Origin of the sequence: Streptomyces sp. G45 (genome assembly GCF_049542095.1) — a bacterium.
Classification (GTDB): Bacteria; Actinomycetota; Actinomycetes; order Streptomycetales; family Streptomycetaceae; genus Streptomyces.
The window spans coordinates 6,433,419-6,546,831 of record NZ_JBMUZU010000001.1 but is presented as its reverse complement, the minus strand read 5'-3'; the positions used below and the strand labels follow the sequence as shown (position 1 = coordinate 6,546,831).

Here is a 113,413-nt window from a genome sequence, read left to right as displayed (position 1 = left end):
GCGGGTGCCGTCGCACTCGGCTTGGCGCTGGCGCTCTTCCTGCCGGGGCGCGGGGGTGGCGGGGCCGTGGGTACGGGGGTCTTGCGGGCCAGCAGTGAGGAGGATGCCGCGGTCGCGCGGACCGCGAGCGGTGCCTACCGGGACTAGGCGGTGCTTCAGGGGGTGCCCCGCTGGGCCGTCCGTCGTGTGCGGCCGCGTCGTGGCTGGGCGCGCCGTTCCCCGCGCCCCTTCGGGGCGCTGCCTTGAGCCGCGGGGGGGCGCGTGCTCCTTCGGGGCGCTTCCCGCACCGGTGCGGGGCGCGTGTACGTTCCGTACGTACACGTGTGCCGCTCAGCAGGAGGAACCCATGCCCCAGGCCCCCAAGCCGGAGGTCGTCGACGCCTTCGAGGCGGCGAAGGGGTTCATGCCCCGGCACGAAGGGCTCGCCCTCTACGCGGCGGCGGTCGAGGCGGCGGCGCTGGGCCTTCCGCTGCTTGAGGTCGGCACGTACTGCGGGCGCTCCACGATCCTGCTCGCGGACGCGGCCCGCGCGGCCGGTGTGAGCGTGATCACGGTCGACCACCACCGGGGCAGCGAGGAGCAGCAGCCCGGCTGGGACTACCACGACCCGGAGACGGTGGACCCGGAGGTGGGCCGCATGGACACCCTGCCCACCTTCCGGCGCACCCTGCACAAGGCGGGCCTCGAAGACCACGTGATCGCGGTCGTGGGCCGGTCCCCGCAGGTCGCGCGGGTCTGGCGGGGGCCGCTCGGCCTGGTCTTCGTCGACGGCGGCCACACCGACGAGCACGCGAGCGCGGACTACGAGGGGTGGGCGCCGCACGTGGCCGAGGGCGGCCTGCTCGTCATCCACGACGTGTTCCCCGACCCGGTCGACGAGTGGACCGGGCAGGCCCCGTACCGGATCTACCTCAGGGCCCTGGAATCCGGGGCGTTCACGGAGATTTCGGCCACCGGTTCCCTTCGCGTCCTGCGCCGAACGGGCGCGGGGCACTGAGGGCGCCGCTAGGCTCACCCCGTGTCGTACGCAGGTCCGGACAGTCATCCACCGCGCCCGCCCCGCCGCTTCCGCGGCGGGCGCCCCCTGGCGGTCGCCCTCGCCGTGCTCGCGCCCGCGACCCTCGCGGGCTATCTGATCCACGACGCGTCGAGCGGCCCGGAGGACAGCGGGCCCGCGAGCACGCTCGCGTCACCGAGCCGCTCGGACCAGGGCTCGCCGTCGAAACCCACGAAGCCCACGAAGTCCACGGAGTCGGCGAAGCCGTCCCCCTCGAAGGAGCCGGGCAAGCCCAGCAGTTCCGGCAAGCCGGACGCCCCCCACGACGACCACAAACCCGCGAAGCGGCCGTCCGGCGGGCGCCCCGCCCCCTCCGGCCCCCTCAAGGGCAAGGTCGTCGTGATCGACCCCGGGCACAACGCGGGCAACTTCCGGCACACCGCCGAGATCAACAAGCCGGTGGACATCGGGACGAACACCAAGGAGTGCGACACCACCGGCACATCCACCAACGACGGTTACACGGAGGCCCAGTTCACCCTGGACCTCGCCCACCGGCTGCGGGACCTGCTGCACCAGCAGGGCGCCACGGTCAAGCTCACGCACGACGGCGACCGCCCGTGGGGCCCGTGCGTCACCGAGCGCGCCCGCATCGGCAACGCGGCGCGCGCCGACGCGGTCGTCTCCCTGCACGCGGACGGCTCGGCCGTGGGCAACCGCGGCTTCCACGTCATCCTGCCCGCGAAGGTGCGGGCGGGCGCCGCGGACACCACCGCGATCGTCGGCCCGTCCCGCGACCTGGGCGAGCGCGTCGCGGGCACGTTCCTCGCCGCGACGGGCAGCGCCCCCTCCAACTACGTCGGCGACGGCACCGGCCTCACCGTCCGCCGCGACCTCGGCGGCCTCAACCTCTCCAAGGTCCCGAAGGTCTTCATCGAATGCGGCAACATGCGCGACCCGAAGGACCGCGCCCTCCTCACCAGCCCCACCTGGCGCCAGAAGGCGGCCCGGGGCCTCTCCACCGGGATCGGCGGCTTCCTGGCCAGGTGAGGACGGATGTACCGGCCAGGTGAGGACAGATGCGACAGGCCCCCGAAGGCAAGTCGTGACGATCCCGACGCCGTCGCGTCACGGGACGGCAACCGCGAGATCTTCACTGAGTGACGATGTTTATCTCAAGCAGACACCCCGGCCGGACGGACGATAGTGTCCTCCGTACGATGAGGGGCCACCCCCGCGCTACGCGCACCGCGCCCGTCCAGTCGAGATGACAGAAACGACAGCGCTACGGCGACAGCGACGCCTCCAACGACGAGACGACTGACGAAGGACCTGAAGTGAATTTCCGCTCCCTCACTAGAGGCGACGGCGTGGTGATCGGAGCAGCGGTGTTGCTCTTCATCGCCTCGTTCCTCGACACCATCGAGATCGACGGCCTCAACGACGACAAGGTGCCCAACGCCTGGGAGAACGGCAATCTGCTGCTCAGCGTGTACCTGCTGGGCGTCATCGGTGCCCTCCTCGTCGTCGTGGGCCGCGCCGCTCAGCGCAAGGTCGTGGGTCTCGACCTGGCGCAGGTCGGCGTCGCCTTCACCGTCGCCTCCGCGTGGAGCGCGCTCGGCGCGATCTTCGACCCGGACGAGTCCTACGGCTTCCTCTTCGTGAACGAGGGGCTGGGCAGCAGCCGCAGCCCCGACGCGGGCACCGGCCTGATCCTCGGCCTGATCGCCGCCCTCGTCATGGCCGCCGCCGCCGTCGCCACCAACATCGTCCCCGCCCTCAAGGCCCCCCTCATGGGCGCCGCGGGCCCGGCTCCGGCCCAGCCCTACGGCGGGCAGCCGTCCGGTGGCTACGGGTACCCGGGTGCCGCGCAGGCCCAGCCGCCGTACGGCGGGCAGCCGAGCCAGCCGTCGTTCGGCGGGCAGCCGCAGGGCGGCGGGGCCACGCCGCCCCCGGCCGCAGCGCAGCAGGCGCAGCCCGCGTCGGCGGACTTCTCGCCGTTCTGGTTCGCCGTTCCGGTGCCGCGTCCGCTGTACCCGGAGGACGGCTCGCCGACCCCGATCGCCGAGCTGGCCCCCGGCACCTGGTACCTGGCGGTCGAGCAGCGCGGCCAGAGCCTGGTGGCGCAGACGCAGGACGGCCGCCGTGGCGTCCTCCAGGACACCACCGGGATCCAGCGCGGCTGATCCGCCCTTCCGTTCCGCCGACGGCCCCCCGCCCCTTCCGGGCGGGGGGCCGTCGGCGTACAGTCCTGCGGAAGACGGGAGCTGACGGCCCGTCAGCTCAGGTCCGTGGGAGGCGACATGCGGCTCGGGCTCGCGCTCGGCTACTGGGGCCGGGGCCCCGACGCCCGGCACCTCGACCTCGCGCGGGAGGCCGAGCGGCTCGGCTACGACTCGGTGTGGACGGCGGAGGCGTGGGGCTCGGACGCGTTCACGCCGCTCACCTGGATCGCCGCGCACACCTCGCGCATCCGGCTCGGCACGGCGGTCGCGCAGATGGCCGCCCGCTCCCCCACCGCCACCGCCATGCACGCCCTGACCCTGGACCACCTGTCGGGCGGCCGGATGCTGCTGGGCCTCGGCCTGTCGGGGCCGCAGGTGGTGGAGGGCTGGTACGGGCGCCCGTTCCCGAAGTCGCCGCTCACCGCGACACGGGAGTACGTGGATGTCGTACGCCAAGTGCTGCGCAGACGGCGGCCGGTGGAGCTGGACGGGCACTTCCACCCGCTGCCGTACCGGGGGCCGGACGCGGCCGGGCTCGGCAGGGCGCTCAAGCCCATCACGCACCCCCTCCGCGCCGACCTGCCGGTCCTGCTCGGCGCCGAGGGCCCGAAGAACATCGCCCAGACCACCCGGATCGCCGACGGCTGGCTGCCCCTGTACTGGTCCCCGACGCGCCAGGACGCCTACGCGGCCTCGCTCACCGACCTGCCCGAGGGCTTCCTGATCGCCCCGCTGGTCCGGGCCCGGGTCTGCGCCGACGTCGCCGAGGGCCTGGCGCCGGTCAAGGCGATGCTGGGCTTCTACATCGGCGGCATGGGGCACGCCACGCGGAACTTCCACGCCGAGCTGATGGCGCGCATGGGGTACGAGGACCAGGCGCGGCGCGTGCGGGAGCTGTTCCTCGCGGGGCGGCGCGAGGAGGCGGTGCGGGCGGTGCCGGACGCGTTCGCCGACGAGATCTCGCTGGTGGGGCCGCGCGAGCGGATCGCCGAGCGGCTTCAGGAGTGGCGCGCGGGGCCGGTCACCGACCTGCTCGTCCTCGCCTCCGACCCCGGCACCCTGCGGGTGCTCGCCGACCTCAACGCCTGAGCGCCCCAACTCCCCGTCCGCTAGCGGAAGATGGCCACCGGATCCACCGTCAGCTCACCGGCCGCGGGGTTCCACGTGCGGACCTTGCCGAGGCAGCGGGCCTGGAACTCGCCGCTGAAGTAGTCCTCCTCGTGGAACTCCTCGCGGATGCCGTCCTCGGCGCAGGTGATCTTCACATGGGCGCCCATGCCCCCGGTCTCGTAGCGGGCCCGCAGGACCACCTCGCCGCCGCTGAGGCTGCGGGCGGTGAACCGGCCGGTGACCGACACGAACTCCGCCATGACGGCGCTCAGCGCGACCCGGTCGTCCCCGCTGTCGCGCAGGGTGTCGGCGAGGGCCCGGTTGGGCACGAGCTGCCCCGTGATGAGGTCGGCGTGCACCACGGCGTCCTCGCGCCGCATCGTGTCCATGAGCAGCCCGATGACGGTGATCGGCGTGTTCTGCTGCACATACGACGTGAACCGCTCCTTGGTGACGTCGCGGCCCGCCGAGCCGCCCGGGCCGCCGGTGAACTTCGCCCACAGGCTGAACCCGGAGGTCACGTTGGTGCGGTCGGCGACCTCCTGTTCGAGGGCGGCGGAGAAGCCGCCGGTCTGGTACAGGTCCATTACGCGCTGCTCGTGCAGATAGAAGCACATGCCGTGGAAGGTACGGCGGCGGCGCGTGGGGCGGCGGCGCCGCGACAGGCCGAGCCGCACCAGCACGTACCGCGCGAGCACTCCCCAGCACGCCGCCGTGGCCAGCCACACGACCATCCACGGCCACCACAGGCCCCACCACTCGCTGTCAACGACACCCACGGATCTCCTTGAACGCCTGGGAGAGGGACGAGGAGTTGGCGTCCACCACGCGGCCGCCGGTGGCGTCCGCGGCGCGCCGCAGCTCCCTCGCGTCGGCCTCTCCGAAGTGGACGGGGAAGGTCGGCACGGACCGCGCCGCGCCGTCGAGGCGGGCGTGGCGGCGCGCGAACTCCCCGTACGACATGCCGGTGTTGTTCTCGCCGTCCGTCATCAGCACGATCGACAGCGGGCGGCCCGGCTCTCCGCGGGCCGCGTCCGCCGCGATGCCGTACCCGCGGACGAGCGCCGACCAGACGGCCGTGTCCTCGGCGAAGTCACCCTTGGACACGAAGGAGTTGAGGCGGCGCAGGTCCTCCTCGCCGCGCACGGTCACGGTCCGCTCCTGGAGGACGCGGCCCGCGAACCGTACGACGGTGAGCCGCTCGCCCCGGTAGAAGCGCGTGAACTTGCCCGTCGTCGACGGGTCCGCGCCGCTGAGCCCCGTGAACGCCCGGCGCAGGTCCGCCATCCGCGCGCCCCGCATGGACGTGGAGAAGTCCAGCAGGAAGACCACGTGGTCACCGGAGCGGCGGCGCCCGGGGTCGCCGTAGGAGTCGATGACCCGCTGGACGACCGCGAGTTCGTCCGGGTACGACAGGGCGTTGCCGATCGGCGCGCGCAGCTCCCGGGGCCGGGGGACGTCGCCGCCCACCGGGCGGCGCCAGGTCGTGCGGGCCAGCTCCTCCTGGACGTCGTCGCGGCGCAGCCAGTCGACGACCTTCCGGTACGCCTTGTGCTGCCGCTGGTCGAGCAGCATCAGCGGGAAGTCCGACAGGACCATGCCGTCGGCGGGGTGCACGATCCGCAGCGGCTGGCGCAGCTTGTGGCTGGCGTTGAGGGAGAGCAGCTCCGACTCGTGCGCGATGAGCGCGTTGGCGGCGCCCTGGCGGCGTACGTAGGTGTCGATCAGCTCGTGGGAGCTGGCGCCGGTCAGGGTCTGGCCGGACCGGAAGCCGCGCAGCCGGTCGCAGGACACGTCCTCGCGCCGCAGGGCGTCGCCGGTGCCCGCGGCCGCCGTGGCCACGCCGACGAGGGCGGCCCGCCCGGTGTCGCTGCGCCGCGGGTCGGCCATCCCGAACCGCACGGTGCCATCAGCGGCGGCGTCGGCGATGTCCGCCCAGGTCAGCGGCTTGTCGGAGGCGACGCTGCGGGCGGCGGCCGGGGTGAGCCCGACGACGACCGGGGAGCGCATCACAGCGGTGGACTCCGGTTTCGCGGCGCCGGACCGCTCCGCGCTCAGCCGCAGCAGGTACGAGCGGTCGCTGGCGGGCCAGGCCAGGTCGTACGAGCCGAGGGACCCGGAGAGGTCGGCGGTGGCCGTGAAGTCGATGTCCAGCTCGACCCCGGTGTCCTTCTTCAGCCGCTGCAACAGGGGCTTGATGTCGGCGAGTTCGGGGCTGGCGAGCACCCGCAGGGTCTGCTCGTCCTTGCTGTCGGAGCAGGCGGCGAGGGTGGTGGCGAGGGCGGCCAGGCAGAGGGCGAGGGCACGGCGGCGCCGGGGCCGCCCGGGGCGGGGCGGCGGGCCCGGGGCGGCTCACGAGTCGGGGTCCTTGCGGACGGGCGGGCAGTCGCCGACGTGGTTGATGATCCGCTCCAGGGCGTTGAGGTCGGGCGCGTCGGCCTTCGTCTGGTCGGGGTTGGGGGTGGGCACCTGCACGCCGTGCTCGCGCAGATAGGCGTTCAGCTGTTCACTGGTGTCGTCCTCGCCGGAGAACCGCGCCCGGAAGCCCAGCTCGATGGCGCGCTGGCGCAGTTCGCGGTCGGTGTCCACCAGCTGGGTGAGCCGGTCCCCCTGCTCGCTGAGCGAGATGAGCTGCGGCTCGGTGAGGGCCTGCGGCGAGGGGTAGAGCAGCACCCGCCGGGTGTCCTGGCGGTGGTGCTTCCTCTGGAAGGCGACCTGGTGGGCCAGGAACTGGTGCTCGTAGATGAGCGAGACGGGGGCGATGGACTCCCCCTCGTCGGAGAAGTAGCTGTCGGCCTGCTCGTCGGCGGCCATGCCCTGGAGGTTGATGAGGGGCTTGACCTTGGCGGCGATGTCGAGCACGGGGTCGTCGGAACCGGGGCGGTCCTTGGTGTCCTTGGGTTCCGTGCCGGGCGGCTGGTTGCCGTTCTTCACGAAGGCGAGGATGGACAGATAGGCACCGGCGCCGTTGGACTCGCAGACGCTGGAGGTGCGGACCATGACGCGGCCGCTGTTGCTGCGCGCGGACCGCTCCTTGTACCCGATGCCGTCCCAGGTCTCGCGCTCCTCGATGAGCTTCAGGAACTTCTTCATGTCGAGGTCGTAGTAGAGGCTGTCCCCGCCGCCCTCCGCCCGCTGCGGGCGCGCCACGCCCTCCGCGGCCAGGGTCTCCGCGTACTCCCTGAACGTGCCCAGCGCCAGCGGCGTCACGAACGGGCTGGCCGTCTTCACCGAGCGCTGCTCGCGCTGCTTGATCAGCCGCGCCGCGGGCTGCCCGGAGGGGAACGCGACGTCCATCCCCTCCAGCGACTGCGTGGCGATGCCCCGCGAGCCCAGGCGGTGGATCTCCACGCGGATGCCGTGTTTCAGCAGCAGCCGCCGCACCTCGGGGTCCTTGAAGTAGTCCGACTTCGACGCCATCTTGCCGTCCACGGTGATGATCCGCTCGAACGGGCGCAGCGCGTTGCCCGACGTCATCAGGGAGATCAGGCCCGTCAGGGCGAGGGGCAGGGCGACCAGGACGTAGCGCGGCACGTGGCGGCGCCTGCGGGACACCGGGCGGCGGGTGGCCAGGCGGGGCTCTTCTATGGGGTGGGGTCTGACGTCGTCTGACACCGGGAGGCTCCTGCGGTGGTCGGGGCAGGATCCTCCGCCACGGAGCGGAACGCCACGCCTCGGAGAGGCGAACTCCTCGTTATACGGGGATGAATGACGGCACGTCAGTTCGACCGCGAGGCTGCTGTTCCCTGCCGGGGGCTCCCCAATCCCGCCCCTTCCCGAAACCATGGGCTGCCGCCCCTGGCACCCCGCTCATTGCCGCTCCGCGCCAATCAACCCGCGAGGGCTAGCCGCGCTTCAGGTCGGCCGTGGACGGCACCTTGTCCGTGACCTCCGCGCCCGCGGAGCGCCCCGCGTCCTTGACGGAGTTGATCGTGTCGTCGAAGGACTTCACCACGGACTGTGTGGAGTCCCCCTTGCGGAGCTTGGCGGGGAGGTCCTTGAGGGCCTCGACCCCAGCGGTCAGGGGCGCCACGGCCTTGGCGAGGGTGGGGTCGCCCTGGGCGTTGCGCAGGGCCGCCTTCAGCCGGTTGTAGGTGAACGCGCCCGCGAGCCCCGCCTTGACCAAGGCGAAGGTCCGCCCGTCCGCGCCGGACGCGAACTTCCCGTCCCGGTAGGGCTTCACGATCCACTGGTACGTGGCCCCCGCGGCAAGACCCGCGTTCGTCACGAACCGCGTCTTGGCGAACTTCTGCCGCGCCGCCGAACTGGTCCCCGTGGGCACGGCCGCGTCGTCGTCGCTCCCGCCGCAGCCCGTCGCGCCGACGAGCAGGGCACAGCACAGCAGCAGCGGCAGCACGAGGCGCCGCAGCGCACCGGCGGCGGGGGCGACGGTGTGGTCCATGCGGCAAGGCTGGCCCGGGCCGCGCGCGCCCGCCACCGGGGCGGGGCCGTACGGGTTTCGGCCGGGGCCCACCCGGTACTCGCCCCCCATGTCCCCCGTACACGTCCGACGCACCAACGAAGCAGCCCGCGTCATCGCCGTCATCGCCGACGTGATGGCCGTCATCCTCGTCCTGTGGATCCTGATGGACCTGCTGGACGCGAACCGCGCCAACGACCTCGTGCAGTTCGTGCGCGACGCGGCCCGGTGGCTCGCGGGCTGGTCGCACGACCTGTTCACGTTCGACGAGCGGTGGGCGCGGGTCATCGCGGGGTACGGCCTCGCGGCGGTGGTCTACCTGTTCGTCGGCCACTTCATCGCCGGGCGGCTGCGGCGCTACTGAGCGCCCCCGGCCCTGCGGCGCCAGGCGCCCCGGCCCGGCGGGCCTAGCCGCAGCAGTCCGGCGCCAGGCCCGTCGGCAGGTCCGCGCCCGAGAACACCCGGCAGGTCGCCTCGTCCCCGCCGAGCGCCGCGACCGCGAGCAGCAGCGAGCCCGCCGTCCACGTGGTCAGCTCCACGGGCCAGATCGCCGCGTCGTCGTACACATAGCCCGTCCAGTACAGGCCGGTCCGCTCGTCGCGCAGGTGCTGGATGGAGCGCAGGACCTCCACGGCGCGGTCGGACTCGCCCATCGCCCAGAGGGTGAGGGCGAGTTCGGCGCTCTCGCCGCCCGTGACCCACGGGTTGGGCACCACGCAGCGCACGCCGAGGCCGGGGACGACGAAGCGGTCCCAGCCCTCCTCGATGCGGGCCTTGGCCTCGGCGCCGGTGACCGCGCCGCCGAGGACCGGGTAGTACCAGTCCATGGAGTAGCGGTCCTTGTCGAGGAACCGCTCGGGGTGGCGGCGTATCGCGTGGGCCAGGGCGCCGGTGGCCAGCTCCCAGTCGGGCTGCGGGTCGTCCCGGTGCTCGGCGATCGCGAGGGCGCAGCGCAGCGCCTGGTGGATGGAGGAGGAGCCGGTCAGGAGCGCGTCGGTGACGGGTGTCCCGTCGGCCTCGCGCTTCCAGCCGATCTGCCCGCCGGGCCGCTGGAGGGCGAGGACGAACTCGACGGCCGCGAAGACCACCGGCCACATGCGGTCCAGGAACGCCTCGTCGCCGGTCGTCAGGTAGTGGTGCCAGACGCCGACGGCGACGTACGCGCAGAAGTTGGTCTCGCGGCCGCGGTCGGTGACGGCGTCCGCGTCGCCGTCGGCGTAGGCCGCGTACCAGGAGCCGTCCGTGTTCTGGTGCCGCCCCAGCCACTCGTAGGCGCGGGCCGCGGCGGCGTGCTCGCCCGCCGCGTCCAGGGCCATCGCTGCCTCCGTGTGGTCCCACGGGTCCAGATGGTGGCCGCGGAACCAGGGGATGGCGCCGTCCGCGCGCTGCGCGGCGAGGATGCCGCGCACCGTCTCCGCAGCCTGATGGGCCGTCAGAACACCGGGCAGGGTGAGGTGTTCGGTGCGCTCGGGACTCGTCACGCCCCGGCCTTCGCGTCGACGGGGGCGGCCGTGCGCGGCAGGTGCGGCTTCGTCGCGTACGCCACGAAGCTCTTGCCGATCAGCGGGTTCAGGGCCTGCTCGGCGAGCTTCGTCGCGAGCGGCTTCTTCATGATGTCCCAGACGAGCAGCTTGTGGTACGCGCGCACGGGCAGCGCCTTGTCGTTGTCGACGCCGAAGGCGCACTTCAGCCACCAGTACGGGGAGTGCAGCGCGTGCGCGTGGTGCGTGCCGTAGGGCTTGAGGCCCGACTCGCGCATTTTCGAAAGGAGTTCGTCGGCCTTGTAGATGCGGATGTGGCCGCCCTCGACCTCGTGGTAGGCGTCGCTGAGGGTCCAGCAGACCTTCTCCGGGCCGTAGCGCGGGACGGTGACGGCGATGCGGCCGCCGGGCTTGAGCACGCGGACCATCTCCGCGAGGACGCCCTTGTCGTCGGGGATGTGCTCCATCACCTCGGAGATGATCACGACGTCGAAGGACTCGTCGGGGAAGGGCAGGTTGAGGGCGTCGCCCTCCATGGCCGTGGCGGTCGCGCCCGCCGGGGCCTCGCCCGCCTCCTTCATCGCCGCGAACCACTTGGCGACCTCGCGGATCTCCTCGCCGTTCTGGTCCAGGGCCACCACCTGGGCGCCGCGCCGGTAGCACTCGAAGGCGTGGCGGCCCGCACCGCAGCCGAGGTCCAGGACCCGGTCCCCCGGGGCGAGCGGGAAGCGGGTGAAGTCGACGGTCAGCACGGGGTCCTGCTTTCGTGGTGGGGGCCAGCAACGTCGGGGGCGAGGTCCGTGGCGGGCGCCACCGGGTCCGGCGCGGCCGGGGCGACCACTCTCGCCGGGGCGACCGGCTCCGGCCGGCCGGGGGCCGTCGGCGCGGGGACCGTCGGCGCGGGGCGCCGCGGTGCCGCGCCCGCCGAGCGGTCGATCGCCTCCCGGTAGCGCTCCACGGTGCCCTTCGCCGCCTGCGCCCAGGTGAACCGGGCGAGCACCCGCGCGCGGCCCGCGGCGCCGAGCCGGGCCCGCAGGTCGGCGTCGCCCAGGAGCCGGTTGAGCCCGGCGGCCAGCGCGCCCGCGTCGCCCGGCGGCACCGCCAGACAGGTCTCGCCGTCGGCGCCCGCGACCTCGGGGATCGCGCCGCCGGTGGTGGCGAGCAGCGGCGTGCCCGTGGCCATGGCCTCCGCCGCGGGCAGCGAGAAGCCCTCGTACAGGGAGGGGACGCAGGCGATCTGCGCGGAGCGGACCAGGTCGACCAGTTCGGCGTCCGTGATGCCCTTGACGAACTCGACGGCGCCTTCGAGGCCGTACCGCTCGATGGCCGCGGCGACGGGGCCGTTCTCGGCGCGCTTGCCGACGACGACGAGGTGGGCGCCGGGCTGTTCCGTGCGGACCTTGGCGAGCGCCTCGATCAGATGGACCAGGCCCTTGAGCGGCACGTCCGCGCTGGAGGTGGTGACGATGCGGCCGGGGACCTCCGGAACGGCGGGGTCCGGTGAGAACAGGTCGGTGTCGGCGCCGATGTGGACGACCTTGATCCGGTCCGGTCGTACGCCGAGGTGGTCGACGATCTCCTGGCGGGACGTGCCGGAGACGGTGACGACGGACGGCAGGCGGCGGGCGACGCGCTTCTGCATGCGCGTGAACGCGTACCAGCGGCGCACGGACGCGCGGCGCTTCCAGTCCGCCGCCGCGTCCAGCTCCACCTGGCGGTCGACGGTGATCGGGTGGTGGATGGTGGTGACCAGCGGGGCGCCGAGGTCGCCGAGCAGGCCGTACCCGAGGGTCTGGTTGTCGTGGACGACGTCGAAGTCGCCGCGCCGGGCGCGCAGGTGACGGCGGGCGCGCAGGCTGAAAGTGACCGGCTCGGGGAAGCCGCCGGTCCACATCGTGGCGACCTCGAGGGCGTCGACCCAGTCGCGGTACTCGTCGCGCTTCGGCGTGCGGAAGGGGTCCGGCTGGCGGTAGAGGTCCAGGCTGGGCAGCTCGGTCAGGCTGAGCCCGTCGAGCCCCTCGCCCTCGTCGAGCACGGGGTAGGGCTGCGCGCCGATGACCTCGACGCGGTGGCCGAGCCGCACCAGCTCGCGCGAGAGATGGCGTACGTAGACGCCCTGGCCGCCGCAGAACGGGTTCCCCTTGTACGTGAGGAGCGCGATGCGCAACGGGCGCGAGCCGTCGGCGGCCGACCCGGGCGAAAGGCCCGCCTCCCTGGCCTCAGCGGTCACTCTCGGCCCCCTTCTGCCTGCGGTTGCCCGCGAGATTACGCCGGGAAGGTAATCTAGAACAAGTTTCAGACTTGGTCGCTCGACGAGCTCTGAATCTACCGGCAGGTAGCCGACCTGTGAGGCCCGGATCAGGTGATTCGCACCACGGCCGGGGCCCTGCCATGCTGGGCGATCTCGGAGGGGCCGCGCCCGTCCGGGACACCGCGAGGCGGCGTACGACGGACAGGACGGCGTACGGCGAACGGCACACGACGGTTGACGGACGATCGACGGGACTGGAGACTTCCGCGCGCACGCCACGCCCGGCCAAGGCGACCGGACGGCTGCCGTGCGGTGGAACCGGACACGGGACTGACGGGGCACATGAGAGCTGACGCGAAGACGGCCGGGGCGCGCGCGGTGAATCCGGCGTCACCGGACGCACCGCCCCTGACCGAGCGCCAGGAGGCGCGCCGCCGCCGCATCCTGCACGCCAGCGCCCAGCTCGCCAGCCGCGGCGGCTTCGACGCCGTGCAGATGCGGGAGGTCGCGGAGGCCGCGGGCGTCGCGCTCGGCACGCTCTACCGCTACTTCCCCTCCAAGGTGCACCTGCTGGTCGCCACGATGCAGGACCAGCTCCAGCACATGCACACCACGCTGCGCAAGCGCCCGCCCGCCGGGGACACCCCGGCCGAGCGGGTCGCCGAGACGCTGATGCGGGCCTTCCGCGCGCTCCAGCGCGAGCCGCACCTGGCGGACGCGATGGTGCGCGCCCTCACCTTCGCCGACCGGTCCGTGAGCCCCGAGGTGGACACGGTCTCGCGGCTCACCACGGCGATCGTCCTGGACGCGATGGGCCTGGACGGGCAGCCGAGCGCCGCGCAGCTCTCCGCGGTGCGGGTGATCGAGCACACCTGGCACTCGGCCCTGATCACGTGGCTGTCGGGCCGGGCCTCGATCGCCCAGGTGAAGATCGACATCGAGACGGTGTGCCGTCTGATCGACCTGACGGCGGCCGAGGCGGAGCCTGACGGCCGCTGAGACGGAGCCCTGCGGAGCCTGACGGCGGCCGAGGCGGAGCCTGGTGGAGCCTGACGGCCGCTGAGGCGGAGCCCTGCGGCGGCCGCGAGGCTCCGAGTAGGACAGCGGCAGTTGACGCACAGGGGGCGCACATGGCGGTGCCATATGCGCCCCCTGACCCTCTCCTTGGCCAGTTCTACGACGTCCGGGTATGGCGGGCCGCCGCTACAACGGGTAGCTGTGGGGGACACGAGGTGGGCGCGGGGCCGACACGGGGCGGGCACGGGGCCGACACACACGAGACCGGGGGGCTGGAGGGGCTGACACGTGATCCGGGTACTGCTCGTGCACGACGCCCGACTGCTGCGCTCGGCCCTCGCGGAACGGCTCGCCCGCGAGAGCGACCTGGAGGTGTTCCACACGCCGTGGGCCACCGCCCGGCACCGCCTGGGCGCCCTGCGGCCCGACCTGTGCGTGGCCGACCTCGACTGCGAGCCGGGCCGCGCGCTGGCGCCGCTCGGTGACCTGCGGGGCGCGGGCAACGGCGCGGGCGCCCGGGTCCCGCTCCTCGTCCTCGTCTCGGCGCACCGCCCCGGGCAGCTGCGCCGGGCCACCGACGCGGGCGCCGTCGGCTTCGTCGACAAGGCGAGCGCGCCCGAGCAACTCCTCACCGCCATCCGGCAGGTGGCGTCGGGGGCCCGGTACGTGGACGACTCGCTCGGCTTCTGCTTCCTGAAGGCGGCTCAGATGCCGCTCACCGAGCGGGAGTTGAGCGTGCTGTCGCTGACGGCCGCCGGGGCGTCGGTGTCGGAGGTCGCCCACCGGCTGCACCTGACGAACGGGACGGTGCGCAACTACCTGGCGGCGATCACACGGAAGACCGGGGCGCGGAACAAGGTGGACGCGGTGCTCATCTCGCAGGGGCAGGGCTGGGTGTGAGGGCGCCGCCCCTTTCCGGAGGCGGTTCGGCGGGTGCCGGTCCGGCCCTTCGCGGGGGTCTCCCCCTCCGTGACCCCGTCCGCGCGGACCGGCGCCCGCCCTCACTGTGGCTCTGGGCTGCGTGCCTGGCTGTGGCTCTAGGCGTGCCTGACTGTGGCTGTGGGCTGCGTGCTCAGCGTCGCTGTGCGTGCTCACCGCGGCTGTGGGCCGCGTGCCTCACCATGGCTCTGGGCTGCGTGACTCCTGCGTCTCCTCCTCTCGCCCCCTCTCGCCCCCTCTCGCCCCCTCTCACCCGTGGCGTCGCGAAGGAGACTTCCAGGGCGCGGCGGCGCCGCACAGTCACACGTGTCATCGGATCGGCATGCGGAACTCATACGTCAAGTCCCGTTCGAACGCCCGCTGTCCCGCTGGCGGAACACCGCGCGTCCGGCGGGCCGTTCAGTCCTCCGGCGGGAACACCACGTCCCCGCTGCCGAGCAGGGTGATCGTGATCGCCTCGACCGGGCAGCTCTCCGCCGCCTCCAGGGTCTGCTCGGCCGCGTCGGCCTCCGGCTCGGTCGGACGCGCCTGGCGGGCACTGTCCAGCACGAAGGCGTCGGGCGCGGTGCCCACGCACATCCCTGAGCCGATGCACAGCGACCGGTCGACCTCGACGCGCCAGCGGTCCCCCATCAGTCCCCCGTCCCTTCGGCGCCCCCGGCGCCCTCGACACCCCCGGAGGGCTCGTACCCGGCCGGAAGGTGGATCATCTTGTGCTCGAAGTACTCACCGTAGCCCTCGGGCCCGAACTCCCGGCCGATTCCGGAGTTCTTGTACCCCCGAAGGGTCCGAGCATGTCGAGGCTGAAGGAGTTCACGGAGTAGGTGCCGGTGCGCACACGGCGGGCCACATCGAGGCCGCGCTCGACGTCGCGGGTCCAGACGCTGCCGCTGAGGCCGTACTCGGAGTCGTTGGCGATGGCCACGGCCTCGTCCTCGTCGCCGTACGGCAGCAGGCAGACGACGGGCCCGAAGATCTCCTCGCGGGCGACGCGCATGGAGTTGTCGACGCCGCCGAAGAGCGTCGGCTCGACGTACCAGCCCCGGTCGAGGCCCGGGTCCCGCGGGCGTCCGCCGCCCGCGAGGACCTTGGCGCCCTCCTCCTGCCCGATCCGGATGTAGTCGAGGGAGCGCTGCCGCTGGCGCCGGGTGACCAGGGGGCCCACTTCGGTGGCGGGGTCGAGGGGGTCGCCGACGGCGAGCCCGTTCGCGGCGGCGGCGAAGGCCTCGGCGAACTCGTCGTAGCGCGAGCGCGGCACCAGGATCCTGGTCTGCGCGACGCACGCCTGGCCGTTGATCATCCAGGCGAAGGGGGTGATTCCGGCCACGGCGCTCGCCGCGTCGGCGTCCGGCAGGATCACGGCCGCCGACTTCCCGCCCAACTCCAGCGTGACGCGCGTCAGATGGCGCGAGCACACCTCCATCACGCGCTTTCCCGCCGCGACGGACCCGGTGAACGACACCTTGTCCACGCCGGGGTGCCCGACCAGGTACTCGCTCACCTCCCGGTCGGCGGGGACGATGGACAGCACCCCCTCGGGAAGGCCCGCCTCCACGGCGAGTTCGGCGAGTACGTACGCGTCGAGCGGCGTCTCGGGCGAGGTCTTCAGGATCACCGGGCAGCCCGCGAGCAGCGCGGGCGCGAGCTTGGCGGCGGCGGTGAACTGCGGGACGTTCCACGGCACGACGGCCGCGACGACGCCGACGGGCTCGCGCCGCACCAGGATCCGCCCGAGCGCGCCGTCGCGCGCCTCCTCGTACGCGAAGGAGCGGGCGGTGGTGATCGCCGCGTCCCACACCATCATCGCGGCCAGGGCCTGCATCATCACGGACGCGGTGTACGGGGTGCCGTTCTGGGCGCTGATGACGCGGGCGATCTCCTCGTGCCGGGCCGCGAAGCCGTCCTTGATCCGCGCGACGACGGCGATCCGCTCGTCGAGCGCCATCCGGGGCCAGGGCCCCCGGTCGAACGCCTCCCGGGCCCGGCCCACGGCCCGGTCCACGTCCCCGGCCGAGGCGTGCGGCACCCGCGCGAACACCTCCCCGCTGTGCGGGGACACCACCTCGATGACCCCGTCCCCCAGCGGCTCCACCCACTTCCCGCCGATGAGAAGCCGTCCGTGCTCCACAAGCTCGGTCATGACCGCGAGCCTCCTGCCGGGACAGATATCTGACGCCGTTTCAGAACTGATACCAGTTCTACTTGCGACCAGCAATGCCCGCGCTCCGACCGCCCGCGCCCCCGCTCCCCCGCGAGGCGGGCGACTCCGGCCACCGGCACACCGGCTCAAGCGACCCGGTCCCCTGCACGGCGGCGTGAGCACCCCGGACGCCCCCAGGCCCGGGGTCCGGCCGTCCGGGAGCCCTACCAGCCCTCCTCGCCCCGCAGCACCGCGTCCGCGCCCCCGTCGATGAAGACGACCTGGCCCGTCACGTGCGTGTTGCCCGGCGAGGTGAGGAAGTCGAGCAGCGGAGCCACCTGCTCCGGCTCGCCGTAGCCGTTCAGGGGCATCGGCACATACGTGGCGGTGATCGCGCGGCTCTCCTCCGTGGCGATCAGCGGGCGGCTCATCGGGGTGCGGATGACGCCGGGGCCCACGACGTTCAGCGGGATGCCCGCGCCCGCCCACTCCGGTGTCACGGCCGTCCTGCGCACCCAGCGGACCAGCGCGTGCTTCGCGGAGGAGTACACCAGGTGCCCCTCGCCCCGGTCCACCGCGGCCCGCGCGGCCGTGACCGCCGCGTCCTCGTCGTCGGCGAGCACCGCGTCGACGATCGCCCGGTCCACGTCGTGCAGCGCGGACACCGACGTCATCGTCACCGCGCGCGGATCCCGGCCCGCGGCCAGCAGCGGGCGCAGCCCGGTGAGCGTCGCCATGGCGCCGAACGCGCACACCCGCACGGTCACCGGGTCGAAGTCGGCGGTCCCCGCGCAGGCGATCACCCCGTCGAGGCGCCCGCCGCTCAGCTCGGCCGCGGCCTCCACGAGCCGCGCCCTGCCCTCCCGCGTGCCGAGGTCGGCGACGATGTCGACGCCGCCAGCGCCGTCAGGGCCGTCAGGGCCGTCAGGGCCGTCGGCACCGTCCTTGCGGCCCGTGCCGATGACGCGGTGCCCCTGCCCGGCCAGCCGGTGCGCGGTGGCCCGGCCGATGCCGGACGACGCGCCGGTGATCAGATACGTGCGGGGTTCGTGCCGCTCCGCGGAGTCCGTGCGTGCCATGTTCCCGTCCCCTCCCATGCTGTGCCCCGTCCCCTCACCCGCGAGGCGCCCCCGAGGCGCCGGTCACGCTAGGCCCGCCCCGCCCCCCGCACCACCCCGGAACGCCCCCTACCGCGCCTGACCGGGAGGGGCGGGGCCGGGGCCGGTAGAGTAGGCGGGTCGTCATCACGTACGTACGAGGGGAAGCCGGTGCGAATCCGGCGCTGACCCGCAGCCGTGACCCCACGCGCGCGCCCCCACCTCCTGGCGGAGCCGCCCGTGGCCAGCCGGAACGCCTCGTGCGCCGCGTGACCGGCTCGCGCCGTCGGAACCGTGCCGATGGCCAGGCACCGTCGAGGTCTACGGAGCCGGAGCCGCCCGGTGCCCCGCCGTGCCGTGCCGCCCCGCTCCCCGCAGGAGAGGCACCCGCCGCATCATGAACGTTCGCCGCAGCGCCGCTGCCCTGGCCGCCGTCGTCGCCCTCGGCACGGCCGCGGCCCCGGCCGCCCTCGCCGACGACGCCGAGCCGTCGCCGTCGGCCGCGCTCCCGTCCGGTCTGTACGGCAAGGGGGACCCCACGTTCGACGGTGTGTTCCGGCAGTCGTACGCGCTACTCGCGCAGGACGCGACCGGCGTGAAGCCCGCGGCGAAGGCCGTGGACTGGCTGACCGGCCAGCAGTGCGCGAGCGGCGGCTTCGCCGCGTACCGCGCCGACGCCGAGGAGCCGTGCGCCGCCAAGACGCCCGTCGACAGCAACTCGACGGCCGCCGCCGTGCAGGCCCTCGCCGCGCTCGGCGGGCAGAAGAAGACCGTCGACAAGGCGGTCTCCTGGCTGAAGTCGGTGCAGAACCAGGACGGCGGCTGGGGCTACAACCCCGGTCGGCCCAGCGACGCCAACTCCACCGGCATCGTGATCGGCGCGCTCGCCGCGGCCGGTGCGAAGCCGCAGGCCGTGAAGTCGCAGCAGGGCAAGAGCCCCTACGACGCGCTGCCGAAGCTCGCCCTGGACTGCGCCACGGACGGCGGTGCCTTCGGCCTCGCCGACGCCAAGTCCGGCAAGCTCACGGCCAACGCCGACGCCACCGCCGCGGGCGTCCTCGGCGGCCTCGGCAAGGGCCTGGTCGTCACCGCGCCGAAGGAGGGCGCGAAGGCCCCGAAGTGCGCCCCGGCGGACTCCGCCGAGCAGGCCGCGGCCAACGGCACCGGCTACCTGCTGAAGGCCCTCGGCAAGTCCGGGCACCTGACCTCCTCGCTGCCGGGCTCCGAGGACAAGCCGGACGTGGGCAACACCGCCGACGCGGTCGTCGCGCTCGCCGCCGCGGGCCAGACCGAGCAGGCCGAGAAGTCCGCGAAGTGGCTGGCGGAGAACTCCGCGGCCTGGGCCAGGCAGAGCGGCCCGGCCGCCTACGCCCAGCTGATCTTCGCCGCCCACGCCACCGGCATGGACCCGCGCGACTTCGGCGGCGCCGACCTGGTCAAGCAGCTCAACGCGACCGGCCCGGCCCCGCAGGCCGTGGAGGACGTGAAGAAGGACGAGGACGACAAGGACGCCAAGGACGACGACGGGGGCGTCAGCGTCTGGTGGATCGTCGGCGTCGGCCTGGTCGCGGGCGCGGGCATCGGCTTCCTGCTGAGCGGCCGCAACAAGAAGAACCAGGGCGCATGACGCGCGACGGGTCACCCCGCGGCCGCCGCGCGGCGGCCGCGGCCCTCGGCGCGCTCCTCACCGCGCTCGCCGCCGCCTCCCCCGCTCACGCCGCCGAGTACCGCTACTGGTCGTTCTGGCAGCAGGGCAAGGACGGGGCGTGGGTGTACGCCACCCAGGGGCCGTCGGTCGCGCGGCCCGACGACGGGGACGTGGAGGGCTTCCGCTTCGCCGTGTCCGCGGACTCCCGCGGCGCCAAGCAGCCGCGCGGGGCCGCCGACTTCGACGCGATCTGCGCGGGCACCCCGGCCAAGGGCGGCCAGAAGCGGATCGCGATCGTCATCGACTTCGGCACCAAGGGCGACGCACCCGGCGGCGAGACACCGCCGAAGCCGCGCACGGCCTGCGCCCGCGTCGACGACGGCGGCTCCAGCGCCGACGCGCTCGCCGCCGTCGCGGGGCCGCTGCGCTACGACAACAACGCGCTGCTGTGCGCCATCTCCGGCTACCCGGGGAAGGGGTGCGGCGAGCAGGTCGCCCAGGGTGACAAGAGCGACAGCGGCAGCGGCGGGGGCGACGGCGGGCCGTCCGTCGGGCTGATCGCCGGGGCCGCCGCCGTCGCCGCGCTCGGCGCCGCCGCCGTCTGGCAGGCCCGACGCCGCCGCGGATGAAGCGGACCGGCACCCTCCGCGGCCGTCCGGCCCCCGAGGCGCACCGCTCCAACGCCCTGCACCCCGGGGCCTGGTGGCTGTGGGCGCTCGGCCTCGCCACGGCCGCGTCCCGCACCACCAACCCGCTGCTCATCGGGCTGCTCATCGGCGTCGCCGGATACGTCGTGGCGGCCCGCCGCACCTCGGCGCCCTGGGCCCGGTCGTACGGGGCGTTCGTGAAGATCGCCCTGGTCGTCATCGGCATCCGCCTGGTGTTCGCCGTGGTCCTCGGCTCGCCCATCCCCGGCACGCACGTCCTGGTGACGCTGCCGGAGGTGCCACTGCCCGAGTGGGCCCGGGGCGTGCGGATCGGCGGCCGGGTCACCGCGGAGGGGCTGGTGTTCGCGCTGTACGACGGCGTGCGCCTCGCGGGCCTGCTGATCTGCGTGGGCGCCGCGAACGCCCTGGCCAGCCCGGCGCGGCTGCTGAAGTCGCTGCCGGGAGCGCTGTACGAGGCCGGGGTCGCCGTCGTCGTGGCGATGACGTTCGCGCCGAACCTGATCGGCGACGTGCAGCGGCTGCGGGCGGCGCGGCGGCTGCGGGGGCGGCCCGACAACGGGGTGCGGGGGCTGCTCCAGGTGGGGCTTCCGGTACTTGAGGGCGCCCTGGAGCGGTCGGTGGCGCTGGCCGCCGCGATGGACGCGCGGGGCTTCGGCCGCAGCGCCACCGTGCCCGCGCGGGTGCGCAGGACCACGGCGGTGCTCACGGTCGGCGGCCTGATGGGGGTGTGCGCGGGCACCTACGGGCTGCTCACCGCGGACGGCACGGCGTACGGGCTCCCGGTGCTCGCCGTGGGGCTCGCCGCCGCGCTCGGCGGCCTGTGGCTCGGCGGGCGCCGCTCGGTGCGCACCCGCTACCGGCCCGACGCGTGGGGCGCCCGCGCCTGGCTCGTCGCCGGGTCGGGGGCCGCCGTCGGGGCCCTGATGATCGCCGCGAACTCGTACGACGCGACGGCCCTGCACCCCGGGGTCGTCCCCCTGATCGCGCCGACGCTGCCGCTGTGGCCCGCGGCGGCGACCCTGATCGGGCTGCTCCCGGCGTTCGTCGCGCCGGTGCCGCCGCCCGCCGAAGCCCCCGTCCGCGCCCGTCCAGCCCGCACCGCCGAGGAGCAGACCTCATGAGCATGATCCGGTTCGAGGACGTCTCGGTCCGGTACGAGGACGCGTCCGGGCCCACCCTGCGGGGCGTCGACCTGAGCGTGCCCGAGGGCGAGCTGGTGCTGCTCGTCGGGCCGTCCGGGGTCGGCAAGTCGACGCTGCTCGGCACCGTCAGCGGGCTGGTGCCGCACTTCACCGGCGGCACGCTGTCCGGCCGGGTGACCGTCGCGGGCCGCGACACCCGCACCCACAAGCCCCGCGAACTCGCCGACGTCGTCGGCACCGTGGGCCAGGACCCGCTCGCCCACTTCGTCACCGACACCGTCGAGGACGAGCTGGCGTACGGCATGGAGTCCCTCGGCCTCGCCCCCGGCGTGATGCGCCGCCGCGTCGAGGAGACCCTCGACCTGCTGGGCCTGGCCGAACTGCGCGACCGCCCCCTCACCACGCTCTCGGGCGGCCAGCAGCAGCGCGTGGCCATCGGCTCCGTCCTCACCCCGCACCCGCGCGTCCTGGTCCTCGACGAGCCGACCAGCGCCCTCGACCCGGGCGCGGCCGAGGAGGTCCTCGCCATGCTCCAGCGCCTGGTGCACGACCTCGGCACGACCGTCCTCATGGCCGAGCACCGCCTGGAGCGGGTGGTGCAGTACGCCGACCAGGTCCTGCTCCTGCCCGGCCCCGGCGAGGCGCCGGTGCTGGGCGACCCGGCCGAGGTGATGGCGGTGTCGCCGGTGTACCCGCCGGTGGTGGAGCTGGGGCGGCTGGCGGGGGCGGAACCGGTCCCGCTGACCGTGCGGGACGCGCGGCGCCGGACCGGGGGGCTGCGGGAACGGCTGGCGGCGCTTCAACCGCCCCCGCCGGAACCGGCCGCGGACGGTGCCCCCGGTCCTGGTGGCCGCCGGTCGCGGCCTTCGGCCTGGCTCGCCCGCACACGCCGCACGGGCCCAGAGTCCCCTGCCAGGGCCGTCGCCGACGTCGCGCGGCTCGCCGTGCGGCGCGGGCGGGTCGAGGCCCTGCGGCGGGTGGACCTGACCGTGTCCCGCGGCGAGACCGTCGCGCTGATGGGGCGCAACGGCGCGGGCAAGTCCACGCTGCTCTCCGCCCTGGTCGGGCTGCTGCCGCCGACCGCGGGCAGCGTCCGGGTCGGGGGCGCGACCCCGCACCGCACCCAGCCGCGCGAGCTGATCCGGCGCGTGGGTCTCGTACCGCAGGAGCCGCGCGATCTGCTGTACGCGGACACGGTGGCCGCCGAGTGCCGGGCCGCCGACCAGGACGCGGACGCGGCGCCGGGCACCTGCCGGGACCTGGTCGCCGAGCTGCTGCCGGGCATCGCGGACGGCACCCATCCGCGCGACCTGTCCGAGGGGCAGCGGCTCGCGCTGGCCCTGGCGATCGTCCTGACGGCGCGGCCCCCGCTGCTGCTCCTCGACGAGCCGACGCGGGGCCTGGACTACGCGGCCAAGGCGCGCCTCGTCGCGGTCCTGCGCTCGCTGGCCGCCGAGGGCCACGCCATCGTGCTCGCCACGCACGACGTGGAGCTGGCGGCGGAACTCGCCCACCGCGTGGTGATCCTCGCCGACGGCGAGGTGGTCGCCGACGGCCCGACCACGGAGGTGGTGGTCGCGTCCCCGGCCTTCGCCCCGCAGGTCACCAAGGTCCTGGCCCCGCAGCAGTGGCTCACGGTGACGCAGGTGCGGAACGCGCTGGAGGCCGACGGTGACTAGCGGCGCCCGCGCCCAGCCGGACACGGCCCGCGACCGGACCCGGCAGGCGCGCCCCATCCGCCTGGGAAGGCGGTCCGTCGCGGCCCTCGCCCTGGTGAGCGCCGTAGGCGTGGTCGCCTTCGGCTGGCCCCTGTTCGCGGGGGCCGAGTCCGGCCTGAGCGCGCACGCGCGGGACGCCCCCTGGCTGTTCGCCGCGCTGCTGCCCCTGCTGCTCGGCGTCGTCCTCGCCACGATCGCGGACGGCGGGCTCGACGCCAAGGCCATCGCGATGATCGGGGTGCTGTCCGCGGCGGGGGCGGCGCTGCGGCCGCTCGGCGCGGGCACGGCGGGCATCGAGCCGATGTTCTTCCTGATGGTGCTGAGCGGGCGGGTCCTCGGGCCCGGCTTCGGGTTCGTGCTCGGCTCGGTGACGATGTTCGCCTCCGCGCTGCTCACGGGCGGCGTGGGCCCCTGGATGCCGTTCCAGATGCTGGCGATGGGGTGGGTGTGCATGGGCGCGGGGCTGCTGCCGGGCGCCCACACCCTGCGCGGGCGCGGCGAGCTGGCGCTGCTCGGGGCGTACGGGGCGGTGTCCTCCGTCTGCTACGGCACCGTGATGAACCTCCAGGGCTGGCCGTACATCGCGGGCCTGACGAGCGGGGTGTCGTTCGTGCCGGGCGACGCCGTCGGCGACAACCTGGCCCGGTTCGTCGCGTACTGCCTGGCCACGTCGCTCGGCTGGGACCTGCCGCGGGCCGTCCTCACCGTCGTCCTGAGTCTGGCGCTCGGCCCGTCGGTCCTCAAGGCGCTGCGCCGGGCCACGCGGCGGGCCGCGTTCGAGGCGCCCGTCACCTTCCGGCCGCCGGACCGGTGAGCGCGGGTGCGCGTTCCGTGATGTCCGAGGGGGGTTCCGGGTGAGGCGCCCCACAGGACTTTGGTCCTCTACGATCCGGCTTCGCAGATCCGCACCCCTGTCGCGTACACGCCAATCACCGTCCTGACCTGCGCGTTGAGAGCCAGATCACAGGAGGGACCTCCGGGCAGGGTGCGAGTGCCACTAGTAAGAGGGGTCATTGCGGCGGCGCGACAGCCCTGCTTCTCTGGACGAGTCGCACGGCGCCGACGTGCCCCCACGGGCCGCGGCGCCGCGGCGTTCCCCCGCGGTCCGCATGACCGCGGCGCGCCCCGCGACCGTCCTGTCCCCCACCGGAAGGTCCTCTGTGTCCGTCTCGCTCATCCGCCGCATCGCCACTCCGAAGAAGGCCCTCGTCGGCGGTCTCGCCGCCGCTGCCGCCACCGGCATGGTCTTCGCCGCGGCCCCCGCCCAGGCCGCCCCGGCGGCGGACTCGGCCAAGGCCACCGCGCAGAAGATCATCGGCGATGCCGCCCAGTTCCAGTGCTTCGACCGCATCGTGGCCCACGAGAGCGGCTGGAACCCGACCGCCACCAACTCCTCCTCCGGCGCGTACGGCCTGGTCCAGGCCCTGCCCGGCTCGAAGATGGCCTCCGCGGGCGCCGACTGGAAGACCAACCCCGAGACGCAGATCAAGTGGGGTCACCAGTACATGAACGAGCGCTACGGCAGCCCGTGCGCGGCGTGGAGCCACTGGCAGGCCAACGGCTGGTACTGACCCTGGCCCCTGGGCCCTGAGCAGACCCACCGGCGGTCACCCCCTGGCGGGGTGGCCGCCTTTCGGCGCTCCGCGCCTCGTCCTCAAACGCCGGACGGGCTGGATCTGTCGCTTGCTCGCCGTCGTCGGCTCTCCGTGATCCGCCGCTTCGCGGCGGATGTCCCCGCCCGCCCGCCCCTTTTGGGGGCGGGCGGGCGGGGAATAAGCCCGTCCGGCGTTTGAGGACGAGGCCGGAGGCCGATCAGTGGGGGTGCCAGGGGCGGAGCCCCATGGTTTCGGGGAAGGGGCGGGATTGGGGGCCACCCGGCAGGGCACTACAGCCGCTGCAAGATCGTAGCCGTGGCCACCGCCCCACCCGCGCACATCGTCACCAGCGCGAACTCCTTGTCCGCCCGCTCAAGCTCATGCAGCGCCGTCGCGAGAAGGCGCGCCCCGGTCGCCCCCACCGGATGCCCGAGCGCGATCGCACCCCCGTTGACGTTGACCTTGGACAGGTCCTGCTCGAAGACCCGCGTCCAGCTCAGCACGACGGCGGCGAACGCCTCGTTGACCTCCACGACGTCGATGTCCTTCAGGGACATCCCGGCCCGCCCGAGCACGGCCCGCGTCGCGTCGATCGGCCCGTCGAGGTGGAGGCGCGGATCGGCCCCGACGAGCGCCTGCGCGACGACCCGCGCGCGCGGCCGCAGCCGCAGCGCCCGCGCCATCCGCTTGGAGGTCCACAGCAGGGCCGCGGCCCCGTCGGAGATCTGGGAGGAGTTCCCGGCGGTGTGCACGGCGGTCGGCATGACGGGCTTGAGCCCGGCGAGGGCCTCCATGGACGTGTCCCGCAGCCCCTCGTCGCGGTCCACGAGCCGCCACATGCCCTGCCCGGCGGCCTGCTCCGCCTCGGTGGTCGGCACCTGGACGGCGAAGGTCTCGCGCTTGAAGCGCTCCTCGGCCCACGCGGCGGCGGCCCGCTCCTGGGAGATCAGGCCGAGGGCGTCCACGTTCTCCCGGGTGAGCCCGCGCTTGCGCGCGATCCGCTCGGCCGCCTCGAACTGGTTCGGCAGGTCCACGTTCCACTCGTCCGGGAAGGGCCTGCCGGGGCCGTGCTTGGAGCCGGACCCGAGCGGCACCCGGGACATCGACTCGACGCCGCAGCTGATGCCGACGTCGATGACGCCCGCCGCGACCATGTTGGCCACCATGTGGCTCGCCTGCTGGGAGGAGCCGCACTGGCAGTCGACGGTCGTCGCCGCCGTCTCGTACGGCAGGCCCATGGCGAGCCACGCCGTGCGCGCCGGGTTCATGGACTGCTCGCCCGCGTGCGTGACCGTGCCGCCGACGATCTGCTCCACGCAGTCGGCGTGGATGCCGGTCCTGCCGAGCAGCTCGCGGTAGGTCTCGCCGAGCAGATAGGCGGGATGGAGGGTGGCGAGGGCACCCCCGCGCCTGCCGATGGGGGTGCGCACGGCTTCGACGATGACGGGTTCGGCGGCCATGAACTCATCCTCTCCCTCCGCGGGACCAGCCCCGGGACCAGGCCATGGAACTAGTACGCGTTCTAGTTATCCCAGCAGTCTGCTGAACGCGCCCCCGGCCCCGCAAGGGTCGTGCAGGGACCGCGCCCGCGCGCGGGCGCAATCAACTCCGTTGCGCCCCTTGCTCCTTGTAGAACCCGTTACTACCTTTCCAGCCAAGCGCACTTCTGATGAACCGTCAGAACAGCCGAGCGAACGCCTGGAGTCGCGATGCCCTGTCCCGCGCTGCCCGACGGGTTCGACTTCACCGACCCCGACCTGCTCCAAGCCCGCGTGCCCCACCCGGAGTTCGCGCGCCTGCGGCGGACGGAGCCGGTGCGCTGGGTGGCGCAGCCGCCCGGGATCTCCGGCTACCAGGACGCCGGGTACTGGGCCGTCACCCGGCACGAGGACGTCCGGTACGTCTCCACGCACCCGGAGCTGTTCTCCTCGAACCTCAACACCGCGATCATCCGCTTCAACGAGTCGATCAGCCGCGACCAGATCGAGGTCCAGAAGCTGATCATGCTCAACATGGACCCGCCCGAGCACACCCGCGTCCGGCAGATCGTGCAGCGCGGCTTCACCCCCCGCGCCATCCGCTCCCTGGAGGGCGCCCTGCGCACGCGCGCCCACGGGATCGTCCGCACCGCCCTGGAGAACGCCCGGCCCGACGGCGGCTTCGACTTCGTCACCGACGTCGCCGTCGAGCTGCCCCTCCAGGCCATCGCCGAACTCATCGGCGTACCCCAGGAGGACCGCGCCAAGATCTTCGACTGGTCCAACAAGATGGCGGCGTACGACGATCCGGAGTACGCGATCACCGAGGAGGTCGGCGCCGAGGCGGCCATGGAGATCGTGTCGTACGCGATGAACCTCGCCGCGGCCCGCAAGCGGTGCCCCGCCAAGGACATCGTCAGCAGGCTGGTCGCGGCGGAGGACGAGGGGAACCTGTCGTCCGACGAGTTCGGGTTCTTCGTGATCCTGCTGGCGGTCGCGGGCAACGAGACCACCCGCAACGCCATCACCCACGGCATGCACGCCTTCCTCACCCACCCCGACCAGTGGGAGCTGTTCAAGCGCGAGCGGCCCGCGACGGCCGCCGAGGAGATCGTGCGCTGGGCCACGCCCGTGGTCGCCTTCCAGCGCACCGCCACCGAGGACACCGAACTCGGCGGGGCCCGCGTCCGGCGCGGCGACCGGGTCGGGATCTTCTACTCCTCTGCCAACCACGACCCGGAGGTCTTCGAGGACCCCGACGCGTTCGACATCACCCGCGACCCCAACCCCCACCTCGGCTTCGGCGGCGGCGGACCGCACTTCTGCCTCGGCAAGTCCCTCGCCGTCCTGGAGATCGACCTGATCTTCGGCGCCGTCGCCGACGCCATGCCGGACCTGCGCCTGACCGGCGACCCGCGCCGCCTGCGCTCGGCCTGGCTGAACGGAGTCAAGGAACTCCAGGTCAGCACCCGCTGACCCGCCGTCCGGGAGGCAGGGGCACCCCCTACGCCCCGCCCCTGCCTCCCCCACCCCCCCGCCGGGCCGCTTCGCACCTCTGCGGACGCGAATCCGCGCACCGCGCGACGGCCCCCCGAACTCCTCGCGCGCAGCCAACGGTTCCGTTGCGCCGGACGTCTCAGTGGGTGAACCTTGACTCTTTGGGACGTCGATCGGAAAAGGTGACCGTGCTCACTCCTGAGCTTGCTGTGGAACGACCCGGAAGCGCGGCAACGGGCTGGAAGAACGCCTTCCGGAGGTTCTCCGAGAGCCACCGGGTGCCCCTCCTGGCGACCGGTGCCGCTCTCCCCCTCTACCTCGCGTGGGCCGTGTTCCTGGCCACCGGAGGGGGCGACCTGGCAGCCCAGACCGCGTGGGCCGGATTCACCGAGCGCCACCCGGGAACGCCGTACAACTTCTCCTGGTACGGCGGTTTGCACACCGTGAACTACAGCTGGATCTCCCCGTATCTGATGGCCGTCTTCGGGGTGCGCACGGTGACGGCCGCCGCGGGGCTCGTCTCGACGTGGCTCGCGGGGATGCTGTGCGTCAGATCCGGGGTGAGCCGCCCGCTGTGGCCCGCGCTGCTCTCCATGGTCACCCTGTGGTGCAACGTCGTGTGCGGCCGCACCACCTTCGCCCTGGGCGTGGCGTTCGGCCTGGCGGCGTGCCTGGCGATCGTCGGCACCCGGCGGCCCTGGCTCGCGCTCGCGTTCTCGGCGCTCGCCACCCTGTCGAGCCCGGTCGCCGGGCTCTACCTCACGGTCGTCGGCGCCGCCTGCCTGCTGCGCCGCGACTGGGCGCGCGCCGCCGCCCTGATCGCGCCGCCGTTCGTGGTCGTCGGCCTGACCACCCTGTTCTTCCCCTTCGAGGGCCAGCACCCGATGGCGCCGGGGCGGATCTGGCCGCCGGTGTTCTGCTCGCTCGCCATCGTCGTCCTGGCGCCGCGCCGGTGGCACGCGGTGAAGCTGGGCGCGGCGGTGTACGCGGTGGGCGTCGGCCTCACCTTCCTGGTCGACTCGCCCATCGGCACGAACGTGGAGCGGCTGGCCCAGCTGGCCGCGCCCGTGGTCCTGCTCGCCGCGCTGCTCGCCCCCGGCCTGCACGTGGCGCGCCGGGTCGCGCTGGCCGCCGCCCTGGTGCTGTCCACGCACTGGGTGGTCGACAAGACCCTCGAAGACGTACGGCTCTACACCGAGGTGCCCGCCTGGGCCCGGCACACCGACGGGGTCGTCGCCGCCCTGGACCGCCTCGGCGCCGACCGCACCCGCGTGGAGGTGGTGCCCGCCCGCAACCACCGCGAGGCCAGCGTCCTCGCCCCGCACGTCAACATGGCGCGGGGCTGGAACCGCCAGGCGGACGTCGAGCGCGGCCGTCTCTTCTACGCCGGGCACCCCGGCGTGGACGTCCCCAGGAGCGCCTTCTCCCCGGCGGCGTACCGCGCCTGGCTCGACCGGTGGGCGGTCGGCTTCGTGGTGCTGCCCCGGGGCGCGCGGCCCGACGGCCCCGCGGAGGCCGAGGCGGCCCTCGTGCGCAAGGGCACCGACTGGCTGGAGCCGGTGTGGCAGGACCGCCACTGGCGGGTCCTCCGGGTGCGCGACGCGGTGCCGCTGGTGTCGGCCCCGGCGTCCGTGGTCCGCTCCGACGAGGCGGCGCTGGTCGTGCGGGCGCCCCGGCCGGGTTCGGTGCTCGTGCGCGTCGCCCACTCCCCGTGGCTGCGGGCACAGGGCGCCTGCCTGAAGGAGGCGGAGGACGGGTTCACCCGCCTGACGGTGAAGAAGCCGGGCGAGTACCGCATCACGTCGTCGTACGGACTGCCGCGCGGGAGCTGCTGACGGCCGCTGTGCCCGACGCGGAACTCTTGCTCAGGAGAAGGCGGCCCCGCCGGGCATCAGCTCGGCCGGGGTCGTCCGACGCCGCGCCCCGCCCGAGGGCCGCCCGCTACCGGGTGGCCCTCTCCGCTTCCGCCGGTGGGCCCGTGCGTTGCTTCAGCGCGGTGTCCGCGGCCAGGGACCGGGGGCCCGAGAACACGTACACCAGGCCGAAGCCCGCGCCCACCACGGCCGCGCCGCCCACCGCGTCGAGCACCCAGTGGTTGCCGGTCGCGATGATCGTCGCCACCGTGAGCAGCGGGTGCAGCAGGCCGAGGGCCTTCATCCACAGCTTCGGCGCCAGGATCGCGATGGTCAGGCCGCACCACAGCGACCAGCCGAAGTGCAGCGAGGGCATCGCCGCGTACTGGTTGGTGAGCTTGGTCAGCGTGCCGTAGTCGGGCTGGCTGAAGTCCTGCACCCCGTGGACCGTGTCGATGAAGCCCATCTCCGGCATCAGGCGCGGCGGAGCCAGCGGGTAGAGCCAGAACCCGACGAGCGCGAGCAGTGTCGCGAAGCCGAGCGCCGAGCGGGCCCAGCGGTAGTCGACGGGGCGGCGGACGTAGAGCACGGCGAGGATGGTCAGCGGCACCACGAAGTGGAACGACGTGTAGTAGAAGTTGAAGAACTCCTTCAGCCAGGAGACCTTCACCACCGCGTGGTTGATCCAGTGCTCCACGTCGATGCCGAGCGCCGACTCGATGGAGTGGATCTGCTCGCCGTGCCGCTCCGCCCGCTCCCGGCCGCCGGAGATGGTCCCGCCGGTCGCGGCGAGCCGGACCTGCTGGTAGGCGGCGTAGAAGACCCGGATCATGATGAGTTCCAGGACCAGGTTCGGGCGGCTGAGCACCCGGCGCCAGAACGGCAGCAGCGGCACCCGGCTCCAGCGGGCCGGGGCGGGCCTCGCGTAGTCGGTGGGGATGGGGCTCGCGAACTCGGGGGCCGTGCGGGACACGAACGGGATCAGGACCGCGGCGGCCAGCGCCATCAGCAGCAGCACGTTGTCCCGCACCACGAAGGCGTGGGCCATGTTCGGCACCAGCATCTTCGCCGGAAGCGTGATCGCGAGGACCACGCACACCGGCCACGCGTAGCGGTCACCGGCGCGCTTGCCGACCCGGCCCACCACCGCGAACAGCACCCACAGCAGCTGGTGCTGCCACGCCGTGGGCGACACCACGATCGCCGCGCAGCCGGTGATGGCGACGGCGAGCAGCAGCTGCCCGTCCCGCGCGTACCGCACGGCGCGGCGCAGGGCGAGCACCACCACGGCCGCGCTCAGGGTCACGAACAGCGCCACCTCCAGCGGGCCGGTCAGGCCGAAGCGGAGCAGCGCGCCGTGCAGCGACTGGTTGGCGTTGGCGTCCGGGTTGGCGCCCAGGCCCGTGCCCGCCAGGTGGTGCACCCAGTACATCCACGAGTCGTGCGGCATGGCCGCCCAGGCGACGGCGGTGGTCGCGGCGAACGTGGCGCCCAGGGCCGCGGTGGCCTTCCTGCGGCCCGTGAACCACAGCAGCGGCGCGAACAGCAGCACGGTGGGCTGGAGGGCCGCGGCGACGCCGATGAGGACGCCGCTGGCCCGCTCGCCGCGCACGGCGAAGCAGCCGAGCAGCACGAGCAGGACCGGGATGATGCTGGTCTGGCCCAGGTGCAGCGTGTTGCGCACCGGCAGCGACAGCATCAGCAGGCAGATCGCCACGGGCGCCGCGAGCAGCGAGGTGCGCCGCGACACGGGCTGCGGCAGGGCGCGGGCGGCCACCAGGCCGAGCACGGCGACCAGGCCGAGGGTGCCGAAGGTCCAGGCCCAGCCGAGCGCCTGCTCGGCGGCGCTGGCGAACGGCTTGAGGACGAGCCCGGCGAACGGCGTGCCGGTGAACTTGTCCGTGTCGTACAGCGAGCCCTTCACGTGCAGTACGCCGTTCGGGCCGATCCAGGTCTCCAGGTCCGTCAGGCGCTCGGCCCTGGGCGTGCGCAGGACGACGGCCGCCTGCCGCACCGCCAGGACGGCGGCGATCAGCCAGAGGGCGACACGGGCCGCTCCGATGCGGGCCCCCGAGGTCCCCGGCGCCCGCGCGCCGAAGGCGCTTCCCGGTCCCCTCTGCTCAACATTCGCCACGCCCTGTCGGCCCTCCCGCCCCATCCGTCACCCTTGATCAAACTGCCAGGAAGATCCTTGATCTCACCCAAAAGGCTCGCATACCCCTAAGCGAGACGCGCGGAGCCCTCATTTCACCTGGCAGCCACACCGCTTTCTACCGGCTTTTCGGCTCCGGTGCCCAACCGGAACGGGCGGTGCGCCGCGCCCCTCGACCACCTCCCCGTCGCCGCCACGGCACCTTCGCCCCGTCATTGGCGGGGCCGTCGGCACCCGGAGCCCGGGTTCCCCGAACCAGGCGCGACATAGATCACACACAAGTCGGCCCCGTGCGGCCGCGACACACCACTTTCGCCCTGGATACACCCGGTTTGCCTGCGGCGCGGCATGGGCCGGACACGGACCGTGATCATCCCTTGTGCACCTATGGTCGCGACCTGTCCCTGACGTCCACCGAAAGGCAGGCGAGCGAGCCCTTGCCGACCGCCGCACCCATCGCCCCCCGCAGCCAGGCGGCGCCCTCCCCCGCGGAGCCCGGCGCCACCGCCGACCCCACCGTCACCGACCCGGCGCTCGTCAGGCGCGCCGTGAAGGCGGCGGCGCTCGGCAACGCGATGGAGTGGTTCGACTTCGGCGTCTACAGCTACCTCGCCGTGACGCTCGGCAAGGTCTTCTTCCCCTCGGGCAACCCCACGGCGCAGCTCCTGTCCACCTTCGGCGCCTTCGCCGCGGCCTTCCTGATCCGTCCCGTCGGCGGGATGGTCTTCGGCCCGCTAGGCGACCGCGTGGGCCGCCAGAAGGTGCTCGCCCTCACCATGATCATGATGGCCGCGGGCACCCTCGCCATCGGCCTGATCCCGTCGTACGCCGCCATCGGCGTGTGGGCGCCGGTGCTGCTGCTCGTGGCGCGGCTCGTGCAGGGCTTCTCCACGGGCGGCGAGTACGCCGGTGCCGCCACGTTCATCGCCGAGTACGCGCCCGACAAGAAGCGCGGCTTCCTCGGCAGCTGGCTGGAGTTCGGCACCCTCGCCGGGTACATCGGCGGCGCGGGCCTCGTCACCCTGATGACGGCCCTCCTCAGCGCCGACGACCTGCAGTCCTGGGGCTGGCGGGTGCCGTTCCTCATCGCGGGTCCGATGGGTCTGATCGGCCTGTACCTGCGCATGCGCCTGGAGGAGACCCCGGCCTTCGCCGCCCAGCTGGAGCGCGCCCACGCCGACGAGCGGTCCCGCACCAAGGTCCGCCTGCGCGACCTCGTCGCCTCCCAGTGGCGCGCCCTGCTGCTGTGCGTGGGCCTGGTCCTCGTCTTCAACGTCACCGACTACATGCTGCTGTCGTACATGCCGACGTACCTCACCAAGGAGCTCGCGTACGACGAGACGCACGGGCTGCTCGTCGTGCTCGCGGTGATGGCGCTGATGATGTGCGCGCAGCCGTTCCTCGGCGCGCTCACCGACCGGGTCGGCCGCCGTCCCGTCATCGCGGCGGGCTGCGCGGGCTTCTTCCTGCTGTCGGTGCCCGCGCTGCTGCTGATCCGCGAGGGCTCGCTGTGGGCCATCGGCCTCGGCATGGGTGCGCTCGGGCTGCTCCTGGTGTGCTTCACCGCCTCGATGCCCGCGGCGCTGCCCGCCCTGTTCCCGACGCACGTGCGCTACGGCTCGCTGTCCATCGGCTTCAACGTCTCGGTGTCCGTCTTCGGCGGTACGACGCCGCTGGTGGTGACGGCGCTGATCGGGGCGACCGGGGACGTGATGATGCCCGCCTACTACATGATGGCCGCGGCGGTCGTGGGCGGCTTCGCGGTGTGGCGGATGGCGGAGTCGGCGGGGCGGGCGCTGCCGGGGTCCCCGGCGGCGGTCGAGGGGTGACCCGGGGGCGCCGGGCGGGGGTTCGTCCCCGGTCGCCTGATGGGCGCGAAGCATCCCGGGTTGCCCCGCGAATGTCCTGGTTCTGTCACGACGTGGTGTCGGAGCGGCCCGCGGCCGCCTTCCATGATTGTCCGCGTGCTAACAATTACGGGCGTCACGGGGGCGCTGGATGCCTCCCGTGAAAGAAGCAACGTCCTGACAGTTGGACCCGTGAGGGTCACAGGGGGAGAGGTATCAGCGCAGTGAACCGCACGCGCAGCACCGCCGCAGTCCTGGCCACGGCAGGGGCCATCACCGCCGCACAGCTCGGCCTGGCCGGGGCCGCTTCGGCGGCGTCGCCCTCGCCGCGGCCCTCCGCGCAGTCCGTCGCGCCGCAGAGCACGCCGAAGGCCGCGCCGCGCAGCACCGGCTGCCCGATCGACATCGTCTACACGTCCCGCTTCTACGTGAACAGCAACGGCTGGGTCACCAACGGCGGGCTGTACTTCGGCATCAAGAACAAGAGCAACAAGTCCTTCAAGAAGGTCTCCTTCACGGTCACCAACGTGAAGAACGTCCGCTTCGGCTCGGCGAAGGCCAAGGGCAAGGGCGACGGCGTCAAGATCACCCGCAAGACCTCCAAGACGGTCCGGGTCTACGACCCGTTCCTGGCGAAGAAGGCCAGCCTCGGGGTCAAGGTGAACTCGCGCCTGCTGAACACCCGCTCCTACAAGGTGAAGTTCGAGGTCCGCGGCCAGGGCTGGAACTGCGCCGTCAACCAGGGCACGTGGGGCGCCTGAGCCTAGGGCCCGGGCACCCCTGACGGCCACCGTTCCCGTCCGCCGCGCCGCGCGGACGGGAACGGTGGCCGTCGGCCGTTCCGATGACTTAGGCTGCACTCCTTAGCGAGGCTAACTAGGTACGCGAAGAGCGTCTCATCCGTTCAAGGAGCCGCATGAGCAGCCAGCCGCAGTGGACCGCCGTCGACGACTACTTCACCGGTCTCCTCGCCCCGGACGACGAGGCGCTCGCCGCCGCCCTGCGCGACAGCGCCGCCGCCGGGCTCCCCGCCATCAACGTCGCCCCGAACCAGGGCAAGCTGCTCCAGCTCCTGGCCCGGATCCAGGGCGCCCGCCGCGTCCTGGAGATCGGCACCCTCGGCGGCTACAGCACCATCTGGCTGGCCCGCGCGCTGCCCGCCGACGGCCGTCTGATCTCCCTGGAGTTCAAGCCCGAGCACGCCGAGGTCGCCCGCGCCAACCTGGCCCGCGCCGGGCTCGACAAGGTCGCCGAGGTCCGCACCGGCCCGGCCCTCGACTCGCTGGCCGCGCTGCACGCCGAGGGCACCGACCCCTTCGACCTGGTCTTCATCGACGCCGACAAGGTCAACAACGCCCGGTACGTCGAGTGGTCCCTGAAGCTCTCCCGCCCCGGCACCCTGATCGTCCTCGACAACGTCGGCCGCTCCGGGCAGGTCGTCGACGCCGCGTCCGACGACCCCGCCGTGCGCGGCACCCGCGAGGCCCTCGACCTCATCGCCCGCCACCCGAAGCTGGACGGCACGGCCGTGCAGACGGTGGGCACGAAGGGCTACGACGGGTTCGCGCTGGCGCGGGTGCTCGACTGACCGGGCACCGGCGTCCCGGCGGGCGCGACGTGGGCGGCGGGCGCGGCGGGCGCGCTCAACTCTCGTGGTAGAAGCCCACGTTGACGCTGCGCGGCCCCGACCTGTCCTGCACGATCACCTCGCCCGAGCCGCCGCGGGGCAGCGCCGCCGCCCCGCCGTACGCCAGGGGCAGCGCCGCCCCCGCGGTCACGAGCCGCACCTCGGAGGCCGGGTCGGGCTGCGAGCCGCGCAGCCACGTCACCGTCCAGGCGCCGTCGGGGCCGCAGCGGAACTCCAGGTGCGCGCGGGAGACGAACAGCCAGTCCTGCGGCGCCACCAGCTTGCAGACGCCGCCGTCGCGGCCGACGCGCAGCACGGCGCCGGGCTCGCTGGGCGCCTCCGCCATCGTCATTCCCGCCGTCGCGCCCGCGTCGGCGCCGGAGAGTGCGGCCATGGTGAGTTCCAGCATCTGCGTACCCCCTGGATTCGGACACCCGGCCGCATCCTAAGCCCCGACCGGCGCGGGCGCCTCTGCGACGATGGACGTATGACCGAGCGCAAACCCCCCGGAGTCGACTTCGAGTCCTGGGTCGAGCGGCAGATCCGCGAGGCCGAGGAGCGCGGTGACTTCGCCGCGCTGCCGGGGCGCGGCAGGCCGCTGCCCGACGACGACCGCGCTCCGTACGACGAACTGTGGTGGGTGAAGCGGAAGCTGACCCGCGAGGGCGTGTCCGTCCCCTCCCTCACGTCCCCCACGCTCGCCCTGCGCAAGGAGGCCGAGGACGTCCTCGCCGCGGCCCCCGACGCCCCCAGTGAGCGCGCCGCCCGCGACCTCGTCACCGCCCTCAACGACAAGATGCGCGAGGCCCTGCGCCGCCCGCCGCCCGGCCCTCCGCTCGGCCTGACGCCGTACGACGTGGAGGAGGTGGCCCGCGCCTGGCGGGAACGGCACGGTGGCTGACGGCCGCGCCGCGCGGTGCGCGAGGATGGCCCCATGAGCATCGTGAAGATCAACGTCCTGACCGTCCCGGCGGAGCAGCGGGAGACCCTGGAGCAGCGGTTCGCTTCCCGCGCGGGTGCCGTGGAGAGCTCCGACGGCTTCGAGTGGTTCGAGCTGCTGCGCCCCGTCGAGGGCACCGACCAGTACCTGGTGTACACGCGCTGGCGCGACGAGGCCGCCTTCCAGGCGTGGATGGAGGGCCCCATGAAGACCGCCCACCAGGGCGGCGGGGACCGCCCCAAGCCCGCCGCGTCCGGCTCCACGGTCTGGTCCTTCGAGGTCATCCAGCAGGCGGCCCCCAAGAAGGCGTAACTCTCGTAGCGCTGACACTAACGCGGGGGTCTTCACCCGCGAGGCATGCCCATACGGCATCCGGGGCGCCGATCAATGAACTTTCGGCGCCCCCTCCACGGCTTTGCCTCCTACTCCCCTGGGCCCCGGCAGCGGCGAGCCTCACGCTGAAGCAGAATTACCTTCCAGGCCGACCTACTGTTCAAGGTAGTCGGTGAGGGCGAAACGCCCAGGCGCGGAAAACAGCAGCGTTCAGAACGGAAGAGCGGGTGCCGCCGTACCTCGCTTGATAGCCGTGACTTGCTCGTGAAAGTCCCGCGTCGCGGCCTCGCGCGGGTACCGGGACCTTAGTTCCTTGTCCAACTCGTCAGCGACGAGAAGCAGGGATGGCAGCGACTTGCGGTTGGCTTCGAGTGCCGCGGCCCCCATTTCGACGGCTTCCTCGATTTCTCCCGTGCGAGCGGCGGCGACTCCGAGTGTGAGGCGGGCTTCTGCTGCGCGCATGGGTGAGATCTCGGTGCCGTCGGGGCCCGTACTGATCCGGATGACTGCCCGGGCGTGGGTGGCGGCGCGTTCGTCGTCGCCGAGTAGGCGGTAGGCGTCCATCTCGTAGAAGTCCCACTTGTCCGGGTCGATGATGAAGTGGTGTTCGGGGTGGTCCGGGTCGGGAAGGCGTTCCAGGCGGGCGCGTCCGGCGTCCAGGGAGTCGCGGACCAGGCGGGCGTCTCCCGTGCGGGCTGCGGCGCGGGCCTTGTGGGCGTACAACTGGACGCCCACGGAATGGGTCTGGTCAGCGGCGTGCCCGGCCTCGACTGCGGTGAGCATGTCGTCCCAGCGGCATTGGGTGAGAGCGAACCAGGCCTCGATCTCCCATGCCCATGCCTTGATCTCGCCATGTCCGGCCTCGTCGCCGATCCGGAGCGCTGCGGCCTTGCTGAGGTTGGCGGCCTCGCGCTGGCCCCGGTCGTACTGGACACACGCGTTCAGGAGGAACAGCCATCCGGCGTCGACGAGGAGTTTCCGGTGCTGGCGCAGGGTCATGCGGCGCTCAAGCTGCTGGGTGACGTACTGCAAGCCGTTTCGGGTGCGTTCGTGCAGATAGTCGGCGTCGGCGTGAGGGTAGGCGCGGGCCAACTGGTCGATGCCTTGCTCGATCGACTCCAGGGCGGCGTCGTTGATGTGGGACATTTCCGTCCGTCGTAGCAACTCGGCGACGTCCCACAGGCCCGCTCCGCCCTGTGCGAGGAGCGTGCTCGGATCATCCGCCTGGGACGTATCCGGCGATCGTTCCCACTCCCACGGGCGTGGGGCGAGGCCTGCCAGATGCCCGGGGATGCGTAGTCCATCCACCACTTCGAGGATCTTGAAGTGCTGTGTGATCCGGGGGCGGACGCCCGTGCCGTCGGTCTCGGGGCGGGCCATCTTGCCGATGTGCTCACGCTTGTACCCGACGGCCTCGGCGATCTTGGCATAGCTGATGCCGCCGTGGATCTTCGCGAGTCTGAAGACCTCGCCGAAGTCGTGGTGGGCGATGGCGGCGCGTACGTCGGCGCGCTCCAGAACGTGCGGCGGTAGAGCTGCTGGTGTTGGAGCGACTCCTGCCATCGCACTTCCCCACCGTGAAAGACCTGACGTTGTCGTGTGCCCGTTTCGCGAGTGTACCCACGAGGGGGGTCCCCAAGAGGGGGAGCGACAGACGGTGCGGTGAGTGCACTCTCAGCGCACCCTGTCGGGATCGTCCCGGGAGGTATGGCCGGGGACGGTGGCTGTGTCATGGATGCGAGGAGAGCCCGTAAGCACGATCATTCTGGGCACGAGGTGGGGACGAGCAGTCCGCAGCAAGCGGAAGAGCTGGGGAGTGCCGGGCACTTTCGAGCGCTGACGCTCTTCGCCGAGGCTCCGGACACCGTCCGTGCGGCTCGGGACACGGTACGGGCGTGGCTTGAGACCTGGGGCCTCGTCGACTTGTGCGATGACGTCCGCCTCGTGGTCTCCGAGCTTGTCAGCAACGTCGTGCAGCACGCTGTGCCGGACAGTTGCCTGACCCTTCCCGGTGCCAGTCGGCGCGTAGAGGTGACCGTGACCACATGGCCTGGCCTCCTGTGCATCGGCGTGGGCGATGAGGACTCGACTCCGCCGGACTTGCCAGTCGGCGAGTGCGTTTCGCCCGCTCTGGCGGGTGACCTTCCGGAAGCGCTGTTACCGGACCAGGGGCGTGGGCTGTTGATCACTCAGCGGCTCGCCGACTCGGTGTGGTGGTCGCCGAAGGAGCCGGGCGGCAAGACGGTATGGGCCCGCTTCGACATCGACAACACGACGTAGAAACGTGCGGCTCGCTGGTGCCTACGCGCTCTGCCACGTGCTGAGGAGGAACAGTCGGATTGCGGTCGATTCCCCGCCCGACTCCGGCCGCAAGGGGTGTGGCTCCTGTGGATGTCTCCGGAGGTTTCCTCCTGCCTGAGGGGCCCCGCTTCACAACCTCATACCGAGACGAGGCCGTCCAGCAGGCGGCCCCCAAGGGGGCGTGACCCCTGGCGGGAGCCCACGCGCCCGCCGCTACCGGGGCGGGTTCCTCCCGCCCACCCACCGATTACCCGGCAGCGCGGGGCAGGCCGTGACGCGGAGCGCTGCGGGTGGGTGGGCGGGTGGAAGCATCTGCCGTGACGGCGGCCGCCAGCCAAACCAACCACCTGCGGCGCTCCGCGCCACCGGCCCCGACCCGCGAGGCAGTCCCGGATCGGCGGGCGGTAAACCACGCCGCGGCAGCGGCGGGTACACCGACCAACCACGCGCGGCGCTCCGCGCCACCGGTCCCCGCTCGCGAGGCAGTCCCGGGAGGGCGGGTGGGGAACCACGCCGCGATAGCGGCGGGCACACGAACGAACCACCCGCGGCGCTCCGCGTCGCCGTTCCGCACCCGAGAGGCAGTCACGGGTGGGTGGGCGGGGGCGGGCTGCCGCGGCGCTCCGCGCCCCCCGTTGCCCCCCGGGAGGGGTCACTGGCGGAGGGGGCGTTCCGTGTGGGAGCCGCAGAGGTCCGTGCTGAGTTCGGCCACCAGGTGGTCGAGGTCCGTGGGGCGGCCGGGGCGCCACCAGTCGCCGAGGAGTTCCGCGAGGGACTCCTCCCGGGCCCTGGCCAGGTCCGCGGCGACCAGCCGCCCGGTGTCGGAGAGGCGCAGGCCAAGGCCCTCGCGGACGGCGAGGTGCCGCTCCTCCAGCTGGCACGCCGCCCGCGTGAGCACCGTCAGCGGCACCGCCCCGCGCTCGGCGAGCGTCGCGGGCTCCACGTGCCCGTGGCGGGCGACGCGCAGCAGCAGCCAGCTGGCGGCGGGCAGCAGGTCGTACCCGGCGCGGCGGGTGATGTCGGTGTACACCGCGCGCCGCCCCTCCCGCGTCCCGAGGACGGACAGGGCCCGCGCCACCTCGTCGTACGAGGACCGCTCGACGGGGTTGCTGGCGAGGGTCTGGGTGGGGTCGGGCGCGGTGACGGCGCCGCGCAGCGGGTCCTCGCGCAGGAACCAGGCGAGGACGAACGCGACGACGGCGACCGGGGCCGCGTACAGGAAGACGTCGGTGATCGAGGAGGCGTACGCGTCCAGGACGGCGGGCCGCTCCCCGGGCGGCAGCGCCGCCACGCCGCGCGGGTCGGCCTTGAGGGAGTCGACGGTGACCCCGGGCGGCAGCTCCTGCCCCCGCAGAGCGGCGGTCAGCTTGTCGCCGAGCCGCGAGGCGAAGACCGTACCGAAGATCGCCACGCCGAACGAGGCGCCGATGGACCGGAAGAAGGTCGCGCCGGACGTGGCGACGCCCAGGTCCTCGTACGGGACGGCGTTCTGCACGATGAGGACGAGGACCTGCATGACGAGGCCGAGCCCGAAGCCGAAGACGAAGAAGAAGGCGCTCATCTCGGCGGTGGGGCTGTCCGGCGTCAGCTGGTGCAGGAGCAGCAGGCCGAGGGCGGTGACGCCGGTGCCCGCGACGGGGAACGCCTTCCAGCGGCCGGTGCGGCTGACGATCTGCCCGGAGGCGGTCGACGAGATCAGCATGCCGATGACCATGGGCAGCATGTGCACGCCGGACATGGTCGGCGAGACGCCCTGGACGACCTGGAGGAACGTCGGCAGGTAGGTCATGGCGCCGAACATCGCGAAGCCGACGACGAAGCTGATGACGGCGGTGAGGGTGAAGGTGCGGACGCGGAAGAGCTTCAGGGGGATGACGGGTTCGGCCGCCTCGCGCTCCACCGCCACGAAGCACACGGCGAGCGCGGCCCCCAGGACCGCGAGGCCGATGATCTGCGGCGAGCCCCAGGCCCAGGTGGTGCCGCCGAGCGAGGCGACGAGGACCAGGCAGGTGGCGACGGCGGCGATGAGGAAGGTGCCGAGGTAGTCGATGGTGTGCCGGGTGGCGCGGACCGGGAGGTGCAGCGCGGCGGCGATGACGGCGAGCGCGACCACGCCGACGGGCAGGTTGACGTAGAACACCCAGCGCCAGCTCAGGTGCTGGGTGAACAGGCCGCCGAGCAGCGGCCCGAGCACGCTGGTCGCGCCGAAGACCGCGCCGAACAGCCCCTGGTAGCGGCCGCGCTCGCGGGGCGACACGAGGTCCCCGACAATCGCCATGGACAGCACCATGAGCCCGCCGCCGCCCAGTCCCTGGAGCGCGCGGAACCCGATGAGCTGCGACATGTTCTGCGCGACGCCGCACAGCGCCGAGCCGATCAGGAAGATCACGATGGCGGTCTGGAAGAGCCGCTTGCGCCCGTACTGGTCGCCGAGCTTGCCCCACAGCGGGGTCGCGGCCGTGGCGGCCAGCATGTACGCGGTGACGACCCAGGACAGGTGCTCCATGCCGCCGAGGTCGCTGACGATGGTCGGCAGGGCGGTGGAGACGATGGTCTGGTCGAGCGCGGCAAGGAGCATGCCGAGGAGCAGCGCGCCGATGGGGACCAGGACGCCGCGCGGCGCGTGCTCCGGAGGCCCTGACCCGCGCCCCGGCCCGGCCGGGCGGGTGCTCACGTCGTGCGTCATGGACACCTCCTGCGGGTGCTCTCCTCCTCCATCGTGCTCCATCGTGGTCCGAGTCACCCGTTATGGCCTGTTGAGTCGAGCGGCTGCATACTCCTGGGGAGCCCCGCGGGCCGTAGGAGCCCACGCGGGCCGGTGCGGGAGGGGAGCAGCCAGTGGACCGAGGAAACCCGGGAGAGCCGGGTCACTTAGGCAACGGGGAAGTGGGCGGGCCGGTAGGCAACGGGGAAGGAGGCGGCCCGGGCGAGCACGGCCAGCCCGCCGGGCAGAGTCGGCCCCCTCATGGGCAACGTGAGCGCGGCAGGCACCGCAGGCACGGCGGCGGGCACGGGCAGCACGGGCCGCCCGGACCTCCCGGCCCCCCTGGGAGCCCGCCCTGGAGCCCGACTGGAGGGCCGCCGCCCGGAGACCCCGAGCAGACCCGCCGCACGTGTCCGAGCTGCGGCAGGGGGCGGGCGCCCGGCGGGACCCCCGTGTGCGGCTGCGCGGGCGCGGCGGCGCGGGCGGCGCTGGAGGCGCGGTCGGCCCAGGCGGCGGCCGCGGAGGACTTCGACCCGCTGCGGATCCGCCCGTACGTGACGCTGCCAGAGCCCGAGGTTCCGCTTCCGGCGCTCACCTCGGCGCCGCCGCCTCCGCGGCCCGGAGCGCCCAGGGCCCCGGTGCCGCCCCCACCGGCGGTCGCGGGGGACCGGCGGTCGGCGCGGCGGGGCCGGGCGGGGCTGCTGGCCGGGGCGGGCGTGGTGGTGGCGTCGGCGGCGGTGTTCGCCGGGGGGATGTTCACCGGGGGCGCCAGGGGCGGCGAGGAGGACCGGGCGCTGCCGGACACGACGTCCAGCGCGCCGGACCCCGACCCCGAGCCGGAGCGCCGTAAGGAGCGGCAGGACCGGCCCGCGCGGGAGGCGCGGCAGTCGGCCCGGTCGGCGCAGCCCGTGCCGGGCCCGTCCCGGACGCCCGCGCCGTCGGCGTCCCCGCGGATCGGGCCGCGGAAGGCCCCGGCCAGGACCCCGGCCACGTCCCCGACCCGGACGACGGCCCGCATGACCGGCCGGGTGGTGCTGCCGTCCGCGCAGCGCCCTCCCGCCGAGCGGGCGCTGCGGGTGGGGGACACGGGCGGCGCGGTGCGCGAACTCCAGTACCGCCTGGCCCAGTTGGTGCTGTACGTGGGTCCGGTGGACGGCTGCTACTCCCCCGCCGTCGCCGACGCGGTGGCGCGCTATCAGTGGGCACGGGGCGTCACCGGGGACGTGCCGGGCACGTACGGGAAGGCGACGCGCCGCGCCCTGGAGGCGGAGACGGGCGGGCCCTGAGGGGCGCCGGGCCCGCCCCGGCCGAAGGTGGGCCCGGCCTCAGCCGAAGGTGAGGCGTATCGCGCCGTCGTCGGTGCCGCTGACGCGGACCCGCGTGAGGTCGTCCACCCACACCGTGGGCTCGTAGGCGCCCGCGCGCGGCCCGATGCCGACGACCCGCATCCCGGCGGCCTTCCCGGCGGCGATGCCCGCCCCGGAGTCCTCGAAGACGACGCAGTCGGCGGGGGCGAAGCCCAGCTCGGCGGCGCCCTTGAGGAAGCCCTCGGGGTCCGGCTTGCTGGCGCTGACGCTCTCGGCGGTCACCCGCACCGCGGGCAGCGGCAGTCCGGCGGCGGCCATGCGGGCCGTGGACAGGGGGACGTCGGCGGAGGTCACCAGCGCGTGCGGGAGCCCGGCGAGGGCGGCGAGGAACGCGGGGGCGCCGGGCACGGGGACGACGCCGTCCATGTCGGCGGTCTCCTCGGCGAGCATCGCGCGGTTGTCGGCGTGGTTCTCCGCCATGGGGCGGTCGGGCAGCAGCAGGGCCATGGAGGCGTGGCCCTGGCGGCCGTGCACGACCTTCATGACCTCGTCGGGGTCGAGGCCGTGGGTGCCCGCCCAGCGGCGCCAGCAGCGCTCGACGACGGCGTCGGAGTTGACGAGGGTGCCGTCCATGTCGAGGAGGAGGGCTCGGGCGGTCAGTTCGGTCACGGCCGTCATCGGCGCACTCCAAAGGGCAGACCCCGGCGCGGCGGCCCAGGAGGGGCGCGGCGCACGGGGCGCGGAACGGGCAGCGAAGCGATCAAGGCGGCCCCGCCCGCCGGTCAGGGAGTACGGGCGGGACCACTTTGTTTCTCCACGGTACAAAACAGGTCCCGGGCGCGGCAACAACGCAGGTCAGACCCCATGACAGGGGGCTACACACGCCCTGTCGGACCGGCCTGACAGGCGCAGGGCCGCCCCCGCCGCCGGGGCAGACGCGGGGCCGACCCCGCCGAGCCAACCGGGGCCGACGCGGGACTGACCCCGCCGGACCAGCCCGGCCGACGCCGGACCAGCCCGGCAGGCGTACGCACCGACCCCGGCGGCTCCCCGCCGGAGCGCGCGCCTAGGCCACCGCCTCGTACAGGCTCCACAGGCCGAGCCCCAGCATCAGCAGGGCCGCGATCTTCGTGATGAGCGCGAGCGGCACCCGCTTCATCAGGGCCTTGCCGCCGACGATCCCGAGCCCGGCGACCGCCCACAGGGCGAGCACCGCGCCGAGGCCGACGGAGAGCGGGTCGTCGTACCGGGCGGCCAGGTTGGCCGTCATGATCTGTGTGAGGTCGCCGAACTCCGCGACCAGGATGAGCATGAAGCCCGCGCCGGAGACCCGCCAGAAGCTCTGGTCCCTGGGCGCCTTGACCTCGTCGTCGTCCTCGTCCTTCTTCATGAGCAGCATCGCGGCGCCGCCGAGGAACAGCACGCCGGTGATCGCCTGCACCAGGCGCTGCGGGGCGAGCGTCAGGACGCTGCCCGCCGCCACGGCGAGCACCACGTGCACGGCGAACGCGGCGGCCACGCCCGCGAAGACATAGCTGGCGCGGTAGCGCGTGCCGAGGACGAGCCCGGCGAGCGCGGTCTTGTCGGGCAGTTCGGCGAGGAAGACGACGCCGAAGACGAGCGCCGTCACACTAAGGCTGATCAAGGGTTCCTCAATCGGTCGGGCCGCCCCACCGAGAGCTTCGCACCCTTCGCGTACGACACCTCGGCACGGCAGCGCTCACGGACGCACACGGCTCGTGTACGTGGGCACTGCTTGCCGAAGGTCTCGCTGGCCGCCCACCGCGATGGGCCGCCTCCGGGCGCCGGCTCAGCCATCAACACAGCGCGCGAAGCGCTCCACCAGGGGTGGTGGTCGGGTGACGGGTGAGCAGTATGTCGACGGTCCGGCGAAGAGCTACTCCCCTTCTGCGCCGTCCATGGTACGCGACGGCGCCACCGCCCCGAACAGGGTCTTTGGTCCCCCTTCCACCCCCTCGCCCGGCCCGCCGCCGGACCGGCCCCGCGACCACCCCCGCCCACGCCCCCGGGTCCACCCGCCGGGCGCCCGCGTGAGCTGGATCACGTGCGGCCACCTCCCGCGCCCTGCCGATGGCCAACTCCCGCGCCCCGCCGATTAGGTGACATCTCGACAAACCCCTTGCCCCGTCCATTCGTTTGACGCGACCCTGTCACCGCTTGCACATCCGCTGGCAACCCCACGACGCCAGCATGGCCACGCCCGAGTGGTCACCATCCCCCCACTGCAAGGGAGTTCGCATGCCCGCTGTCTACGCGCGTCGCCGTCTCGCCGCCCTGGGCGCCCTCACCGCCCTGGCCTCCGGAGCGACCCTGCTCACCGGCTCCCCCGCCCAGGCCGCCCCGCCCACCCCCGTCAGCGCCGCCACCGCCCGCACCTACCTCGGCCAGCTCACCGTGCGCCCCGAGGGCTCCTCCGACGGCTACAGCCGCGACAAGTTCCCGCACTGGATCACCCAGTCCGGCGCCTGCAACACCCGCGAGGTCGTCCTCAAGCGGGACGGCACCAACGTCCAGCAGGACTCCAGCTGTGCCGCCGTCTCCGGCACCTGGAAGTCCGCGTACGACAACGCCACCTGGACCCAGGCCTCCGACCTCGACATCGACCACGTCGTGCCGCTCTCCGAGGCCTGGAAGTCCGGCGCCAGCTCCTGGACCACCTCCCGGCGCCAGAGCTTCGCCAACGACCTGAGCGAGCCGCAGCTCATCGCGGTCACCGACAACGTCAACCAGGCCAAGGGCGACAAGGACCCCGCCGAGTGGATGCCGCCGCTGGCCTCGTACCACTGCTTCTACGCGCGGATGTGGGTGGACGTGAAGCACTCCTACGGCCTGAGCGTCGACTCCGCCGAGAAGAGCAAGCTCACCTCGGTCCTGAACGGCTGCTGAACCGTTCCGCCCCAGCAGTGACGGACCGTTCCGCTTGAGCGGAACCGTCCCGCCGCCCTCCGTCGTTCCGTACCGTACGGGGCGACGGAGGAGGGTGATCGCTGTGGCACGGCTGCGACTTGGCCCGCTGCTGAGACATGTCGACGGGGCGGGCGCGACCATCTGGGTCGAGGCCGACCGGCCCTGCACGGCCGAGGTGCGGTGCGCGGACGGGGCGGCGGGCACGGCCCGCACCTTCCAGGTCGCCGGGCACCACTACGCCCTGGTGCCGGTCACGGGCCTCACGCCGGGCACGGAGACGGCGTACGAGGTCCGGCTCGGCGGCAGCGTCGTGTGGCCGCCGCCCTCGTCGCCGTACCCGGCGAGCACCATCCGCACGCCCGTCGCCGACCCCGAGGCGGTCCGCGTCGCCTTCGGCTCGTGCCGCTGGGCCGCGCCGCCCGCCGACGGCCACGACCCCGTGGGCCCCGACGCCCTGGACACGCTGGCCGCGCGGCTCGCCGCCGACCCCGCCGCCGAGCGCCCGGACGTGCTGCTGCTCCTCGGGGACCAGGTGTACGCGGACGAGACGTCCTCGGCGACGCGCGCCTGGCTCGCCGCCCGCCGCGACCTGTCCGAGCCGCCGGGCGACCAGGTCGCGGACTACGAGGAGTACACCCGCCTGTACTACGAGTCCTGGCTCGACCCCGAGGTGCGCTGGCTGCTGTCCACGGTGCCCAGCTGCATGATCTTCGACGACCACGACATCATCGACGACTGGAACACCAGCGCCTCCTGGCTCGCCGAGATGCGCGCGACGCCGTGGTGGCGCGAGCGCGTCCTCAGCGGCCTGATGTCGTACTGGGTGTACCAGCACATAGGCAATCTGCCGCCCGCCGAGCTGGCGCGCGACGAGGTGTACGCCGCGGTGTGCGCGGCGCCCGACGGCACGGACGCGCTGCGCGCCTTCGCCGCCGCGGCGGACGCGGAGCCGGGGGCGGCCCGCTGGAGCTACCGGCGCGACTTCGGCCGCGTACGCCTGCTGATGGTCGACACGCGTGCCGCGCGCGTCCTGGACGAGGACCGCCGCGCCATGCTCGCCCCCGAGGAGGCGCGCTGGCTGCGCGAGCAGGCGCTCGACGGCGGCTGCGACCACCTGCTCATCGGCACGTCCCTGCCGTGGCTACTGCCGCACCTCATCCACGACGTGGAGGGGTGGAACGCCGCGCTGTGCCGGGGCGAGCGCGGCGAGCGGTGGGCGCGGTTCGGGGAGCGGCTGCGCCGCCGGGCCGATCTGGAGCACTGGGCGGCGTTCCCCGCGTCGTTCGAGGCGCTCGCCGCGCTGATCGCCGAGGCGGGGTCGGGCGTGGGCGCCCCCGCGACGGTGTGCGTCCTGTCCGGGGACGTGCACCACGCGTACGTCGCCGAGCCCGTGTGGCCCGCGGGCTCCGGGCCCGACGCCCGCGTCCTCCAGCTGACCTGCTCACCCGTGCACAACTCCGTACCCGCGTCGATCCGGGTGGGCTTCCGCTTCGGCTGGAGCGGGGTGGGCCGCTCTCTCGGGCGGCGCTTCGCTCGCCACGGGCGGGTCGGGCCCGCCGGGGTCTCCTGGCGGAGGGCCGGGGGGCCTTGGTTCGGGAACCAGTTGATGACGCTGACGCTGCGGGGGCGGGGGGCGGTGCTGCGGCTCGAACGGTCACGGGTCGCCGAGGGCGGCGCGGCCCGCCTGGAGCCGATCCTGGAGCGCCCCCTTACTTAACCCCCCCACCCGCCCGCCCTCATTGCCGCTCCGCGGCTCGTCCTCAAACGCCGGACGGGCTCAACCTGCGCCCGCGCCCCCCTCTGTCCCACCCGCCCGCCCCCTCCGGGGCGAGCGAGTGGGACCAACCCGAGGACGAGCCGCGGAGCGATGATCCAGCCCGCCCGGCGTTTGAGGGCGAGCGCGCCAGCGCGACAAATCCAGCCCGTCCGGCGCTTGAGGACGAGCGCGCAGCGCGACAATCAAGCCCGTCCGGCGTTTGAGGACGAGCCGCGAAGCGGCGATCACTTCGGGTGGGTGCGGCGGTAACGCCGCTCCCAGCGCTCCTGACGCTTCCGCCGGACCTTGTACTCGTGGTACGACGTGGGGGCCCCGCCCACCCCGGGCGCCTTCGCCGAAGTACCGCCGAGCGGCCCGTACTCGGCGGGCCGCCGATCGTGGCGGCGGACCATGAGGTAGACGATCACCCCGGCGAGCACCCACAGCAGCGGCTGCTGGAAGCCGAAGACGAACAGGATCAGAAGCAGGACGACGGTCAGTACGGTCACGGATGAACCTCCGCTCGCGGAACGCGGGGGCCGGGCGCGGATCACGGGTGAGCACGGCGGACCCGGCGGGCACCGGGAGTACCGGCAGCACCGGAGGGCGGCGCGGAGCGGCTGGCTCCGGAGCGCGTGCCCCTCCCCGGCGGGATCGTGCGCGGGGAGTCGGCACCCCGCCCCCCGCCACCGCCCGCTAGCGCTCGACGGACGCCTCACGCACGGCCTTGTGCGCGTGCTTGAGCCTCATCCGGGTATCCACCGCCTCCGGTCCCGAAACCTGCTCCCAGAAGCGGTGGCCCGTCACGAACACCACCAGCTCCCGCTCCCGCTGGCGCAGCTTCTCGACCTCCGCCTGCTCGTCCGGCGTCCAGCCGGGCGTCGCGGGGCGCACGACCTTGCGCCAGCCCTGGTCGTCGTGGAAGCCGTCGTGCGGCTCGACCGACCACGGCAGCCGCTTGAGCAGGGCGTGCAGCTCGGATCTGACCTGGTGCAGCTCCTCCTGACCGGCGAGGAGGTCGCTGGGGAACTCGGGCGGGGTCGACTCGGACACGGCGTAATGCTACTCCTGTTCGAATTCGATGTGCCAAGCTTGAGGCATGTGCCGCAGCATCAAGACTCTCCGCCCGCCCGCGATTCCCGAGGAGGCCACCGAGGACGAGATCCGGGCCGCCGCGCTTCAGTACGTCCGCAAGGTGTCCGGGTTCCGGGCGCCCGCCGCGCACAACCGGGAGGTGTTCGAGCGGGCCGTCGACGCGGTTGCCGTGGCTACGGCGGAGCTGCTCGGGGGGATCGAGGTGCGCGGCGGCCGACGCGGGGCGTAACCCTCGCGGGGGCGCCCCAGACCCGCCCCTTCCCGAACCAGGGGCGGCTGCCCCTGGCACCCCGCTTTCATTGGCGCTCCGCGCCTCGTCCTCAAACGCCGGACGGGCTGAAACTCTGCCGCGACCGGCACCATCCCCCCCGGCGAGGGGCCGCTAAGGCGTGGGTGCCGCAGCTTCTCTGGGGCGGCGGACCAGGTACGCCGCCGCGGCGCCCGCGGCGAAGAGGGCCAGGACGGAGACACCGGTCGCGAGCCACGTCGCGCCCAGCCACTGCCCGCCGAAGTACCCGAGCCCCACGCTGTACCCGGCCCAGGCGACGCCCGCCAGCGCCGACCAGGGCAGGAAGTCGCGCACCCGGCGGTGCGCGGCGCCCGCGCCCAGGGACACGATGGAGCGCCCGGCGGGCGCGAAGCGGGCGATGACCACGAGGACGCCGCCGCCCCGCGAAAGCGCCGCGCCGAGGCGTTCCTGCGCGCTGGTGAGGCGGCGGGAGCGGGCGATGGCCCGGTCGAGCCGCTCCCCGCCCCGCCGGGCGACCCGGTAGGCGACGAGGTCGCCGAGCACGGACGCCGTCGCGGCGCAGAGCAGCAGCAGGAGGAGGTCCGGCACGTCGCGCGGCACGCGCCCGGTGCCGGAGCCCGCCGCGGCGGCCGCGGTCGCCGCCGTGATCACGAGCACCCCGCTCGGCAGCAGCGGCAGGAAGACGTCGAACAGCACGGAGACCGCCACGACCGCGTAGATCCACGGGCTCGCGGTCAGCGCCCCCACACTCTCCAACACCCAGAACTCCCCGTGACTCCCCGGTCGGCAACACAGCGCCGCGATGTGGCGGGGAGCGGCGGGTGGCGGCCTGACGACAGCGGTACAGCGTACGCCGAGGAGTCGCCCGGAGATCCACGGGGGGCTCAGGTGTTCGCTAGATCACGTTCACCGGCGCGCCCGCCGCCGTGCTCGGTGGTGTGTACACCGTCCCGAGTACCCCTGTGCTCACCTGCGAGTTGGCGGCTTGTCCGGCGGGCGCGTGTGACGGGGCGTACGGTGGTGACTGCCCGTACGAACAGTGACAGAGCGCCTGGAAGGGGCGCTGACCTGGCGATACGAGGAGCTTGCCATGGTGGCAGGAGTGCTGACCTCGGCCGTGACGGCGATGATGCTCGCCGCGGTCGGAACCGGCGGAACCAGCGGAACCACCGGCGGCGGAACGGGCGACGACAGCGTGGAGGTCCGCGCGGAGGCGCGGTTCGCGCCTCCCAAGGCCTTCGTGCCGTCGTCCGCGCTGACGTACAACCAGGAACTCGTACCCGCTGGCTCCTGGATCCAGGTGACCCAGCGCAGCGATCAGCGCGGCACCCGCGTCTCCTTGCGGGTGAAGGGCATGGAACCGAACTACAAGTACGGCGTGCACGTGCACCAGAAGCCGTGCGGCGCGGACCCGGCGGCGGCCGGTGGGCACTACCAGAACAAGCCGTCCACCGATCCCGGTGACGTCAATCCGGCCAACGAAGTCTGGCTTGACTTCACCGCCCGGCGCGACGGCTCCGGAGCCTCGTCCGCGTACCACGACTGGGGCTTCCGGCGCGGCGAGGCGGCGTCCGTCGTGCTGCACCGCGAGCAGGGCGGCGCGGGTGAGCGACTGGCCTGCTTCAGCGTGCCGTTCGCACCGCAGCCTGAGAAGTAGCGGCCGCGGGCCCACCACGCACCACGGGCGCCCCCGGTCCCGTACGCGGACATCGCCGTACGGGGCTGGGGGCGCCCTTCGCGTGCCGCGGTGCCGCGGCGGCGCGGTGGTGGCTCAGGCCGCGATCGGCGTGCGGCCCGAACCCTCGCTGTCCGCGGCCGAGTTCCGGCCGCGCTCGCCGCGCGCCGCCGCGATGAGGCGGTCGAGGCTGAACGCGCCGGAGCCGGTGAAGACGAGCAGCAGCAGGGCCCAGCAGAACATCGCCGAGGGCTCGCCGCCGTTCTGTATCGGCCACAGCTCCTCGGGCTGGTGGACCTTGAAGTAGGCGTAGGCCATCGAGCCGGACGAGATGAGCGCCGCCGCGCGGGTGCCGAGGCCGAACATGACCAGGGCGCCGCCGACGAGCTGGATCACGGCCGCGTACCAGCCCGGCCAGGTGCCCGCGTCGACGGTCGCGCCGTTGCCGTCCACGCCGCCGAACCAGCCGAACAGGGAGGAGGCGCCGTGGCAGAAGAAGAGCAGCCCGACGACGATGCGGAAGAGGCCGAGGACGTAGGGCTGGGCGCTGTTCAGACGCTCAGTCATGGGGGACTCCTTCGGTCATGAACGGTTCGGGGACGTGAACCGGTCGAGACTCAGAAGATTAGGTGCGCCTAATTAGTACTTGCAACTTCAACATCTGAGTGTTTCATGAGAATCCCCTGTATCCGGCCGCCGCAGGTGTCCCGCGCCACGTGGGGTTCGACCGAAAGAACCGTTGCGTTCACGTGCCGATCGGTGCTTCTGGTCTGGACCAAGTACGGGTCGGGGGTTCCGGGGCGGGTCCGCGACCGCCGGGCGCGCTGCCCTCGGAGCCGCGGTTCTCGGCCGTCGCCGCGCGCAGCGCCGCCCGTGCCACGGCGTCCGCGTCCGACAGCGTCACCGAGTCCACGCCCGGCCGCGCCCCCGCCGCCGTCACCCAGTGCACGCCCTCCGTCGGCACCCCCAGCGCGAACCTCCGCGGGTGCGCCCGGCCCCCGCGCTCGACCAGGCGGTAGGGGCGCGGCGTCACGTCGAGCCCGCCCGTCTCGTAGCCGTCGACCGCGTGCGGGCGGCAGCGGCCGTCGCGCAGCAGCCCCGCGAGCAGTTCGTCGCCGGTGCGCCGCAGGTCCGGCTCGGGCAGCCGCGCCTCGACGAGCGCCGTGACGCGGACGTCGGAGCCCGGCACGTCCGGCGAGCGCGCGAGGAACGCCCCGTCGGCCGCCCGCACGTCGAGGCGCGGCCCGACCACCTCCACCACGCCCGCCTCGACCAGCGCCGCCAGCTGCTCGATCCGGTGCCGGGGCGGGCCGATCGACAGGAAGGCGTTGAGCGGGGTGTACCAGCCGTCGAGGTGCTCGCGGCGGGAGGCCCCGGCGATGCCGCGGTGGTCGACGACGAGCCGCAGCTCGTTGCGCAGGTCGCGCAGCACGTCGAGCGCCGCCTTCAGCGGGCCCGCGACGTTGCCGAGCGCGGCCTGCGCGGCATCGGCCCGCAGGTGGTCCAGAAGCCAGGCGCGGAAGTCGCCCGGCGAGCGGAACGCGCGCCCCGCGCAGGGCCGTTCGAGCCGCTCCCAGGACCAGCGGTCGGCGGCGGCCACCGCCGACTCGTCCAGGAGCGCGGCCTCTTGGGGCGAGCCGTGGGGCGCGTCGAGGAAGCGGTCCCGGAAGGCCCGCACGGGCCCGGCCGGGCCGCGGGCGCGCAGCAGCGCCTCGTAGTAGACCGTCTCCACCTCCTTGGCGACCAGCGGCCACACCTCGGCCAGGAAGTCGGGCGGGTCGCCGCTGTCCGCGCGCTTGCGGAAGCGGGCGATCACGTCGGCGGTGAGCACGGCGGGCTCGTGCCGCCCGTAGGGGCCCTTCGCGTTGTCGCCGCGCGCCTGGTAGGGCACTCCGCGCCGCGAACCGGCGTACAGCTTCGGCTCCTCGCCCGAGGCGGTGTAGCGCAGCACGCCGTCCGGCGTGCGCGCGTACCGCCCGCCGCGGCCCTCGGTCAGCAGCGCCATGTGGTCGAAGAAGTTCAGGCCGAGCCCCCGCAGGAGGACCGGCTCGCCGGGCGCGAGGGGTGTGAGGTCCACGTCGGCGGGGTTGGCGGGCGGGACGTGCCGCAGGCCGTGCCGCGCGGCGTGCTCGCCAAGGCGCCGCACGGCCGCCTCGGGCGCGGCGGGCAGGTGCCCCTGCGCGAGGACCACCGCCGAAAGCCCCGTCAGCGCCCGGGAGTTGTCGAGTACGAGGGTCTGCGGGCCGTCCGCGTCACCGGCCGCGTCGGCCAGGCGCACCGCCCGCGCCGCGTGCACCTCGACGCGCACCGCGTCCGGCGCCGTGCGGACCGTCTCGGCGAACACCCACTCCAGATAGCGGCCGTAGTCGGCGCGGGTCGGATAGTCGTCGGGGCCGAGCCCTGGGAGGTGCCCCCGCGCACCCCACTCGTACAGGCTCGGCCCCGGTCGTATCGGCCCCGCGCAGTCCACGCTCGCGTCGGTGAACAGCGTCACCTGGCAGGCCACGGTGTTCATCAGGAGCTGCGGCGCCTGCGCGGTGCGCCACACCCTGCCGGGGCCCGGCGGCGAGGGGTCTATGACGTGGATCGTCATCCGCGTCCCGGGGGCGAGCAGTTCGGCGGCCGACGCGCACAGGCGCTCCAGGACGCTCGTGCCGCGGGGGCCCGCGCCGACGATGGCCATGGCGACGGTGGGCGGCGTTGCGGCGTACGACAAGCGGGGCTCCCTTGGCGGATGAGGTGCGGGAAGCGGACGGTGCGCCTCATCATGCCGGTCGGGGCGGGGCCGGACGGGCGGTTCGGGAGAAAGGCCCCGCCGGGCTCCCGGGGCGCCTGTCGCGCCCGGAACGCCGAGGACCCCCGGCCGTGCTCGGCCGGGGGTCCTGGTCCTGGTGGGCGCGGACGGTTTCGAACCGCCGACATCTGCCTTGTAAGGGCAGCGCTCTACCCCTGAGCTACGCGCCCGGGACGGTTCGACAGCCTACCTTGCCGGTGGCGGTGACCGGCACACCCACCGCGGGCCCCCCGGGGGGGACCTGCCGGGGCCGGGGGATATCCCCACCCCGGATGCGGGAGGACGCCGGATCGTCCGGGGGCGGGGCGGTGCCTAGCGTCGTAGACGTGCTCGCGGGAGGGACCGCGGGGGCACCGGGATCACGGGACCAGGGGAGAGTCATGAGCACCGTCCACAGCCGTCGTCCGCGTCCGCGCGGGCTGCGGGTCCTTGTCGGGATCGGCTCGATGGCGGCCGTGTGCGGGCTCGTCGCCGCGTGCGGGGCCAGCGCCGACGACGACTCCGATCCCGAGCACCGCTCCTTCGCGCTGCCGGGCCGGACGCTCACCATCGACTCCGACGACTCCAGCCTTGAGGTCGTCGTGGCGGACGGCACGGACGGCACGGACGCGAAGAAGGTGCGGGTCACGCGCTGGTTCGACGGGCGTACGGTGTTCGGCTCGGATCCCGAGATCAGCTGGGGCATGGACGGCGACCGGCTCTCGTTCCGGATGAAGTGCCGCGGCGTGATCAGCAGTTGCTCGGCCAAGCACCGCGTGGTGGTGCCGCGCGGCGTCGCCGTGACCGTCCTGTCCGCCGACGGCCCGGTGACCGCCCGCGGCTTCGACGCGCCCCTGAAGGTGCGCAGCGCGGACGGCTCCGTGACCGTCAAGGACGTCGGCGGGCCCTTGGACCTGCGCAGCCAGGACGGGTCGGTGAACGCCGTCGGCATCACGTCCAAGCAGGTCAGCGCCAGCTCGGCGGACGGCTCCCTGCGGCTGGACCTCAGGGCCGTGCCCGACCGCGTACGGGCCCGCACCCAGGACGGCTCCGTCACCATCGGCCTGCCGGTGCGCGAGGGCGGCGCGGCCGCCGGGGGCCGGGGGTCCGCGGCGTATCGCGTGGACGCCCGCAGCGTCGACGGCGGCGTCGACGTGTCCGTGCCGCGCGACGGCCGCAGCCGCCACCACGTGTCCGTCAGCAGCGCCGACGGCGGGATCACGGTGCGCGCGGCGAACTGACCGGCCCGTGTGTTCGTCCTTAACCGGTGGGAGAATGTGACACCGGCCGGGCAGGGCGGACGACAGCACGGGAGTGGGACAGTGACGGCGACATCACCGCAGGCAGCAGCGCGCCGTCGTCCTGTCCGCCGGGTGCCGGGCGCCGCGCGGGCCCTGCGCGACACGCTGACCCTGGTGGCGCTGCCCCTTCCTCTGCTGCTCGCCGCGGCGCTCCCCGCGGCGTTCGCCGGTGGCGGCACGCGGCGGTGGTTCGGGGGGCGCGGGGAGGGCCTGCGGGCCGACGCCCAGGCCGCCAAGGACGCCGCGGCGGCCGCGTTCTACGAGCTGGACACCGCGCAGCGGGACCTGCGGATCTCCATCGAGACGATCGTGGCGGTGGACTCCTCCCCGCCGCCCGCAAGGCCGCCGCGGACTTCGAGGCGTTCGGCCGCCGCATCGACGAGGTCAGCCACCAGTACATCACCGCCGTCGACGCCCACGACCTGGACCGCGACGACCTGGAGGCGTCCGCCGCCGCCCGCGCCCGTACGGAACTGACGCAGGCCAGGGACGCGCTCGGCCGGGCCAAGCAGGACCTGGACGGCTTCGCGCGGGGGCTCGGGCCGCTGCTCGACAAGGCGGAGACGCAGCTCGCGCGGCTCGCCCCGGGCGTGGAGCGGGCCCGGCAGACCCTGCTCGCGGCCAGCAACGCCCTGGACGCGGCCCGCGCCTCGGGGCTCAGGGCCGACGACCTGGCGGGGCGGCTCGCCCAGCTGGCGCCCGAGCTGACCAAGCTCAACCAGGGCGCCGGGCAGCACGGCGTGCCGGAGACCCTCCAGCGCGCCGACCGGGTGGCGCGCGAGGCCGAGGCGATCCGCGCGGAGGCCGAGCGGCTGCCGGAGCGGGCCCGCGAGATCGACCGGCGCCTGGTGTCGCTGCGTACCCGGGCGCAGGCCCTGACCACCCGCAGCGAGCAGGTGCGGCCGGTCCTCAGCGAGCTGCGGCGCCGGTTCGCGGCGGCCTGCTGGCAGGACCTCCAGCGGGTGCCGGAGCAGACCGAGGAGACCGTGCGGCAGGCCGAGGCCAAGCTCAACGAGGCCCAGCGGGCCCGCGAGGAGCAGCGCTGGCCGGACGCCACGGCCCTGCTGACCACGGTGCGGGCGCTGCTGAACGCCACGGACGAGGCCGTGTCGGCGGCCGGTGACCGGCTGCGCAGGCTCAACGAGGTCGCCAAGGACCCGGGGGGCGAGATCGAGCGCACCCGCTTCGCCGTCCGCGACGCCCAGCGCCTGGCCATGGCGGGCCGCCAGCGCCCCGACCCGCGCCACGCCCGCCCGCTGGACGACGCCGTGGCCCGCCTGGACCGCGCGGTCGCCGCCCTGGAGGGCCGCCACCCCGACTACTGGCACTTCCTGACCGAGACGGAGGCGGTGCGCGCCGCCGCCGCGCGCGTGGTGGCGGCGATCCGCGAGGAGCGGGGCCAGGGCGCACCGGGCGCCTAGGCCCGGCCGCTCTTGTTGGCGGTCAGCGGCTCACGGGCGGATGCTGGAGGTGCGTACGTATACGTGTGGCGCGACATGTGACACTCGCGGCCCACGTGTCATATCCGCACGGACAGAAGGTGCCACCTCTCCGCACAGAAAGAAGGTGCCGCCTCCGTACGGACAGAGGTGTCACCTCCGCACGGACAGAGGTGTCACCTCCGTACGGACAGAAGACGGCGGCCTCCGCGCGTACGAAGGAGGCGGACATGGCCACGCATGCGCTTCATCCGCGTCATCCGAGCCCCCGGCCCCGGGCCCGCAGACGGCGCGTCACGCTGGACGAGCACCTGCCCGTCGACCACCGGCTCAGCACCGTCTACCGCTTCGGCGCCGGTCTGATGGGCCTGGTCCTGCTGGCGTTCGGGATCCTCGGCCTGATCGACAAGGTCGGCTTCTTCGACACCCGCGGCGACACGGTCGCGGGCCTGAACACCAACGGCGCGCTGAGCGTGCTGTCCCTCTGCGTGGGGCTGCTGCTGTTTGCCGGGATGGTGATCGGCGGCAACTTCGCGTCGACGCTCAACATGGTGCTCGGCATCGCGTTCCTCCTCAGCGGCTTCGTCAACCTCGCCCTGCTCGACACCGGCCTCAATGTCCTGGCGTTCCGCATCCAGAACGTGCTGTTCAGCTTCGCGGTCGGGCTGCTGCTGATGGTGTTCGGGATGTACGGGCGGGTCAGCGGGAACCTGCCGCACGACAACCCGTACTGGAAGGCCCGCCATCCGGACCGGGTCCGGCACGCGCGGTGACGTCCGGGGGCCCGCGTCGGCGGGCCCCCGGACCTGTGCGAGCCTGGGGGCATGACGGACTTCCTCACCGCCCTGCGGGCCCGGCGGCTCGTCGCCATCGTGCGCGGCTCGGACCCGGAGGCGTCCTTCCGTACGGTGATGACGCTCGCCGAGTGCTCAGTGCCGCTGGTGGAGGTGTCGCTGAGCGGCACCGGCGCGCTCGGCGTGCTGCGCCGGGCGCGGGCGGAGCTGGGGGCGGACGCGTGGCTCGGCGCGGGCACGGTCCTGACGGCCGACGACGCGCGGGCCGCCGCCGACGCGGGCGCCAACCTGATGGTCACGCCCGGCCTCGGCGCGGGCGTCGACGAGGCGCTGCGCCTCGGTCTTCCGGTGCTGGCGGGGGTGCTCACGCCGACCGACGTGATCGCGGGCGCCGCGGCGGGCGCCACGGCCCTGAAGGTCTTCCCGGCGTCGGCCGTGGGCGGGCCCGCCTATCTGAAGGCCCTGCGCGGCCCGTTCCCCGGGCTGCCGTTCGTGCCGGTCGGCGGTGTCGACGCGCCCGCCGCGGAGGCGTATCTGGCGGCCGGGGCGACCGCGGTGGGCGTCGGCTCCCCCTTGATCGGGGACGCGGCGGACGGCGGCGACCTGGGGGCGCTGCGGGAGCGGGCGGCGCGGTTCGTGGAGGTGTGCGGGTGAGCGGGGCGGGCACGGCGGACGGATCGGGCACGCGGGTTTCGCCCGGGGCGGCGGGCGGCCCCGTCACGGACGTCCTCACGTTCGGCGAGACCATGGCCGCGCTGCGCGGCAGCGGGCCGCTGCGGCTCGGCGGGACGATGGAGCTGTCCGTCGCGGGCGCCGAGTCGAACGTGGCGATCGGGCTGGCCCGGCTCGGCCACCGGGTGCGCTGGGCGGGCGCGGTCGGCGACGACGAGGCCGGTGAGCTGGTGCTGCGCACGCTGCGCGCCGAGGGCGTGGACGTCGCCCTGGCCAGCCGGGACGCGGGCGCCCCGACGGGTCTGCTGCTCTTCGAACCGCGCCTTCCGGACGTGACGCGGGTGCACTACTACCGCACCGGGTCGGCCGGTTCACGGCTCACGGCGGACGCCGTGGAGCGCGCCTTCACCGCGGGCGGGCCGCCGCGCGTGCTGCATCTGACCGGCATCACCGCGGCGCTCGGCGAGGCGCCGCGCGCCGCCTGCGAGCGCGCCCTGCGCCTGGCGCGCGAGCACGGCACCTGGGTGTGCCTGGACGTCAACCACCGCTCCCGGCTGTGGAGTCGCGACGAGGCGGCCGCGGTGCTGCGCTCCTGGGCGCCGTACGCGGACGTCCTCATCGCCTCCGACGACGAACTGCCGCTGTGCCTCGGCCCGTCCGATGGCCCCGTGGCCGACCTGCCGTCGCAGGCCAAGGAGTTGCTGGGGCGCGGGGTCAGCGAGGTGGTCGTCAAGCTGGGGGCGCGCGGCGCCACCGCGTACACCGCGCAGGGCGAACTCCACTTCCCCGCGCGGCCGGTGCGCGCCGTCGACCCCGTCGGCGCCGGGGACGCCTTCGTCGCCGGATACCTCTCCGCGCTGCTCGACGGCGTGGACGCCGCCGGGCGCCTGGACCGGGCGGTGACGTGCGGCGCGTTCGCGGTCGCCGGGCGCGGCGACTGGGAGGGGGCGCCGACGCGGGCGGAGCTGGGCCTGCTCGGGGAGGGCGACGGGACGGTCGTGCGCTAGCCGCAGCAGCCGCCGCCGCAGCAGCCGCCGCCCTGCCGGGGCGCGGGGGCCGGGCCCGCCGCCGTGCCGCCGACCGCCACGGTCGACAGCAGCTTCACGGTGTCCTCGTGACCCGCGGGGCAGGCGGCCGGGGCGGACGCCTCCGCCATGGGTCGGCTCAACTCGAAGGTGTCGCCGCAGGAGCGGCAGCGGTATTCGTAACGAGGCATGCCGCTAGGTTACGCGGTCTGCCGGGCGAGCTGGATGGTGCCGGTCACGGCAGGGTTTTCAGCCCGTCCGGCGTTTGAGGACGAGGCCGAAGGCCGATGCACGGGGGTGCCAGGAGGCTGGCCCCCTAGCTTCGGGAAAGGGGCGGGACCGGGGCGCCCCCCGCGAGGGCCCCCGCCAGGAACGCCCGCGCGATCGCCTCCCCGGCGGCCACCCCCACCTCGGGAACCACCGTGAGCCCGGGCGCAGCCCACCCGGCGTCGGCCAGCTCCCCGTGCGAGGGCCGCCACGCCCGGTCCGCCGCCGCGAGGAGGTCCGCGTCGAGCAGCGAGTCCCCGGCGGCCAGCACCTCGTCGGCCCCCACGCGCCGCGCGACCTCGCGCATCGCCGCGCTCTTGGTGAGCGGCCGCGGCACGGCGTACACCTTGCGCCCTTGCAGGGACACGGTCCACCCGCGTGGCTCCGCCCACGCGGCGAGTTCCTTGACCCACCCCTCGGGCAGCAGGGCGCGCTCGACGACGAGGTAGGCGAAGAGGTCGTCGGCGACGCGCTCCTTGAGCAGCCAGGCCGGCCCGGCGGCACGCACCAGATGGGCGCGCACCTCGGCGAGGGGCGCGCACTCCGTGGCGAGGCGCCGGTCGACGGCCGCGCGCCACGCGGGGTCGGCCACGCCGTCGACGAGCAGCTGCCCGCCGTTGGCGCAGATCGCGAAGCGGGGCGCGGGGCCGGGCAGGTGGACGCGCCGGTACTGCTCGGGGGTGCGTGTGGTCGTCGGTACGAAGACGGCGGTGCGGGCCAGCTCGTCGAGCAGCCCGGCGGCGGCTTCCGTGACGTACGACAGCGGCCTGCCCTCGTACACCTCGACGCACAGCAGCCGTGGCGCCTCGGCGTCGGGCACGCCGAGGGCGAGGGCGGCGGCGGAGTAGATGAGGGTCCGGTCGAGGTCGCTGGCGACGAGCCGGACGGGGGCGGTGCTCACGCGGCGGTCACCGCCTTGCCGTCGGCGCCGGTCGCCCCGCGCGTGTAGCGGGGGTGGATCAACCCCACGCAGGTGTAGGGCAGTTCGGCGACCTCCTCGACGGGCACGCCGCGCTGCTCGGCGAGCAGCCGCACGTGGTCGAGGTCGGCGCCCGCCCCGGCGCGGGCGAGGATCTTCCACGGGACGCGGCGCAGCAGCACGCGGGTGGTCTCGCCGACGCCGGGCTTGACGAGGTTCACGTCGTGGATGCCGTACTCCTCGCTGATCCGCTCGACGGCGGCCCAGCCCTCCCAGGTGGGCGCGCGGTCGGCGGACAGGATCTCCTTGACCCGGGCGTCCACTGCGTCGCCCACCTCGTCGAAGCGGGCGGCGACCGTCGCCACGAAGTCCCCCGACACGTCCGCGTCCGCCAGCTCGCGGTAGAACTTGGCGCCGTGGAAGTCGTCGGGCCCGACGAGGTCGGCGCGCAGCACGGTGCGCGATATCAGGCCGGACACCGTGGAGTTGAGGCAGGCGGAGGGGATGAGGTAGTCCTCGCGGGTGCCGTAGGTGCGTACGCAGGAGCCGGGGTCGGCGAGCACGGCGAGGTCCGGGTCGAAGCCGGTGGCGCCGCCGGATGCCTCGAACTCCCGTATCGCGTCGGCGAGTTCGCGGGTGATGGCGCCCTTGCCGGTCCAGCCGTCGACGAAGACGACGTCGGCCGGGTCGTGGTGGGCGGCGAGCCAGCGCAGCGCGTTGGCGTCGATGCCCCGGCCGCGCACGATCGACACGGCGTAGTGCGGCAGGTCGAGGCCGTGCCGGTGCCGCGCCCAGCGGCGCATCAGGACGCCGACGGGGGTGCCCGCGCGGGCCAGGGACACCAGGACCGGGCGGGGCGAGCGCTCGGCGAGGACGGTCTCGGTGACCGTGCCGACGGCCGTGGCGACGCGGGCGGCGGAGGCGTCGAGCGCGGCGCGGAACAGCTCCTGGTACTGGGCCGTCGGCTGGTACTCGACCGGCAGCGACTCGGCGTAGTGCGCGCCGCCGCTCTGGATGGCCTCCTCGCGCTCCTCGGTGGGCGCCTCCAGCGTGACCGCCGACAGGTCCTGGAGCAGCCAGCCGACGTCGTCGGGCGCGTACGAGGAGAAGGCGGGGCCGCGGAGCGGATCGGGCAGCACGGAGGGCGACCTTTCGGGGGCTTCAAGAGCTTCGGCGGCGTCGGCGGCTTCGGCAACGCCAGCGGCGTCGGCGGCTTCGGCGGCTTCGGCGGCTTCGGCGGCTTCAGGGACGTACGAGGGGACCACGGCGAGCAGCACCCGCCCGGTGTGCGCGGACAGCTCGGCGAGGAGGCCGCCCGGGGCGTGCAGCGCCGGTGTGTCGGCGACGGAGTCCACGACGGCGACGACCGCGTCGAAGCCGCCGCCCGCCACGTTGTAGGCGTAGCGCGGGCCCGGCCCGTCGGCGGGGTCGTCGTGCGCGGGGAAGGTGAGGCGGGTGCGGATCGCGTACCCGGGGTCGTCGACGGGGAGGACCGGCGAGCGGGTCGTGGTGGAGTAGCGGACCTCGGCCGCGTCCCCGAGCGAGCCCTCCAGGGCGACGCCGAGCGCCAGCGGCGCGTACATCAGCTCCTCGAAGCCGAGGACGAGCACGCGGCGCGCCCCGGCGGGCAGCGCCCGCGCGATCCGCTCGGCCATGCCGGGCAGGGCGGCGTCGAGGCGGGCGCGGTGCGCGGGCGTGAAGCCGTGGCGGCCGCCGTCGGGGACGCCGTCGGGCCAGCCGAGGTCGACGCGCTTCAGGAGGGCGCGGCCGTGGGGGGCGCGGTCGGCGGCGGGAGCGCGGCCGTCGGAGGCACTCCCAGCGGGAGCGTGCCCAGCGGGAGCGTGCCCAGCGGGAGCGTGCCCAGCGGGGGCGTGCTCGGCGGCAGCGCGCCCGGCGGTGCGGGGCGCGGACAGGCCCGGCGCGGGCGCCGCGCCACCCTCACACACCACGTCCGCCTCACGCACCGGGTCCGTCCCGCAAGCCCCGCGCGCCCCGCGCGCCCCGCGCGCTTCGTGCTCGGCGACCAGCGCCTGCCCCTTCTCCAGTACGCCGTCCGGCAGCCGCACCGTCCCCGACGCCAGCGCCACCAGGTCGACGCGGGCGCCGATCTCATGGGCGAACGCGGCGAAGCGGTCCCGGTCCGCGGGCGCGCGCATGTCGACGAGCGCCACGATGACGTACCGCTCGCGCGGGAAGCGCTCGTGCAGGGCGCGGATGGTGTTCAGGACCGTGTTACCGGTGGAGAACTCGTCGTCGACGAGGACCAGCGCGCCCGCGGTCGCGAGCAGCTCCGGGTCCTCGGGAAGCAGCAGGTGCGAGGTGGCGTGCGAGTGGGACTCCTCGAAGCCGCCCGCGCGCGGCACGCCCGGGACGGGGCGGCGCGTGGAGTGCAGATAGGGCGCCGCGCCGACGCCGTCGGCGACGCAGTGGCCGAGGCCGGTGGCCGTCTCCGCGTACCCGAGCACGACCGCGCGCCCGGACTCGTCGGGGCCGAGCAGCTCCCGCACGCGCAGGCCCAGTTCGTACCCGGAGCGCCGCACGACGGACGGCAGCTGCGGCACGTGCTTGCCGAGCACGTTCGACACCAGCAGGTGCGCGCGCTTGGGGTTGCGGCGCAGCGCGAGCCCGAGGAGGTCACGCAGCTCCTCGTCGCCCACGAGTTCGACGCCGAGCCGCCGCGCGACCCAGCTCCCCGACCACTCCACGATGTTCGTTCCCAACCTTCCGGCCGTGAGGCCTTCGAACCTTCGGACTCGGTCCTTCAACCGGAGAGCCCGGCGGTGAGCAGCTCGACGAAGCCGACGTCCTCGCGCGCGACGCCGAAGACCTCGGCCCGCAGCAGGGTCCGCTCGGCCCAGGCGCGGTGCGGCTTCACTTCGTTCATCTTGTTCGTGTACGCGGACCGCAGCACTCCGCCGCCGTTCCGCTCGGGGCGCAGGATGTCCTGCGCGTCGCTGTACTCCTCGTGGCTGACCACGGACAGGGCGTGCACGGGAAGGACGTGCGAGGGGTGGATGCAGGTCTTGCCGAGCAGGCCGTTGGCCCGGTCCAGCTCGACCTCGCGCAGCAGGCCGTCCAGGTCGTGCTCGATGAGGGCCTGCCGCAGCTCCTCGGCGCGGACCTGGAGGAAGGGGCTCTGCCGCAGCTGCGGCTTGAACATGCGCTGCTGGACGCGGAAGTACTCCCAGACCGGGCCGGTCACGGTGAAGCCGGTGCCGTCGGCGCGGCCGAGGTGGTTGACGACGTCGGCGATGACGGAGGCGACGATCTGGACGTCGTACGCCGTCATGTGCGGCGGGCGGCGCAGGCCGTAGGCGGAGCAGAAGTCGGTGACCCCGAGGCGGAGCGCGAGCACCCGGTCGCGGTACTTGTCGACGGTGCGGGCGATCCCGGCGACGGTCTCGGCGCGGGTCTCCAGGTACAGCAGCTGCGGGGACTCCAGGACCGGCATCGCGAACAGGCGCCGCCCGGTCGCGGCCTCCGCGGCGGCGAGCGCCTCCAGGAACGGCACGCCCCGCTCCTCGGTGAACTTCGGCAGGACGAAACCGGAGAGCAGCCTGACCGCGGGCCCGAGCCGCCGCGCCAGATCGGGAATCTGCTCCGGGGTCCGCACGCGGACGAACAGCAGCGGCAGCTCGTCGCCCGCCGTGTCGGCCGTGCCGCCCGCGTCGGCCGCGGCGCCCGCGTCGGCCGCGTGGGGCCCGGCCAGCTCCGTGAGGTTGCGTACGACGTTCTCCTCGGCGGCCGGGACCTCACTGTCCTCGATCGAGTCCTCCAGGCAGAGGACCATCGAGATCACGCCACGGCGGGCCTGCTTGCGGATGTCATCGGCGAGCCGCTGGCGGGTCGCCGGGCTGTACAGCGTGGCGCCGAGCGCCGCGGCGAGCAGCTGAGGCGGGGAGTCCGCGGTGAAGGCACACGGCTCCCGGTGGAAGAGGCGCGACCGCACCTCTGGGGCTATGTGCCCGAAGTGACGCATGAGATTCCCCTGCAATTCTCCTGATATCGCCCAAACCGCCGACGCGATCCGAAGTGATGTGGCCGGTAATAGTACGTAAGGGCGGGTGTCAGGGGTTCCCTCCGGACATGACATTCAGGTAACCCGGCCATGGCGCACACGTCGGCACCACAACGGCACAGTCGGGCGTCATAGGCCAAGCCGGTCAAGACGGCCCAGGGGAAACCAGGAGAAACAAGGGAAACAAAGAGCGCCAAGGCCTGACAAGTCGGGAGGCTGTCCGAAAACATTCGGTGACTCGGGAAGGTCCGGCCGCGGACGCGTCCGGGAGGCCGGAGACTGACGGTCCGGGAGGGCGGAAACCGGTCCGCGCGGCACACCGGAGCGCCGCCCCCGCGTTGTCCCGCTCCGGACAAAGAAGGCAGGATGACCGCATGACGCACGCGATGTTGAAGGGGTCGAACATCCCGCTGGAGGCCGCCGCGGTCCGCGCGGTCCTGCGCTGGACCCCGGGCCAGGGCTCCCCCAGCGTCGACGCCTCGGCGCTGCTGCTCGGCGCCGACAGCCGAGTGCGCTCCGACGAGGACTTCGTCTTCTACAACCAGCCGCGCCACCCCTCGGGGAAGGTCTGGCGCGTGGGCCAGCGGCGCGTCACCGAGGGCACCGCCGTCCATGTGACCGACACCGTCCAGGCGGACCTCGCGGGCCTCGAAGCGGCCGTCGACCGCGTGCTCCTGGTCGCCTCCGCCGACGACGTGCCCTTCGAGCAGGTGCGGGAGCTGCGGATCCTGCTGTACGACGCCTCGCCCGCCGCCGCTGCCGGTGAGCCGCTCGCGTACTTCGACATCACTCCGCAGACCGGCGCCGAGACCGCGCTGATCTGCGGCGAGCTCTACCGGCGCGGCGAGGGCTGGAAGTTCCGCGCCCTGGGCGAGGGCTACTCCAACGGTCTGAAGGGCCTGGCCAGCGACTTCGGCATCGCCGTGGACGAGTCGGAGGCCGCGCCGGAGCCGACCCGGGACGCCTCGCACACGGCCGCCCAGGGGCCCGCCCAGGGCGGCCCCGGCGCCCCGGCCCCGGGAACCGCGGGAGTCCCGGGAGCCGCGGGAGTCCCGGAGACCTCCGAGCACCCCACGCACCCGCAGCACCCCCAGCCCCAGCCCCAGCCGCACGTCCACGCCCCGTACCCGGCGGCCCCACCCGCCCCCGTCACGGCCCCCGGCCCCGCGTACGGCTACCCCCCGGAGCCGCCGCGCTACCCCGCGCCCCAGCCGTCGTACGGCTACCCGCAGCCCGCCCCGGCCCAGCCCCCGGCGGCGCCCCAGCCCGCGTACGGCTATCCGCACCCGGTCGCGCCGCCGCCGGTGCCGGACCCGAACTTCCGGCTGCCGCCGCAGGGGCCGCAGTTCCTGCCGCGCTGAGCGGTCCGGCGGGGCGTCAGCCGGTCTTGGTCTTGTAGCCGCGGCCCCATTGGAGGCCCCAGCCGTAGAGCCGGTCCAGCTCGGCCTGGAAGCCGTAGACGTAGCGCACCTCGCGGCGCACGATCAGGTCGTCCTTGTTGTTCTCGATGACGAGGACGGCGCAGGAGCGGGCCTGGGGGGCGCGCTCCTCCAGGTCGATCTCCACCCGCGGGCCGTTGCTCGGATAGAGCGTCACCTTGGCGTGGGTGCGGTCGAACGCCGGGGTCTGGTCGTAGATGTAGACGAACACCAGGAGGCGCTTGATCGACTCCCGGTGGTCGAGGTTGACGTACAGCGTCTCGCCGGAGCCCGAGCCGAAGCGGTCGTCGCCGCTGCCCTTGACGTACGGCGGGGAGTTCAGGCTGCCGAAGAAGTTGCCGAGGGGCTGCACCACGCCCTTGGAGCCGTCCGTCAGCTCGTACATGCAGCCCAGGTCGAGGTCCACGTTGACCATGCTCTGCGTGTGCGCCTGGACCGGCTCGGGCTGGAACAGCTTCAGCGGGTGGCGCAGCAGCCCGCCGCCCCCGCGCTTCTTGCCGATGAGGTCCGAGGTCCGCATCTGCCAGGTCAGCGTCACGCGGAGGTTGCCGCTGGCCGCGCCCTGCTTGGTGAGGGAGACCGTCGGGTGCCGCTTGGTCAGCTCGATGGCGTTGGTCGCGGCGCTGCCCGCCGCGAAGTCCATCGCGCGCCCCGGCCGCAGACCGTCGAAGAAGCCCATTCCGCCCCCAAAGAAAGTACCCCTGGTGCCGTCTTGCCCGTGCTCGCACCTGCTTGCCCGCGCTTGCCCGTGCCATAGGGCAGCCGGAGATCACTCCCCCAACGACCGCCCCGCTCAGAAGAGTTCCTCACCGGGCGCGCCGTCACACGTCGGTGCGACGATCCGGTTCCGCTCACCGCGGGACACCGGACGGACACCACTGGCGGCGCCCCTCGCGCTGCGAGGGACGCCGCCAGTCAGGTCCCGTGGCCGTCGTGCGGCCGGACGGAAGGGCTAGACCCCGGAGGAGACCTCGGCCTTCTCGTCGGAGCCCGCGCCCCCCTCGGCCGCCGCCAGCGCCTTGTTGCGGCGCACGGACGACCAGAAGGAGGCGGCGATCAGGATGACGCCGATGGAGCCGGTGATCAGCTCGTGGATCTCGTACTGGATGGTGACGAGCAGGACCGCGGCGAGGGCGCCGATGGCGTAGTGCGCGCCGTGCTCCAGGTAGACGTAGTCGTCGAGGGTGCCCTGGCGGACCAGGTAGACCGTGAGCGACCGGACGTACATCGCGCCGATGCCGAGGCCGAGCGCCATCAGGACGATGTCGTTGGTGACCGCGAAGGCACCGATGACGCCGTCGAAGGAGAAGGACGCGTCCAGGACCTCCAGGTAGAGGAACATGAAGAACGCGGCCTTGCCGGAGAGCTGGATCACGGAGACCTGCTTGCCCTTGGCCCTGGCCTCCTCCTCGGCCTCGTGCTCGCGCTCCTCCTCTTCCTCCAGCTTGTTCTCGAAGTAGCTGGAGAGGCCGCCCACGATGAGATACGTGATGAGGCCCGCCACGCCGGAGATCAGGACGGTCTCCGCCTTGTCGGCGTGGGTGCCGCCGTGCTGGTGCGCGTGCTTGGCGAAGGTCATCGAGGAGATGAGCAGGACGACGAGCGCGATGCACACCGACAGCATGTCGACCTTGCCGAGCCTGGCGAGCGGGCGCTCCAGCCAGCCGAGCCACTTGATGTCCCGGTCCTCGAAGACGAAGTCGAGGAAGATCATCAACAGGAACATGCCACCGAACGCGGCGATGGACGGGTGCGCGTCGGTGACCAGCTGCTGGTACTGGTCCTTGTCGTTGAGCGCGAGCTTGACCGCTTCGATCGGGCCCATGCTCGCGCTGACCGCGACGATCACGACCGGGAAGACGAGGCGCATGCCGAAGACGGCGATGAGGATGCCGACGGTGAGGAAGATCTTCTGCCAGAAGGCATTCATCTTCTTCAGGATCCCGGCGTTGACCACCGCGTTGTCGAAGGACAGCGAGATCTCGAGGACGGACAGGATCGCCACGATTCCGAACGCCGTCCACCCCCCGAAGAGCACCGCTGCGACCAGGCCGAGCGCAGTCACTGCGAACGACCAGCCGAAGGTTTTCAGAACCACTGGCTACCCCATCATGTGTGTACGGGTCTCCCCCGTGCCGTCTTTCGGCTGCTGCCCGCTGCGTCTTCCGGGGGTTTCTCCGGGGCCCGCGCGGCCGATCGCGTCAGCCGTTTGGGGAACCCGGGGAGAGCCCTTTAGGAAACATTGACTCCGAAGTCTAGAGCGATGCCCCGCAGGCCGGACGCGTACCCCTGCCCGACGGCGCGGAACTTCCATTCGCCGCCGTACCGATAGACCTCGCCGAAGATCATCGCGGTCTCCGTGGACGCGTCCTCGCTGAGGTCGTAGCGGGCGAGCTCCTGGCCGTCCGCCTGGTTCACCACGCGGATGAACGCGTTGCTGACCTGGCCGAAAGTCTGGCCCCTGTTGTCCGCCTCGTGGATGGAGACCGGGAAGACGATCTTGTCGCAGTGGGCCGGGACCTTGGTGAGGTCAAGGAGGAGCGACTCGTCGTCGCCGTCACCCTCACCCGTGAGGTTGTCGCCGGTGTGTTCGACGGAGCCGTCGGGGCTCTTCAGGTTGTTGTAGAAGACGAACCACTCGTCGCCGAGGACACGGCCCGACTGGCACATCAGGGCACTGGCGTCGAGGTCGAAGGGGGCTCCGGTGGTGGAGCGCGCGTCCCAGCCGAGGCCGACCATCACCTTGGTGAGGTCGGGTGCGGCCTTGGAGAGGGAGACATTGCCTCCCTTGGCGAGCGTGACGCCCATGATCGTGGTCCTCCCCGGGTGGTGGAGCGTGGCTCCCGCGCGGCGCGGCTCCCCGGCCGGGCGCGCGGTCGTGCGGTGCGGTGCCTAGCGCGTCCGGCGCCGCACGCGGGTGTGCGGCGCCGGACGGCTGTGGCGGTGCGGAACTGCGGCTCAGACGTTGACGCCGAAGTCCTGCGCGATGCCGCGCAGGCCCGAGGCGTACCCCTGGCCGACCGCGCGGAACTTCCACTCCGCGCCATGGCGGTACAGCTCGCCGAAGACCATGGCCGTCTCCGTGGACGCGTCCTCGGAGAGGTCGTACCGGGCGATCTCGGTCTCGCCCGCCTGGTTCACCACGCGGATGAACGCGTTGCGGACCTGGCCGAAGGACTGCTGGCGGGTCTCGGCGTCGTAGATCGAGACCGGGAAGACGATCTTCTCGACGTCGGCCGGGACCGCCGCGAGGTTGACCTTGATCTGCTCGTCGTCGCCCTCGCCCTCACCGGTGATGTTGTCGCCGGTGTGCTCGACGGAGCCGTCCGGGCTCTTCAGGTTGTTGAAGAACACGAAGTTCTGGTCGCTGGTGACCTTGCCCTCCGCGTTCGTCAGGATGGCGCTGGCGTCCAGGTCGAAGTCCGTACCCGTCGTGGTACGGACGTCCCAGCCGAGGCCGATGGTGACCGCGGTCAGGCCGGGCGCCTCCTTGCTCAGCGATACGTTGCCGCCCTTGCTGAGGCTGACTCCCACGAGTCCTCCCAAATAGTGTCCAGGGGCGGGGAGCCCCAGTTCGTGCTTGCCATCGGATCAACGTGTGGATCCTAGTGACCGGTTCCCGGCCACCACAGGCTTCGCACCTGAAGAATCCCAGGGTGTCGTCCCCGAGGGGCCTCAGGGAGTCCCCTTGGGTGATCCCTTGACGCGTCACTGACGCGGGGTGCGCCGCGATCGCGCCGACCTGGCGGTTACAGGCTCTCCAGGGCCTTGACGTACTCGTTGAGGTCCCGGGCGTCGGGCAGGCCGTTGACCACGGTCCAGCGCACCACGCCCTCCTTGTCGATGATGAAGGTGCCGCGCACCGCGCAGCCCTTGTCCTCGTCGAAGACGCCGTACGCCCGCGAGACCTCGCCGTGCGGCCAGAAGTCGGAGAGCAGCGGGTACTCCAGGCCCTCCTGCTCGCCGAAGACGCGCAGCGTGTGCATGGAGTCGTTGGACACCGCGAGCAGCTGGGTGTCGTCGTTCACGAACTTCGGCAGTTCGTCGCGGAGGGCGCACAGCTCGCCCGTGCAGACGCCGGTGAAGGCGAACGGGTAGAAGAGCAGTACGACGTTCTTCTGCCCCCGGAAGTCCGTGAGCCGTACGGTTTGACCGTGATTGTCCTTGAGCTCGAACTCCGGAGCCTTGACGCCGACCTCGATCGCCACGAGGACCCACTTCCCTTCACGTAGCCCGTTGGGGTGCCCCCAGGGTACGGGCGCCGCGCCCGGCTCCCCGCCGGGGGCCTCCCCCACCCCGCCCCTTCCCGAAACCAGGGGCTGCCGCCCCTGGCACCCCGCCTCATCGCGCCGATGGGGCGCGGCAGGGGCCCCAGGGCAAGCGTGAGGCCCCCGGCGGGCGCGCCGGGGGCCTGGCAGTGGGCCTGCGGCCGGCTACCGCTTCTTGGCGGCGCCCTTGGGCGTGATCAGCCGGCTCCCGTTCCAGTCCTTGCCCGCGTTGATGCTCTTCGTCTGGGAGAGGCCCGCGGTGGTGGCCGCCTCACCGATGTCGCTCGGCTCGACGTACCCGTCGCGGCCGGTCTTCGGTGTCAGGAGCAGGATCGAGCCACCCTCCTCCATGTACGCGATGGCATCCACCAGCGCATCAGTCAGGTCCCCGTCGTCCTCGCGGAACCAGAGCACCACGGCATCGGCCACGTCGTCGTACTCCTCGTCGACGAGCTCCGTGCCCGTAGCCTCCTCGATGGCTTCGCGGAGCTCCTGGTCGACGTCATCGTCGTAGCCGATCTCCTGGACCACCATGTCGGGCTGGAAACCCAGCCTTATGGCCAGGTTCGTCTCCGCGTGGTCCGCGGTCGCGCTCACGGCTTGCCTCCTGATCTTGTTCTTGGGAATGCCTTCAGCCACGCGCGTGCGCGGGGCATTGGCCGTAGTCCACACGGGCGGGACGGATCGCGCAAGTACCCGGCCGTCGAGACCGCCGAAACGGTGACGTTCCCGGCCGTGTCACCGCAACTCCCGCCACACCCGCCGGGCCGGACGGCCACGGGATCAGCTTGGCAGGATGGGCGTATCGTTGCGATTTGACCGAGCCTACCCCAGCGCTGACGGGCGACGTCACGGTTACCTCTGGGTAGAGATGACGTATCCCCGGCCTGGGTACACGATGGTGAGCGGCGTACGCGCCGCGGCAGAGTTCACAGAAGTTCGCAGACGTTCGCAGGGTTTCAGAGCAGAACACGGCAGAGCACGAATCCGATCGCGTGCTGCACGCGACGACACAGCGAAGGAACAGCGTGGCTTCCGGATCCGATCGCAATCCGATCATCATTGGCGGCCTTCCCAGCCAGGTCCCGGACTTCGATCCGGAGGAGACCCAGGAATGGCTTGACTCCCTCGACGCGGCCGTCGACGAGCGCGGCCGCGAGCGGGCCCGCTATCTGATGCTCCGGCTGATCGAGCGCGCGCGGGAGAAGCGCGTCGCCGTGCCGGAGATGCGCAGCACGGACTACGTCAACACGATCGCCACCAAGGACGAGCCGTTCTTCCCCGGCAACGAGGAGATCGAGCGCAAGATCCTGAACGCGACCCGGTGGAACGCGGCGGTGATGGTCTCCCGCGCCCAGCGCCCCGGCATCGGCGTCGGCGGGCACATCGCCACCTTCGCCTCCTCCGCCTCCCTGTACGACGTGGGCTTCAACCACTTCTTCCGCGGCAAGGACCAGGGCGACGGCGGCGACCAGATCTTCTTCCAGGGGCACGCCTCCCCCGGCATCTACGCCCGCGCCTTCCTCCTCGACCGGCTCTCCGAGCAGCAGCTCGACGCGTTCCGGCAGGAGAAGTCCAAGGCTCCCTACGGCCTGTCCTCGTATCCGCACCCGCGGCTCATGCCGGACTTCTGGGAGTTCCCGACGGTGTCCATGGGCCTCGGCCCGCTCGGCGCGATCTTCCAGGCGCGGATGAACCGCTACATGGAGGCGCGCGGGATCGCCGACACCTCCGCCTCGCACGTGTGGGCGTTCCTCGGCGACGGGGAGATGGACGAGCCGGAGTCCCTCGGCCAGCTGTCGCTCGCCGCCCGCGAGGGCCTGGACAATCTGACGTTCGTCGTGAACTGCAACCTCCAGCGGCTCGACGGTCCGGTGCGCGGCAACGGCAAGATCATCCAGGAGCTGGAGTCGGTCTTCCGGGGCGCCGGGTGGAACGTCATCAAGCTGGTGTGGGACCGCAGTTGGGACCCGCTGCTCGCGCAGGACCGGGACGGCGTCCTGGTCAACCGGATGAACACGACGCCGGACGGCCAGTTCCAGACGTACGCCACCGAGACCGGCGCGTACATCCGCGAGCACTTCTTCGGCGACGACCAGCGGCTGCGCGCCATGGTCGAGAACATGACCGACGACCAGATCCTGCACCTGGGCCGCGGCGGTCACGACCACCGGAAGATCTTCGCGGCGTTCTCCGCGGCCAAGGCGCACAAGGGCCAGCCGACGGTGATCCTGGCCAAGACGATCAAGGGCTGGACCCTCGGCCCGAACTTCGAGGGCCGCAACGCCACGCACCAGATGAAGAAGCTGACGGTCGACGACCTGAAGCGCTTCCGCGACCGGCTGCACCTGCCGATCTCCGACAAGCAGCTGGAGGACGGACCGCCCCCGTACTACCACCCGGGGCGGGACTCCGAGGAGATCCAGTACATGCACGACCGCCGCCAGGGCCTCGGCGGGTACGTCCCGACGCGGGTGGTGCGCGCCAAGCCGCTGGCGCTGCCGGACGACAAGGCGTACGCCGCGGTCAAGAAGGGCTCCGGTCAGCAGTCGATCGCCACCACCATGGCGTTCGTCCGGCTCCTGAAGGACCTGATGCGGGACAAGGAGATCGGCAAGCGGTTCGTGCTGATCGCGCCGGACGAGTACCGCACCTTCGGCATGGACTCCTTCTTCCCGAGCGCGAAGATCTACAACCCGCTGGGCCAGCAGTACGAGGCCGTGGACCGGGAGCTGCTGCTCGCATACAAGGAGTCGCCGACGGGGCAGATGCTGCACGACGGCATCTCGGAGGCGGGCTGCACGGCGTCGCTGATCGCCGCGGGCTCCGCGTACGCCACGCACGGCGAGCCGCTGATCCCCGTGTACGTCTTCTACTCGATGTTCGGCTTCCAGCGGACCGGCGACCAGTTCTGGCAGATGGCCGACCAGTTGGCGCGCGGCTTCGTGCTCGGCGCGACCGCCGGGCGCACCACCCTGACCGGTGAGGGCCTCCAGCACGCCGACGGCCACTCGCAGCTGCTGGCCTCGACCAACCCGGGCTGCGTCGCCTACGACCCCGCGTTCGGCTTCGAGATCGCGCACATCGTCAAGGACGGGTTGCGCCGGATGTACGGCGAGACGGCCGACGGCAAGCCGGGCGAGGACGTCTTCTACTACCTCACGGTCTACAACGAGCCCATCCAGCACCCGGCCGAGCCCGAGGGCGTCGACGTCGAGGGCATCGTCAAGGGCATCCACCTCCTCAACTCCGGTGAGCAGGGCGCGATCCCGGCGCAGATCCTGGCGTCCGGCGTCGCCGTGCCGTGGGCGCTCGAAGCGCAGCGGATCCTCGCCGCGGAGTGGAACGTGAAGGCCGACGTGTGGTCGGCGACGTCCTGGAACGAGCTGCGCCGCGAGGCCGTCGAGGTGGAGCGGCACAATCTGCTGCACCCCGAGGAGGAGCAGCGCGTTCCGTACGTGACGCGGAAGCTGTCCGGCGCCCAGGGGCCGTTCGTGGCGGTCTCGGACTGGATGCGGAGCGTGCCGGACCAGATCTCCCGGTGGGTGCCGGGCACCTACCAGTCGCTCGGCGCGGACGGCTTCGGCTTCGCGGACACGCGGGGCGCGGCGCGCCGCTACTTCCACATCGACGCGCAGTCGATCGTGGTGGCGGTCCTCACCGAGCTGGCCCGCGAGGGCAAGGTGGACCGCTCGGTCCTGAAGCAGGCCATCGACCGCTACCAGCTCCTGGACGTCACGGCGGCCGACCCGGGCGCCGCCGGGGGCGACGCCTGACGCGGCCGCCGCCTCCGGGTGGCGCGCGGCTGCCGCGCGACTCCTGAGCATCACACAACACCTCATCTGTGCGACGGGTGGCGGGCCTCGCGGTCCGCCGCCCGTCGGCTTTTCCTACGATGCGGTCATGAGGGAACAGGGGAACGGCCGACGTCGGCGGCGGAGCGGGGCCCGTCGGCCCAGGTCCGCTGGGAACGCCGCACTCAGCGTCCGCTGCTGGGGCTCGCGGTGGCGTTCGCCGTCGCCTACGCGGTGCCGATAGTCAGGCCCGAGGCGAACGCGTCCCTGACGAGCGCCTGCACGGCGGTGGAGTGGTTCGTCTGGGGTTCGTTCGCTGTCGACTACCTGGTGCGCCTCGTGCTCGCCGACGCGCGGGCGCGGTTCGTGCGGACGCACTGGCTCGACCTGTGCGCCGTGGTCCTGCCGATGATCCAGCCGCTGCGGCTGCTGCGGCTGGTGTCGACGCTGCTGCTGGTGGGGCGGCGGGCACGGATGGCCTCCCAGATACGGCTGACGACGTATGTCGTGGGGTCGGTGGTGGGGCTGCTGATGTTCGGCTCGCTCGCGGTGCTGTCGGTGGAGCGTGAGTCACCGGACGGCAACATCAAGACGCTCGGCGACGCCGTGTGGTGGTCCTTCACCACGATGACGACGGTGGGCTACGGGGATCACGCGCCGACGACCGGGCTCGGCCGGGTGCTCGCGGTCGGCCTGATGCTGTCGGGCATCGCGCTGCTCGGTGTGGTGACCGCGAACATCGCGGCCTGGTTCATCGCGCGGTTCGAGAAGGACGACGTGGAGGAGCGGCGGCAGACCGCGGCGATCGAGGCGCTGACGGCGGAGGTGATGGCGCTGCGCACGCAGATCAGCGCGCTGACCGGGGCCGGGGCCGGGGGCGGGGCCGCGAAGCCGGGCGCCGCCGGGCCTGGCGGCGCCGTACCAGGGGGCGCCCTGCCGGGGAGCACCCTGCCGGGCGGGGCGGCGGCCGCGGGTCCCGTACCGCGCCAGGTGCCCGGCACGGACGAGAGCGCCACGCGCCCCTGCTGACGGGGCGCCGCCCGTCGGGCTACCGCCCAGGGCCAGCGGATCGGGCTCAGGCTCAGCGGGTCCGGCTCAGGGCACCAGGCCAGGCTCGGGCCACGCCCAGGCCCCGGCCCATCGGACCGGCTCCTCCGAACCAGCTCCAGAGCCACGGGACCAGGCTCCCCGCCAAGATCAGGTCCACAGGGCCGGGCTCGGATTCGCCAAACCAGGCCTCCGCCCACCGGCCCCGGCCCCAGAGCCACAAGGCCTGCCCCCAGGACCACCGGGCCAAGCCCAGACCCACCAGACCGGGCCCACACCCAGACCCAGCGGACCGGGCTCAAGCCCCACGGATCGGGTCCAGGGCACCAGGCCAGGCTCGGGGTCACGCCCCAGGCCCCGGCCCACCAGACCAGGCCCCCGAACCAGCTCCAAAGCCACAGGACCAGGCCCAGACCCACCAAGATCAGGGCCACCGCGCCAGGCCCGGATCTACGGAACCAGGCCCCCGCCCACCGGCCCCGGACCCAGAGCCACGAGGCCTGCCCCCAGGACCACCGGGCCAAGCCCAGACCCACCAGACCGGGCCCACGCCCAGACCCAGCGGACCGGGCTCAAGCCCCACGGACCGGGCCCAGGGCACCAGGCCAGGCTCGGGGTCACGCCCCAGGCCCCGGCCCACCGGACCGAGTCCACCCGAACCAGCTCCAGAGCCACGGGACCAGGCTCAACCCCGCCAAGGTCAGAGCCACCGGGCCAGGCCTGGATCTACGGAACCAGGCCCCCGCCCACCGGCCCCGGCCCCAGAGCCACAAGGCCTGCCCCCCCAGGCCCACCCGGCCACGCCCAGCCCCAGCAGACCGGGCCCAAGCCCAGACCCACCCGACGGGCCCCGCCCACCAAGGTGGGTCGAGGCGCGTCGGGTGAGGCCCTCGGGCAGGCTCCGGGCCGCTGGCGTCGGGGGCCCCTGGGGCGCGTCGTCCGTCAGAGGAGGCCGCCGCTGGTCGCCGACGCTCCGGCGAGCCAGATCAGGGCCAGGGCCGTGTCGACCGCGCCCAGCACCACGGCGACCAGCGCGGGTGCCGAGTGCGCACCGGCCCACCGGCGGCCCATCGCGTACCAGCCGCAGAGCATGGCCAGTGGGCCGAGGACGATGCCGAGCGCGAAGAGCCCGACGATCGCGAAGACCAGGCCGACGATGCCGAGCGCCGCGCGGTCGCCGCCGACCGCGACGGCCGACCGCCGCCGGGTCGTGGGCGTCCGCGAGCGGCCCCGCAGGCGCTTGCGTGTGGTGTGTCCGAAGCCCGCCATGGTCCCTCCCTGAGTCAGCCGGATCGGGCTCAGGTCGACGGGTCCCCCCTTTGTCCCCCGCTATCTCCCGAGTCGCCACTCCCCGGCTCCCGGGCTCCCCGCGCTCCCGTTCGGGCTATCTCTCCCAGACCTTGAACGCCCGCACGCGGTACGGCGACTCCGGGGCCCACGTGCCGCTGCCCGGATAGGTGTTGAACTCGCCCGTCTCGGCGCACTCCGCCGACTGGTAGGCGGTGACGGGCCGACCGGTCCGGTTGGCGAGGGCGACCGCGCTGCCCCCCCTCCGGCAGCGCGATGCAGCTCTCGATGTCGATCCCGGCCAGCTCGAACACCCGCCGCGTGCCCTTGAAGCCCGCCTTCTCCCACAGGCACAGCTCGCCGGGCCCGCAGGCGCCGAGGCGCGGCGGCTCCGGCGTGCGCGGGCGGTGCCGTGGCCCCCGCGTGCGCAGGCGTGAGGAGCGTCGCGGCCAGCGCGGCCGTGGTGAGTGCCGTGGCGATGGCCGCGGGCATGGTCGTACGCATGTGCATCAACCCCCGTGTCGTATCGGTCACTTCGATCACTTGTCGCCACTCTCGGCCGTGGGACCGGTGGGTCGGAAGGGGTTGCGGAGTCGCTCATCCGAATAGGCGAAAACCCCCAGAGAGAACCCGGAGATCTCGCTCCGGGACCCCGAGGGGTCCGCCCGGAAGCCCACCCGACCGCCATCGGGGCCTTCCCCTTAGGGGGCACCAACCGGGCCTCCTGGGGAGGCGGCGCCCGCCGGGCGTCCCCGCCGTCCGGCCGGACGCCCCGGGCGCGGGCGGACGCCCCCGGGCCCGGCCGGACGCCCCGGGCGCGGGCCCGAGCCCGCGCCCGCGCCCGCCTAGATGTGCCCGCCGCCCACCCCGGCCGCGTCCGCGTTCGCCCCCCGCTTGGTGAGCGTGGCGATCACCGCGGCGAGGGCGCCGACGACGCCCGCGACGACGAAGGCCACGCCCATGCCGGAGACGAAGGTGTCGTGGACGACGCCGGTGATGCGGTCGAGGGTGGACCCGGTCATGCCGGGGGCCTTGGCCATCTCCTCGGGGACCATGCCGGTCGCAGTGGCCTTGTCGAGGCCGGGCGGCGGCTGGCCGGGCAGGCCCGCGTCCCGCCAGTTGCCCGCGAGGTCGCCGTCGACCGTGTTGGACATGACGGCGCCCAGGACCGCCGTACCGAGGCTGCCGCCGACCTGCATGCCCGCCTGCTGGAGGCCGCCCGCGACGCCGGACAGCTCCAGGGGGGCGTTGCCCACGATGACCTCGGTGGCGCCGACCATGACCGGGGCCAGGCCGAGGCCGAGCAGGGCGAGCCAGACCGACATCGGCAGGGTGCCGGTGTCCCGGTCCAGGGTGGTCATGCCGAACATCGCGACGGCGGTGCTGACCATGCCGCCCACCAGCGGAATGCGCGGCCCGAAGCGGGTGATCAGGGCGCCCGCGACCGGCGAGGCGACGATCATCATGGCGGTCAGCGGCAGCAGGTGCAGACCGCTGTCGACCGGGCTCATGCCGTGCACGTTCTGGAGGTAGAACGTCACGAAGAACAGGCCGCCCATGAAGGCGAACGCCATCAGGACCATCAGGGCGGTGCCCGCGGACAGCGGCACGGACCGGAACAGGCCGAGCGGGATCAGCGGCTCCTTGACGCGCGTCTCCCAGAAGGCGAACAGGGCGAAGCAGACGACGGCCCCGCCGAGGAACGCCCACGTCTTGCCGCTGCCCCAGCCCCAGGGGTCGCCCGCCTTGATGAGCGCCCAGATCAGGGCGAACATCGCGGCCGAGAGCAGCGCGATGCCGGGGACGTCGAAGGACCGCGGCGCGTTCTCGGCGCGGTGGTCCTTCAGGATCAGCAGGCCGAGGACGAGCGCGACGGCGCCGACGGGCACGTTGATGAAGAACACCGACTGCCAGTTGACGTGCTCCACGAGCACGCCGCCGAGTATCGGGCCGCCCGCGGTGGAGGCGCCGATGACCATGCCCCAGATGCCGATGGCCATGTTGAGCTTCTCGGCGGGGAACGTGGCCCGCAGCAGGCCGAGCGCGGCGGGCATCAGGAGCGCCCCGAACAGGCCCTGGAGCACGCGGAAGGCGATGACCAGCGAGACGGTGCCGGACAGGCCGATGGCGCCGGACGCGGCGGCGAAGCCGACGACGCCGATGAGGAAGGTCTGACGGTGGCCGAAGCGGTCGCCGAGCTTGCCCGCGGTGATCAGGGCGACGGCGAGGGCCAGGAGATAGCCGTTGGTGATCCACTGGACGTCCGCGAGCGAGGCGTCCAGGTCCTTGGTGATGGCCGGGTTGGCGACCGCGACGATCGTGCCGTCGAGGGCCACCATCATCACGCCGATCGCCACGGAGAACAGCGTCAGCCACGGGTGGCCGCGCAGCCCCTTCTGCGGGGCCGCGGTCGAGGTCGGCTCCGGCGCCTTGTCCGCCGCGCCGACCGGGGTCTGAGTCGTCATGCCGCGAGACTAGTGTCAGTCGCTGACACTTGACAAAGGAGTTCAGAAGTCAGCGGCTGACATGCGCTCCCGGCCCGCGCGGGCGCGCGGGTAGGGTGAGCGGACCCCACCACCCAGGAAGAGCGGGCCCCGGCAGGAATGAGGACGGTCGTGACCAGGCCCGGCTTGCGCGAGCGCAAGAAGCAGCGCACCCGCGACGCGCTGCTGCGCGCCGCGCTCGAACTGTTCACCACCAAGGGGTACGAGGAGACGACCGTCGACGAGATCGTCGAGGCCGTCGACGTCTCCCAGCGCACGTTCTTCCGGCACTTCGCGGGCAAGCAGGAGGCCGCCTTCGCCGTCCCGGAGATGGTGGAGCGGCGCTTCCTCCAGGAGCTGGGCGAACGGCCCGCCCACGAGGCGCCGTTCGCCGCGCTGCGCGGCGCCGTGCTCGACTCCTGGGACGCGATGGGCGAGGCCATCGCGGAGGTCGTCCCGGTCGAACTCCACATGCGGGCCTACCAGATGATCGAGTCGACGCCCTCGCTGCTCGCCGCCCATCTGCGCCGCTCCATCGAGATCGAGGAGCGGATCGTGGACATCCTCGCCGCCCGGGAGGGCCTGGACCCCGACGACCCGCGCCCGCGCGTGGCGATCGCCGCGTTCGGCGGGGTGATGCGCGCGGCGGGGCGGCTGTGGGCCACGGGCGAGGACATCAGCGTCGCCTCGATGCGCGCGACCACGGAGGCGTACCTCAACCACCTGGGCCCGGCGCTCGCGGAGGACTGGCACCGCGCCTGAGGTCCCGCGGCACGCGCCACCGCCCCCACGGGGCGCGCCCCTACCTCTCCGTAGAGTGACGGTTGCGCGGGCACAGTTGTCGCGCGCCCCCCGTGCGCCACGTACGCAACTCCCCCACACAGGGTGACGGGAGGACACGAAAAGTGTCTCGTTTGCCACAATTACCCTGTTGGAAACGTGATCTGCCTCACCCCGTGCGCGGGAGGGTTCGCGCTTCTCCTAGGGTGTCCCGCAGTGACTTCCTTCGACTCATCCCCCCAACTCGGCGTCTGGCGCGCGCTGCTCGCGCTCACCGTGGTGTTCGTCATGCTGGCGACCACCGGCTGGACGGCGGTACGCCAGCACAGAGGCGCCGCGTCGCCGCTCGAAGCCTCGCTCGCCGCCTGGGAGCGGGGGCACGTCGACGGGCGGCCGCTGCCCGACCCCGACTCCCCCGCGCACCGGCTCGCACGGTTCTTCGCCTCGCTGACGGCGCCGCAGCGCGACCAGCTCGCCGCGCGCTACCCGCTGGCGGTCGGCAACATGAACGGCGCCCCCGTGCACCTGCGTTACCGCGCCAACCGCATCGCCCTGGCGCAGGCCCGCAGGATCGAGCAGCGCCGCACGCACGACGACCGCCTGTCCCCCGTGGGGAAGCAGGAGGCCGAGCGCAGGATGAAGCGGTTCGGGGTGATGATGCGGCCCGAACGGCAGGTCCTCGCGTTCGACCCGATGGGGTCCGGGCGCATGGCCGAGGTCTTCGGCGACCTCGACCGGGCCTCGCGGGTGTCGGTCGTCGTACCCGGAGTCGACACGAACGTCCTCACCTTCGAGCGGACGCAGCGCAAGTACGCGGCGCCCGTGGGCATGGCCCGCTCCCTCTACCGCGCCGAGCGCGCGGCGGCCCCCCGCACCCGCACCGCCGTGATCGCCTGGGCCGACTACACCTCGCCCGTCGGCATCGGCGTGGACGCGGCCACCGCCATGCGCGCGGGCGACGGCGCGGTCCGCCTGAACGCCCTGGTGCGCGCCCTGCCCGGGCAGACGGGCGTGGCGCTGTACTGCCACAGCTACGGCTCGGTGGTGTGCGGGGTCGCCGCCCACCGCCTGCCGCCCCGGGTCACGGACATCGCGGTCGCGGGCAGCCCCGGGATGCGCGCCGACGACGTGTCCGGGCTCGGCACCCGCGCGCGGGTCTGGGCCGCGCGGGACAGCGACGACTGGATCCAGGATGTGCCCTACATGGAAGTGGGCGGGATCGGCCACGGCGCCGACCCGGTCTCGGCGGGCTTCGGCGCCCGCGTGGTGTCCACCGCCGGGGCACGCGGACACACCGGCTACTTCGAGCCGGGCACGGAGAGCCTCAGCAACTTCGCCGACATCGGCGTCGGCGCCTACCAGTCGGTGCGCTGCGCTGACGGGAAGGCCGCCTGCCGGGACGGCGCACCCACCACGACAGCGGCCTGACGCGCGTAGAAATCGACGAAACAGCGGCCCGCCGCAGGAGAGACGGAGACGCGCGTGCCGCATACGATGAGCCGCATGGGTGATGTACTGGCCGGATTTCACGCCGCCTGGGAGTTCGAGTCCGACTCCGTGCTCATCCGCTTCGAACGGGGGATCCGCACGCCGAAGCTGTTCCAGGCTCTCGGCGAGCGCCGCATCCCCCATGAGGCGATCGCGGGGGTCACTCAGTCACCGGGCAAACGGGGGACAACGGTTCTGCAACTGGTGCCGAGACCGGGCGCCGACCCGCTGATGGAGGCCGCGGCGGGTCAGCTCAAGGACGGCTCCGATCCCTACCGTCTGGTCCTGTCCGGCGAGCGCGAGACGCTCGCCGAGTACTACGCGGACGAGCTGCGCGCCGTGCTGCCCGCGGACGCCGAGGAGCCCGCCGACCGCTATCTGGTGGCCGCGCCCGAGGCGCCGCTCCAGTTCAAGGCGTACGACGGGAAGGCGTCCTTCGACGGCAAGTCGGTGGCGTTCCGCTGGTTCTGGACGGGCGCGTCGTCGGCCAAGTGGAAGGCCGGTGACCAGAGCTTCCTGGTCACCGACCTGAGCGGGGTCGAGTGGCGCTCGCCGGAGGTCTTCGAGGGGCATCTGCGGCTGCTGCGGCGCGAGACGGCGGTGGCGCAGCCCGCGCAGGCCGACCAGGATCCGGCGGCCGTCGTCTTCGGCCTTGGGTACGGACCCGTACACGAGTCACTGCCGTTCGCCGCGGCCGTACTGGCGGCGGTGCGGGCCTCGGGGCCCGCGGCCTCGGGGGTGGCGGTGGCCGCCGCGCCCGCCGTGCGGCGGGACCCGGCCGACATCGCCGAGCGGATTCGGCACCTGGGCGAGCTGCACCAGGCGGGGCTGCTCACGGACGATGAGTTCACGTCCAAGAAGGCGGAGCTGCTCGCCGAGCTGTGACGTGCGGGGCAGGGTGGCGCCCCCAGGGGGGCGCAGCCCGGCGTTGCGGGGTCCGCCCACACGGACTCCAGGTAGCTAGTCGCGGCCCGCTGATGTCAACGTCATGTCCGCGTAACGGTCGCCCGCCACCCGGTCGGCCAGGGGGTCCAGGAGGGCCAGGTCGTCGGGGGTCAGAGTGATGCGGGTGGCGGCGGTGTTCTCCTCCACCCGGGTGCGCCTGCGGGTGCCGGGGATGGGGAGGACGGGCAGGCCGTGGACGGCGGCCCGCTGGTGGACCCAGGCCAGGGCGATCTGACCGGTGGTCGCGCCGTGCGCGGCGGCGACCGTGCGCAGCGGCTCCAGGAGCGCGGCGTTGGCGACCGCGTTGGCCCCCGTGTAGCGGGGCTGCTGCTGGCGGAAGTCGTCCTCGCCGAGTTCCTTGTCGGCGCTGACGAACGCCCCGCTGAGGAAGCCGCGGCCGAGCGGCGAGTACGCCACCAGCGCCACGCCCAGCTCCGCCGCGGCCGGTACCACGCCCTGCTCGATGTCCCGGCTGAACAGCGACCACTCCGACTGGAGCGCCGCGATGGGGTGCACGGCGTGCGCGGCCCGCAGCTCGCCGCCGCTGACCTCGCTCAGGCCGAGCCGCCGCACCTTGCCCGCGGCGACCAGCTCCGCCATCACGCCGACCGTCTCCTCGATCGGCACGGACCGGTCGCGGCGGTGCATGTAGTAGAGGTCGATCGTGTCCACGCCGAGGCGGCGCAGACTGGCGTCGACGCAGGCGCGGATGTAGTCCGGGTCGTTGCGGACGATGCGCTTCTTCGGGTCGTCCGGGTCGAAGGACAGGGCGAACTTGGTCGCGATGACGACCTCGTCGCGGTGGGCCTTGAGGAAGGGCGCGAGGAACCGCTCGTTCTCGCCCTCGCCGTACGCGTCGGCCGTGTCGTAGAGCGTGACGCCGAGGTCGAGGGCGCGCTCCAGGGTGGCCCGCGCCTCGTCGGCGTCCGTCGGTCCGTACGCGAAGCTCATGCCCATGCAGCCGAGGCCCTGTACGCCGACCTCGGGGCCGTCGGCGCCGAGCCGCGCGGTCGGGATCCTCGCGTCCGGTGCCGTGGGCGGGGTGTCCGGTGCCGTGGGCGGGGTGTCCGGTGCCGTGGGCGGGGTGTCCGGTGCCATGGGTGATCAGTGCCTCTCCGACGCCCGTGCGGCGTCAGCGTAGAAGTCGATCTTGTGGTCGAGGACGGCGAGGGTGCCCTGGAGCTCCGCTATGCGGGCGGCGACGTCGCGCCGCGTGCGCTCCAGGAGCGCCTGCCGCTCGGCGAAGGTGTCCTCGCCCGCGCGCACCAGCTCCGCGTAGCTCACCATGTCCGCGACGGACATGCCGGTCAGGCGGAGCTTGCCGACGAACCTGAGCCAGTCCAGGTCGCGGTTGCGGTAGCGGCGCTGGCCGGTGTGGGAGCGGTCGATGTGCGGCATCAGGCCGATCCGCTCGTACCAGCGCAGGGTGTGGGCGGTCAGCCCGGTGACCTCGGCGACCTCACTGATCGTGTAGTGGTCCTGGCCGTCCGGCCGCGGGTGCGGGTCCGGAGGCCGGGTGCAGAGGTCAAGGCCGGAACCCGTACCGGTGGGCGTGGGAGTGGTCTCCATCACCGTCATGCCCCCACGCTAGAACGTTGGAGTCCACTCGAAGCAAGGCCCCACGGGCCGCCGGGAAAACGGGGCGACGGCGCGACCCGGCGCTGACTACGGTGCGGCCCATGAGTCTCGTACGCCGCGCCACCCCCGACGACACCGGCGAACTGCTCCGGCTGCGCCAGGTCATGCTCGACTCCGTCTTCAGCCTCGACCCGGCCACGCGCTCCGCCACCGACTGGCAGGCCGCCTCCGCCCGCACGCTCCGCCCCCGACTCGCCGACCCCGAAGGGGACTTCGCGGCCTTCGTGGTCGACCACCCGCAGCGGCCCGGCGCGCTCGCGGCCACCGCCGTGGGCACCCTGGAGTACCGGATCGGCCGCGCGGGCAACCCGCACGGCGTCGCGGGCTACGTCTTCAGCGTCGCCACCGACCCCAGCGCGCGCCGCCGGGGCTACGCGCGCGCCTGCACCCAGGCGCTGCTCGACTGGTTCCGGGAGCGCGGCGCCCGCTCCGTGGACCTCACCGCGTCGCCGGACGCCGAGCCGCTCTACGCCTCGCTCGGCTTCCAGCGCAAGCCCGACCCCTACATGCAGCTGAAACTGTAGGGCGCTTACGCTCGTACGCATGCAGAGCCTGGCGTTGATCGAGAACTGGCCGGTCCCCACCGCTGCCGCCGCCGTCGTCCGCGCGGACGGCACCGTCGCCGGGACGCGCGGCCCCACCGGCCACCGCTTCGCGCTCGCCTCAGTGACCAAGCTGCTCGCGGCGTACGCGGCGCTCGTCGCGTACGAGGAGGGGGCGATCGAGCTGGACGAGCCCGCGGGGCCCGAGGGGTCGACCGTGCGGCACCTGCTCGCGCACACCAGCGGGCTCGCCTTCGACGAGCACCAGGTGGTGGCCGCGCCCGGGACCCGGCGGCTGTACTCCAACGCCGGGTTCGAGGTGCTCGGCGACCACATCGCCAAGGCCACGGACATCCCCTTCGGGGAGTATCTGCGGCAGGCGGTGCTGGTGCCGCTCGGGATGTCCGCCACCGAGCTGGCGGGGGTGGCTCGCCCGCCAAGGACGGGGTGTCCACCGTGGACGACCTGGTGCGGTTCGCCGCCGAGGTGCAGGCGCCGCGGCTGCTCGATCCGCGGACCGTCGCCATGGCCATGTCCGTGGTCTACCCCGGGCTCAAGGGGGTGCTTCCCGGGTACGGGCACCAGAACCCCAATGACTGGGGGCTCGGGTTCGAGATCCGGGACGGGAAGTCGCCGCACTGGACCGGGGGCTCGTCCTCGCCCCGGACCTTCGGGCACTTCGGGCAGGCCGGGACGTTTCTGTGGGTGGATCCCGATGCCGGGGTCGCGTGCGTTGCCTTGACCGACCGGGCGTTCGGGCCGTGGGCGGTTGAGGTGTGGCCGGTGTTCACGGACGCGGTGCTGGCTGAGGTCTGAGCGCGTCTGCGGGCTGTGGCGGGTGGGGGGTTACCCGGCAGCGGGGGCCCGCCCGTGTGCCCACCCGTTCCGCCCTCCGGGCGGACCAGCTGCCCACACGGGCTACCGGCGAGACCGCGCGCCCACACGGGCTACCGGCGAGACCGCGTGCCCGCACGGGCTACCGGCGAGACCGCGTGCCCGCGCGGGCTACCGGCGGCTGCGTGGGTTACGTCATCTCCCACAGCAGTAGTTCCGCCGGGCCCGCGTAGGGGATCGCGTCCAAGGTGGGCTCGTTGGTGATCCTCGCCGAGTCCCCGGGCCCAAGTCCTCCTCCCCCAGGGCCACTTCGCCCCGTACGACGTGGAGGTAGACGTACGGGGCCGGGGGGATCGCCGTGCGTTCGCCCGGAGCGAGGCGGCGGACGTGGAGGAGGGCGGCGGACGCGGGGAGCGCGTACGGGGTGGAGTCGGCGATTCCCGGGACCGTCGTGTAGCGGGGGTCGCCGCCCGGCTCGCGGGGGGCCAGCCACATCTGGAGGAAGGTCAGCGGGGCGGGGCCCGCGTTGCGCTCCACGTGGCGGACGCCCGCGCCCGCGCTGAGGTGCTGGACGTCGCCGGGGCGGACCACCGACTCGTTGCCCTCGGAGTCGCGGTGGGTCAGCTCGCCCTCGACCACCCACGTGACGATCTCGGTGTGGCTGTGCGGGTGCTCCTCGAAGCCCGCGCCGGGCGCGAGGCGCTCCTCGTTGCAGGCGAGCAGCGCGCCGAAGCGGAGGTTGTCGGGCTCGTAGTACGGCCCGAACGAGAACGCGTGGTAGGAGTCGATCCCCGCACCGGGGTCGCCGCCGGGGTACCGCTCGCCGGAGCGCCGCACATCAATCACGCCCCCCACGTTAGACCCGGCCCCGCACGCCGCCGTCCCCATAAGGCAGTCTTGTCCCCGTGCCCGAACCCTCAGCGAACGAAGCCCCCCAGCAGGACGCGGACGCCGGATCCGGTCGCCGCGGCCGCGCCCACGCGCACGCCGCGACCCTGAAGCGGCTGGAGAAGTCGTCCGGCAGCCTCGCGGCGCAGGCCATCGCGCGCATGGACGAGACGCTGTCCTGGTACCGGGCGATGCCACCGGAGAACCGCTCCTGGATCGGCCTGGTCGCCCAGGCCGGTATCGCCGCGTTCACCGAGTGGTTCCGGCACCCCGACGCGCCCCAGGCGATCTCGACGGACGTCTTCGGGACCGCGCCGCGCGAGCTGACCCGGGCGATCACGCTGCGGCAGACCGTGGAGATGGTGCGCACCACCATCGAGGTCATGGAGTCCGCCATCGACGAGGTGGCGGCGCCCGGCGACGAGGGCGTGCTGCGCGAGGCGCTGCTCGTGTACGCCCGCGAGATCGCCTTCGCCACCGCGCAGGTCTACGCCCAGGCCGCCGAGGCACGCGGTGCCTGGGACGCGCGCCTGGAGTCGCTGGTGGTGAACGCGGTGCTCTCCGGGGAGGCCGATGAGGGGGCCGTCTCCCGCGCCGCGGCGCTCGGCTGGAACTCGCCGGAGCATGTGTGCGTGGTGCTCGGCACCGCGCCCGACGGGGACAGCGAGCTGACCGTGGAGGCCATCCGCCGGGCCGCCCGGCACGCGAAGCTCCAGGTCCTCACGGGGGTGCTCGGCTCGCGCCTGGTCGTCATCGCGGGCGGCAGGAACGACCCGCTCGCCGTGGCCAAGGCCCTGATCGGGCCGTACGCGGCGGGCCCGGTGGTGGCCGGTCCGATCGTGCCCGACCTGCTGGCCGCGACCCGCTCCGCGCAGGCCGCCGCCGCAGGCCTGAAGGCGTGCGGCGCCTGGCAGGACGCGCCCCGTCCGGTGCTCGCCGACGACCTGCTGCCCGAGCGGGCGATCGCGGGCGACCCGGCCGCTCGTGAACAGTTGGTGGAGGAGATCTACAGACCGCTGGAGGAAGCGGGCTCGGCGCTCCTGGAGACCCTGAGTGTCTACCTGGAGCAGGCGAGCAGCCTGGAGGGCGCCGCCCGGATGCTCTTCGTGCACCCCAACACCGTGCGCTACCGGCTTCGACGTGTGACTGACGTCACCGGTTGGTCACCTTCCGATGTACGCTCCGCCTTCACCCTGCGCATCGCGCTGATCCTGGGGCGCCTCGCGGACGGTGATCCCCAGGCCTGAGCCTTTGTCGGGGCCCTACAATTCCCTTAGCGGTTCTTCGTCCCTGTCCCCACGGGCGGTTCGTACTGTCCACAAGAGAGAGTGTGAGAGTGCTCGTACTCGTCGCTCCCGGCCAAGGCGCTCAGACGCCCGGCTTCCTGACCCCCTGGCTCGACCTCCCCGGCGCCGCGGACCGCCTCGCCGCCTGGTCGGACGCCATTGGGCTCGACCTCGTCCACTACGGCACGCAGGCGGACGCGGACGCGATCCGTGACACCGCCGTGGCGCAGCCGCTGCTCGTGGCGGCCGGACTGCTGTCCTCCGCGGCACTCGGTGACATCGCGCCGGGCGCCGTCGCCGGGCACAGCGTCGGCGAGATCACGGCCGCCGCGTACGCCGGTGTCCTCTCGGAGGACGCCGCGCTCGGGTTCGTCCGCAAGCGCGGCCTCGCCATGGCCGACGCCGCCGCCGTCACGCAGACGGGCATGGCGGCGCTGCTGGGCGGCGACCCCGAGGTCACCCTGCCGCACCTGGAGAAGCTGGGCCTGACCCCGGCGAACGTGAACGGCGCGGGCCAGATCGTGGCCGCGGGCACCGCCGAGCAGCTGGCCGCGCTCGCCGAGGACAAGCCGGAGGGCGTCCGCAAGGTCGTGCCCCTGAAGGTGGCGGGCGCGTTCCACACGCACCACATGGCGCCCGCGGTCGCGGCCCTCGAGGAGGCCGCCCAGGGCCTCTCCCCGCCGACCCGCGCCTGACGTACGTGTCGAACCGCGACGGCAAGGCCGTCACCAGCGGCGCCGAGGTCGTGACGCGCCTGGTCGGCCAGGTCGCCAACCCGGTCCGCTGGGACCTGTGCATGGACACCTTCCAGGAGCTGGGTGTCACCGCGCTGATCGAGGTGTGCCCCGGCGGCACCCTGACCGGCCTGGCCAAGCGCGCCCTGAAGGGCGTCAGGACCCTCGCCGTGAAGACGCCGGACGACCTCGACGCCGCGCGTGAGCTGGCCGCCGAGACCGCCGCCTCCGCCGCCGACGCGGCGGGTGCCTGAGAAGGAGCCTGGACCATGGCGAAGATCAAGCCCAGTCAGGGCGCCCCGTACGCGCGCATCATGGGCGTCGGCGGCTACCGCCCGACCCGCGTGGTGCCCAACGACGTGATCCTGGAGCGGATCGACTCCTCCGACGAGTGGATCCGCTCCCGCTCCGGCATCGCGACCCGCCACTGGGCCTCGCCCGAGGAGACCGTGGCGGCGATGTCCGTGGCGGCCGCCGGGAAGGCGATCGCCGACGCGGGCATCCAGCCCGAGCAGATCGGCGCGGTGATCGTGTCCACCGTGTCGCACTTCAAGCAGACCCCGGCCATCGCCACGGAGATCGCGGACAAGCTCGGCGCGGGCAGGCCCGCCGCGTTCGACATCTCCGCGGGCTGCGCGGGCTTCGGCTACGGCCTCACCCTCGCCAAGGGCATGGTCACGGACGGCTCCGCCGAGTACGCCCTGGTCATCGGCGTGGAGCGGCTCAGCGACCTGACCGACCTGGAGGACCGCAAGACGGCCTTCCTGTTCGGTGACGGCGCGGGCGCGGCCGTCGTGGGCCCCGCCAAGGAGCCCGCGATCGGCCCGACGGTGTGGGGCTCGGAGGGCGACAAGGCCGAGACCATCAAGCAGACGATGGGCTGGGACGAGTACCACGCCACCGAGCCCTCGCGGCTGCCCGTCGACTCCAAGGGCGAGGTCAAGTTCCCCGCGATCACGCAGGAAGGCCAGGCGGTGTTCCGCTGGGCCGTGTTCGAGATGGCGAAGGTCGCCCAGCAGGCGCTGGACGCGGCCGGGATCACCGCGGACGACCTGGACGTCTTCATCCCGCACCAGGCCAACGAGCGGATCATCGACTCGATGGTGAAGACTCTCAAACTGCCGGAGCACGTCACGGTCGCCCGCGACGTGCGCACCACCGGCAACACCTCGGCCGCCTCGATTCCGCTCGCGATGGAGCGGCTTCTGGCGACCGGTGAGGCGAAGAGCGGCGACACCGCCCTCGTCATCGGCTTCGGGGCGGGTCTCGTGTACGCCGCCACGGTCGTTACCCTCCCCTAGGCACCCGCTCGCGGATCTTCGGATCCGTGTGGTTGCCGTCACACCATCTGGATACATACGAAGGAGCGCCTCATGGCCGCCACTGAGAAGGAGATCGTCGACGGTCTCGCGGAGATCGTCAACGAGATCGCCGGGATCCCGGTCGAGGACGTCCAGCTGGACAAGTCCTTCACCGACGACCTGGACGTCGACTCGCTGTCCATGGTCGAGGTCGTCGTCGCCGCCGAGGAGCGCTTCGACGTGAAGATCCCCGACGACGACGTCAAGAACCTGAAGACGGTCGGCGACGCGACCAAGTACATCCTCGACCACCAGGCCTGAGCCTGGCGGCCAGCAGGCTCTTGCCAGCCGCCACCCGGCGGTGGCGCCGCCGCATCCGCATCTGAACCAAACGTGGAGAGAGAAATCCAGTGAACTCGACCAATCGCACCGTGGTCGTCACCGGTATCGGCGCAACCACACCGCTGGGTGGCGACGCAGCCTCGACCTGGGAGGGCCTGGTTTCCGGGCGCTCCGGCATCCGGCTGCTCGAAGAGGAGTGGGCGGCCGACCTGCCGGTCCGCATCGCGGGCCGCATCGCCGTCGAGCCGACCGAGACCATTCCGCGCCCCCAGGCCCGCAAGCTCGACCGCTCGGCGCAGTTCGCGCTGGTCGCGGCCGACGAGGCCTGGAAGGACGCGGGCTTCACCGCCAAGGCGGGCGAGGACACCTCCGTCGACCCCGACCGCCTCGGCACCGTCATCGCCTCCGGCATCGGCGGCGTGACGACCCTGCTCGACCAGTACGACGTGCTGCGCGAGAAGGGCGTGCGCCGGGTCTCGCCGCACACCGTGCCGATGCTGATGCCGAACTCGCCCGCGGCGAACGTCGGCATCACCCTGAACGCCCGCGCGGGCGTGCACACCCCCGTCTCGGCCTGCGCCTCGGGCGCGGAGGCCATCGGCTACGCGATCGAGATGATCCGCACCGGCCGGGCCGACGTGGTCGTCGCGGGCGGCACGGAGGCCTCCATCCACCCGCTGCCGATCGCCGCGTTCGGCAACATGATGGCGATGTCCAAGAACAACGACGACCCGCAGGGCGCCTCCCGCCCCTGGGACGTCGACCGCAACGGCTTCGTGCTCGGCGAGGGCGCGGGCGTGATCGTCCTGGAGTCCGCCGACCACGCCAGGGCCCGCGGCGCGCGGATCTACGCCGAGGCCGTCGGCCAGGGCATCTCCGCCGACGCCCACCACATCACGCAGCCCGAGCCCTCCGGCAACGGCATCGCGCGCGCCCTGCTCAACCTGGTCGAGAACAACGACTTGAAGCCGTCCGAGGTCGCGCACATCAACGCGCACGCCACCTCGACGCCGCAGGGCGACATCGGTGAGATCAAGGCGCTGCGCCAGGCCTTCGGCGACGACGTGGACCACATGGCGATCGCCTCCACCAAGTCGATGACCGGTCATCTGCTCGGTGGCGCGGGCGGCGTCGAGACCGTCGCGACGGTCCTCGCGCTGCACCACCGCACGGCCCCGCCGACCATCAACGTCGAGAACCTCGACCCCGAGGTCGACGCGGACATCGTCCGCGGCGAGGCCCGCCCGCTGCCCGAGGGCACGATCGCGGCCCTGAACGACTCGTTCGGCTTCGGCGGCCACAACGTGGTGCTCGCCTTCCGCACGGTCTGACACCCGGTACGTACGCGAAGGGCCCCCACCGCTCGGTGGGGGCCCTTCGCGTACGTACGGGTGGTGACGTGCCGTCAGACGACCTGGTGGAGCCAGCGGACCGGGGCGCCCTCGCCCGCGTACCGGAACGGTTCCAGCTCGTCGTCCCAGGGCTTGCCGAGCAGGCCCGCGACCTCGGCCTCCAGGTCGCTCTCGCCGCGCTGCGAGCGGGCGAGGGCGGCGCGCAGCCGGTCCTCGGGGATCAGGATGTCGCCGTGGATGCCGGTGACGGCGTGGAAGATGCCGAGGTCGGGCGTGGCGCTGTACCGCTCGCCCTCGGCGGCGGCGGAGGGCTCCGCCGTGACCTCGAAGCGCAGGAGCTGCCAGCCGCGCAGCGCGGAGGCCAGCTTGGACGCCGTGCCCGCCGCGCCCTGCCAGGAGAACTCGGATCTCCAGGTGCCGGGCGCCGCGGGCTGCCTGATCCAGTCGAGGCTGACGCGTGCGCCGAGGACGCCCGCGACGGCCCACTCGACGTGCGGGCACAGCGCGCGCGGTGCGGAGTGCACGTACAGAACTCCACGTGTCGTCACCGGGACCTCCAGTGTGGGACGAGGTACGCCTCGCGTCAGCGGCCTCGCGCCCGTGCCGAGCGGTATTCCAGCTATCCCTGCAAAAGCGAGGAAAGTCAAGGAAAGTCTAAAAAGGGGACAGATGTGACGTGATGTAATTTAGCGGAACCGAGGAGAAACGGGTGCCACTGGGTGGCGAGGCTACCGTGCGGCGAGGCAAGGAGTGTGACGTACCGTCGGTCCTCATGCCGGGAAACACGGAGGTTTCACTCGCTGGGAGGCTCCGAGCCCCCCGGCTGGGTGTCCGGCTGGGTGTCCAACGACGCCACGGGGACATCTCAGCATGTGGGGCGACGCAACCTGAAGGGCCCGTACGACGTCACGTTGGACGACACAGGGGACAGAGGGGACGAGAATGCGGAAAACACGGCCGCGCGCGCGAGCCGCTGTCGCCGTCGCGACAGCGGCTCTCACCGGTCTCGCCACGCTCACCGCGTGCGACGCCTCCGGTGACGACTCCTCCGGGCCGAACGGGCCGTCCGCACAGGACCGGCCCGCGCCCTCACCGACCCGCGTGTGGGACCCGAGCCCCCGCTCCCTGGCCGCCGTCGGCGACTCCATCACGCGCGGCTTCGACGCCTGCTCGGTGCTCTCCGACTGCCCGGAGGTGTCCTGGTCGACGGGGACCGACGGCGGGGTGCGCAGCCTGGCGCTGCGGCTGCTCGGCAAGCAGCGCGCCGAGACGCACAGCTGGAACTACGCCAAGACCGGCGCCCGCATGGCCGACGTGCCCGCGCAGATGGCCCGCGCGGCGGCCCAGGACCCCGACCTGGTGACCGTGCTCGCCGGGGCCAACGACGCCTGCCGCGCCTCCGCCGACGCCATGACCCCCGTCGCCGACTTCCGCGCCGACTTCGAGGAGTCCCTGCGGACGCTGCGCCGGGCGCGGCCCAAGGCGCAGGTGTACGTGGCGAGCGTGCCGGACCTCAAGCGGCTGTGGTCCACGGGCCGCACCAACGCGCTGGGCAAGCAGGTGTGGAAGCTCGGCATCTGCAAGTCGATGCTCGCCGACGCGGACTCGATGACCGCCACGGACGTGCGGCGCAGGGAGACCGTGCGGCAGCGCGTCGTCGCGTACAACAAGGTCCTGAAGGACGTGTGCGCCAAGGACCTGCGGTGCCGGTACGACGACGGGGCGGTGTTCGGCTACCGCTTCGGCACCGGGCAGTTGAGCCACTGGGACTGGTTCCACCCGAACAAGGACGGGCAGGCGCGGCTCGCGGAGATGGCGTACCGGGGCGTGACCGCCCGCCGCGGCTGAGGTACGCGGCAGCGCTGTCCGCCCGGACCGGGCGGCGGGCGGCTCAGGCGCGGTACGCCTCGGCGTGTGCCCTCGCCCACTCCGTGAAGGGGCGGGCGGGGCGGCCGGTGACGCGCTCGACGGTGTCGATGACCGTGCGGCCCTCCGGCGGGGTGTTCTGGTAGACGTCCAGGAGCCAGGCGATGGTGTCCTCGTCGTGGCCCTCGGCGCGCATCGCCGCGGCGGCCTCCTCCTCGGTCAGCTCCACGAGCGCGATGTCCTTGCCGCGGGCCTCGGCCAGGGCGGTGACCTTGTCCTGGACGGTGAGCGCCTGCGGCCCGGTGATCAGGTACGCCTGGCCCGCGTGCCCCTCCTCGGTGAGCGCGACCGCGGCGACCGCGCCGATGTCGCCCTCGTGGACCATGGCGCTGAGCCGGTCCGTGAACGGCGCCCGCACGGTGTCCTCGGTCCGGACGGACTCCGCCCACTCCAGGGCGTTGGCCATGAACTCGACCGGTATCAGGACCGTCCAGTCCAGGTCGCTCGCGCGGACCGCGTCCTCCAGCGGCGTGGGCCCGCCGCCGTTGAGGACGGTGACGCGGCGCACGCCCGCCGCGCGGGCCAGGCGGACGATCTCGGGCCCCGTCTGAAGCGGCTGGAACGCCGCCCCGCTGAACGTGATCAGGTGCAGGCCGGTGACGCCGTCCAGGGCGGGCGCGAGGCTCGCGGGGTCGGTGAGGTCGCCGCGCACGGCCTCGGCGCCCGCCGGGAGGTCCGCCGTGGCGGGGTCGCGGGTCAGCGCGCGGACGGCGTGGCCGCGCTCCAGGAGTTCGCGGACGACCTCGCGGCCGACGGTTCCGGTGGCTCCGGTCACGAGGTGGGTGTGCTGTGTGTGCGTCATGGGTGCGACGGTACGAGGGCTCGCGGACAGGTTGTGTCCGCGAGCCCCCGGGGGTGTCAGCGGACGGCCGCGACCACCTCGACCTCGATCCGCGCCTCCGGCCGGAACAGGCGCGGGACGGCGACGGTGGTGCTGGTGGGCGGGGTGCCGGTGAGGTGGGCGCGGCGGACGGCCGCGTAGCCGGGCAGGTCGTCCATGTCGGTGAGGAACGTACGGATGTTGATGATGTCGTCGAGCGTCGCGCCGTGCGCGCCGAGCAGCGCGGTGAGCGTGGCGAAGACGTCCTCGCTCTGCTCGGTGATGTCCGCGCCCGCGCCGATCTGCCCGGACAGGTACAACAGGGCGCCTCCGCCGTCGAGTTCGACGCGGGCGACCTGCGAGTAGGGGCCGAGCGGCTGGGGCGCGGCGGGCGGGTTGGAGAGGGAGACGGTCAGGGGCATGTCGGTACGGCTCCTGTCGAGAGGACGGGGATTCAAGCCCGCCCGGCGTTTGAGGGCGAGGCGCGGAGCGCCAACGAAGGGGAAAGGGGCGAAGCCCCTACGCAGGGCGGCGGTTGGGCGCCGGTCAGGCGGGGCGGGCGGCGGCGCGGAGGTGGGCGACGGCACGCGAGACGTCCTCGCAGGCGACACCCACGGCGTCCGCGGCGGCCCGGAGCTGCGCGGCCACCGCCGACACCACCGGCAGCGCCACGACCCCCGCGGCCAGCGCGGCGTCCTTGGCCGCGAGGCCGGTGGCGAAGTGCGCGCCCTGGGCGAAGGCGCGGGCCACGGCGCCGCCGAGCGGGCCCCGGGCCAGCGCGTCCCGTGCCGTCTCGGGGTCGAGGCCCAGCGCGTCGGCGAGGGCCAGGCACTCGGCGACGAGGGTCACGCCGCCGAGCACCGCGGTGTTGGCGACGAGCTTGAGCGCGGCGGCGGAGCCGAGGGGCCCGGTGCGGGTGACGGTCCCGAGGGGGGCGAGCACCCGCTCGACGCCGTCGGCGTCGCCGCCCACGAGGATGCCCAGCTCACCGGCGGCGGCCTTGTCGGTGCTGCCCAGGACGGGCGCGTCCACCAGCGTGGCCCCGCTCCCCGCGAGCCGCTCCCCCAGCTCCCGTACGACATCGGGTCCGACGGTCGACATCTCCACCCAGTACGCCCCGTCCCGCAGCACCGGCACGATCGCGTCGGCGACGGCGCGCGCCGCGTCGGGGTCGGCCAGCATCGTGAGGACGACGTCGGCGTCGCGCACCGCGTCCGCGGGTGACGGGGCGCCCCGGGCGCCCGCCTCGACGAGCGGCGCCATCTTCGCGGCGGTGCGGTTCCAGACCGTCAACGGGTGTCCCACGTCGAGGAGTTGACGTGCCATCAGGGAGCCCATGCGGCCGAGGCCGAGGAAGGCGATCCGTTCCGGGGGCTGTGCGTGCTGTGCCATGCGGACGACGCTAGGCGCGGGACTTCGATGCGACAAGCGAATGTCTAGCATGGGAGGCATGCCAAACACGCATATCGAAGAGGGCGCGCTCGCCGATCTGTCCACGTTCTGGCTGCGGGCCTTCCTGGAGGTGGCCCGCGACGGCTCGTTCACGGCGGCCGCGCAGCGGCTCTCGCTGACGCAGTCCGCGGTGTCGCGGCAGATCGCGTCCCTGGAGGCGGCGCTCGGCGGCGCGCCGCTCTTCGACCGGCTGCCGCGCGGGGTGCGGCTGACCGCGCACGGGCGGGCCGTGCTGCCGCACGCTCAGGCCGTGGCCGGGCAACTGGCGCGCCTGGGCCGCGAGTTGACGGAGCTGAACGATGTCTCGCGGGGCCTGCTGCGGTTCGGGGCGTTCGCCACGGCGGACGCGGCGCTCGTGCCGCGCGCCATCGCCGCGTTCCGGGCGCGGCACCCCGGGGTGACGCTGACCCGCGAGGAGGGCTTTAGCGGTCCGCTGCTCGCGCGGCTCGCGGAGGGCGAGATCGACCTGGCCGTGGTGTCGACGACGGGCGGCCCGCTCCCCCAGGACGACTGCGAGCTGCACCACCTGCTTGACGAGGCGCTGTACGTGGCGCTGCCCGCCGCCCACCCGCTGGCGGGCGCGCGGTCCCTGGCGCTCGCCCAACTCGCCGACGAGGACTGGATCTCCGGCAGCGCGGAGCCCGCGGGCACCCTGCTCGACGCGGCCCTGCGGGGCTCCTTCCGGCCCCGGGTCGCCCATGTCGTCGGCGAGTGGACGGCCAAGCAGGGGTACGTCGCCGCCGGGCTCGGCGTGACCCTGGTCCCGGCGCTGGCCGCGCAGGGGGTGCGGCGGGACATCGCGCTGGTCCCGGTGCGCGAGGAGGGCGCGCCCGCGCGGGCGGTGTACGCGGCGACGGCGCGGGGACGGTCAGCCGCGCCGAGCGTGGAGCCGTTCCTGGCGGCCCTGCGGGAGTCCGCCCGGCTGCTCGGGAGCTGAGGGCCGCGGCGGGCGGGCGGTGCGGCGGCGGTAGTAGGCGACGGTCACGGCGAGGAGCAGGGGCGCCCACAGCAGCAGCGGGGCGTAGCTGAGGACGAGGACGGCGTCCTGGGCGGGCGAGCCCATGCCGCCGGGGCCGGTGCCGGAGTCCAGGTCGGCGCCCACGTTCCGGAAGGCGTAGCCCCAGATCAGGGCGAGCGCCACCGCGCCGAGCGCGGCCGGGACCACGGCCGCGAGCGGGCGCACCCGGCGGCCGCCGATGAGCGGTATCCAGCGGGGCACCACCTCGCCCCACCCCCTGACCAGGCCGAGCGTCAGCAGGGCCAGGCCCTCGGAGACGACGCTGAGCAGCACGATGTACAGCGACTCGCCGAGGCCCGGCGCGTAGTCGGACACGGGCAGGCGCAGCACGAGCGCGATGCGCCACAGGCTCGACGGCAGCACGGTCCAGGGCACGGCGTGCGCGGCGAGCGCGGCCCATCGGGGCACGTCGGGCAGGGCGTTGACTCTCATCATGGGGTCCATGCTGGTGCGGGGCCCCTGGCCGGGGCGTCGGCTCCGATGGCGGTCCGCCTCCGCCGCTCGGGGGAGGCGGGGTGCGCCCCTGGGCGGACGGGGCGAGCGGGCGGGCGGCGCGGCCAGCCGACCGGGCGGCGCGGGTCGCGGCGCGGGTCGCGGCGCGGGCGGGCGGGCAGGCAGGCAGGCAGGCAGGCGAAGGCTTCCCTACCCGTAGCGCGCGGCTCCCCCGTCCCGCGATACTTCCGCCACCTCACCAGCAACGGAAGGACTCTCGTGGCTACGTCTCACATGGCCGGGCGGCGGCTCGGGGCGCTCGGCGTCGCGCTGCTGCTCGGTGCCGCCGCGGCGCCCGCCACGGCGGCCGCCCCCGCCGACCGGACCACCGCGCCCACCGTCGAGGAGCGGCGCCTCGACCGGGCCGTGCCCCAGGAGATCCTGCGCCGCAGCGGGTTCGACGGGGTGGCGCCCGCGTTCGCACGGGGCCTTGAGCGCGCGCAGTCGTACGCGCGGGCCGAGCGTCTCGTCGTACGCCAGGGGCAGGCGCTGTGGCGGCGGGCCGTGGACCGGGCCCAGGGGCGCGGGCCGCTGTCCGGGGACCTGAGCCGGGACGACGACCGGCCGCTGTACTGGGCGCGCCTGGGGATGACGAAGGCGCTGCGGGCCTGGGAGCCCCGGGGGTTCACCCTGGACGACCGGCGGCGGAAGCGGCTGCTTGACCGGCTTGAGGTGTCCTCGCGGGGCCAGGACACCATCGCGTACCCGAAGGGGGCCGCGGGGCACCACGGGAAGCGGATGAAGCGGGTGCTCCTCACCGGCTTCGACCCGTTCACGCTGGACCGGGACATCCGCATCAGCAACCCGTCGGGGGCGTCCGCGCTCGCCCTGGACGGCGCGGTCATACGGACCGCCGCCGGGCCCGTGCGGATCGAGGCCGTCACGTTCCCGGTGCGCTGGACGGACTTCGCGGACGGCGTGGTGGAGCGGGCGCTGCGGCGGCAGTTGCCGCGGGTGGACCTGTTCACGACGGTCAGCCAGGGGCGGGTCGGCCGGTTCGACGTCGAGCGCACCAACGGCGCGTGGCGGGGCGGGTTCGGGGACAACGAGAACGTGTCGAGCACCGGGACCGTGCCGGTGGCCGATCCGGCCTCGCAGCCGCAGTGGACGTCGACGACACTGCCGTACGAGGCCATCGTGGGCGCCGGTACCGGGCGCTTCCCCGTGTACGACAACACGGCGGTGACCGAGGTCCCCGCGGGCGGGACGCAGCCCGTGGACCGGGCCGACGGGCCCACGCCCGGCTCCGCCGCGCGCAAGGGCGGCGGCGGGGACTACCTGTCCAACGAGATCGCCTACCGGGCCACGCTGCTGCGGGACCGGCTGGGGCTGCGGGACCGGCTGCCCGGGGGGCATGTGCACACGCCGGTGCTTCAGTTCGGGGCCGGTAACGGGGATCCGGGGAGCGGGGCGGTGACGGATCCGGAGTTCGTGCGGAACCGGGGGGACATCGTGCGGCAGGTGCGGCGGATCGTGGCGGTGGCGGTGGAGGCGGGTGCGGGTGCGGGTCCCTCGCGGGGCGCCCCAGTCCCGCCCCTTCACCGAAACTAGGGGCCAGCCCCTAGCACCCCGCGTCCATTGCCGCTTCGCGGCTCGTCCTCAAACGCCGGACGGGCTGAAACCGCGGGCCTGGGCTCGCTCACTCGCCAGCCGGGGCCTCCTCGTCCTCGCCCAGGAGGTCCCGGGTCATCAAAGTCGCCCCGGCCACCGCGCCCGGCATCAGGAAGACCGCGACGAACGGCACCAGGAACGCCACCGCGAGCGGTGCGCCGAAGCCCCAGGCGAGGGTCTTGCGGGCGCGCAGCAGGGCGAGCCGCTCCCGCAGGTGCACCCCGCGCCGCTGGAGGGCGACCGCGGTCAGCTCCTCGGTGAGGAAGAAGCCGGTGACGAGGAAGCCGAGGACGGGGATGACGGTCTGCCCCACCACGGGCAGGAACCCGAGCGCGAACAGCAGCACGCTCCACAGCGCGGCCCGCACCACGATCCGCAGGCTGTCCCGCGCGGAGATCCACAGGTCGCGCCAGAGCGGCAGGCCCGACTCGGGGGCCTCCCCGGCCACGGAGACGTCGACCCGCTCCGACAGGGACTCGTAGAACGGTTCGCCGATGAGCAGCGTCACCGCGGTGAAGCTGACCACGGACAGCAGCAGGGCGAGGGCGAACAGGAGCACCGTGAGGAAGCCGCGGAAGGCGCCCTGCCAGGGGTCGCCCCAGTCGTCGGCGAACGGCGTCGCCCAGGAGACGAGGTCGGCGCCCCACAGGGCCAGGCAGACCAGCGCGGCCGCGTAGAGCACCAGGGTGATGAGTCCGGGCAGCAGCCCCCACCCGTACTGCCCGCGGTGCTGGGCGACCCAGCGCTGCCCCTTCACCAGATAGCCGAAGCCCTGTCCTAGATCACGCATGCGGCACACCCTATCCGGGGGCCCGGGACGCCCCGTATGTGTCACATACGGGGCAACGCAGCACGCCCAGTGGATGAACACCCTCTTGTTGCGCACGTTTTCAGCCTGTAGACCTCCCCTATTGATCTCACGGCTCTCACAGCCGGTTCCCGGCACGGGTCCGGGCACCGGCTCAGGCAGGGGAGGTACGTATGGGGATGGCCCGGCCGTCAAGACCGGTGCTGCTGACCGCGTCGGCCGCCGCGGGCACGCTCCTGGTCACCGCGCTCAGCCCGGGCGGCGCGAGCGCGGAGCCCGCGCCCGCGCCGCGCCCGGCGGTCCGCGAGGCACCCCCGCTGGACGCGCCCGACAAGGCGGCGCGGGCCCCGGAGGGCGCCGCGCGGCGGGCGCTGGACGCGGTGCCGCCCGCGCTGGCGGGCGACAAGCGCGGCTATCCGCGGCAGCAGAAGCTCGACCTGGTTCCGGTGAACCCCGACGACAAGTCCCTGAAGCTGGGCCTGGTCCCGTACCACGGCATCGCGCCGCGGCTGAACGCGCTCCAGCGCCTCGGGGACCGCGTCAGCGTCGAACGGGCCGGGCGGTCGGCGGGCGGGCACGACCTGTACCTGGTGACGGTGACCGCGCCGGAGTCGGCGCGCGAGACCGCCCGGCAGGAGCGGATGCGGCGCCTCATCGAGAACGCGCCCGCGACCGCCGCGAAGGACAAGGCGCTCGCATCGGCGTACAAGGCGCCGGTGTTCATCAACAACAACATCCACGGCAACGAGTGGGAGGGCACGGACGCGGCCCTCAAGGTCATCGAGAAGCTGGCGAAGGCCAAGGACGACAGGACGCGGAAGCTGCTCGCGCGCCACCGCCTGTACTTCAACGTCACGATGAACCCCGACGGGCGCGTCGCGGGCACCCGCGAGAACGCCAACGGCTTCGACCTGAACCGGGACTTCATCACCGCCTCGCAGCCCGAGACGCGCGCGGTGCGGCAGATCGCCATCGACAAGCAGCCCACCGTGATGATCGACCTGCACGGCTATGTGAACGGCACGCTCATCGAGCCGACCACGCCGCCGCACGGCGAGAACTACGAGTACGACCTGTTCCTGAAGAACACCTACGCCAACGCCCTCGGCATGGAGAAGGCCGTCAACGGCCTCGGCTACACCGAGGCGAAGGACGGCGTGAAGCCCGCGGTCATCCCCTTCCGCGACCAGAAGGAGGGCTGGGACGACTGGCCGCCCATCTTCACGCCGCAGTACATGCCGTTCCACGGCGCGGTCGCCGCGCACACCATCGAGTTCCCGATGCAGGTGAACTACGAGGAGTACGACGCCCAGCCCGCCGCCGAGCTGCGCCGCAGGTCCGCCATCAACGTGGACATCGCGGGCGCGGCCATGACGGCGACCCTCGACTACGCGGCGAAGCACCGGCGGGCGCTGATCGCCGACCAGATCGAGGTGTTCCGCCGGGGCGCGGCGGGCGCCCGGCAGGTGCCGGTGTCGAAGGAGACGGTGCCGGGCGTGCCGGGCATCGGCCCGGAGGACGTGTACACCACCACGTTCCCACGGGCGTACGTCATCCCGGCGGGCGGGCGCGGGCAGCGGTCGGCGGCGGCCGCGTCCCGGCTCGTCGACCACCTGCTGGCCAACGACGTGCGGGTGCGGCGCGCCACCGACGGCTTCCGGCTCGGCGGCCGGTCGTACCCGAAGGGCTCGTACCTGGTGGACATGCGCCAGCCCAAGCGGGGCCTGGCCAATGTGATCCTCGCGGACGGGCGGGACATCAGCGGCAAGGTGTCGGCGATGTACGACATCTCCGGCTGGAGCCTCGCGAAGCTGTGGGGCGCGTCGGTGGACTCCGTGCGCTCGGGCAGCCCGGCGCGGGTGCCGTCGCGCGCGGTGGCCGCGGCGTCCCGGATCGCGTACGTCGCTCCGCGCGGTGACCTGCGGCTGCGGCTCGACGACCCGCGGGCGGTCGCCGCGGTGAACGCGCTGCTCGGCGACGGGGTGCGGGTGCGGGACGCCGGTGACGGCTCGGTGGTCGTGCCGGGTTCCGCGCGGCGGCTCGCGCGGAGCGTGGCCGCCGAGTACGACGTGGTGTTCTCGGCGACGACGGCGCGGGGCGGTGAGGTGCTGCGGCGCACGCGGGTCGCGGCCGCCGTGACGCCCGGCGAGCTGTTCGCGCTGCGGGAGATGAACTTCGACGTGGTGCCCGTGTCGACCAAGGTCCTCAACGACGGCTTCGACTGGGCGCGGGCCGATGTCCTCTTCGCCTCCTCCGGCCTCGACTACGGCAAGCTCGACGAGCGGGCCAAGGGGCGGCTCACCGCGTTCCTCTCGCGCGGGGGCGGGCTCGTGGGGCGCGGCGCCGTGGGCGCGGCGCTCAACTCCGCCGCCGGGCTGCTGAAGGTGACGGCCCATCAGGGCAACGGGGACGCCAACGGCGTGGTGCGGGTGCGGGACCGGCTGCGCGGGGGTGGCGGGGCGTTCAGCTTCGTCTACGCGCCGGTGTGGTTCACCGGGCTCGGGAGCGGGGTGCGGGTCGAGCAGTCGTACGGGGCCGGGAATCCGCTGGTCTCCGGGCACTGGCGGGCCGTTGACGGGCGGGGCGGGCCCGCGGACGCCGCCGGGCGCGCCGCCGTGGTGTCCGGCGACGCCGGGAAAGCGCGGGTGACGCTCTTCGGTACGGAGCCGTTGTTCCGGGCGCATCCGAAGGGGTTGTACGCGGGGGTGGCGCGAGCGCTTCTCGCTGTGCGCTAGCCCTCGCGGGGGGGCGCCCCGGCCTTCGGCCTCGCCCTCAAGCGCCGGACGGGCTCTACCCAGCCCGTCCGGCGCCTGCTCGGCCGGGTTACGCGACCTTCACGTCGACCTTGATGTTGCCGCGCGTGGCGTTGGAGTAGGGGCAGACCTGGTGGGCCTGCGCCACCAGGGCCTCCGCGGTGGCGGTGTCCACGTTCGGGATGGACGCGACGATCTCGACCTCAAGGCCGAAGCCGCCGTCGCCGTTGGGCCCGATGCCCACCTTCGCGGTGACCGTGGAGCCGGAGATGTCCGCCTTCTCGCGGCGGGCGACGACCCCGAGGGCACCCTGGAAGCACGCGCTGTACCCGGCGGCGAAGAGCTGCTCGGGGTTGGTGCCCGCGCCGCTGCCGCCCATCTCCTTCGGCGGGTTCACGACGACGTCGAGCTTCCCGTCGTCGGAGGCGACCCGCCCGTCGCGGCCGTTCTCCGCGGTGGCCACGGCGGTGTACTTGACGTCGATCTGCTGGATGGACATGGCTGTCGAATCCTCCTGGTGGATGCCGCCCCGCGCGCCCGCCGGAACAGCAGTAGTGGAATTACCTTACCGAATAGCGGAAGTTCCGGCTGTCCCTAGCCATCCCTAGCCACCCCTAGCCATCCCTAGCCGTCCAGGGAAACGACCATCTTGCCGGTGTTCTCGCCCCGCAGCATGCCGAGGAACGCGTCCACGCCACTCTCGATGCCGTGCGTGACCGTCTCGGCGTACTTCAGCTCGCCCGAGCGCACCCACCCGGCGACCTCGCGCACGAACTGCGGCTGAAGGTCCTCGTGGTCCGCGACGAGCATGCCCTGGAGGCGCAGGCGCTTGCCGATGATCATGGCCATGTTGCGCGGGCCGGGCGTCGGCTCCGTGTCGTTGTAGCCGGAGATCATGCCGCAGATCGTGGCGCGGCCGCCCACGTTCATGCGGCTGATGGCGGCCTCCAGGTGCTCCCCGCCGACGTTGTCGAAGTAGACGTCGACGCCGTCCGGGGCGGCCTCCTTCAGCTGCTCCACGACCGGCTTCTCGTCCTTGTAGTTGAACGCCGCGTCAAAGCCGTACTCCTCCACCAGGAGCTTCACCTTGTCGTCCGAGCCCGCCGAACCGACCACGCGGGAGGCGCCCTTGAGCCGGGCGATCTGGCCGACCTGGCTGCCCACGGCACCGGCGGCGCCGGAGACGAACACGGCGTCGCCCTCCTTGAACGAGGCGACCTCCAGCAGACCCGCGTACGCCGTCAGGCCCGGCATGCCGAGCACGCCCAGGTACGCCGAGAGCGGGGCCGCCTCCGGGTCCACCTTCGTCGCGGTCCGCGCCGACACCGACGCGTACTCGCGCCAGCCCGTGAAGTGCAGCACGTGGTCGCCGACCGCGAAGCCGTCGGCGTTCGACGCGACGACCACGCCGACCGCGCCGCCGTCCATGGGCTGGTCGAGCTGGAACGGCGGGATGTACGACTTCACGTCGTTCATCCGGCCGCGCATGTACGGGTCCACCGAGAAGTGCAGGTTCCGCACCAGGAGGCGGCCCTCCTCCGGGGCCTCGACCGGGACCTCGCGCAGGGCGAAGTCCTCCGGGACCGGCCAGCCGTGCGGTCGGCGCACGAGGTGCCACGCGCGACCGGTGGCGGGGAGCTGCTCGGGGGTGACGGACATGGGGGTGCCCTCCTCAGGCTTCGCTCTGGATGTTCCTGACGCTTCGGGTGCCCCGAATGCTTCAGGTTCTGAAATAAGCATGTGCATTGATATTTCATGTTGTCAAGTAAATGGGTAGGCTGGTGGGCATGGCCACCAGCAGTTCCCCCGCCGCGTCCCCCACGGACCCGCTGACGCTCGAGGTCGTCGAGCTGATCGGCACGGTCGTCGCGCGCTACTACGAGGAGTACGAGACCGCCGCGTGCGAGCACGCGCTGACCGGCGCGCAGGCGCGGGTGCTCGGGCTGCTCTCCCTGGAGCCGATGCCCATGCGGCGCATCGCGCAGAAGCTGAAGTGCGAGCCGTCCAACGTGACCGGCATCGTGGACCGCCTGGAGGCCCGGGGCCTCGTGGAGCGGCGGCCCGACCCCGACGACCGGCGCGTGAAGCTGGCGGCGCCCACGGAGGAGGGGCACGCCACCGCGCGGAGCCTGCGGGAGTCCCTGGGCTTCGCGCGTGAGCCGCTGGCTTCGCTGTCGCACGAGGAGCGGGTTGCCCTGCGGGGGCTGCTGCGGAGGATGCTCGGCACCGCGTAGCCGACCTCGCGGTCGGCCGGTCCTCTTCGGTTGGCGGTCCGTTTTCGCCTGCGGGTGCGTTGGGGCTGGGCGGTTGCCTGCGGGTGCGTTGGGGCTGGGCGCGCGGTTCCCCGCGCCCCTGCGGGCGCGCTTCCCTGGCCCCTAGGTGCACCACCACAGGAAGCGGTCGCAGGTTTCCGAGGGGGTTGGCTTCGGAGTGGGGGTCGTCGTCGTGGTCGGGGTGGGGGCCGGGCGGGGGCCGTCCCCGGGCGGGTCGTGGTGGGGGTGTGGGCGCTGGGTTCGGGGGCCGGGGCGGAGGGGTCCTCGGCGTGCGGGGCGCCGTCGGCGGGGGGCGTGCTCGGCTCCTTGGGGGTCTCCGTCCGCCGTTCGCGCTTTAGGCCCTTCTCCGCCCGTGACGCGGACGGGTACGCCGATGACGTCACCGGCTGCGCGGGGGCCGCCGCGTCGACCGCGTCCGGGGTGGGCTCGACGCTCTCCGCGGTGCCCCCTGCCACCTCGCCGTCCGGAGACGACGCCGACCTCGGGTGCCCGGACGACGAGGGCTCCGAGCCGAGTTCGGCCAGGCTCAGGCCGCCCGCGGCGAGGACGAGGCCCGTGGTGACCAGGAGGGCCCCGCGGCGCCCGCGGCGGTGCCGGGCCGCGCGGCGGACGCGTTCGCCGTGGTCGCCCCCCGGCTCCTCGCGGGCGTCGGTGACCGCCTCCTCGGGGGTCTCGGCCCGCGCGGCCAGCGACTCCCCGTACGCACGGCACGCCTCCGCCGAAGTGCCGCATCCGGGGCAGGCGAAGGCGCCGTTGAGGTGCCGCTGGCACGCGTGGCAGTAGTCCATGAGGCATGGAGGCTGAGGTGCCGCGCCGGTACCGGGGACGTTGAAGCCGTGAAGGTTGTGTGCGGAACTAAGGGGTCCGGTGGGTGGGCGGCCTCACGGGCGGGTCAGGCCGCCCCTGAGGCGTCGGGCGCGCAGGACCAGTTCCAGCTCGAAGCGGCGGTCCGGGTCGTCGATCTCGTCGCCCCACAGCTCCCGGATCTGCCGCAGCCGGTAGCGGACCGTCTGCGGGTGCACGCCGAGGCGGGCCGCGACCTCGGGGGCGCCGCCGCGGGTCTCCAGCCAGGCGAGCAGGGTCTCGGCGAGGCGGCGGCCGTGGGAGGGGCCGCAGTGGTCGAGGGGCGCGAGGCAGCGGCGGGTCAGGTCCTCGACCAGCTCCTCCGGCTGGAGCAGGACCAGCGCCTCGGTGTGCTCGGTGCAGTACAGGAGTTCACCGGAGGGCAGCAGGCCGCGCTCCATCAGGGCGACCGCGGCCTCGGCCCAGCGCAGCGACTTCGCGGCGTCGGCCAGCGGCACGGGCGGGCCGACGGCGCCCGACCAGCCGACCAGGGCACGGCGCAGCAGCTCGGGGCGGCCCGCGGCGTCGGGGTCCGGCACGACCATGCGGGGGCGCTCGGCCTCCAGGTCGAGCAGCACGTCCGGGCCGACCGCGGGGGCGACGGCCTCGCGCGCCGGGCGCAGCAGCACGCCGACGGCGACCCGCTCGGGCAGCTGCCAGCCCGCCCGCGCGGCCCGCTCGTCGACGCCGCCGTCCGGGCCGAGCACGGCGGGCGCGCCCGGCTCCGGGCGGCCGTCGGCGAGCAGCGACTCCATCAACTTGCGTTGCAGTCGCAGACGTTCACCGGCCTGCCGGGCGGCGGCCTCGGCGTAGCCGCGCACGGACTGGTCGACGAGTCCGTCCAGGTACTCGAAGCCCGCCTCGGCCAGTTCGTACATCGCGGGCGGCGGGATCTCGGTCTGCTGGCCGATCTCGGCGAGGCGCCGCCAGGCGAGCCGCACGCCGAGCCGGTAGATGGCCTGGAGCGAGTCGAGGCTGCGGCCCTCCAGGCCCTCGCCGCGGCCGAACTCCTGGAAGACCTCGGGGTGGTAGCGCGGCCGGTCGGCGGTGCCGAGCTGCTGGACGAAGCCTTCGAGGGCGCGGCGGATGCCGATGAGCGCCATCGGCTCGCCGGACTCGTCGAGGACCACGGGCAGGCCCGGGTACTCGGCGCGGATCTCGCGCAGGATGTCCTGGGCGAGCGCGGGCACCTCCTCAAGAGCCAGCGCGGCGAACCTCCGCATCTGCAAAGCCGGTACATCGCGCCAGGCCGAGTGGCCGGACGGCCGGGGCCCCTCGGGTGCGGTGGCGCGTCTGCCCCCGGCCGCGGCGGGGCGCGACCCCTCGGACACGGCGGTGAGGTCGCTCACTGGTCGCCCTGGGGCGCTTCGTAGTGCACCAGCGGCCGGTTCGGCTGGTCGGGCGTGGCGTTCAGCAGGGCGACGATCCCGAAGGCGGCGCCCACGGCGAGGGCCGCGGCGACGGCGACGGTGAGGGTCGCGGCAAGCAGTCGGTGCATACAGGGTCAGCCTCTCTGGAAGGAGGTCCGTCCCCACCCCGATCACGCGCTGTCCGGTCACGCACGGTCGCTGCACGGTCGATAACCGGCCCCCCGCCGGCCCCGTCCGGCGCGTGCCCAGTGTCAACAATCCATTGACACTGCGTCAAGGGTCCGCCTAGCGTTCCCGGCCCATACGGAGCAGTAACTCCACGGCAACAGCACCGCAGCAATTCGGGCAACTCCACTGTGACAGCGCCGCAATACGCCGATAACTCACCAGTAGTGCTTCAGAGTTGAGCCATCGGCACACGCGCGGCTCGGTGTGGTTCGCCCTCGTACCACCGTCCCTTTCGATCGCCTCACCGCAGGAGCGCCGGATGACGCGACGCACAGCCTCGCCCTGGTCCCTCGTCCTTCTCGGCATCGGCGCCTTTCTGCTGGTCCTGGCCCCGATGCTGGCCTGGTACGTCGAGCCGCGCGCCAAGCGCACGCCCATCGACGTGGACCAGATCACCGTCTTCAAGGGCACCGGCAGCTATTTCGACACCGAAAAGATCAAGACAGTCAAGGGCCAGAACCTGACCATCACCCGCCAGGTGCGCGGCGACGTCGCCGACAGCGAGAAGTCGGGCAACGCCGTCTGGGACGTGGTGACCTCCGTCGACCCCGACAAGTCGCTGCCCGCCGCCGACCCGCACGACGCGCTCCAGTGGACCCAGGAGCGCTGGGTGACGAACCGGAAGACCAACCGGCCCGTGCACTGCTGCGGCGAGAAGCCGTACTTCGAGGGCGAGGCCTATCTGAAGTTCCCCTTCGGCGTCCAGGAGCGCACCTACCTGTGGTGGGACAGCACCCTCGGCGACGTCGTACCGCTGAGGTTCGTCAAGCGGCAGAAGGTCCAGGGCTACGAAGGGCTGCTGTTCCGCGGCGAGGTCGCGGCCACCAAGACCGGCACCCGGCAGGTGCCGGGCCGCCTGGTCGGGCTGCGCGACCGCCCCCAGGTCATGGCCGAGGAGTGGTACGCCAACCACCGCATCGAACTGGTCGCCGACCAGCGCACCGGCCGGATCATCTACGCCGCCATCGGGCCGCGCAAGACGCTGCGGGCCCCCGGCGGCAAGAAGGACCGCACCGTACTGCTCGACAGCGAGCGCATCGCGTTCACCGAGAAGACCCAGCGCGCCCAGGTCGACCTCGCCAAGGACGACAGCTCCCGGCTGAAACTCGTGGGCGAGACGCTGCCGCTCGTGGCACTCGTGGTCGGCGGGGCCCTGGCGCTCGTCGGCGGCGCGTTCGTCGTACGGGGCCGCGACGCGGACGCCAGGGGCCCGCACGGACCCGGCGACACCCCGGAGCCGAACCGTCCGCATTCCGGGACGCCCCCAACATCCCTGCAACCCACCACGAAGTGATGAGACGTCAGCGCCAAGAAGGCCGGAAATTGTCACCCGCGTGAGTAGCCGCGCCGGTAGGTGCGGCGAAAACTAACCAGTCCGTCCACACCTCAACCGTCCCCAGCCACACCCCACCCGGGCCCACCCCGGGCCCACCCCGGACCCGCCCCGGTGGATCCCGCGCTTCCCCCGCACCACGGCTCGTCCGGCCGGTTCCCCGACCGGCCCCCCTCGTTCCGCCCCCACGCACCGTCCGGAATCAGCACCACGGCACCACGGCACCACGCACCACCCATCCGAAGTCCCCCCACGGTTCCGCACCCCGAGACGAGTTGGAGCGCCCATGCCCCAGCACGTGCCGTCGTCGCTGCGCCCGGCCGTACCGCGGTCCGCGCGGCCTCATCCGGCGCTCCCCCCACAGCCGCGCCGGATCGCCTTCCTCGCCCGCCGCGACCTCGCCAACCCGGCGGCGGGCGGGTCCGAACTCCTCGTCGACCAGCTCGCCGACGGGCTCACCCGGCAGGGCCACCAGGTCACGCTGCTGTGCGGCGGGCCCGCCGCGTACCGCGACTACCGCGTGGTGTCCGCGGGCGGCGACCTGGGCCACTACCTGCGCGCCCGGTCCGCCTTCACCCGCCAGGTCGGCGACTGCGACCTCCTGGTCGAGGTGTGCAACGGCATGCCGTACCTGGCGCCGCTGTGGCACCGCGGCCCCACCCTGTGCCTGGTCAACCACGTCCACACCGAGCTGTGGTCGATGCGCTTCCCGGGGCCGCTCGCCCCGGCCGCCCGGCTCGGCAGGCGGCTCGAACACTGGTCGCTGTCCGCCGCCCAGCGCGGCAACCTGCTCGTGGCGGTGTCGCCGTCCACGGCCCAGGCGCTGCGCGACCTGGGCGTCGACCCCGAGCGCATCCGCGTGGTGCACAACGGCGTGGCCGAGCCGGGCCCGCTGGCCGACCGCAGCGACGAGCCGCTGTTCCTCGCCATGGGCAGGCTCGTCGAGTACAAGCGCGTGGACCTGCTGCTCAGGCTGTGGGAGCGGGTCCGCCCGGTCACCGGCGGGCAGCTCGTCATCGTCGGCGACGGCCCCGAACGCGACCGCCTCGAGCGCATGGCGGGCCCCGGCGTGCGGTTCACCGGGCACGTCTCCGAGGCCGAGAAGCACCGCCTGCTGTGCTCCGCCTGGCTGCTCCTGCACCCCTCGGCCGTCGAGGGCTGGGGCCTGGTCATCACCGAGGCCGCCGCCCGCGGCACGCCCGCGATCGGCTTCGACGTGCCCGGCGTGCGGGACTCCGTCGAGGACGGCGTCACCGGGCTGCTCGCCCGCGGCGAGAGCTCCTTCGCCGCCGCCTGGTGCACCCTCGCCCTCAGCGCCGAGCGCAGGCGCGCCTTCGGCAAGGCCGCCGCCGAGCGCGCCGCCCACTACCGCTGGGCCAACACCGTCCGCCAGTTCGGGGCGGTGGCCGCCGAGGCGGTCGCCGCGCACGAGCCACGCCCCGCCAAGAGGCCCAGGTGCGCCAGGTGAAAGACCCCTCGCTGCGCCGCTCCGTCACGCTCTTCCGGGCCTTCCTGCGCGAGCAGCGGGAGCCGGAGCGGTGCTACACCCTGCTCGCCCGCGACGCCGCCGACCAGGTCGAACGCCATCTGCCCGTCAGGGGCCGGGTGGTCGTCGACGTGGGCGGCGGCGCCGGGTACTTCACCGAGGAGTTCCGCAGGCGCGGCGCGCAGGCCTACCTCTTCGAGCCGGACCTCGCGGAGCTGGGCGCGCACGGCGGGAAGCCGCCGGAGGGCTCGGTCCTCGCCGACGGCTATCTGCTGCCGCTGGCGACCGGCGCCGCCGACGTGACGTTCTCCTCGAACGTCCTGGAGCACGTCGCCGACCCCGAGACCTTCCTCAGCGAGCTGGTGCGCGTGACCCGCCCCGGCGGCCTGATCTACGTGGCGTTCACCAACTGGCTCTCCCCGTGGGGCGGCCACGAGTGGGCGCCCTGGCACTACCTGGGCGCCGAGCGCGCCCGCGCCCGCTACGAGCGGCGCACCGGCAGACCCGCCAAGCACCGGCTCGGCGACAACCTCTTCGCGCACCACGTCGGCCCCACGCTCAGACAGGTGCGGGCGCGCGACGACGTCACGGTCGTCTCCGCGCGCTCGCGCTACTGGCCCTTCCTCGCCGAGTCGGTGGCGAGGGTGCCGGGCGTGCGCGAGTTCGCTACCTGGAACCTCCTCCTCATCCTCAGGCGGTGTCCATGACCACGACGGTCCAGGCTCCTCCCCCGGCGGCCCACCAGCCCACGGCGCGCCCGCCCGAACCCGCACGCGGGCCGCGCTCCTGGCGCTGGCCCGTCGGATTCTGGGCCGTGGTGTTCGTCTGCTTCCTGGCCGTGAAACCGGGGCGGATGACGTTCGACACCAAGCTCGGTGTCGCCGTCGATCCGTGGCAGTTCCTCTCCGACCTGGGCCAGTTGTGGCACGACCGGGGCGGCTTCGGCGGGCTCCAGGACCAGTACGTCGGCTACGCGTTCCCGATGCTGCCGTACTACGCCCTCACCGATCTGCTCCAGATACCGGTGTGGCTCGCCGAGCGCCTGTGGTTCTCGCTGATCGTGGCGGCGGCCTTCTGGGGCGCGCTGCGGCTCGCCGAGCGCCTGGGCGTCGGCAGCCGCGCCACCCGGCCGCTCGGCGCGGTGGTGTACGCGCTGTGGCCGACGTTCACCGTCGTCATCGGGTCGACGTCGGCGGCGGCGCTGCCCGGCGCGGTCCTGCCGTGGGTGCTGCTTCCGCTGACCAACGACCGCGTCACCGCGCGGATCGCGGCGTTCCGCTCGGCGCTCGTCATTCCGTTCATGGGCGGCGTGAACGCGGCGTCCACGCTGGCCTCGCTGCTGCCGGTCGCCCTGTACCTGCTGTCCCGGCCGAACGGTCCGCGCAAGCGCAAGCTGATCACCTGGTGGGTGCCGGGCGTCATCCTGGCCACCGCCTGGTGGGTGGTGCCGCTGCTGCTGCTCGGCATCTACGGCGAGAACTTCCTGCCGTACGTGGAGAACGCGGCCACCACCACCGGCACCATGTCGGCCACCGAGGCGCTGCGCGGCGCCGGGAACTGGGTGGCGTACCTGCACTTCGGCGAGGCCTGGCTGCCCGCGGGCTGGACCGTCGCGACGTCCGTGGTCACCATCGTGTGCTCGGCGCTCGCCGCCGGGCTCGGCCTCGCCGGGCTCGCCCGGCGCGACCTGCCGGAGCGGCGCTGGCTGGTGCTCACGGTGCTCACGGTCGCGCTGCTCACCCTCGCCGGGTACGGGGGCGCCTTCGGGGCGCCATTCCACGGCACCGTGCAGGACTGGCTGAACGGCTGGTTCGTGCCGTTCCGCAACATCTACAAGTTCCAGACCGGGCTCGCCCTGGCGCTCGCCCTCGGGCTCACCCACCTCGCGGGCGTGGCGGGGGTCGCCCGCGGCGCGCGGGCGGTGCGCGGGCGGCGGTACGCGCCGCTGGTGTGCGCGCTCCTGGTGCTGCCGGGCCTGGCCTGGCCGTACCTCAACGGCTCGATCCTGCAGCCAGGTTCGTTCCGCAAGCTGCCGACCTACTGGCAGGCCACCGCGGACTGGCTGGAGAAGTACTCGCCGGACTCGCGCGCCCTGGTGGTGCCCGCGACCGCGCACGGCATCCACACCTGGGGCTCCACCATCGACCAGCCCCTGGACGTGCTCGCCGACTCCCGCTGGGCGCAGCGCGACTACGTGCCGTTCGGCACGCCCGGCAACCGGCGCGCCATGGACGCCGTCGAGCAGGCCCTGATGACCGGCACCGAGGTGCCGGGCCTGCGCGACTACCTGACCCGCGCCGGGCTGTACTACGTCGTCGTACGCAACGACCTCGACCCGGACCAGGTGGGCGCCGTGCCCACGGCGACCGTCAAGCGCACCCTGGAGCAGTCCGGCTACACCCGCGTCACCGGCTTCGGCCCGACCGAGACCGGCGGCCGCATCGAGAACGACACGCCCGTGCAGGTCGAGGGCCTCTACCCGCGCCACCGCGCCGTGGAGATCTACTCGCCCGGCAAGAAGGCGCAGCGGCCCGGGCAGGCCGCCCTGAAGCCGGTGTCCAACACGGCCGTCGTCAGCGGCGGCCCGGAGGCGCTGCTTCCGCTGTCCGCGGACCCGACGCTGCGCGACCGGCCCGTCGTCCTCACCGGCGACAACCACCCGGGCCTCGGCTCGCCGCCGGGGCTCCAGGCGGTCGGCGACGGCCTCAGGCGCGCCGACACCCGCTTCGGCCTGGTCAACACCAACACCTCGTACACGTACACGCGGAACGAGAAGAACGCGCCCGACGCCACCCAGGACCCGGGGAAGAAGCCGCACCAGATCCTGCCCACCAAGGGCGTCGAGCACCAGACGACGGCCGAGCTGCGCGGCGCGAAGTCCGTGACCGCCTCCAGCTACGGCAACTGGCTGTTCCACCTGCCGCAGTACGACCCGGTGAACGCCTTCGACGGCAATCCGGAGACCGCCTGGACCGAGGGCGACCCGGACGGCCCCGAGGACCAGTGGATCAAGGCGGAGTTCCGCGAGCGCACCGCGATCCCCCGCTCGTTCAAGGTGACGCCGCTGCCGCAGAACGGCGTGCGCCCCGCGCCGACGAAGGTCCGCGTGGAGACCGAACAGGGCGAGGCCGTCAGCTACTTGAAGCCCAACGGCACCACCCAGCGCGTCACCGCCAAGCCCGGCGACTCCTCCTGGGTGAAGCTGACCATCCTGGAGGCGGAGAAGGGCCGCCGCGGCCTGACGGGCGCCGGGTTCGCCGAGATCAGCATCCCCAAGGTGCGGGTCACCAAGCTGCTGCGGATGCCCGCCGACGTGCGGGGCACCGACGGCGCCGACGCCGACGCCACGACGTACTCCATGCACCGCTCGGCCGACCCGAGCGGCCTGTCACCGGTCACGAAGGAGTCCGGTCTGCACCGCCGCTTCACCACCACCGGTGACGGCCGGTACGACGTGTCGATGCGGGCCGTGGCCGTGCCGGGCGGCGCGCTCGACGAGCTGCTGTACGAGGTGGCGCCCAGGCAGCGGAACCGGATCTTCGCCAGCGCCAGCTCCACGTCCGACCTCGGCACCGGCCTGTCCGCGCGCAACCTCACCGACGGCGACCTGACGACCGCGTGGATCGCGGGCGCCGGGGACCGGCCGATGATCCACCTGCGCTGGACCGGGCCGAAGGTGCCCGTCGGCGAGGTCGTACTGCCCGCCGCGGGCGGCCTGTCCACACGGCCCGAGAAGATCGAGATCAGCTCCCCGGACGGCGCGGCCACCGCCGGGGTCGACGAGAACGGCGTGGCCCGCTTCGAGCCCATCACCACCAACCGGCTCGACATCACCATCACCAGGACCGCCGAGCTGACCCTGCACAACCCGGTGGCCGACGACAAGCTGCGCCTGCCGGTGGGCCTCACCGAGGCGTACGTCCCGGCGCTCGACGCGTTCCGCACCAAGCAGCCCGCGCCGGGCCGCGCCTTCTCGCTGGCCTGCGGCGAGGGCCCGGTGGTGTCGGTGGACGGCAAGCTGTACCCGACGGCCGCCAAGGGCACCGTGCGGGACCTGGTGCAGCGGCGGCCCGTCGACGTGACGCTGTGCGAGCGCGGCGAGCGGCGCCCGAAGCCGCTGTCGGGGATCGACCTCGGCGCCGGGGAGCACCGCGTGGAGGCCGGTGACGCCGGGCCGCTGGCGCTCACCGACGTCACGCTGACCCGCGGCACCCCCGGCGACCTGGACACCACGGCGCGCGACCTGCGGATCAACGACTGGCGCGGCGACCGGCGCGAGGCCACCGTCGGCGACGGCGCCGCCGCGTACTTCACCACGTACGAGAACGTCAACGACGGCTGGAAGGCCACCCTCGACGGCAAGGAGCTGCGCGAGGTGCGGCTCGACGGCTGGCAGCAGGGCTGGCTGATCCCGGCGGGCGAGGGCGGCACGCTCAAGCTGACCTACGAGCCGTCCACGGCGTACGAGGCCGGGCTCATCGGCGGTGGCGCGGGCGTCCTCGCGCTGCTGGTCCTAGTGTTCGTGCGGCGCCGCGAGCCGAACCCGGACGGGCCCGCCGTGGCTCCGCCCGGGCCCGGCCCGGTGCTCGGCACGGTGGCCCTGACGGCGGTGGCCGTGGTGATCGCGGGCTGGTTCGCGCTCCTGGTGCCCGCGCTCGCGCTGATCGCCTGGCGGCGGCACGCGCTGCTCGTGCCGATCGCGTTCCTCGCCCTCGCCGGGGCGGGCGTCGCGGCGGCGACCGGCGCCGGGGAGACGGTGCGGGCGGACGAGGGGGCGTTCGGGCACGCGGCCCAACTCCTCGCGTTCATCGGGCTGTTCGCGGCGCTGGTGTCGGTGCGCGGGGCCGCGTCCGCGGCGCCGGGCGGGGCCGGTGGGGCGGCCGCGCCGCCGTATCCGCCGGGTGGCTCCCCCGACGCGGGCTCCCCCGGCGCGCCGCCGCCGCTGCCGCAGCGCAGACGCGTCGACGACGGGCCGGATACGGGGCAGGGGTCCGGGCAGGAGCGGGGGCAGGGCACGGCGTCCGCCGGGCCCGCGCCGGGCGGCGCGCCGTCGCCGCACGGCGAGACCCCGCCCCCGTACGTGGCCGGACCGACCCTGTCGGCCCGCGGCCCCGACCCGCTGCGCCCCGACCCGCTGCGCAAGGAACCGACCA

General features: G+C 73.5%; 96 protein-coding genes, 1 tRNA gene and 7 pseudogenes (2 of these 104 only partly in view). 54 read left to right on the top strand and 50 right to left on the bottom strand.

Features of this window, described 5'->3' with window-relative positions; genetic code table 11:
* From ACOBQU_RS27615 to ACOBQU_RS27595, 5 genes are all read left to right on the top strand, one after another.
* On the top strand, positions 1–147 hold the final stretch of the coding sequence (locus ACOBQU_RS27615; protein WP_423630558.1) for an MFS transporter. Its footprint begins 1,344 nt before the window's first position; the window shows 147 of its 1,491 coding nt (coding positions 1,345–1,491); the start codon falls outside the window, past its left edge; the stop codon is at positions 145–147.
* A gap of 199 nt (positions 148–346) precedes the next feature.
* Positions 347–997, top strand: a complete 651-nt coding sequence (locus ACOBQU_RS27610) for a class I SAM-dependent methyltransferase (RefSeq protein ID WP_423630557.1) — start codon at positions 347–349, stop codon at positions 995–997.
* Between the two features lie 21 nt (positions 998–1,018).
* Positions 1,019–2,047, top strand: coding sequence for an N-acetylmuramoyl-L-alanine amidase (locus ACOBQU_RS27605; protein WP_423630555.1), 1,029 nt, complete (start codon positions 1,019–1,021; stop codon positions 2,045–2,047).
* A gap of 287 nt (positions 2,048–2,334) precedes the next feature.
* Complete coding sequence (locus ACOBQU_RS27600; protein WP_423630553.1) at positions 2,335–3,183, top strand: hypothetical protein; 849 nt, start codon at positions 2,335–2,337, stop codon at positions 3,181–3,183.
* 117 nt (positions 3,184–3,300) lie between these two features.
* A complete protein-coding gene (locus tag ACOBQU_RS27595) occupies positions 3,301–4,311 on the top strand; it encodes an LLM class F420-dependent oxidoreductase (protein ID WP_423634751.1) in 1,011 nt (336 codons plus the stop codon).
* A 20-nt stretch (positions 4,312–4,331) separates the two neighbouring features.
* Here the strand turns inward: ACOBQU_RS27595 and ACOBQU_RS27590 are convergent, their stop codons facing one another.
* From ACOBQU_RS27590 to ACOBQU_RS27575, 4 genes are all read right to left on the bottom strand, one after another.
* Entirely contained in the window at positions 4,332–5,111 is a 780-nt protein-coding gene (locus ACOBQU_RS27590; RefSeq protein ID WP_423630551.1) for a hypothetical protein, read from the bottom strand.
* Positions 5,098–6,558 carry a substrate-binding domain-containing protein gene (locus ACOBQU_RS27585; protein WP_423630549.1) on the bottom strand — a complete coding sequence of 487 codons (1,461 nt, stop codon included), beginning with the start codon at positions 6,556–6,558 and terminating at the stop codon, positions 5,098–5,100. The genes ACOBQU_RS27590 and ACOBQU_RS27585 overlap by 14 nt, the downstream gene beginning before the upstream one ends.
* A gap of 126 nt (positions 6,559–6,684) precedes the next feature.
* Positions 6,685–7,947: a hypothetical protein gene (locus ACOBQU_RS27580; RefSeq protein WP_423630547.1), complete on the bottom strand. Its 1,263-nt coding sequence runs from the start codon at positions 7,945–7,947 to the stop codon at positions 6,685–6,687.
* 229 nt (positions 7,948–8,176) lie between these two features.
* A complete protein-coding gene (locus ACOBQU_RS27575; RefSeq protein WP_423630545.1) occupies positions 8,177–8,734 on the bottom strand; it encodes a hypothetical protein in 558 nt (185 codons plus the stop codon).
* An 88-nt stretch (positions 8,735–8,822) separates the two neighbouring features.
* On the opposite strand from ACOBQU_RS27575, the gene ACOBQU_RS27570 reads away from it, so the two are divergent.
* Positions 8,823–9,116 carry a hypothetical protein gene (locus ACOBQU_RS27570; RefSeq protein ID WP_423630543.1) on the top strand — a complete coding sequence of 98 codons (294 nt, stop codon included), beginning with the start codon at positions 8,823–8,825 and terminating at the stop codon, positions 9,114–9,116.
* Between the two features lie 43 nt (positions 9,117–9,159).
* On the opposite strand, the gene ACOBQU_RS27565 is transcribed toward ACOBQU_RS27570, so the two are convergent.
* The 3 genes from ACOBQU_RS27565 to ACOBQU_RS27555 are packed head-to-tail and all read right to left on the bottom strand — an operon-like array spanning position 9,160 to position 12,463.
* Positions 9,160–10,233 (bottom strand): prenyltransferase, encoded by a 1,074-nt coding sequence (locus tag ACOBQU_RS27565; RefSeq protein ID WP_423630541.1) that lies wholly within the window; start codon positions 10,231–10,233, stop codon positions 9,160–9,162.
* Positions 10,230–10,985: a class I SAM-dependent methyltransferase gene (locus ACOBQU_RS27560; RefSeq protein WP_423630539.1), complete on the bottom strand. Its 756-nt coding sequence runs from the start codon at positions 10,983–10,985 to the stop codon at positions 10,230–10,232. Before ACOBQU_RS27560 ends, ACOBQU_RS27565 begins: the two co-directional genes overlap by 4 nt.
* Positions 10,979–12,463, bottom strand: a complete 1,485-nt coding sequence (locus ACOBQU_RS27555) for a glycosyltransferase family 4 protein (protein WP_423630537.1) — start codon at positions 12,461–12,463, stop codon at positions 10,979–10,981. The genes ACOBQU_RS27560 and ACOBQU_RS27555 overlap by 7 nt, the downstream gene beginning before the upstream one ends.
* A gap of 363 nt (positions 12,464–12,826) precedes the next feature.
* On the opposite strand from ACOBQU_RS27555, the gene ACOBQU_RS27550 reads away from it, so the two are divergent.
* Both ACOBQU_RS27550 and ACOBQU_RS27545 read left to right on the top strand, forming a co-directional pair.
* Complete coding sequence (locus ACOBQU_RS27550) at positions 12,827–13,483, top strand: TetR family transcriptional regulator (protein ID WP_423630535.1); 657 nt, start codon at positions 12,827–12,829, stop codon at positions 13,481–13,483.
* A 306-nt stretch (positions 13,484–13,789) separates the two neighbouring features.
* Complete coding sequence (locus ACOBQU_RS27545; RefSeq protein WP_423630533.1) at positions 13,790–14,401, top strand: LuxR C-terminal-related transcriptional regulator; 612 nt, start codon at positions 13,790–13,792, stop codon at positions 14,399–14,401.
* Between the two features lie 438 nt (positions 14,402–14,839).
* On the opposite strand, the gene ACOBQU_RS27540 is transcribed toward ACOBQU_RS27545, so the two are convergent.
* The 3 genes and pseudogenes from ACOBQU_RS27540 to ACOBQU_RS27530 all read right to left on the bottom strand — a co-directional run bounded on the left by ACOBQU_RS27540 (position 14,840) and on the right by ACOBQU_RS27530 (position 17,659).
* Entirely contained in the window at positions 14,840–15,073 is a 234-nt protein-coding gene (locus ACOBQU_RS27540) for a ferredoxin (RefSeq protein ID WP_423630531.1), read from the bottom strand.
* A pseudogene (locus tag ACOBQU_RS27535) lies at positions 15,073–16,580 on the bottom strand (aldehyde dehydrogenase). The gene ACOBQU_RS27540 and the pseudogene ACOBQU_RS27535 overlap by 1 nt, the downstream one beginning before the upstream one ends.
* Positions 16,581–16,804: 224 nt before the next feature.
* A complete protein-coding gene (locus ACOBQU_RS27530; protein WP_423630530.1) occupies positions 16,805–17,659 on the bottom strand; it encodes an SDR family oxidoreductase in 855 nt (284 codons plus the stop codon).
* A 415-nt stretch (positions 17,660–18,074) separates the two neighbouring features.
* Here ACOBQU_RS27530 and ACOBQU_RS27525 point away from each other — a divergent pair, with 415 nt between their 5' ends.
* The 6 genes from ACOBQU_RS27525 to ACOBQU_RS27500 all read left to right on the top strand — a co-directional run bounded on the left by ACOBQU_RS27525 (position 18,075) and on the right by ACOBQU_RS27500 (position 24,424).
* Positions 18,075–19,304 (top strand): prenyltransferase/squalene oxidase repeat-containing protein, encoded by a 1,230-nt coding sequence (locus tag ACOBQU_RS27525; protein ID WP_423630528.1) that lies wholly within the window; start codon positions 18,075–18,077, stop codon positions 19,302–19,304.
* Positions 19,301–19,954, top strand: a complete 654-nt coding sequence (locus tag ACOBQU_RS27520; protein ID WP_423630526.1) for an SCO2322 family protein — start codon at positions 19,301–19,303, stop codon at positions 19,952–19,954. Before ACOBQU_RS27525 ends, ACOBQU_RS27520 begins: the two co-directional genes overlap by 4 nt.
* Positions 19,951–21,114: an energy-coupling factor transporter transmembrane component T gene (locus tag ACOBQU_RS27515; protein ID WP_423630524.1), complete on the top strand. Its 1,164-nt coding sequence runs from the start codon at positions 19,951–19,953 to the stop codon at positions 21,112–21,114. Before ACOBQU_RS27520 ends, ACOBQU_RS27515 begins: the two co-directional genes overlap by 4 nt.
* A 2-nt stretch (positions 21,115–21,116) precedes the next feature.
* Positions 21,117–22,814 carry an ABC transporter ATP-binding protein gene (locus ACOBQU_RS27510; protein WP_423634749.1) on the top strand — a complete coding sequence of 566 codons (1,698 nt, stop codon included), beginning with the start codon at positions 21,117–21,119 and terminating at the stop codon, positions 22,812–22,814.
* Positions 22,807–23,667 (top strand): ECF transporter S component, encoded by an 861-nt coding sequence (locus ACOBQU_RS27505; RefSeq protein WP_423630522.1) that lies wholly within the window; start codon positions 22,807–22,809, stop codon positions 23,665–23,667. The genes ACOBQU_RS27510 and ACOBQU_RS27505 overlap by 8 nt, the downstream gene beginning before the upstream one ends.
* 295 nt (positions 23,668–23,962) lie before the next feature.
* Positions 23,963–24,424: a transglycosylase SLT domain-containing protein gene (locus ACOBQU_RS27500; RefSeq protein WP_423630520.1), complete on the top strand. Its 462-nt coding sequence runs from the start codon at positions 23,963–23,965 to the stop codon at positions 24,422–24,424.
* 314 nt (positions 24,425–24,738) lie between these two features.
* Here the strand turns inward: ACOBQU_RS27500 and ACOBQU_RS27495 are convergent, their stop codons facing one another.
* On the bottom strand, positions 24,739–25,908 hold the full coding sequence (locus tag ACOBQU_RS27495) for a steroid 3-ketoacyl-CoA thiolase (RefSeq protein WP_423630518.1): 1,170 nt from the start codon (positions 25,906–25,908) through the stop codon (positions 24,739–24,741).
* Positions 25,909–26,157: 249 nt separating this feature from the next.
* Between ACOBQU_RS27495 and ACOBQU_RS27490 the strand changes: the two genes are divergently transcribed.
* A complete protein-coding gene (locus ACOBQU_RS27490; RefSeq protein ID WP_423630516.1) occupies positions 26,158–27,402 on the top strand; it encodes a cytochrome P450 in 1,245 nt (414 codons plus the stop codon).
* 299 nt (positions 27,403–27,701) lie between these two features.
* The gene (locus tag ACOBQU_RS27485; RefSeq protein ID WP_423630514.1) at positions 27,702–29,258 is read left to right on the top strand and encodes a hypothetical protein; all 1,557 of its coding nucleotides are present in this window, start codon (positions 27,702–27,704) and stop codon (positions 29,256–29,258) included.
* Positions 29,259–29,364: 106 nt separating this feature from the next.
* On the opposite strand, the gene ACOBQU_RS27480 is transcribed toward ACOBQU_RS27485, so the two are convergent.
* Entirely contained in the window at positions 29,365–31,410 is a 2,046-nt protein-coding gene (locus ACOBQU_RS27480) for a bifunctional glycosyltransferase 87/phosphatase PAP2 family protein (protein WP_423630512.1), read from the bottom strand.
* 455 nt (positions 31,411–31,865) lie between these two features.
* Here ACOBQU_RS27480 and proP point away from each other — a divergent pair, with 455 nt between their 5' ends.
* From proP to ACOBQU_RS27465, 3 genes are all read left to right on the top strand, one after another.
* Positions 31,866–33,257 carry a glycine betaine/L-proline transporter ProP gene (proP, locus tag ACOBQU_RS27475; RefSeq protein ID WP_423630510.1) on the top strand — a complete coding sequence of 464 codons (1,392 nt, stop codon included), beginning with the start codon at positions 31,866–31,868 and terminating at the stop codon, positions 33,255–33,257.
* 242 nt (positions 33,258–33,499) lie between these two features.
* Positions 33,500–34,036: a hypothetical protein gene (locus tag ACOBQU_RS27470; RefSeq protein ID WP_423630508.1), complete on the top strand. Its 537-nt coding sequence runs from the start codon at positions 33,500–33,502 to the stop codon at positions 34,034–34,036.
* 155 nt (positions 34,037–34,191) lie between these two features.
* Positions 34,192–34,863: an O-methyltransferase gene (locus ACOBQU_RS27465; protein WP_423630506.1), complete on the top strand. Its 672-nt coding sequence runs from the start codon at positions 34,192–34,194 to the stop codon at positions 34,861–34,863.
* 55 nt (positions 34,864–34,918) lie between these two features.
* Here ACOBQU_RS27465 and ACOBQU_RS27460 read toward each other — a convergent pair whose 3' ends face one another.
* The gene (locus ACOBQU_RS27460; RefSeq protein ID WP_423630504.1) at positions 34,919–35,311 is read right to left on the bottom strand and encodes a hypothetical protein; all 393 of its coding nucleotides are present in this window, start codon (positions 35,309–35,311) and stop codon (positions 34,919–34,921) included.
* 78 nt (positions 35,312–35,389) lie between these two features.
* Between ACOBQU_RS27460 and ACOBQU_RS27455 the strand changes: the two genes are divergently transcribed.
* On the top strand, positions 35,390–35,803 hold the full coding sequence (locus ACOBQU_RS27455) for a DUF1992 domain-containing protein (protein ID WP_423630502.1): 414 nt from the start codon (positions 35,390–35,392) through the stop codon (positions 35,801–35,803).
* 33 nt (positions 35,804–35,836) lie between these two features.
* Positions 35,837–36,154 carry an antibiotic biosynthesis monooxygenase family protein gene (locus tag ACOBQU_RS27450; RefSeq protein WP_423630500.1) on the top strand — a complete coding sequence of 106 codons (318 nt, stop codon included), beginning with the start codon at positions 35,837–35,839 and terminating at the stop codon, positions 36,152–36,154.
* Between the two features lie 231 nt (positions 36,155–36,385).
* Here the strand turns inward: ACOBQU_RS27450 and ACOBQU_RS27445 are convergent, their stop codons facing one another.
* Positions 36,386–37,738: a tetratricopeptide repeat protein gene (locus ACOBQU_RS27445; RefSeq protein WP_423630498.1), complete on the bottom strand. Its 1,353-nt coding sequence runs from the start codon at positions 37,736–37,738 to the stop codon at positions 36,386–36,388.
* Positions 37,739–37,882: 144 nt separating this feature from the next.
* Between ACOBQU_RS27445 and ACOBQU_RS27440 the strand changes: the two genes are divergently transcribed.
* On the top strand, positions 37,883–38,455 hold the full coding sequence (locus ACOBQU_RS27440) for an ATP-binding protein (RefSeq protein WP_423630496.1): 573 nt from the start codon (positions 37,883–37,885) through the stop codon (positions 38,453–38,455).
* Positions 38,456–39,128: 673 nt separating this feature from the next.
* Here the strand turns inward: ACOBQU_RS27440 and ACOBQU_RS27435 are convergent.
* Complete coding sequence (locus tag ACOBQU_RS27435; protein WP_423630494.1) at positions 39,129–41,162, bottom strand: DHA2 family efflux MFS transporter permease subunit; 2,034 nt, start codon at positions 41,160–41,162, stop codon at positions 39,129–39,131.
* Between the two features lie 470 nt (positions 41,163–41,632).
* Between ACOBQU_RS27435 and ACOBQU_RS27430 the strand changes: the two genes are divergently transcribed.
* The gene (locus ACOBQU_RS27430; protein WP_423630493.1) at positions 41,633–42,466 is read left to right on the top strand and encodes a peptidoglycan-binding protein; all 834 of its coding nucleotides are present in this window, start codon (positions 41,633–41,635) and stop codon (positions 42,464–42,466) included.
* Between the two features lie 39 nt (positions 42,467–42,505).
* Here ACOBQU_RS27430 and ACOBQU_RS27425 read toward each other — a convergent pair whose 3' ends face one another.
* Both ACOBQU_RS27425 and ACOBQU_RS27420 read right to left on the bottom strand, forming a co-directional pair.
* The gene (locus tag ACOBQU_RS27425) at positions 42,506–43,165 is read right to left on the bottom strand and encodes an HAD-IA family hydrolase (protein ID WP_423630491.1); all 660 of its coding nucleotides are present in this window, start codon (positions 43,163–43,165) and stop codon (positions 42,506–42,508) included.
* A 388-nt stretch (positions 43,166–43,553) separates the two neighbouring features.
* On the bottom strand, positions 43,554–44,132 hold the full coding sequence (locus tag ACOBQU_RS27420; protein WP_423630489.1) for a TMEM165/GDT1 family protein: 579 nt from the start codon (positions 44,130–44,132) through the stop codon (positions 43,554–43,556).
* A 614-nt stretch (positions 44,133–44,746) separates the two neighbouring features.
* Here ACOBQU_RS27420 and ACOBQU_RS27415 point away from each other — a divergent pair.
* On the top strand, positions 44,747–45,394 hold the full coding sequence (locus ACOBQU_RS27415) for an HNH endonuclease family protein (RefSeq protein WP_423630487.1): 648 nt from the start codon (positions 44,747–44,749) through the stop codon (positions 45,392–45,394).
* Between the two features lie 103 nt (positions 45,395–45,497).
* Complete coding sequence (locus ACOBQU_RS27410; protein WP_423634747.1) at positions 45,498–47,132, top strand: alkaline phosphatase D family protein; 1,635 nt, start codon at positions 45,498–45,500, stop codon at positions 47,130–47,132.
* Positions 47,133–47,416: 284 nt separating this feature from the next.
* Here ACOBQU_RS27410 and ACOBQU_RS27405 read toward each other — a convergent pair whose 3' ends face one another.
* The gene (locus ACOBQU_RS27405) at positions 47,417–47,680 is read right to left on the bottom strand and encodes a hypothetical protein (RefSeq protein ID WP_423630485.1); all 264 of its coding nucleotides are present in this window, start codon (positions 47,678–47,680) and stop codon (positions 47,417–47,419) included.
* A 187-nt stretch (positions 47,681–47,867) separates the two neighbouring features.
* Entirely contained in the window at positions 47,868–48,224 is a 357-nt protein-coding gene (locus ACOBQU_RS27400) for a hypothetical protein (RefSeq protein WP_423630484.1), read from the bottom strand.
* Positions 48,225–48,270: 46 nt separating this feature from the next.
* Between ACOBQU_RS27400 and ACOBQU_RS27395 the strand changes: the two genes are divergently transcribed.
* Positions 48,271–48,495: a DUF2277 domain-containing protein gene (locus tag ACOBQU_RS27395; RefSeq protein ID WP_423630482.1), complete on the top strand. Its 225-nt coding sequence runs from the start codon at positions 48,271–48,273 to the stop codon at positions 48,493–48,495.
* Positions 48,496–48,648: 153 nt separating this feature from the next.
* Here the strand turns inward: ACOBQU_RS27395 and ACOBQU_RS27390 are convergent, their stop codons facing one another.
* Positions 48,649–49,275, bottom strand: a complete 627-nt coding sequence (locus ACOBQU_RS27390; RefSeq protein WP_423630480.1) for a DedA family protein — start codon at positions 49,273–49,275, stop codon at positions 48,649–48,651.
* A gap of 331 nt (positions 49,276–49,606) precedes the next feature.
* Here ACOBQU_RS27390 and ACOBQU_RS27385 point away from each other — a divergent pair, with 331 nt between their 5' ends.
* Positions 49,607–50,173: a superoxide dismutase family protein gene (locus ACOBQU_RS27385; RefSeq protein WP_423630478.1), complete on the top strand. Its 567-nt coding sequence runs from the start codon at positions 49,607–49,609 to the stop codon at positions 50,171–50,173.
* 114 nt (positions 50,174–50,287) lie between these two features.
* On the opposite strand, the gene ACOBQU_RS27380 is transcribed toward ACOBQU_RS27385, so the two are convergent.
* The 3 genes from ACOBQU_RS27380 to ACOBQU_RS27370 form a co-directional block, all read right to left on the bottom strand.
* A complete protein-coding gene (locus tag ACOBQU_RS27380) occupies positions 50,288–50,758 on the bottom strand; it encodes a DoxX family protein (protein ID WP_423630476.1) in 471 nt (156 codons plus the stop codon).
* A 178-nt stretch (positions 50,759–50,936) separates the two neighbouring features.
* A complete protein-coding gene (locus ACOBQU_RS27375; protein WP_423634745.1) occupies positions 50,937–52,874 on the bottom strand; it encodes an FAD/NAD(P)-binding protein in 1,938 nt (645 codons plus the stop codon).
* A 206-nt stretch (positions 52,875–53,080) separates the two neighbouring features.
* A tRNA-Val gene (locus ACOBQU_RS27370) sits at positions 53,081–53,155 on the bottom strand.
* Between the two features lie 210 nt (positions 53,156–53,365).
* Here ACOBQU_RS27370 and ACOBQU_RS27365 point away from each other — a divergent pair.
* The 5 genes and pseudogenes from ACOBQU_RS27365 to ACOBQU_RS27345 all read left to right on the top strand — a co-directional run bounded on the left by ACOBQU_RS27365 (position 53,366) and on the right by ACOBQU_RS27345 (position 58,177).
* Positions 53,366–54,205, top strand: a complete 840-nt coding sequence (locus tag ACOBQU_RS27365) for a DUF4097 family beta strand repeat-containing protein (protein ID WP_423630474.1) — start codon at positions 53,366–53,368, stop codon at positions 54,203–54,205.
* An 81-nt stretch (positions 54,206–54,286) separates the two neighbouring features.
* Positions 54,287–55,686, top strand: a pseudogene (locus ACOBQU_RS27360) (hypothetical protein).
* Between the two features lie 248 nt (positions 55,687–55,934).
* Entirely contained in the window at positions 55,935–56,477 is a 543-nt protein-coding gene (locus ACOBQU_RS27355) for a DUF4383 domain-containing protein (RefSeq protein WP_423630472.1), read from the top strand.
* A 51-nt stretch (positions 56,478–56,528) separates the two neighbouring features.
* Positions 56,529–57,152: a bifunctional 4-hydroxy-2-oxoglutarate aldolase/2-dehydro-3-deoxy-phosphogluconate aldolase gene (locus ACOBQU_RS27350; protein ID WP_423630470.1), complete on the top strand. Its 624-nt coding sequence runs from the start codon at positions 56,529–56,531 to the stop codon at positions 57,150–57,152.
* Positions 57,149–58,177: a sugar kinase gene (locus ACOBQU_RS27345; protein WP_423630468.1), complete on the top strand. Its 1,029-nt coding sequence runs from the start codon at positions 57,149–57,151 to the stop codon at positions 58,175–58,177. The genes ACOBQU_RS27350 and ACOBQU_RS27345 overlap by 4 nt, the downstream gene beginning before the upstream one ends.
* On the opposite strand, the gene ACOBQU_RS27340 is transcribed toward ACOBQU_RS27345, so the two are convergent.
* From ACOBQU_RS27340 to ACOBQU_RS27325, 4 genes are all read right to left on the bottom strand, one after another.
* Complete coding sequence (locus tag ACOBQU_RS27340; RefSeq protein WP_423630466.1) at positions 58,174–58,386, bottom strand: FmdB family zinc ribbon protein; 213 nt, start codon at positions 58,384–58,386, stop codon at positions 58,174–58,176. The two genes, ACOBQU_RS27345 and ACOBQU_RS27340, sit on opposite strands and share 4 nt — an antisense overlap.
* A 125-nt stretch (positions 58,387–58,511) precedes the next feature.
* Positions 58,512–59,363 (bottom strand): HAD family hydrolase, encoded by an 852-nt coding sequence (locus ACOBQU_RS27335; protein ID WP_423630464.1) that lies wholly within the window; start codon positions 59,361–59,363, stop codon positions 58,512–58,514.
* Positions 59,360–62,101, bottom strand: a complete 2,742-nt coding sequence (locus ACOBQU_RS27330) for a phosphoribosyltransferase (RefSeq protein ID WP_423630462.1) — start codon at positions 62,099–62,101, stop codon at positions 59,360–59,362. The genes ACOBQU_RS27335 and ACOBQU_RS27330 overlap by 4 nt, the downstream gene beginning before the upstream one ends.
* A gap of 41 nt (positions 62,102–62,142) precedes the next feature.
* Positions 62,143–63,360, bottom strand: a complete 1,218-nt coding sequence (locus ACOBQU_RS27325; protein WP_423630460.1) for an HpcH/HpaI aldolase/citrate lyase family protein — start codon at positions 63,358–63,360, stop codon at positions 62,143–62,145.
* A gap of 413 nt (positions 63,361–63,773) precedes the next feature.
* Here ACOBQU_RS27325 and ACOBQU_RS27320 point away from each other — a divergent pair, with 413 nt between their 5' ends.
* Complete coding sequence (locus ACOBQU_RS27320) at positions 63,774–64,760, top strand: TerD family protein (protein ID WP_423630458.1); 987 nt, start codon at positions 63,774–63,776, stop codon at positions 64,758–64,760.
* A 16-nt stretch (positions 64,761–64,776) separates the two neighbouring features.
* On the opposite strand, the gene ACOBQU_RS27315 is transcribed toward ACOBQU_RS27320, so the two are convergent.
* From ACOBQU_RS27315 to ACOBQU_RS27290, 6 genes are all read right to left on the bottom strand, one after another.
* Positions 64,777–65,517, bottom strand: a complete 741-nt coding sequence (locus ACOBQU_RS27315; RefSeq protein WP_423630456.1) for a TerD family protein — start codon at positions 65,515–65,517, stop codon at positions 64,777–64,779.
* A gap of 273 nt (positions 65,518–65,790) precedes the next feature.
* On the bottom strand, positions 65,791–66,936 hold the full coding sequence (locus ACOBQU_RS27310; RefSeq protein WP_423630455.1) for a DUF475 domain-containing protein: 1,146 nt from the start codon (positions 66,934–66,936) through the stop codon (positions 65,791–65,793).
* Between the two features lie 134 nt (positions 66,937–67,070).
* Entirely contained in the window at positions 67,071–67,646 is a 576-nt protein-coding gene (locus ACOBQU_RS27305) for a TerD family protein (protein WP_423630453.1), read from the bottom strand.
* Between the two features lie 150 nt (positions 67,647–67,796).
* Positions 67,797–68,372 (bottom strand): TerD family protein, encoded by a 576-nt coding sequence (locus ACOBQU_RS27300; RefSeq protein ID WP_423630451.1) that lies wholly within the window; start codon positions 68,370–68,372, stop codon positions 67,797–67,799.
* Positions 68,373–68,587: 215 nt separating this feature from the next.
* Positions 68,588–69,046, bottom strand: coding sequence for a peroxiredoxin (locus tag ACOBQU_RS27295; RefSeq protein ID WP_423630449.1), 459 nt, complete (start codon positions 69,044–69,046; stop codon positions 68,588–68,590).
* A 225-nt stretch (positions 69,047–69,271) separates the two neighbouring features.
* A complete protein-coding gene (locus ACOBQU_RS27290; protein WP_423630447.1) occupies positions 69,272–69,703 on the bottom strand; it encodes a DUF3052 domain-containing protein in 432 nt (143 codons plus the stop codon).
* A 431-nt stretch (positions 69,704–70,134) separates the two neighbouring features.
* Here ACOBQU_RS27290 and aceE point away from each other — a divergent pair, with 431 nt between their 5' ends.
* The gene (gene aceE, locus ACOBQU_RS27285; RefSeq protein ID WP_423630445.1) at positions 70,135–72,882 is read left to right on the top strand and encodes a pyruvate dehydrogenase (acetyl-transferring), homodimeric type; all 2,748 of its coding nucleotides are present in this window, start codon (positions 70,135–70,137) and stop codon (positions 72,880–72,882) included.
* Positions 72,883–73,095: 213 nt separating this feature from the next.
* Positions 73,096–73,929, top strand: coding sequence for a potassium channel family protein (locus tag ACOBQU_RS27280; protein WP_423634743.1), 834 nt, complete (start codon positions 73,096–73,098; stop codon positions 73,927–73,929).
* 960 nt (positions 73,930–74,889) lie between these two features.
* Here ACOBQU_RS27280 and ACOBQU_RS27275 read toward each other — a convergent pair.
* The 3 genes and pseudogenes from ACOBQU_RS27275 to ACOBQU_RS27265 form a co-directional block, all read right to left on the bottom strand.
* Positions 74,890–75,216, bottom strand: coding sequence for a small hydrophobic protein (locus ACOBQU_RS27275; RefSeq protein ID WP_423630443.1), 327 nt, complete (start codon positions 75,214–75,216; stop codon positions 74,890–74,892).
* A 115-nt stretch (positions 75,217–75,331) separates the two neighbouring features.
* Positions 75,332–75,738, bottom strand: a pseudogene (locus ACOBQU_RS27270) (peptidase inhibitor family I36 protein).
* 341 nt (positions 75,739–76,079) lie between these two features.
* Positions 76,080–77,699, bottom strand: a complete 1,620-nt coding sequence (locus ACOBQU_RS27265; protein WP_423630441.1) for an MFS transporter — start codon at positions 77,697–77,699, stop codon at positions 76,080–76,082.
* A 138-nt stretch (positions 77,700–77,837) separates the two neighbouring features.
* On the opposite strand from ACOBQU_RS27265, the gene ACOBQU_RS27260 reads away from it, so the two are divergent.
* The 3 genes from ACOBQU_RS27260 (at position 77,838) to ACOBQU_RS27250 (ending at position 80,870) form a co-directional block, all read left to right on the top strand.
* Positions 77,838–78,479 (top strand): TetR/AcrR family transcriptional regulator, encoded by a 642-nt coding sequence (locus ACOBQU_RS27260; protein ID WP_423630439.1) that lies wholly within the window; start codon positions 77,838–77,840, stop codon positions 78,477–78,479.
* A 234-nt stretch (positions 78,480–78,713) separates the two neighbouring features.
* A complete protein-coding gene (locus tag ACOBQU_RS27255; RefSeq protein WP_423630438.1) occupies positions 78,714–79,925 on the top strand; it encodes an alpha/beta hydrolase in 1,212 nt (403 codons plus the stop codon).
* 66 nt (positions 79,926–79,991) lie between these two features.
* Positions 79,992–80,870, top strand: coding sequence for a DUF4429 domain-containing protein (locus ACOBQU_RS27250; protein ID WP_423634741.1), 879 nt, complete (start codon positions 79,992–79,994; stop codon positions 80,868–80,870).
* Between the two features lie 75 nt (positions 80,871–80,945).
* Here the strand turns inward: ACOBQU_RS27250 and ACOBQU_RS27245 are convergent, their stop codons facing one another.
* Together ACOBQU_RS27245 and ACOBQU_RS27240 are read right to left on the bottom strand one after the other, a co-directional pair.
* Positions 80,946–82,028: an aldo/keto reductase gene (locus ACOBQU_RS27245; RefSeq protein ID WP_423630436.1), complete on the bottom strand. Its 1,083-nt coding sequence runs from the start codon at positions 82,026–82,028 to the stop codon at positions 80,946–80,948.
* A 6-nt stretch (positions 82,029–82,034) separates the two neighbouring features.
* A complete protein-coding gene (locus ACOBQU_RS27240; RefSeq protein ID WP_423630434.1) occupies positions 82,035–82,508 on the bottom strand; it encodes a MerR family transcriptional regulator in 474 nt (157 codons plus the stop codon).
* A gap of 101 nt (positions 82,509–82,609) precedes the next feature.
* Here ACOBQU_RS27240 and ACOBQU_RS27235 point away from each other — a divergent pair, with 101 nt between their 5' ends.
* On the top strand, positions 82,610–83,092 hold the full coding sequence (locus tag ACOBQU_RS27235) for a GNAT family N-acetyltransferase (RefSeq protein WP_423630432.1): 483 nt from the start codon (positions 82,610–82,612) through the stop codon (positions 83,090–83,092).
* A 19-nt stretch (positions 83,093–83,111) separates the two neighbouring features.
* Positions 83,112–83,926, top strand: a pseudogene (locus tag ACOBQU_RS27230) (serine hydrolase domain-containing protein).
* A 208-nt stretch (positions 83,927–84,134) separates the two neighbouring features.
* On the opposite strand, the pseudogene ACOBQU_RS27225 reads toward ACOBQU_RS27230, so the two are convergent.
* A pseudogene (locus ACOBQU_RS27225) lies at positions 84,135–84,790 on the bottom strand (pirin family protein).
* Positions 84,791–84,849: 59 nt separating this feature from the next.
* Between ACOBQU_RS27225 and ACOBQU_RS27220 the strand changes: the two are divergent.
* The 5 genes and pseudogenes from ACOBQU_RS27220 (at position 84,850) to fabF (ending at position 89,826) form a co-directional block, all read left to right on the top strand.
* Positions 84,850–86,079: a PucR family transcriptional regulator gene (locus ACOBQU_RS27220; RefSeq protein WP_423630430.1), complete on the top strand. Its 1,230-nt coding sequence runs from the start codon at positions 84,850–84,852 to the stop codon at positions 86,077–86,079.
* Between the two features lie 89 nt (positions 86,080–86,168).
* Positions 86,169–87,106, top strand: a pseudogene (locus ACOBQU_RS27215) (ACP S-malonyltransferase).
* A gap of 15 nt (positions 87,107–87,121) precedes the next feature.
* Positions 87,122–88,153, top strand: a complete 1,032-nt coding sequence (locus ACOBQU_RS27210) for a ketoacyl-ACP synthase III (protein ID WP_423630429.1) — start codon at positions 87,122–87,124, stop codon at positions 88,151–88,153.
* 72 nt (positions 88,154–88,225) lie between these two features.
* Positions 88,226–88,474, top strand: a complete 249-nt coding sequence (locus ACOBQU_RS27205) for an acyl carrier protein (protein WP_423630427.1) — start codon at positions 88,226–88,228, stop codon at positions 88,472–88,474.
* An 89-nt stretch (positions 88,475–88,563) separates the two neighbouring features.
* Complete coding sequence (gene fabF, locus ACOBQU_RS27200; RefSeq protein ID WP_423630425.1) at positions 88,564–89,826, top strand: beta-ketoacyl-ACP synthase II; 1,263 nt, start codon at positions 88,564–88,566, stop codon at positions 89,824–89,826.
* A 74-nt stretch (positions 89,827–89,900) separates the two neighbouring features.
* On the opposite strand, the gene ACOBQU_RS27195 is transcribed toward fabF, so the two are convergent.
* A complete protein-coding gene (locus ACOBQU_RS27195; RefSeq protein ID WP_423630423.1) occupies positions 89,901–90,395 on the bottom strand; it encodes a DUF3145 domain-containing protein in 495 nt (164 codons plus the stop codon).
* 394 nt (positions 90,396–90,789) lie between these two features.
* Between ACOBQU_RS27195 and ACOBQU_RS27190 the strand changes: the two genes are divergently transcribed.
* A complete protein-coding gene (locus ACOBQU_RS27190) occupies positions 90,790–91,695 on the top strand; it encodes an SGNH/GDSL hydrolase family protein (RefSeq protein WP_423630421.1) in 906 nt (301 codons plus the stop codon).
* Between the two features lie 43 nt (positions 91,696–91,738).
* Here the strand turns inward: ACOBQU_RS27190 and ACOBQU_RS27185 are convergent, their stop codons facing one another.
* From ACOBQU_RS27185 to ACOBQU_RS27175, 3 genes are all read right to left on the bottom strand, one after another.
* The gene (locus tag ACOBQU_RS27185) at positions 91,739–92,575 is read right to left on the bottom strand and encodes an SDR family oxidoreductase (protein ID WP_423630419.1); all 837 of its coding nucleotides are present in this window, start codon (positions 92,573–92,575) and stop codon (positions 91,739–91,741) included.
* A 56-nt stretch (positions 92,576–92,631) separates the two neighbouring features.
* Positions 92,632–93,015, bottom strand: a complete 384-nt coding sequence (locus ACOBQU_RS27180) for a RidA family protein (protein WP_423630417.1) — start codon at positions 93,013–93,015, stop codon at positions 92,632–92,634.
* A 124-nt stretch (positions 93,016–93,139) separates the two neighbouring features.
* Positions 93,140–93,985 (bottom strand): NAD(P)-dependent oxidoreductase, encoded by an 846-nt coding sequence (locus tag ACOBQU_RS27175; RefSeq protein WP_423630415.1) that lies wholly within the window; start codon positions 93,983–93,985, stop codon positions 93,140–93,142.
* A gap of 49 nt (positions 93,986–94,034) precedes the next feature.
* On the opposite strand from ACOBQU_RS27175, the gene ACOBQU_RS27170 reads away from it, so the two are divergent.
* The gene (locus tag ACOBQU_RS27170; RefSeq protein WP_423630413.1) at positions 94,035–94,982 is read left to right on the top strand and encodes a LysR family transcriptional regulator; all 948 of its coding nucleotides are present in this window, start codon (positions 94,035–94,037) and stop codon (positions 94,980–94,982) included.
* Here the strand turns inward: ACOBQU_RS27170 and ACOBQU_RS27165 are convergent.
* Positions 94,914–95,498, bottom strand: a complete 585-nt coding sequence (locus tag ACOBQU_RS27165; protein WP_423630411.1) for a hypothetical protein — start codon at positions 95,496–95,498, stop codon at positions 94,914–94,916. The genes ACOBQU_RS27170 and ACOBQU_RS27165 overlap by 69 nt on opposite strands.
* Before the next feature lie 291 nt (positions 95,499–95,789).
* On the opposite strand from ACOBQU_RS27165, the gene ACOBQU_RS27160 reads away from it, so the two are divergent.
* Complete coding sequence (locus tag ACOBQU_RS27160; RefSeq protein WP_423634739.1) at positions 95,790–97,106, top strand: pyroglutamyl peptidase; 1,317 nt, start codon at positions 95,790–95,792, stop codon at positions 97,104–97,106.
* Between the two features lie 88 nt (positions 97,107–97,194).
* On the opposite strand, the gene ACOBQU_RS27155 is transcribed toward ACOBQU_RS27160, so the two are convergent.
* Positions 97,195–97,956: an EI24 domain-containing protein gene (locus tag ACOBQU_RS27155; protein ID WP_423630409.1), complete on the bottom strand. Its 762-nt coding sequence runs from the start codon at positions 97,954–97,956 to the stop codon at positions 97,195–97,197.
* Positions 97,957–98,147: 191 nt separating this feature from the next.
* Here ACOBQU_RS27155 and ACOBQU_RS27150 point away from each other — a divergent pair, with 191 nt between their 5' ends.
* Positions 98,148–100,709: a M14 family zinc carboxypeptidase gene (locus ACOBQU_RS27150; RefSeq protein WP_423630407.1), complete on the top strand. Its 2,562-nt coding sequence runs from the start codon at positions 98,148–98,150 to the stop codon at positions 100,707–100,709.
* A gap of 88 nt (positions 100,710–100,797) precedes the next feature.
* Here the strand turns inward: ACOBQU_RS27150 and ACOBQU_RS27145 are convergent, their stop codons facing one another.
* Positions 100,798–101,226: an organic hydroperoxide resistance protein gene (locus ACOBQU_RS27145; RefSeq protein ID WP_423630405.1), complete on the bottom strand. Its 429-nt coding sequence runs from the start codon at positions 101,224–101,226 to the stop codon at positions 100,798–100,800.
* A gap of 125 nt (positions 101,227–101,351) precedes the next feature.
* Positions 101,352–102,386, bottom strand: coding sequence for an NADP-dependent oxidoreductase (locus tag ACOBQU_RS27140; RefSeq protein ID WP_423630403.1), 1,035 nt, complete (start codon positions 102,384–102,386; stop codon positions 101,352–101,354).
* Between the two features lie 110 nt (positions 102,387–102,496).
* Between ACOBQU_RS27140 and ACOBQU_RS27135 the strand changes: the two genes are divergently transcribed.
* The gene (locus ACOBQU_RS27135; RefSeq protein ID WP_423630401.1) at positions 102,497–102,961 is read left to right on the top strand and encodes a MarR family winged helix-turn-helix transcriptional regulator; all 465 of its coding nucleotides are present in this window, start codon (positions 102,497–102,499) and stop codon (positions 102,959–102,961) included.
* Positions 102,962–103,713: 752 nt separating this feature from the next.
* Here ACOBQU_RS27135 and ACOBQU_RS27130 read toward each other — a convergent pair.
* The 3 genes and pseudogenes from ACOBQU_RS27130 to ACOBQU_RS27120 all read right to left on the bottom strand — a co-directional run.
* Positions 103,714–103,788: pseudogene (locus ACOBQU_RS27130) on the bottom strand (SCO2400 family protein); the annotation flags it as partial.
* A 93-nt stretch (positions 103,789–103,881) separates the two neighbouring features.
* Positions 103,882–105,066: a helix-turn-helix domain-containing protein gene (locus ACOBQU_RS27125; RefSeq protein WP_423630399.1), complete on the bottom strand. Its 1,185-nt coding sequence runs from the start codon at positions 105,064–105,066 to the stop codon at positions 103,882–103,884.
* A 122-nt stretch (positions 105,067–105,188) separates the two neighbouring features.
* Complete coding sequence (locus tag ACOBQU_RS27120) at positions 105,189–105,341, bottom strand: hypothetical protein (protein WP_423630398.1); 153 nt, start codon at positions 105,339–105,341, stop codon at positions 105,189–105,191.
* Between the two features lie 359 nt (positions 105,342–105,700).
* On the opposite strand from ACOBQU_RS27120, the gene ACOBQU_RS27115 reads away from it, so the two are divergent.
* The 4 genes from ACOBQU_RS27115 to ACOBQU_RS27100 all read left to right on the top strand — a co-directional run.
* Positions 105,701–106,735: a DUF3068 domain-containing protein gene (locus tag ACOBQU_RS27115; protein WP_423630396.1), complete on the top strand. Its 1,035-nt coding sequence runs from the start codon at positions 105,701–105,703 to the stop codon at positions 106,733–106,735.
* A gap of 325 nt (positions 106,736–107,060) precedes the next feature.
* On the top strand, positions 107,061–108,242 hold the full coding sequence (locus tag ACOBQU_RS27110; RefSeq protein WP_423630394.1) for a glycosyltransferase family 4 protein: 1,182 nt from the start codon (positions 107,061–107,063) through the stop codon (positions 108,240–108,242).
* Positions 108,239–108,967, top strand: coding sequence for a class I SAM-dependent methyltransferase (locus ACOBQU_RS27105; RefSeq protein ID WP_423630392.1), 729 nt, complete (start codon positions 108,239–108,241; stop codon positions 108,965–108,967). Before ACOBQU_RS27110 ends, ACOBQU_RS27105 begins: the two co-directional genes overlap by 4 nt.
* Positions 108,964–113,413, top strand: the 5' portion of a protein-coding gene (locus ACOBQU_RS27100; RefSeq protein WP_423630390.1) for a DUF3367 domain-containing protein. The gene runs 71 nt beyond the window's last position; the window shows 4,450 of its 4,521 coding nt (coding positions 1–4,450); it begins with the start codon at positions 108,964–108,966; the stop codon falls past the right edge of the window. The genes ACOBQU_RS27105 and ACOBQU_RS27100 overlap by 4 nt, the downstream gene beginning before the upstream one ends.

Coding starts and splice junctions, on each gene's coding strand:
- ACOBQU_RS27610 (WP_423630557.1), top strand. CDS start 347: ATGCCCCAGGCCCCCAAGCCGGAGGTCGTCGACGCCTTCGAGGCGGCG.
- ACOBQU_RS27595 (WP_423634751.1), top strand. CDS start 3,301: ATGCGGCTCGGGCTCGCGCTCGGCTACTGGGGCCGGGGCCCCGACGCC.
- ACOBQU_RS27575 (WP_423630545.1), bottom strand. CDS start 8,734: ATGGACCACACCGTCGCCCCCGCCGCCGGTGCGCTGCGGCGCCTCGTG.
- ACOBQU_RS27570 (WP_423630543.1), top strand. CDS start 8,823: ATGTCCCCCGTACACGTCCGACGCACCAACGAAGCAGCCCGCGTCATC.
- ACOBQU_RS27550 (WP_423630535.1), top strand. CDS start 12,827: ATGAGAGCTGACGCGAAGACGGCCGGGGCGCGCGCGGTGAATCCGGCG.
- ACOBQU_RS27540 (WP_423630531.1), bottom strand. CDS start 15,073: ATGGGGGACCGCTGGCGCGTCGAGGTCGACCGGTCGCTGTGCATCGGC.
- ACOBQU_RS27530 (WP_423630530.1), bottom strand. CDS start 17,659: ATGGCACGCACGGACTCCGCGGAGCGGCACGAACCCCGCACGTATCTG.
- ACOBQU_RS27525 (WP_423630528.1), top strand. CDS start 18,075: ATGAACGTTCGCCGCAGCGCCGCTGCCCTGGCCGCCGTCGTCGCCCTC.
- ACOBQU_RS27520 (WP_423630526.1), top strand. CDS start 19,301: ATGACGCGCGACGGGTCACCCCGCGGCCGCCGCGCGGCGGCCGCGGCC.
- ACOBQU_RS27515 (WP_423630524.1), top strand. CDS start 19,951: ATGAAGCGGACCGGCACCCTCCGCGGCCGTCCGGCCCCCGAGGCGCAC.
- ACOBQU_RS27510 (WP_423634749.1), top strand. CDS start 21,117: ATGATCCGGTTCGAGGACGTCTCGGTCCGGTACGAGGACGCGTCCGGG.
- ACOBQU_RS27500 (WP_423630520.1), top strand. CDS start 23,963: ATGACCGCGGCGCGCCCCGCGACCGTCCTGTCCCCCACCGGAAGGTCC.
- ACOBQU_RS27495 (WP_423630518.1), bottom strand. CDS start 25,908: ATGGCCGCCGAACCCGTCATCGTCGAAGCCGTGCGCACCCCCATCGGC.
- ACOBQU_RS27490 (WP_423630516.1), top strand. CDS start 26,158: ATGCCCTGTCCCGCGCTGCCCGACGGGTTCGACTTCACCGACCCCGAC.
- ACOBQU_RS27465 (WP_423630506.1), top strand. CDS start 34,192: ATGAGCAGCCAGCCGCAGTGGACCGCCGTCGACGACTACTTCACCGGT.
- ACOBQU_RS27460 (WP_423630504.1), bottom strand. CDS start 35,311: ATGCTGGAACTCACCATGGCCGCACTCTCCGGCGCCGACGCGGGCGCG.
- ACOBQU_RS27455 (WP_423630502.1), top strand. CDS start 35,390: ATGACCGAGCGCAAACCCCCCGGAGTCGACTTCGAGTCCTGGGTCGAG.
- ACOBQU_RS27450 (WP_423630500.1), top strand. CDS start 35,837: ATGAGCATCGTGAAGATCAACGTCCTGACCGTCCCGGCGGAGCAGCGG.
- ACOBQU_RS27445 (WP_423630498.1), bottom strand. CDS start 37,738: ATGGCAGGAGTCGCTCCAACACCAGCAGCTCTACCGCCGCACGTTCTG.
- ACOBQU_RS27440 (WP_423630496.1), top strand. CDS start 37,883: ATGGCCGGGGACGGTGGCTGTGTCATGGATGCGAGGAGAGCCCGTAAG.
- ACOBQU_RS27435 (WP_423630494.1), bottom strand. CDS start 41,162: ATGACGCACGACGTGAGCACCCGCCCGGCCGGGCCGGGGCGCGGGTCA.
- ACOBQU_RS27425 (WP_423630491.1), bottom strand. CDS start 43,165: ATGACGGCCGTGACCGAACTGACCGCCCGAGCCCTCCTCCTCGACATG.
- ACOBQU_RS27415 (WP_423630487.1), top strand. CDS start 44,747: ATGCCCGCTGTCTACGCGCGTCGCCGTCTCGCCGCCCTGGGCGCCCTC.
- ACOBQU_RS27395 (WP_423630482.1), top strand. CDS start 48,271: ATGTGCCGCAGCATCAAGACTCTCCGCCCGCCCGCGATTCCCGAGGAG.
- ACOBQU_RS27385 (WP_423630478.1), top strand. CDS start 49,607: ATGGTGGCAGGAGTGCTGACCTCGGCCGTGACGGCGATGATGCTCGCC.
- ACOBQU_RS27380 (WP_423630476.1), bottom strand. CDS start 50,758: ATGACTGAGCGTCTGAACAGCGCCCAGCCCTACGTCCTCGGCCTCTTC.
- ACOBQU_RS27375 (WP_423634745.1), bottom strand. CDS start 52,874: ATGGCCATCGTCGGCGCGGGCCCCCGCGGCACGAGCGTCCTGGAGCGC.
- ACOBQU_RS27365 (WP_423630474.1), top strand. CDS start 53,366: ATGAGCACCGTCCACAGCCGTCGTCCGCGTCCGCGCGGGCTGCGGGTC.
- ACOBQU_RS27355 (WP_423630472.1), top strand. CDS start 55,935: ATGGCCACGCATGCGCTTCATCCGCGTCATCCGAGCCCCCGGCCCCGG.
- ACOBQU_RS27350 (WP_423630470.1), top strand. CDS start 56,529: ATGACGGACTTCCTCACCGCCCTGCGGGCCCGGCGGCTCGTCGCCATC.
- ACOBQU_RS27340 (WP_423630466.1), bottom strand. CDS start 58,386: ATGCCTCGTTACGAATACCGCTGCCGCTCCTGCGGCGACACCTTCGAG.
- ACOBQU_RS27325 (WP_423630460.1), bottom strand. CDS start 63,360: ATGCGTCACTTCGGGCACATAGCCCCAGAGGTGCGGTCGCGCCTCTTC.
- ACOBQU_RS27320 (WP_423630458.1), top strand. CDS start 63,774: ATGACGCACGCGATGTTGAAGGGGTCGAACATCCCGCTGGAGGCCGCC.
- ACOBQU_RS27315 (WP_423630456.1), bottom strand. CDS start 65,517: ATGGGCTTCTTCGACGGTCTGCGGCCGGGGCGCGCGATGGACTTCGCG.
- ACOBQU_RS27305 (WP_423630453.1), bottom strand. CDS start 67,646: ATGGGCGTCACGCTCGCCAAGGGAGGCAATGTCTCCCTCTCCAAGGCC.
- ACOBQU_RS27275 (WP_423630443.1), bottom strand. CDS start 75,216: ATGGCGGGCTTCGGACACACCACACGCAAGCGCCTGCGGGGCCGCTCG.
- ACOBQU_RS27265 (WP_423630441.1), bottom strand. CDS start 77,699: ATGACGACTCAGACCCCGGTCGGCGCGGCGGACAAGGCGCCGGAGCCG.
- ACOBQU_RS27260 (WP_423630439.1), top strand. CDS start 77,838: ATGAGGACGGTCGTGACCAGGCCCGGCTTGCGCGAGCGCAAGAAGCAG.
- ACOBQU_RS27250 (WP_423634741.1), top strand. CDS start 79,992: ATGAGCCGCATGGGTGATGTACTGGCCGGATTTCACGCCGCCTGGGAG.
- ACOBQU_RS27245 (WP_423630436.1), bottom strand. CDS start 82,028: ATGGCACCGGACACCCCGCCCACGGCACCGGACACCCCGCCCACGGCA.
- ACOBQU_RS27240 (WP_423630434.1), bottom strand. CDS start 82,508: ATGACGGTGATGGAGACCACTCCCACGCCCACCGGTACGGGTTCCGGC.
- ACOBQU_RS27235 (WP_423630432.1), top strand. CDS start 82,610: ATGAGTCTCGTACGCCGCGCCACCCCCGACGACACCGGCGAACTGCTC.
- ACOBQU_RS27210 (WP_423630429.1), top strand. CDS start 87,122: ATGGCGAAGATCAAGCCCAGTCAGGGCGCCCCGTACGCGCGCATCATG.
- ACOBQU_RS27205 (WP_423630427.1), top strand. CDS start 88,226: ATGGCCGCCACTGAGAAGGAGATCGTCGACGGTCTCGCGGAGATCGTC.
- ACOBQU_RS27190 (WP_423630421.1), top strand. CDS start 90,790: ATGCGGAAAACACGGCCGCGCGCGCGAGCCGCTGTCGCCGTCGCGACA.
- ACOBQU_RS27185 (WP_423630419.1), bottom strand. CDS start 92,575: ATGACGCACACACAGCACACCCACCTCGTGACCGGAGCCACCGGAACC.
- ACOBQU_RS27180 (WP_423630417.1), bottom strand. CDS start 93,015: ATGCCCCTGACCGTCTCCCTCTCCAACCCGCCCGCCGCGCCCCAGCCG.
- ACOBQU_RS27175 (WP_423630415.1), bottom strand. CDS start 93,985: ATGGCACAGCACGCACAGCCCCCGGAACGGATCGCCTTCCTCGGCCTC.
- ACOBQU_RS27170 (WP_423630413.1), top strand. CDS start 94,035: ATGGGAGGCATGCCAAACACGCATATCGAAGAGGGCGCGCTCGCCGAT.
- ACOBQU_RS27165 (WP_423630411.1), bottom strand. CDS start 95,498: ATGATGAGAGTCAACGCCCTGCCCGACGTGCCCCGATGGGCCGCGCTC.
- ACOBQU_RS27160 (WP_423634739.1), top strand. CDS start 95,790: ATGGCCGGGCGGCGGCTCGGGGCGCTCGGCGTCGCGCTGCTGCTCGGT.
- ACOBQU_RS27155 (WP_423630409.1), bottom strand. CDS start 97,956: ATGCGTGATCTAGGACAGGGCTTCGGCTATCTGGTGAAGGGGCAGCGC.
- ACOBQU_RS27150 (WP_423630407.1), top strand. CDS start 98,148: ATGGGGATGGCCCGGCCGTCAAGACCGGTGCTGCTGACCGCGTCGGCC.
- ACOBQU_RS27145 (WP_423630405.1), bottom strand. CDS start 101,226: ATGTCCATCCAGCAGATCGACGTCAAGTACACCGCCGTGGCCACCGCG.
- ACOBQU_RS27140 (WP_423630403.1), bottom strand. CDS start 102,386: ATGTCCGTCACCCCCGAGCAGCTCCCCGCCACCGGTCGCGCGTGGCAC.
- ACOBQU_RS27135 (WP_423630401.1), top strand. CDS start 102,497: ATGGGTAGGCTGGTGGGCATGGCCACCAGCAGTTCCCCCGCCGCGTCC.
- ACOBQU_RS27125 (WP_423630399.1), bottom strand. CDS start 105,066: ATGCGGAGGTTCGCCGCGCTGGCTCTTGAGGAGGTGCCCGCGCTCGCC.
- ACOBQU_RS27120 (WP_423630398.1), bottom strand. CDS start 105,341: ATGCACCGACTGCTTGCCGCGACCCTCACCGTCGCCGTCGCCGCGGCC.
- ACOBQU_RS27115 (WP_423630396.1), top strand. CDS start 105,701: ATGACGCGACGCACAGCCTCGCCCTGGTCCCTCGTCCTTCTCGGCATC.
- ACOBQU_RS27110 (WP_423630394.1), top strand. CDS start 107,061: ATGCCCCAGCACGTGCCGTCGTCGCTGCGCCCGGCCGTACCGCGGTCC.